Below are 115,343 nucleotides of genomic sequence, written 5' to 3'. Positions count from 1 at the left end.
ACCACGGAGTGACAGATTCACATATACCCTGCCAAACCTTTTATTCAAAATAATGCAGATATTTTTATCAGGGTCTTTGGCATGCTCCCTTAATTTCACCAATACTTCCTCTACTAAAAGCATTGTCTTTATGGTCTGCTTTTTCTCTATGCCAAACTCTTCCAGACCTTCTTTGATAAACTCTATTCCCGCTTTTGTATGCTTCTGCTCTACCAGCAATCTTTTGCTCATAGTTCTATTAATCCCTCCTAACCCTAAAATCTTTTATTTACAGTTTTTGATTCCACTTGACGTCATATAAGTTCCTACCAATACCGATATAACTGCAATAATACCGGAAATCAAATCGGTGCGTGAAGTTCTCCCATTTCTGATAAAATCGTCCGGACCTGTTCAGCATCATGAACAGAGATCATTAAATCAATATCATGAAATTCTGAAATAATCCCTTTAAAGTACAGCAGCATAGATGCGCCTAAAGCCCACTCTATATTTGCCTCATTAAATCGATGTGCAATTTTCTGTAGTAATTCAATTTTCTTCTGTATTTCAGGCATAATATCTCCCACTTGTATATTTATCTGGATAAAACATGTTTGTTACTGATTCCTACGGACCACTCTGCAAGGACTGCCTACAGCAATCACATTGTCGGGAATATTTTTTGTTACAACACTGCCTGCTCCAATCACAACATTATTCCCGATGGTAACGCCCGGTAAAATAATAGCTCCGCCACCAATCCATACATTATTTCCAATGATAACTGGTGCTGTTTGTGTTTTACAAAATTCAAATGATCCGTCTTCTTTAGGTATCCCGAAGCGATCTATGGCATTTGTCGGATGAAATGCCGTATAAATCTGTACATTCGGTGCAATTAAGGCATTATCACCGATACGAATTATATTGTCATCAAGAAAGGTACAATTCATATTTACTTCACAGTTATTTCCGAAGTAGATATTATTACCATAGTCAACGTAAAAAGGAGCCGTTATCCATAAGTTTTTGCCTTTTCCGCCAAGAAGTTCCTTCAGAATTCGTTCTTTTTCATCTGCATCCGCAGAATTCATCTGATTATAATCTCTTACCAGATCTTTTGCCTTATGCCATTGTGTCAGCAGTTCCGCATCTCCACAATCGTACAGTTCTCCTGCCAGCATTTTTTCTCTTTCTGTCATAGGTCCCTCCATCTGATATCCAGTCCACATTGTTTTTTAATAATACCATAAAAACAGGACTTATAATATGTATTCCATTTGTCTTTCTTTTGTTCGCATCCCCATTTTCTCATAAAACTTTTCTGCTGAAGTATTTCCTGTCCATACATTCAATGTCACTTCATAGCAGCCCAGTTGCTTTGCTTCGTTTTTTACATATTCAAACAGGCTTTCACCAATATACTGCCCTCGTGCTTCCTGATCAATACACAGATCATCAATAAAAAGAGATTTAAATGGAACCATATTATTTGAAAAAGGCTGCTCCCGTAATTGACAAAATGCATACCCTACGCAAACATCAGCCTCATTTACTGCAACATATATTGGTGTTTCTTTATTCTTCAAAATCTCTCTCAATTCGTCTATGGTATATTTTGTTGTACCCGGAATAAAAATATCAGGTCTTATATCTGCATGAATTTGCAGCACCTGTTTTAATAACTCTAGAATTCTCGGAATGTCTTTTTCTTTTGCGTCTCTGATCATCATTTTCGCTCTCCTTTTAACAGATTGATTTATCCGCATTTTCCCTCGCCAATCACAATATTTCTATTTCCAAAATAAGGAGATACCATCAACAAAGTTTTATCTGGCATCCTCTTACAAACTCAACTGCATTTTTAATATCTTCATCATCTGGATGCCCTTTTGCAATTCCACCAACCAGTTTAAATGGACCAAATGTGTCATAACCCTTGCATCCGAATTTTCCGATCACCTTAGAATGCTTCTTACTCAAAATCTGCTCTATGGATTTATAGTTCGCATTTCCACCATAAGTACAAATCAGAAATACCTTTTTGTTGTCTGGTAAGTTTTTCTCCGCAAATCCCAATAATGATTGATGAAATTTCGAAAAATAGATTCCCGATGCAAAACCAATCATATCATAGCTGCTCAGATCTGCATTTGGCTGCTTTACAGCATCAATTAAACTGAACTGACACTCGTCTGCTATGCGCTTTACTAATTTTTCTGTATTTCCATGATGCACAGATGCATATACGATTGCTTTTCTCATTTGTTTTCCTTTCTGATAAAGTAAAGCGGACATTCCAGGTCCGCTTTGCTACTTGCTCATGAACGCAGTCGCTTCGTGACCTGTGTTCAAATTATCGAAGCTCCTATGTGTATGATGTCTTTATATTATCATATATAGCTTAACTATTCTATATTCTTCGGATCAAAATAACCTGTTTTTGCAGACATTTGAGTGTGCAAATCAGAAAAAGATCCCCGCAAAGCGAATGGCTAAAACGCCTCCACTTTACTGGGATCTTTTCATGTATACAATATCAATGTACCTTGACGGTTAATCAGATTTCCCTGTCAAGCGGATATTCCAGATTCGCTTCGCTACTTGCACTTGATTCGGTTAAATACCATACGCACCAACTAGGCCATCAATATCCGGCATTGGATCATCCGACAGCTGGCAGCTGTCCTTCTGTACCTGGGATTTATTTACAATTATATATGCACTGGCAAACTTCTGAGTCACAAGCTGCAGCTGTTCATCAGTAGTATCCTCTGGCACCATGATAGTAACTGTGCTGTTCTGTAAGTTCACCCAGTCTGCTTCCATTACATCTGGATCAATCCCTTCCAGACAAATTGTTTCGATTCCTGTCAGCATTGCAAATGCTGTCATATTAAGATTCTCAACTCCGCTGCGAATGTGTATTTCCTTCAAATCTTCACATCCGATAAATGCATAACTGTCAATATTCTTCGCATTCACACAGAACTGCTCCAAACCTGTAGCTCCAAAACACTGTACCCCGATTCTGTTTACCTTTCCCTTCCACCATACGGTCTTCAAATTCTTACAGTAATTAAACAGGTAATTGTCCATCTCTCCAACCCCGTTCACAAAAATCACTGTTTTCAATCCCTTACATTCCTCAAATAAACCTTTATTCGTATTTTCCAGAGGTGCATAACAAATCACAGTTTCCAGATCATGGCAGTGGGTAAAAGCACTGTCCTCTATAGACTTCAATGTCTCCGGCAGAATCAGACAGCGCATTGGCAGCCACTCGCCTTCTTTCTGATTGGTTGCCATATCCGAATGCACATAATCTCTTGCACATTCAAAAGCATTATAAGAAATATTTTCTACCGGCACACCACCAATCGTACGCGGTATAATAACATCCACAGATGTTCCGATATACGCAGTAATCGTTCTGCTTGCTTCATCAAACTCAAACTCTTCTTCCGGTAATGCTTCATAAGGCATCTCTGTCAGGCACTCCACGGCTTCTTCCGGAACAGTTTCTTCTGCCCTTACCGGTGCCGCAATTCCTGCCAGTATTGCGATTGCAATCACCACAGTCAATATCCTTTTCTTCATTCTGCTGCCCCCTTTCCACAATCAATATTATGCAATCTTTACATTATCAGAATATAGTAAAAGAATTTCATTGTCACTATCATTACAGCCAGTAAAATTATGTTTAATCCAATAATTTTCCTTTACGATATGATCTGACCCAAAAGAATAGGTACACTGAAATTTACAGGACGAAGCAAAATTGCGGAAATAAGAAGCGTTTCTCGATTTCATTTCTGATTTCGAAAAACGCTATTTAAATGGCGGGTTCTGAGGGTACCTTGCCATCATTTCTTACCGCAATCGTAATATCTTCCATCAGCGTTCCACTGTTTTGTGCCTAAACTGCATACAATGTAACATCTTTATCCTGAATCGGATATGAACTACCTGGCATATAAATTATTTGTGCGTAAGCATCTTCATTGGTGGCAGGATCCTTTGGCATCTATTTTTTTAAATTTGGTTCTAAAGAAATACGGAGAATTACCGCCAACCTATCAGGTTGTTGGTTTTGACGATTCACCGATTGCGTCAGAATACCTTATACCATTCAGCACGATACATCAGCAAATCGATGTTCTTACTAAAGAAGCCATGGATATCCTCGTCATGCAGATGAAAAACCGTAAAAAGCGTCGCCCAGCTATTATGGAGACCCCCATTCACAAAACAGTACTACCCACTCTAATTAAACGTGAGACAACCATTTTTTAGTTTTTATCCAAAAGTCCCGGAATCCACATTACTGGCATTCCGGGACTTTTAACACGACAGCTGTTGACTGCCGGAAATGGTTAATTTGCTTCGTTTTTTACATATTTAAACTATTATTTGCGAATATCTACAAGTCCATTTTTTAGTATATTTTCAGAAAACTCATACGAGGCTCCATCACCGGTTACATTAAGATACAGATTTTCCAGGTCATTTTCATTTACGATCCAGGCCATGTTCAGCTGCACGCTTTCATCTGGCTTTATAGAGGAAATGTAGTTTCCGCCATTGCCATAATTTTCAGAGACATTATAATAAACCATTTCTCCGGTCTTTGCCATGCCATCCCAGGTGATGCGGTCATAGCCATCGCCGGACTGTTCCGTTGGAACGTAAATCTGTACTCTTCCATTTTCCTTTGTCATGGTTAGCAAAGCACCAAGATAAAGCATATGGTCGATTTCCTCATCTGAATTGTTTGTATAGGTCACTGTGGCATAAACCAGTTTCTGGTTCACAGCTTCTGACTTCACAATCTCATCCAGGGAATTGATTCCATCACCAGATTTTACATAATTCAATGTATTTGCAGACAGTTTTCCATCAGCCCCAATTGCTTCTGTCCATTCCTCCGGTATTTTGTCAGGCTCAAGAAGCTGAAGGTCATCTGCGATCTGGATGGAATCCACCTTTGCAGAAATGGTTTTCGTCAGATACTCACCATTTGTGTCTTCCCCAGTCGCATTCAGATCAAAGGTGTCACCGATCTGGTAAACAGGCAGCTCCTTCTCATTTACAGAAGTGATTATTTCATCATCATCATTTTCTATCTTTTCAGCTATCATGTCTTCACTCCAGGTAGGCATCCCGGCAGTTTTTACCATAGTTGTGTTTCCCGTAATCACCAGATTCTCAGCCACCTTTATGGCATCCTCTTTTGATACGTCATCTCCTATGTAGATCATAATCACACGGTATAAATCCGGGCAGACAAGGTAAATTCTCTGGTTAAAAGCTCCACTTTTGGCGATGCTATTATACTTTAGGTATACTCCCTGATATTCTCCAAATGTACGCTCCTCGCTATCAATAACATTCTGATCCTGCACAACCTGTCCCAGATCATTTTTATCCAACAGAACAGATGCAAAGCTAAACCCGCCGGTCTGTTCATGTTCCGGATACTGAAGATGATACTCGTCATTCCAGCTCATGCCTTTTGGAATATATCTGGCAAACAGATTTACCTCTGGAACCTCATCTGGAAGCATGGTTTCCTTTGCCATGCTATCGGCATCAATTTTAACCGCTACACCATAAGCGCCCTGCTTCTCCAGAAACCAGTGATACAGATTTACACCTGCATATGCTGCTGTGGAAACTGCCAGCGTACAAGCAGCTGCTACAGCTGCGATTTTGGGAATCGTCCATGTTTTTCTTCTTTGAAGATTCATCACCTTTGTATCCTGTATCTGCTTTGCAACCTCATTTTGAATCATTTTATGGATAAAATCCGGTGTTTCGGGAATATCGCTTTTCATATCTTCTAATCTCATACCAGCACCTCCTGCAATTCCTGCCTTAATTTTCCCCTTGCCCTTGCAAGTCTCTTCTGAACAGCACCTTCCGATATTTCAAGGATCTGGGCGATTTCTCTTACGCTGAAATCTTCTATGTAATACAAAATAACGGGCAAACGCAGCTCCTCTTTTAAGGAATTTACAGCGGCATACAATTCGCTGTAATCCTTTGACTTTTCTGATTCCATTTCCAGTCTGTCCTCCAGATCTTCAAACGAAATAAACTTACTGGACTTACGTACGAGGTTGTAACATTCGTTGATCAAAATTCGGATCAACCAGGTACGGGCATATTTATCGTTTTTTAATGTGTCTATTTTGGAAAAAGCTTTTACAATTGTCTCCTGGATAGCATCTGCACAGTCCTGGTCACTGAATAAGATTGTTTTTGCAGTTGAGTATAATTGTCTTTCCGAATCCAGGATCAGATTTCCCAGTTGTTCTTTTGTCATTTAAATACCACCTCTTTTTCATGCCGGCCAGCTTTTTCTTTACATCTATTAGACGCATAGAAAACAAAAATATCCCCCAATAATTCATTTTCGCATAAATAATTATGATAAGCTGACTATGCAAATGCTAAACTAACAGTCCAAAAAAAACTAAACTAATTGTACTCTTGATACCTTCCTTATTTGCAAATTTGCAGTAAAATATAGATATAAAGAAAAAGGGAGGTACCAAAGATGAAATTATCACTTTCTGCAAATATAAGCAAGTTGCGAAAAGAACACGCTATGACACAGGAGCAGTTAGCGGAAGCTTTAGGCGTTACCTTTGCATCTGTCTCAAAATGGGAACGGGGTGTGGCGACGCCGGAATTAAACCTGATTGCGGAGATGGCAGATCTGTTTGAGGTGTCTATCGATGCGCTTATCGGATACCAGTTTAGAAACAATAACAGAGAAACTGTAATTACAAGGCTGAAGCAGTATTCTCACGACAGAGATACTGAGGATGTTTTTTCTGATGTTGAAAAGGCATTACAGTGTTATCCGAATTGTTTTGATGTTGTTTATTACAGTGCCAGAATCTACCGTTTAAGAGGACTGACGCAAAAGAATGCTGCTTATTCAAAGAAGGCGCTTTCCCTTTGTGAACGTGCATGTATACTGATCGGACAAAACAAAGATCCGGAGATAAGTGATGTTTCTGTTCGCAGGGAAATGGCTGAAATCCATTTTGCGCTTGGGGAATATGACAAAGGAATTGCATTATTGAAAGAGAACAATCCATGTCGGCTGAACCACTCTTCGATTGGAATGGTGCTTGCGTCCTCTTGCAATGATCCGGAGGGAGCACTTCCCTTTTTATCGAGGGCATTATTAGATTTAACTGTGACGCACTTTGAAATTGTGGTGGGATATATGAATGTTTTCTGTAAGACAAAAGATTATGCAAATGCTCTAGCTCTTGTGGATTGGGCTCTTGCCTTTTATCCCGGGCTAAAAGATCCCGAAAAACAGGGATATATGGACAAAAGCGAAGCATTTCTTTTGGCACTGCGAGCGGATGTTCTGCTGTCGCTGTGTAAAAAAGAAGAAGCAATCAACAGCCTTCGGCGAGCAAAGGATGTTGCATTGCACTTCGACGAATCACCAAATTACGATGTTTCAAGTATCCGATTTGTTTTCTGTAAGACTCCTGCAAGCGCTTTTGATGATTTTGGTGATACTGCCATGATTGGGGTTGATGAATTTATCAAAAGCCAGGAAAAAAGCGAGCTGAGCAATTTATGGAAGTGTGTCAGGGATGAATAACAATTACAAAGCCAAATGAAAAACTATACTGTGCAGTTTTATAAAAAGGGGGGCATGCTTTACGATTTTGCAATATACAACACACCTAATGTGCCAGGTCCACAATGACTTGATATAACACCACCTGCCCTGGTTTCCAATATCTCATCAAAAACGCCAAGCTCTTCCAGATAAGCCCGCACTTTCTCTACAGTTTCCTGTTTACAGCCAGAATGTGTTATGAATACACGTTCTGGTCTCGCATTTTTTAAATCTTTTTCCATATCTTTAACATAGTCCATGATAACAGAATTAATTTTCCCCCGGTATTTCTTAGAAGCATTCATGGCGCCATTTTCTACTACAATCCTGGGATGCAGTTTTAAAATACCTCCGGCCATAGCCGCTACTGCATTGCAGCGTCCACCGCGGTATAAATAGGTGAGGGTATCAACCACAAAGCTTGCTCGCACATTTGGCTTTAGCCTCTCTATCTCAGAAACAATCTGGGAAGCTGTCCGGTTATTCTTTGCCATAATTGCAGCCTCTATTACAAGAAGACCGATACCTGTAGAAAGATTTGCAGAATCGATTACCTTTATCCTGTCAGAAGCCCCCAGCTCTTCAGCAGCAAGGCGCATCACATTTCCAGAGGTGGACATACCTGCTGAAATAGAAAAGCAGACAATTTCCCTTCCAGCCTCTGCATATGGACGAAAAAGTTCCATGGCATCTGCCAGGGCAGGAGCAGAAGTTTTAGGCGTTGTCTTATTTGCGTCAGACCAGGTATAAATCTGATCCGGGGTAATGTTTTTTCCATCCCCATATTCTTTATCACCCAGAAGAATATGAAGCGGAAGAATGTCAATCTCGTATTTTCTCAATAATTCCTGCGAAAGGTCGCAGGTACTGTCTGAAATAATTTTTACCATATTCGTTTCTCCTCTGCCAACTCATTTTCTATCAGATTCCCGGCCTGCAAGAGCCAGAAATTTTTTATCAGACTGTATCCCCTGTGTCAGAAACCTTCCATCTCTGAATAGCGCATACGTTGTCACCGGTGCCGGAACGTTCTGTGCAGCTTCTCTGCTTGTAACATGAATTACCTTTAAAGAAATATTGTGTTCTTTTGCCACTTCCACTACACGAGGCACCCAGTAACAGGTAAAAGGACATTGATCTGTATAATAGAGAACAAATCCTTCCTCTTCTACTTTCGGATGTCTTGCACATTCTTTGAATTTTGACGGCTCAGTATCTGTGTCAAATGGTAAATACATAAGATTGATTCCGCAGTCCGAAATATCTGCAACAGAAAATCCCTTAAATTTTAAATATTTCGGGTCTGCCAGAAATTCTTTTTTTCGTCCTTCTGAATACAGAATACAGACTCCCTTTTTCTCTTGTTCTTTTGCATCACGAATGCATTCATTCAGCAAATCATTGGAATAGCCGTGTCCTTTCATGGAACCGGAAACCCATAAGCAGTTAATGTATATATATCCGTCTGCATCAATGGGCACCCAGGCATTCTCAGCAGGAATATATTCAATAAAACACTTTCCGCGCTCTGCACTCCGATAAAAAACCAATCCTTCTTCAAAACGCTGTTTTAACCACTCTTTTTTTACGATACTGTTTTTTCCTGACATAGCACAGCAGATATGTTCCTTGTCAATGTTTTCTTTTGTAATTCTAATATAATGCATAATATCACCTTTCCCAGATATCATGATTGCTTAAATAACCTTGATCTAACACGCTTTCATAGCTTCCAGAGCCAGTTCATGACTCTCTGGCGTTACTCCTGCGCAACAGAGCGAATCTACAATGATTGGCACTTCCGGCAAAAATGGCTTCCAAAGGTAGTTTTATCAATGGGACCAGATTCCAGAAGCTCTGCAATCTCCTCCCTGATTTCCCAACCATAGGTACCGCGGATGCAATGCTCTACAGGAAGCCATATGAAATACGGCATGTTTTCTAAAAAGCCTATCTAAGCTAACTATATCACGTTATTGAGATTTCGTATACTGCAATAGGCTGATTTCAGCGTATATATTTTTGAAATTTTATATTTTCTATTGCATAAAAATAAGCCATTCAGTCAGAATTGCATCCAACCAAATGGCTACTTATATCAGTTTTCTCCTGCCATTTTTTTTGACATACCCAAATAAAACACAGCGCAAAATACCAGAGCAAACACAACACCAAATACATTCTGAATCACCCTGAGACTGACTGCACCCTTTAATCCATAACTCTCTGCAGCGATAGCCAAAGCGCCAAATGTATTAAATACAGCCTGCCAGCCATATTTTGCGGAAAATCCTACACCGATTCCGCCAAGGATTCCTATATATGCATAGATGGATGACGGAAGCAGGAAATACAATGCTGTAAAACAAAGAACTCCTGCAATATTTCCCACAATTCTTTTCTTCACTCTGTACTGCATGTCTTCCATAAACGGTAAGATCGCTGACATAGCTGCAATACCTGCCCACATTGCACGTGGCATTTTAAAAAGCTCTGCAATACAAAGTACAGCCGGTACACACAGGATCTGGCATAACTGCCATTTTGTCCTGGAAGAAGAGAGATCAAATTCCTGCAGTACATCCTGTATCTTTCTTTTATAAACCCGGTTTCTGTGATTCCGATAAAATACCAGACAGGTAAGTACAGCTCCTGCTGCCATTCCCACCAGTCTCATCTCATAGCTTTTCCCTGTTACGTCATATCCATACAGCAACAGATATCCAAGAACGAGTGTGGACTGATTAAACATAAATGGATTATGACAGCCGAACAGAATCAGCACTGCCAATGCAGCAATATTTAACAGCATTCCCGGTACCGGGGAAAGCTGATTTGCCAGATGTGGACACACAGTCATAACTGCGAAAAACAAAGCCAGAAGTATGGTAGACTGTCCGGTATGGATTCCGAGATCGGCATTTCGAAATACCATAAGACATAATAAGACAACGACACCTACAATACTGTTCTCATTTCCAAGCAGAATGCTGAAAATAGTAACAAATAAAAAACAAAACGCCATTGTGACCGCTACCTTCGCCATATATACAAACAGATGATAGATTTTTTCTTTTGCGGTCTCACTTTTTTTCAGCAGGTCTTTTGAACCTGCCTGATTCAACTGAAGTTCCTGATAAAATGTCATATAGCACCTCCCGTTTTTATGCAAATAGGCATTTTATCACAAACAGGAAGGTAATTCAAGAATGATTTTTAAGGAAATAATTACCTGGCCAGACTATTGCTTTCAATTCTGATCATACGATATCCGATTCCAATATGCGTCTGGATGTATTGCACACCATTTTTTTCTGGTTCCAGTTTTTTTCGAAGTGTTGCCATAAAAACGCGGAGGGAAGCAATATCATTTTCAGAACACTGTCCCCAGATCTGCTGGGTAATAAATGTATGTGTCAATACTTTTCCCACATTACGGGATAAAAGGCAGAGCAGCTTATACTCAATAGGAGTCAGATGTAATTCTTCACCCTTCAGATATGCACAGCCAGCCGAATAATCGATCTCTAATTCACCATTTTTAAAAACAGAGGTTTCCTGCTGTTCTCCGGTCTGCGTTATTGCCAGTCTCCTTTGCGTAACACGAATACGCGCAAGCAATTCCTCCACGGAAAACGGTTTTGTAATATAATCATCTGCACCAGCGTCCAGTGCTTCAATTTTATCTGTATCCTCACTTCTGGCACTGATCACAATAATCGGCATGTTCGACCAGGTACGGATTTTCTTTATTACCTCTACCCCTTCCATATCTGGAAGCCCGAGATCAAGAAGAACAATATCCGGATGATGAGAGGAAGCTTCCAGAATGGCCGAAGAACCATTCTCTGCTGCCAGATATTTATAGTCATGTGTTTTTAGCGTCGTAATGATCAGATTTCTTATAGGTCTGTCATCCTCAACCACCAGAATTAATGTTTTATTCATTCAATGTCACCTCACTTAAAGGTAAAGTAAAAGTAAAATTACATCCATGGGGATCATGGTCCGTCAGAATCAGGGTTCCGTCATGGGCTTCTATAATAGAGTGACAAAGCGCCAGCCCCAGTCCCAGACTTCGGTGACTATCCGCAACTGTTGTTTTGCCGGTATAAAACATCTGGAAAATATGCGGCTTCATTTCTTCCGGAATCCCAGGTCCATTATCCTCCACGCTTATCTGCGCTTTTCCATCTGTTTTAGTTCCCCGGATGCTGATTACAGTACCTGGCGGCGTATATTTTATGGCATTGTCAATTAAATTTACCAGAACCTGTATAATAAGGCGGACATCCATACGTGCAAGAACAAGTTCTTCACAGTCAGTTACGATTTTATAATCGTCATGCTTCCGGCTGATATGCCGCAGAGCCTCTGCGATCACCTCATCAAGCAGCTGATCTGTAAATTTGAATTTCAGTCTTCCATCATTTAGCCTGGTAATGGAAAGCAGATTCTCCACAACTCCGATCAGCCATTCAGAATCATCATAAATATCCGTATAGATCTGATGCTTTGTAGCTTCATCCAGCCGTTCACTGTTGCTAAGAAGCATGTCTGCATTGCCTGAAATGGAGCAAAGGGGAGTTCGAAGATCATGGGAAATTGCCCGAAGAAGATCTGCCCGCAACTGTTCGTTTTTTGCTATCACTGCATTTTTCTCTTTTTCCATGGCATTTTGTGCGTTTTCCATTGCAAGTGCACATTCATTTATCACGGACAGCAGGATACTGTATTCAAAAGAGTCCAGTGTTTCTTTCTGCAGCGGTATTCCTATTACTCCATAAACATTGTTCCCGCTCCGGATTGCCAGATATAAGCATTTGGCCTGTGGAAAATGATGTGTGGATGCACCGGCACGCTGTCTGTTTTCATAGGCCCATCTGGCTATCTTCAGTTCTTCAGGTGTTAAAAAATCCTCCGCGTCCTCTTTTTCCTCTCCAGAGAAAAGCTTCCCTTCTGATAATGCTCCATTTTCTACTACATATGCTGTAATATTACGATTCAGCAGGCGAAGGAGCTGTGTACAGGTAACATCAAGAATCTCTATCTCTCCTTTTGCTTTCTGCAGCAAACGGTCTGTATCAAACAAAATCTGTGTACGAAAAGCAAGCTGTGCAGAAAGCTTTGCATGTGTTTTCAGCTTTGCCGCAAGTGCCCCTGTAAGTACGGATGAAATTAGCATTATGAGAAAGGTCACCGGATAACCCACTGCATAGGTCTGAAAAGACATCCTTGGTTCTGTCAGAAAAAAGCAAAATAAAAAGACACTTAAGAAAGAACCGGCTACACTGCATAGATAACCATCTGTCACAATGGAAGTAAGCAAAACCCCCAGAATGTATATGGTTACAATATTCGTGTCCGTGAAATCCAGCTTCTGAAACAGCAGACCAATCAAAGTACATACTGCAAATATAAAAACTGTCAGAAAATAATCCTTTGCAGACGGTTTTTCCATATACCATGTAAATGACCGTTTCTGGTAGTTTCCTGTTTTGACCGTATCCGGAATAATATGGATATCAATATCTGGTACAATTTCAATCAGTTTTTCTGTCAGAGTCACTTTACTGAAAAAATGATTTCGTCGGGCATTACTTTGTCCAATCACAATTTTAGTAACATTTGATAGTCTGGCATACTCTGCGATCTGTACCGGTATGTTTTCCCCATGAGTCATTACGATTTCTGCTCCCAGATTTTCTGCATACCGAATATGTTCTTCCAGTTTTTCTTTATCTAAGTCTTCTGATTTTGTGCCAGTGCGAACGTACAAGGCTGTAAAACGTGCCTGCAACGCATTCGCCATTTTTGCCGCTGTATCTATTATTTTCTTATTGGAGGGTGCTGCTGACAGACAAACAAGGATATGTTCATCTGTTTTTTTATTATCCTCTTCAATTCCAAGACTCATCCTGCCAGTCCCCTTTTTCTGCCTTTTTTGCAATTATATCATGCGACTGTATTATGGTCAAAATTCTTTTTTTCATACCCGGACTGTCCATCAAAAATTATAATTTCAGCTTCCTTATATTCAATTTTACACTCATGAATCTCTCTTAACAATTCTTCATCTGAAAGAGTATTCAAAAACAATGTCTTCGATGACTGCTGTTTTTCTTCCATATTTTCCTGAATTTCGCCCCAAAACTGATCTGCTTTATTTGCAATATAAAATCCAAGTCCAAACATACAAAATACAGTAACTGCCAATATTCCTTCTGCCATTGTCTTCACCTCTATAGCAGCCTCTCCATAACAAATGACTATATTCTGAAACATTTCTGAAGGGCTCTGTATTCTCCTAACACCAGTAATTTATGATTCTCTTCAAAATACGTATCCGGTGAAATTGCAATACCAAATTCTCCTTCATTTTTTACTGCCAGAATATTAATATTGTAGCGTTTTCTGATATCCAGTTCTCCTACTGTTTTTCCAACCCATTCTTCCGGCACTTCCACTTCAAAAATCGCATGGGATGCATCCACCTCCATATAGTCGAGGATGTGATCATCTGTGTAACGGATCGAGGCCCACTTTGCAACCTGCTTTTCCGGGTAAACCACTTTATCCGCACCATTGCGCAAAAGGAATTTTTCCTGAACATCACGCTCAGCCCTGGATATCACCAGTTTCGCTCCCAGTTCTTTCAGAAGGGAAGTTGTTTCAAGAGAATTCTGAAAGCTTCCTCCAATGGTTACAAAACAGATATCGTAATTTCCTATTCCAAGGGAACGTAAAAATTCAGCATTGGTACTGTCACCAATCTGCGCATTGGTCACAAATGGTAATGCTTTATCTACTCTCTCCTCATTCCAGTCAACTGCCATAATTTCATGTCCCAGCTGATTCAGCTGCTTAGCAATATGTCTTCCAAATCTTCCAAGTCCAATAAGCAATACATTTTTCATAATTATATTTTCTCCTTCTTATCCAACTGTTATTTTCTCCAGAGGCAGTTTTGCATTTCCCCTGTTTCTTCCTGAAAGCACCGCATAAATCAGAGTCAGACCACCTACACGCCCTAAATACATCAGTATAATCAGCACAATTTGCGAAAACATATGAAGCTTCGGTGTAATTCCCAACGTGAGTCCTACTGTTCCCACAGCTGAAGCAGCTTCATACAGGCAGTCTAAAAGAGGAAGTTCTTCATATATACTGATTGCAAGTCCGCCGCAAAAAAATAACGTAAAATAAAGCATGGCTATTGTCGCCGCATTTTTTATCACATGGTATTCCAGCCTCCTGCCAAAAGCCCCTGCATTTTCCTGGCTTCGGAATGTGGCAATTGCATTTAACAAAAGAACTGTAAACGTTGTGGTTTTCATTCCACCAGCTGTAGAACCAGGTGAACCGCCAATCAGCATTAACAATATCATAACAGCTTTTGAGGCTTCACTCATCTTTGAAATATCAATCGTGTTAAATCCGGCAGTTCTTGTAGTTACCGATTGGAACGCCGCAGCTAATAAGCGATTCCCTGCGGATAGATTTTTTAAATCACAGGTGAAGAAAAAAATAATCGGAATTAAAATCAGGCATGCAGTAGTCACAAGGATAATCTTGCTTTGCATGCGATAACGTTTAAACTTCATTTTGTTGGTATAAATATCGTCCCAGGTGAGAAAACCGATTCCCCCTATGATGATCAGAAGCATAATCACTACATTTATAAGAACATTTGCAGAATACCCTGTCAGGGAAGGAAAAGGATTTGCAGATGTTCCCAGAATATCAAAGCCTGCATTACAAAAAGCGGAAATAGAATGAAAGACTGACAGCCAAATTCCCTTTCCTTTGTAATCCCATAAAAAAACCGGCAGCAGTAACACTGCCCCTGCAGCTTCAATCAAAAATGTCCCCTTTAAAATAAACCTTGTCAATCTGACGATTCCGCCAACCTTAGGCGCGGAAATCGCATCCTGCATGGTACTTCTCTGCATAAGGGATATTTTTTTACCGGAAAGAAGGGAAACAGATGCAGCCACCGTTACCACTCCCAGACCGCCTATTTGTATGAGTATAAGAATAATCGTCTGTCCTGCCAGAGACCAGTAGCTTCCGGTATCCTTTACTACAAGCCCGGTTACACATACCGCCGAAGTGGCTGTAAAAAGAGCCTCATGAAACGGAGTTGGTATTCTATCTACAGATGAAAATGGAAGCATTAAAAGAATGCTTCCCAAAAGGATCACTCCTGCAAATCCCAGAATTATTAGCTGAAAAGATGTCAGATGTTTTTTCTTATATGATTTTTCCGGCATAAATGATCAAAACTCCTTACGAATGATTACTTTTTTGTTGCACCCATTATATATAATTGCCTTTAAAGATGGTATAAGAGTATCTGATTCTGTATTAAGATTGTATAAAGATGTGTTTCCGCCATATTCAGCCTGAATTCGGTTGCCGTAGCAAAAAAATAAGCCATTCAGTCAGAAACATATCCAACCAAATGGCTTTTATTCTTATCTTCTATCCAGTATTTTATCAAATCGCCTGAAGAAAGTTGAAGTTGTAATGATTGCTGCCAGTATATCGCTGATTGGTTCAGCCAGAAAAACGGCAAATACCTTATTCTGAATGAAAAGCGGCAGAATAAAGATCAGCGGAATCAACAGGATCAGTTTTCTTAAGCATGCAAGCAGCAGACTGACTTTCGCCTGTCCCAGTGCCATAAAGCTCTGCTGACAGGAAACCTGGAATCCCAGTGAAAAAATACCAGCCATATAGATTCTCAGTGCCCATGCGGTATACGTGATCAGATCCGTATCATTGGAGAAAATACCTGCAAAGAGCCTGGGAAACAGAAGCATGATCAGCCAGAAGCAGCCGGTAAAAACCGTGCAGACTGTAAACTGCGTAAAAAATGCTTTTTTAACACGCTCTTTATTGCCGGCACCGAAATTATAACTCATGATCGGCTGTCCGCCCTGGCATATTCCCTGCAGCGGTAAGGTTGCAAGCTGGCTGACACTTGTGATAATGGTCATGGCTCCAACCGCAAGATCTCCGCCATATCTTGAAAGGCTGGAGGTGAAACTGATGGACAGAATACTTTCTGTAGACAACATGACAAAAGTGGATATTCCAAGCCCCAGGCATGGTAAGATAATATTTTTTTGTAATTTGAAATTCTCTTTCCTAAGATGGAGAATGGTCTTTTTTCCTGACAGGAAACGAAGAATCCAGATGGCACCAACAGCCTGGCTCAAAACAGTAGCAATTGCAGCACCGCTTACGCCCAGGTCAAATACAAAAATAAAAACAGGATCCAGAATAATGTTGATCACCGCACCGATCACAGTGGTCATCATACTGATCTTTGCAAATCCCTGTGTGGTGATAAAGGGATTCATTCCCATTACGATCAGGACAAAAATGCTTCCCAGTATATAGATTCTTGCGTATGACACTCCATAAGGAAGGGTCTTATCACTGGCACCAAATATTGTCAGAAGCTGTGGAGCAAAAGCGAAAAAAATCACCGTAAGAGCCACAGCCATAAGAATAAGAAGCGAGAAACAGTTTCCAAGAATCTTTTCCGCTGTCGCATTGTCCTTTTTCCCCATGGAAATTGCGGCTCGGGGAGCACCTCCTGAACCTGCGAGCATGGCAAAGGCATTGATCAGCATAAGAATTGGCGTAAATAACCCCACGCCGGTTAATGCTGCCGCACCAACACCGGGAATGTGTCCAATATAAATACGGTCTACAATGTTGTACAAAAGGTTAATGATCTGTGCCACAACAGCAGGAATTGCAAGCTGCGCCAAAAGACGTGGGATTTTTTCCGTTTCCATTGCCTGTGTATTAGATTTACTACTCATATCTGTTTTCTCCTGACAAATTTTTTGACATAAACCAATAAAATATAAACGAATTATGTCTTCTGATTTTAACTCATATATTTGTCAATATCAAGCTTCTTTTCTGATTTTGCAACGATCAAGGATGCGGCTGTTGCTCATTGCACGCATCCTTTCTCCACTGATCAACAGCCTGTTTACAGCTTATGTTTTCTCCTCCAGATACAATCCTTAAGTACATTTACAAGCCTCGCCGGTTCAAGGGGTTTGGTAAGATGCTCATCCATGCCGGATATCCGGCTGTTTATAATGTCTTCTGCAAATGCATTGGCACTCATGGCAATAACCGGTACACGCTCTGCATCTGATCTTTTCATGGAACGAATTCTCCGGGTAGTATCCCAGCCGTTTAAGTTTGGCATCATGATATCCATTAAAATCACGTCATAATAGCCTGGCTCGGACTTTTCAAATTTTCCAATTGCCTCCAGTCCGTCTTTGGCGCAATCCACAATTATTCCATTATCTTCCAGCATAAAGCTGGCGATTTCCATGTTCAGTTCATTATCCTCAACTACCAGTGCACGCAGACCTTCAAGGGAAATCGTATTCGGATCCTTTACAAAATCCTCCAGCTTCCGGGCTTTTTCTGCTTCTCCGATTTTGAACGGAATTGTCATGACCACAGTTGTGCCGGTTCCCTCTTTACTTTCGATCCGGATTGTGCCGCCCATTCTGTCTGTCAGCTTCTTTGCAATGGAAAGTCCCAGTCCGGTGCCTTCATATTTCGACCGGCTGGTTTCCTTCTCCTGGGTAAAAAGGTCAAACGCATGTGCCACAAACTCCTGGCTCATACCAGGACCATTATCTGCACAGCCAAATTCATACACTACCCGTTTTTCATCTGCATACTTCTCTTTACACCATACATGGATTTTTCCGCCTGGTTCTGTAAATTTCACCGCATTATCAGAAATCGCATTCAGAAGCCGTTCCAGATAAACAGGATTTCCGGTTAATAATATATGACTTAGCTCTGACCTTTCCCAATCCACGATGTATTCTATATTTTTCTCAGCTGCCTGAAGCTGCTTTTCTGTGTTGGTCCTGCTCAGAATTTCTGTCAGATCAAAAGTAAGCTCCTGGTCAACAATATCTCCCGACTCCAGTTTATTCATATCCAGTATATCATTTACAAGAGAAACCAGATATCTGGAGGATTCCATGATCTTATCCCTGCACTTCTGCTGCATTTCAGGGTCATTGGGATAACGGTTTGCCAATTCGATCATACCTATGATCCCATTCATGGGAGTTCGGATATCATGGCTCATATTAGACAGAAATCTGGTTTTAACCGCCGCATCCTTCTTCGCTTCAGCAGCCTGGTATATAAGAGTCTGCTCCCTTCTCTTCGCATCACTGATACTTCGGATTGCACAAAGAACATGGGTCAGGCGGCCGTTTTCATCCCTTTTCTTTTCAATAAAGCGCAGACTATGCCAGCTTCCATCCTTCATCCGGTATTCCAAAACGACAGATTCTTCGTCTTTCATTCGTTCCGGTAGTGTAGAGATATCTGTAAATTTTTCAAAAGCATCCTGATACTCTTCTGCCACCTGTTCACGGCAAACTCTTCTGTTGTTTTCAGACAGAGTACCTGAATGAATATATTTCAGATGCTCCACATCCCTGTTGGAAATTTCCTCAAAATAATCTGCCTGGATATCAATTCTGGAAATATACTGGTATGTTCTGGCAATGGAGGAAATGATCTCATTTCCCAATCTGGCCTCATCCAGAGTTTTTCGCAGTTTCTCCTGGATTTCCTTCTCTTTGTAAAGGATACTGTCTATATTGCGATATCCAAGAAAAACATCAAAGGTCTCATCCTCTGTCTTTCCCTTCACTACATAGGCTTCATAATAGCTATCTTTTCCTTCCTTTGAAACACTGTGGTAATGGTAAGTAAGCTTCTCTTCATGTAAAAGCCTTCTTTTCATATTTGCGCAAAGATGCCAGTCTATAAACTCTTCTTTCTCTTCATCCAGAATAAAATTGTCTGCATATCTTCTCGCATATTCATCAAAATTTTCAGCCGGATGGGGATCTGTCTCCGCCAGCTGCCTGGCATTGGTATTCGCATCCAGTCTCAGTATTTCATATTTGCCGGAATTAAGCTCTATCCGGTATAAGGATACATACTCGGGCAATAATCTGCTTAAAACATATTGTTCTTTCACCGGATAATCATTTACATCCTGCCTTTGATCGTCTGTCTTTGTTTTTTCTCGTGAAAGCATAATACCGTTTTAAATTTATCCTTTCTTTTGCTGTTAACATTTGTTTTTGCATGCCAGGCATAAACCACCACGGACGTTTCTGGTGGAGCCGCATAACTTGCAAACCTCTGTTATTTCCGGCTTCCAATCGCTGTCCAGCCTCTTCAGGCCTCCGCTGACCTGATTCAATGCTTCATCATCCAACTCAACAACTGCCTGGCTCACAGGCTTCATGCTCTCTTTTTTGTCATTCGCTTCTTTCATAATAGTTTCCTCCTGTATATGATTTTAATACGATTTCACTTTTTACTATAGTCAATTATACAATTTTTCACCTGTGTCTTCAACTATTTTTTGGCATTTTAGCCAAAACGTTACTAGTCACACGCTTCGAAATAATATCTCTGTTTATTCACGCCTGCTTCGTCTGTACTCCATAGCAGTCATACCGCAAGATTTCCGAAAACTCTGCGCCAGATAGCTCTGGGAAGAAAAGCCTGCAAGATGGGCAATGTCAGAAATATCATGATCTGTATTTTCCAGAAGATTTTTGCAAACCTCAATCCTGCGCCGGTTCAGATAATTAATGGGAGAAATCCCATAATATCGTGTAAACTCGTGGCTTAGATAATATTTGTTCAGATGACTTAATGCCGCCAGCTGATCCAGATTGATATCTTCCCCATAGTTAGAATCCAGATAGCGCTTGACCTGTGCACACTCCTTACTTGGATGAAAAGAAGGCACCAGCTGGAAGCCGGAATCTGTTATCCTGCGAAGCTGGGCAATAAGAATGGAGAGCGTATGTCTGCAAATCTCTTCATAACCCTCTTTTTTCTCATCTAATTCCTGAAAAAGGGAGTGGAAATAAAACAAAAGATCTGTATTAATCTTCCGGCAGTTGAAAATCTGGAATTCCTTCTGATCCCGGAAAGAAAAACTAATTCCATCCACTCCTACAGTATAATAAGAAAGGGGCGCAGCGCTCTGAGAAGTTTCCGTGTGCAGGATATGTGGATTGATAATGACCAGATCGTCCCTGGCAATGGAAAACCGCTGATTTTCTATAAGAAATTCGCCGCTTCCTCTGGAAACATAAAAAAGCTCCGTAAAAGCATGGGTATGAGGAATGCTGGGCCAGTCCTCTTCGTATCTGGAGGATGAGGCATTCACCAGAACTGCTTCTGTAGAAAGTGGATTATCATTGGAAAAAGAAAAGGAACGTGTACTCATAGATTCTCCTTATGTATCATAAGCTATAGTTTGTTGTCCGCGCTGTCGGCTCCCGATATTCCGAATACAGCGTTTTCAAACAACAGGGAATAAACACTCGCACACTTAGAGTACCATAGAACGGAAAATACAGCAATATTTCTAAAAACCTTAGCAACAACTCTGTTGAAAAACAGCTGTCAAAAACGTATTCTTATATTACAGAAAAAACAACTATCAAACAATGTTAACAACCCTTGTAAATAAAAAAAAGAAAAGCGAGGTCGCAAAATGGAACAGAAAAAAGGCAGAGTTACTATTCCTACCAACCTGGATGTGGTAAAGGAAACACTGGATATTATGAATGAGTGGGGCGCAGATGCCATCCGTGACTGTGATGGAACCGAATTCCCACAGGAGCTGAAGGACACTGGTGCGAAAATCTACGCTACCTACTACACCACCCGAAAGGACAATGCCTGGGCAAAGGCTAATCCGGATGAGATCCAGCAAATGTACATTATGAGTTCTTTCCACACCGCAACATCAGACAAACTGGAAATCCACCTTATGGACCACCTGTACCCGGATATGCTGAAGGTGAACACACGCGATGATATCACAAAGTGGTGGGAAGTAATCGACCGTACCACAGGAGCAGTGGTTCCGGCAAGTCAGTGGCATTATGATGAAACGAGCGGAAATGTGGTAATTACACCTGTAAAACTGTTCCATGAGTATACCGTCAGCTTTCTGGCTTATATTATGTGGGATCCGGTACATATGTACAATGCAGTGGTAAACGACTGGAAAGATGTAGAGCCGCAGATCACCTTTGATGTGCGCCAGCCAAAAACAAGAGCTCATTCTCTGGAGCGCCTCCGCAGATTCCTTGATACCCACCAGTATGTGGATGTGGTACGCTTCACCACCTTTTTCCATCAGTTCACCCTGATCTTTGATGAGCTGGCAAGGGAGAAATATGTGGACTGGTTCGGTTATTCCGCATCTGTCAGTCCATATGTGCTGAAGCAGTTCGAAAAAGAGGTTGGCTATCCCTTCCGACCGGAATACATTATCGACCAGGGCTACATGAACAATACCTATCGCATTCCATCCAAGGAATTCAAGGACTTCCAGGCATTCCAGCGCCGCGAGGTCGCGAAGCTTGCAAAGGAAATGGTAGACATTGTCCATGAATATGGCAAAGAAGCCATGATGTTCATGGGTGACCACTGGATCGGCATGGAGCCATTTATGGATGAGTTTGCTTCCATCGGTCTTGATGCTGTGGTTGGAAGTGTAGGAAATGGTGCAACCCTGCGTCTGTTCAGCGATATTAAAAATGTAAAATACACGGAAGGACGATTTCTTCCATACTTTTTCCCGGACACCTTCCACGAAGGTGGAGACCCGGTGAAAGAGGCGAAGGTAAACTGGGTAACTGCAAGGCGTGCCATTCTCAGAAGCCCCATCCAGAGAATTGGTTATGGCGGATATCTGAAGCTGGCTCTTCAGTTCCCGGATTTTGTCCAGTACATTAAAGAGGTCTGCCAGGAATTCCGCACCCTTTATGATAATATCCAGGGTGTGACTCCTTACTGCGTGAAACGTGTTGCTGTGTTAAACTGCTGGGGGCGCATGCGTTCCTGGGGCAATCATATGGTACATCACGCAATCTATTACAAACAGAATTACTCTTACTTTGGCATTATTGAGGCATTAAGCGGTGCACCCTTTGATGTATCCTTTATCAGTTTTGATGATATTCTGGCAGATAAGGATCTGCTGAAAAAATTTGATGTTGTGATCAATGTAGGGGATGCGGATACTGCGCAAAGCGGCGGCGAGTACTGGGTAAATGAAACCATTATTACTGCTGTAAAGGAGTTCGTTTACAATGGCGGCGGTTTCATCGGAGTTGGCGAGCCTGCAGCCCATCAGTGGCAGGGAAAATTCTTCCAGCTGGATGATGTACTGGGTGTGGAAGAAGAAAGAGGCTTCAATTTAAATACCGATAAATACAACTGGGAGGAACACAGAGACCACTTTATTCTGGCTGATGCAGAAGGTGATGTGGACTTCGGTGAGGGCAAAAAGAATATTTTTGCGCTTCCGGAAACCCGGATCCTGATCCAGAATGACCATGAGGTACAGATGGCAGTAAAAACCTTTGGAAAAGGCCGCGGTGTTTACATCAGCGGACTTCCATACAGCTTCAGAAACAGCCGTGTGCTCTACCGTGCGGTTCTCTGGTCTGCATCTGCCGAGGACGAACTGAACCGATGGTATTCCACCAATTATAATGTAGAGGTCCACGCTTATGTAAAGAATGGCAAGTACTGTGTCGTAAACAATACTTACGAGTCACAGGATACAGTCGTCTATAAAGGAGATGGCAGCAGCTTCCCGCTTCATATGGATGCAAACGAAATTAAATGGTACCAGATTTAATAGTCATAGGTTTATTATAATTAAACCACATCCTATTTCAATAATTCTGTCACGAAGTGTTGGAAAATGGCGCGAATGGTATTATAATAAACCTATCACAAAATAAAGGAAACCATTATGAGAATTGCAATTGTTGATGACATTAAAGAAGAGCGTGACAAGCTCGCAGACGTACTGACGAAACAGCTTTCCAGACGTGGGATTCACGTAAATTTATTTGAATTTGAAAATGGAGAAGATTTTCTTATTGCGGCAAAGGAACGTCCTTTCACCGTCGTTTTTCTGGACATCTACATGAGTGGTGCAAATGGGATCGAGACTGCCAGAGAGCTTCGGACATTTGACTCGGATGCACTTTTAATTTTTACTACCACTTCTACGGATCATGCTCTGGATGGGTTCAAGGTCCGTGCCATGCACTACCTTGTGAAGCCATATCCCGAAAATGAAATTTCAGACCTGATCGATGAGGTTCTGTCCCGGATCCCGGATTCCGGAAAATACATAGATATAAAAGTAAATGGAAGCAATGTACAGGTTCCGTTTCGACATATTATATACGCAGAACATTTTTCCCATATGATCCATATTCACACTACCGGCGGCAAAGAGCTGATCACCCGCCAGTCCTTCGAAGCCTTTACTGCATCCCTGAAAATGGATCCAAGATTTTATCTTTGCAGCAGAGGCGTTGTGATCAATCTGGAGCATGCTGTTGATTTTGATGGAGCCCTGTTTATCCTGGACGATGAAACCCGGATTTCCGTCAGCCGGAAGCTGGTTAAAAATGCAAGACAGACTTTTATGGATTTTCTGTTTCAAAGGGGACATTGAATATGAATACTATATTAAGACCTGTTCTGGAGCTTACGGTAATGATTTCTGGTCTGTTCCTTGCCTATCTGCCGGTACAGACATATCTGAAACAACCGCCCGGCAGACTGGCTGCATGGCTTGCACCTCTTCTGGCAGGAATCTGTCTCCTGGAAGGAGGATTTTGTTACTTTCTTAACATCCCTACCAGCTCAGTGCTTTTTCCCACTCTGCTGGTACTGATGCTGATCTATCACAAAAGCCTGACTATCTCTATCTGGAAATCCGGCAGCATTTTTCTGGCAGTATGTGCGGTCTTTGCCTGTGTAAACAGCCTTTCCAGAGCAGTAAATGCCATTGTGGCAGAAAGACTTGGACTTCCAGAAACAGAAATCTGGTTTCACACCAGTGCCGGTATTTTTTACAATGTAATATGTCTTCTGTTCGTTGCTGCCGCCTGGTACCCGGCCTCCCATGCAGCCCACACTATGATTGATGACGAAAATTTAGCCCAGACCTGGTATGTTTTCTGGATACTGCCACTGATTTTTATAGGTCTGAACCTGTTTATGATTCCCAAATATGAGGGAACTCTGTATACCGGACGTATTTTGCAGGGCTACATTGTGATCAGCCTGGTGCTTCTTATAATTCTCATGCTGTTTTACACAATGTTTCTTATGATGGCCAACAGCCTGAATAAAAATGCAAGGCTTCAGCAGGAAAACCATTTTCTCTCCCTTCAGCAGGCACGATATGAGAACCTTTGCTCTGCCATAGAGGAGGCAAGACAGGCACGACATGATATCCGCCATCACTTTTTGCAGCTTTCTTCCCTGGCTGAAAAGGGAGATCTGGAAAAAATAAAAGAATATCTTTCCAATGCAAACAGTAAAATCCCAGACTACAACCTGCATTTTTGTGAAAACCAGGCGGCTGACAGCGTAATCAGCCATTATGCCGCTCTGGCAAAACGAGAGAACATTCCTTTCCAGGCAAAGGCAGATCTGCCAGCCCACATTTCCATAGACCAGATTGATATGTGCCTGGTTCTCTCCAACCTTCTGGAAAATGCTCTGGAAGCCAGCCTGAAAGCAAAGTCTTCCAACAGGAGCATCCATGCAGGGGTTTACCTTCATCATAAGCACCTTCTCCTGATCCAGGTGGAAAATACCTTTGAAGGGAAAATACAGGAGAAAAATCATATTTTCCAGTCATCCAAGCGTACCGGAAACGGAGTGGGAATCCAGTCTGTCCGCCACATTGCAGAAAAGAATGGAGGAGACAGCAGCTTCACTTATGAGAATGGTGTTTTTACTGCTAAAATTATGCTGCGCATACAGAAAACAGCCGTTTCTCATCCATAAGCAAAGCAGAGAGGTTTCATGCAGACACACTCTGGAGCGTATCTGAAAAATCATTCCCGCAATCTGCACGCCCCACTTTGCGGTATATTTTCCCCGAATCCAACAAAAAAAGAAAGCTGCAGAACAATATCAGAAATGATACTGTCTGAAGCTTTCTTTTTCTGCATCAATAAACTACAAATGCCATGACCACATACACCAGTATGGATACCAGGCAATACAGAGAATTGGTGGTGGAAACATAAGCGCTTCCATCCTCACTCTTCAGGAAGGTCTGCATACTGAATGTGGCTGGAGCGGACATGTAGCTGATCACTGCAAGGTTCAAAAGAAGATGATCCCCTACTATGTAATGTATTGCCAGCAGCACTCCCCCGATCATAACTGCCTGAAGAAGAACACGAAGTACGATGGTCCTGATACATGGGGAAAGAAGTTTCTTATCAAATTCAATGCTGAATCCTACCACCAGCAGAATAACTGAGGTTATGGAAGTGGTGAGAATGTTCTCCACACTTGTATAGGTACCTGCAAACGGTCCGGCAAGAAGCTTCTGCACCACACCGGTAAGTCCGGCAATAATTCCCAGCACACTTGCAATAAACGCCGGTGTGCGTATTGCACTGGAAAACAGTTTTCCCGGATCGATCTTTTCCCCGTTTTCCACCTGTCCGAGCATTCCCATATAGACGCTGAAGCCAAACAGAAGACCTGCAATATCCAGCACAGCGATCTGGGAAAGATTCTCCGCTCCGCAAAGGCTGGTATATAAAGGATAGGCCATGGAACCGCCTTCGTATACACTGACCATAAAGGGCAGATATTTCCGGTAACGCTCTGCCGGCATAAGCGGGCGGAGTAAAAAACCGATGCTAAAGGAAACAACCAGCATTACAAACATAATTCCAACCAGAATTCCGGTTTCTTTATTATATTCTGACGTAGCAAGGGCATGGAAAATTGCCACAGGAAGCATGATCTGGGTCACCAGAAGCTTCATATTGTTAATTCCATTCTGATCCAGCAGTTTCAGCCGCTTGCAGGCCATACCCAGAAGGATCATCACCAGTACGGGCAAAATAATTTCCAATACTTTCATTCTATGCACACTTTCTATGTATTTCTTAATATTGTATTTTGGTATTTCTTAATCCAGACTCTTCCTGATTTCTTACCTTACAGGATATTTCGTATGGCAAACTCTTCTGCCAGAGCGTGTCTGAATAGTTCTTTTATTCATCAAAATCGGTCTCAAATACTCCCTCAGGCGTACGCATGGTAAGAACCCCGAGATTAAAATCATCATCCATTACCGTGATATGATACTCAAAGATTACATCATCCTCAAACTTGGACAGCAGAATATAGCTTCCGTTCTCTTTTCCCTCGATCTGGTCGCAGATATCATCATACACATCTGCACCGGAAATCTCACGCGGATAACCGGAAGCTTTGATTTTTTTCTCAATTGCAGCGTATAATTCTTCCATTTTATGTTCTGCAGCAGTGCATGCCATCAGGGCTTACCCTCTCAGTTCTTTTTGACTGCCGCATACTCCTTTCCTGAATTTTTTTCGATTAAATATGATTGTATAATATCCGCCCCTGAAATGTCAAACCACATTTTAACCAAATCCTGGTTATCGTAATTTCTTCGTGAGCAAAGAAATCCTGATTTGTATGATTTCGTACCATACTTCTCGTTTTTTGTATAATTTTTTATAAATTATCTGTTATTTTATTCTACTCTCTACATTTTTTCCATGGCTTTTGTGTTTTTTTGTTTTTTCTTTTGTGTATTTCGTTGTGTTTTTCTTTGTTTTTGATATTTTTCATTGTTTTTTTCACCAATTTCTGTTGACATCTGACTGTTTTTGTTGTATGCTATTTTCTACAGAGAGGCACTCCATTTGGTACAAGGATGTATCTATGGAATGCCTCAACTCGTATCTAAAGGGAGGTAATACTTATGAAAATGAAACAGGTTTTAGCAACAGGCGCAGCTTTATCAATGGCTCTCTCCATGGCTCCGGTCACCGCATCCGCCGCAGACAAAGTAGACATAAACGTCATTGCTGCACAGTATGGCCAGCAGACTGCTGACTGGTGGGCGAACTTCGTGACAGAATTTAATGAAGCAAACCCGGACATTAACCTGAACGTAGAGGTTGTTTCCTGGAACGATATCTACACCGTAGTAAATACCCGTATCGCCAATGGCGAAGCTCCTGATGTCCTGAATATCGACGTATTCGCAGATTATCAGGCAGATGATCTCCTTCTTCCGATCCAGGACGTTGTTTCTGAAGAGACCTACAGCAAGATGTACGATGCATTCCTTGCACAGTCTGAAGTAGACGGAACTGTATGGGCTATCCCGGATCTTGCATCTGCACGTGCTATGTACTATAACAAAGACATCCTTGATGCAGCAGGCGTAGAAGTTCCTACTACATGGGATGAGCTGAAAGCTGCTTGTGAAGCCCTTAAAGCTTATGATGACAGCATTTATCCATGGGGTATCGATATGACTACTGACGAAGGTCAGGCAGCATTCGCATACTACACCTGGAACAACGGCGGCGGATTTGTTGACAATGAAGGTAACTGGACACTGAACAGTGAGCAGAACGTTGAAGCAATCCAGTACGCAATCGATCTTGTAAATTCCGGTTACACAAACACCGATCCTGCTAACGATACCCGTTATGATCTGCAGGATATGTTCGGCGCTGGCAAAGTAGCTATGCTCATCGCACCGAACAGCTTACCTACCTACATTGCTACAGGCGGAAATGAAGTAAACTACGGCGTTGCTTCCATTCCTTCCAATACAGGCGAGTCTGTATCTGCAGGTGTTATGGACCGCTTCATGTGCTTCGATAACGACTACTCAGATGATGAGAAAGCTGCTATCTCCACATTCTTTGATTATTTCTATGATGATGCTCGTTATACAGAGTGGGTTGACATGGAGGGATTCCTTCCGGCAACCAAGTCCGGCGGCGAGGCTCTCGCAGCAGCTAACGAAGATATGGCAAGCTGGATTGATATCTTAGACAGCTGTAAATTCTATCCAACAGCGAAAGCAGAATGGGCAGATGTAAAACAGGGCGTTATCAACGTAGAGCAGAATGCTCTTCTTGGCGGCGACGTTCAGGAATTACTGGATGACCTTCAGGCAGAAATCGCTGGCTGATCTTAATCCACTGTTTTTCCCATTACGAGGAAGATAATGGGCCGGACTTACGGGTCCGGTCCATTTTTAAGTTTGCGAAGCAAACGCTACTTCTTGTGCCAGGCACAAGAAGGTTCCACCTTTTTGCGAAGCAAACACTACTTCTTGTATTTGTCACAAGAAGGTTCTGTTTTTCTGCGTAACAAACGCCGTTTTCTGTGCTTGTCTGCGCAGCGTCAACGCTATTTTTATAAAAAGAGAGGTATCCCTGTGAAGAAAAAATTCAAAAAAGTGGAACCATATGTATGGATCCTGCCAAGTGTCCTTCTCATGGCAATTTTCATCCTGGTTCCTATTATCTTTGTATTCCGTATGGCCTTAAGCGACGTCAGCAAAGCTGGTCTGATCAAAGGCTTCGCCGGATTGGAAAATTTCCGCAAGGTAACAAGCAGCCCTGTTTTTGCCATGGTGCTGAAAAACACCCTTGTGTGGACCGTTGCCGTAGTCGGCATCTCCACACTCCTTGGATTTATCCTTGCGATCCTCCTCAACAATGAATTTAAAGGCCGTAAGCTTGCACGTGCCGTTGTTGTTTTCCCATGGGCCACAACCCTGATCGTTCAGGCAAGTATCTGGAAATTCATCATCGACACAGATTACGGTACCTTAAATACACTGTTGATGAAGCTTGGCATTATTGACCACGCTGTGAACTGGACTCCTACTGCCGGTGCTTATTTCGCCTGGGAAATTGCCTGCGGTATTTTTGTTACCATTCCATTTGTAACCTTTACCGTACTTTCCGGTCTGCAGAGTATTGATGCCAGCTACTATGAGGCAGCAGCCGTAGACGGAGCCAGCTACTGGCAGAAAATGTTCCAGATCACCATCCCGCTGGTACGTCCGAATCTTACCATCAGTACCATCCTGAACATTATCTACGTATTTAACTCTTTTCCGATCATATGGACCATCACCAAGGGTGACCCTGCCAACCGTACCGACACCCTGGTTACCTATCTGTACAAACTGGCCTTCTACAATGGCAAACAGGGACAGGCAGCAGCCGTATCTGTTATCGGCTTCCTGATTCTTCTTTTCTGCGCCAGCCTGTACATGGTTTCCGTACTGAAGAAAGGAGACGAATAATATGGCAAACACCAATGCTTCAGTTAAGAAAAAAAATACCAGAAACACAGTTTTGCGTGTATTACTCTATGTAGTGATCATCGCCATCTGTCTGATAACTTTATACCCATATTTTGTAACTGTATGTACTGCTCTTAAAAGCCGCGCGGAAATCTTTTCCATGAATGGAACTATTTTCCCTGTTGAGGCCATCTGGTCCAACTTCACAGACGTATGGAAGCTGGCTCCCATGAGCAATTACATGATGAACTCCATTGTGATCGCAGGAGGCTCCACTCTTCTGGCTATGGTCTGCGGTATCCCAGCTGCTTATGCCCTGTCCAGAATGAAATTCAAAGGCCAGACTGCTTTTCTGGGATTTGTTATTGTCTCCCAGATGTTCGCACCGGTTGTACTTCTCATCGGTATCTACAAGGTTATGATGGCGTTCCATCTTACCAACAGCATTATCGGCCTGATCTTTATCAACGCAGCATTTAACCAGGCATTTGCTATCTGGCTGCTCCGCGGTACTTTCCTGAGCATCTCCCCTGAGATGGAGCAGGCTGCCACTATTGACGGCTGTAACCGCGTACATGCCCTTTTAAGGATCCTTCTGCCTGTTGCTGCACCTGGTATCGTTACAGCGCTTATTTTCGTATTTATCAACGCCTGGAACGAATATACAGTGGCACTGACACTGATCTCCACTGATACCTTCAAGCCTCTCACCGTTGGTATCAATATTTTCAATGGTTACAATATGATCGAGTGGCAGTATCTGTTTGCTGCTTCCCTCTATGCAATTGTTCCAGTTGTAATTCTGTTCGTCGGAATTGAAAAAAATCTGGTTGGAGGACTCACTTCTGGTGGTGTCAAGGGTTGATTTTTATTTTTTTCCAAGTATAATAGAGGAAGATGCGGACGCGAGAAAGGGTTGCCCAGGGCAGCCCTTTGTTCATGCCCCGTAACTATTCAGAAGGCAGTATTCCGCCAGGTGTTTTTGTGAACATTGTTCACAGCTGCGGCGCGAAATCATACAAAGCATGTTACTGGTCATCCAGTAACTGTTTTATTGTGTACGGTAAAATTTCACATACGGAATAACCCCGATGATTCCGCACATTTCAGGAACTCTATACCGGAGATCACCGAATGATTCTTCTGTCCTGCTGACGAAAATTCAGCACATTTCACAGATTTTTAAAATCAATGGTTTTGACCTTGACTTTTCTGTAGAATACTGTAATATTGATAGTGCACAACATCTAGTATGTAATTAAAGATTTAAACACAATATATGGAGGGATTTGAAAGAATGAGTACTGAGGTCAATGCAAACGTCATTAAACGAAATGGCGTGGAAGTTATTTTTGATAAGGCGAAGATCATCAACGCCGTTGAAAAAGCGAATGAGGAGGTTTCCAAGCTTCACAGGCTGAGTCATTACCAGATCACAGCGCTTGCTGATATGATTGCCACCCGTGCCCTTGAATCCTCCCACGCTGTCAATGTGGAAGATATTCAGGATATGGTAGAGACCGGCATTATGGAGATGCGCGGTTATGAGGTTGCACAGAAGTATGTGCGCTATCGCTACAAGAGAGAGCTTACCCGCAAGTCCAATACCACAGACGACAGCATCCTTGCTCTTCTTGACCAGATTAATGAGAATGCCAAGCAGGAGAACTCCAATAAGAACCCTACTATTAACTCTACCCAGCGTGATTACATGGCAGGCGAGGTCAGCAAGGACCTGACCATGCGTGTTCTTCTTCCTGAGGAGATCGTAAAGGCTCACGACGAGGGAATCATTCATTTCCATGATTCCGATTACTACGCACAGCGTGAGCATAACTGTGACCTGATCAATCTGCAGGATATGCTCCAGAACGGCACGGTTATCAGCCAGACACTGATTGAGAAGCCTCACAGCTTCTTTACCGCATGTAACGTTACCACACAGATCGTCGCACAGGTAGCCAGCAATCAGTACGGCGGACAGTCCTTCTCTCTCGCCCATCTGGCTCCTTTTGTAGACATCAGCCGCCAGAAGATCCGTAACAAGGTAATCGAGGAACGTAAGGCTTGCGGTGAGCCTCTTGATGATGAGATCATCCAGAAGGTATCGGAACGCAGACTGAAGGATGAGATCCAGAGTGGTATCCAGACGATCCAGTACCAGCTGATCACTCTTATGACCTGTAACGGACAGGCACCATTTGTAACGATTTTCATGTATCTTGATGAAGTTCCGGAGGGACGCACCCGTGATGACCTTGCACTGATCATCGAGGAAGTTATGAAGCAGCGTATGCAGGGTGTTAAGAACGAGCGCGGTGCGTGGATCACACCTGCATTCCCGAAGCTGATCTATGTGCTGGATGAGGATAACATCCACGAGGATTCCAAATATTGGTACCTCACAGAGCTTGCAGCGAAATGTACTGCCAAGCGTATGGTTCCGGATTACATCTCAGCCAAGATCATGCGCCAGTTAAAAAACGGCAATGTTTACACCTGCATGGGATGCCGTTCCTTCCTTACCGTTGAGGAGAAACAGAAGAACCCGGACGGTTCCTACAAGTTCTACGGTCGTTTTAACCAGGGTGTTGTTACCATTAACCTTGTAGATGTAGCCTGCTCCTCAGACGGCGATTTTGATAAGTTCTGGGAGATTCTGGAGGAGCGCCTGGAGCTTTGCCACAGAGCACTCCGCTGCAGACATGAGCGTCTTCTTGGCACAGTTTCCGATGTTGCCCCGATCCTGTGGCAGTATGGTGCTCTTGCACGGCTTAAGAAGGGTGAGACCATTGACAAGCTTCTTTATGACGGCTATTCTACGATCTCACTTGGATATGCAGGTCTCCATGAGATGTGCATGAGAATGTACGGAAAGCCTCATACAGACCCTGAGGTTCGTCCGTTTGCGCTGAAGGTTATGCAGCGCCTCAATGACAAATGTGCCCAGTGGAAGGCAGCTGAGAACATCAGCTACTCTGTATATGGCACTCCGATGGAATCCACCACATACAAGTTTTCCAAATGTCTCCAGAAGCGTTTTGGCATCATTCCAGGAGTTACGGATAAGAATTATATTACAAACAGCTATCACGTTCACGTTACTGAGGAGATCGACGCATTCTCCAAGCTGAAATTCGAGTCTGAATTCCAGAAGCTTTCTCCAGGAGGAGCCATCAGCTACGTGGAAGTTCCGAATATGAAGCAGAATATTCCGGCAGTTCTCTCTGTTATGAAGTTTATCTATGATAACATCATGTATGCAGAGCTGAATACCAAGAGTGATTTCTGTGATGTCTGCGGATATGACGGAGAGATCCAGATCAAAGAAGACGAGAACGGCAAGCTGATCTGGGAATGCCCGAACTGCGGTAACCGCAATCAGGACAAGATGAGCGTTGCCAGAAGAACCTGCGGATACATCGGTACCCAGTTCTGGAACCAGGGACGTACCCAGGAGATCAAGGATCGTGTATTACATCTGTAATAAGTAATGGTTCCCGGGTTTTCTGTGAACTACGTTTACAGAACCTTATATAACGTTACCACTGAACATAACACTCCGGACAGTTTTCTGAATTTCATAATTTTGATTTCTGTCCGGATTTTTTTGCATAATGGTATTTTACTATGAAAGTCCTGAATCGTGTTTGAAAAAGGCTTTCTGCAAGATGTGTGCATTTGATTATCAGGCACAGAAGGAAAAGAGGAATCAGTTATGAACTACGGAAACATTAAATCCTACGACATAGCAGACGGCACAGGCGTGCGTGTAAGCCTGTTCGTATCTGGCTGCAGGCACCACTGTAAGGGCTGTTTTAACGCACCTACGTGGGATTTTAACTACGGTAAGCCATTTACCCGGGAGATACAGGATAAGATTCTGGAGCTGCTTGCTCCTTCTTATATAGAGGGCTTCTCCTTACTTGGAGGAGAGCCATTTGAGCCAGAGAACCAGCCTGTGCTGGCAGAGCTTCTGGAAGAAATCAGACGTACCTTTCCGGATAAATCCATCTGGTGTTACAGTGGATATCTTTTTGACAAAGATATGGTTCCCGGAGGTAAGATCTACACTCCTTTTACAGACCGGATGCTCTCCTGCATCGACGTTCTGGTAGACGGAGAGTTTATTCAGGAATTGAAAAACCTCTCCCTTCAGTTCAGAGGGAGCAGTAATCAGCGAATTCTGCATTTAAAGGATGGTAAGCTTATTAAAGAAGGCCTGTGATACGGGTCTTCTTTTCTTATATCTGCATTCGAATAGTTGCATTAGTTTTTACATCCGGGTAACCCAAAATCCCCCTCCTGTCTAACAGGAGGGGGATTTTATTACACTTTATTTATTTTGCTTTCGCATATTTCGGTGTACTGTAAGAAGAATAGATTGGAACACCTGCTTCGTTGTTTCCAACGGCGCGTACTTTGTAATAATACTTGGTTCCAGCCTTCTTGGAGCTCTTGTCAACGTATTTCACTGTGGAGCCTTTTGTAATAGTTCCTACCAGTTTATATCCGGAACCTTTCTTAGTGGAACGGTATACCTGATATCCGGTAGCTCCTGTTACTTTCTTCCAGCTGACAGTAATCTTGCCCTTTGTTGCTTTCGCTTTTGGACTGGTTGGCTTCGCGATCTTTGCTGTGGAAACTATAGCACTTGCAGATTTGCTTGCACCACTTGTGTATGTTGCGTCAGCAGAATCTTTGTACTCATAGGACTTACCATTCTTGTAAGCAATTACATAATAGTAATATTTTACTCCTGCTTTCGGTCCTTTGTACTCTGTGCTTGTTGCACCATTATAGGTGTACTTGATCTCGCGATCTGTAATAGTCGTTTCCTTCAGTTCACTAACGAATTTATATCCGCTGACTGTTGTGGAATCAGCAACATAATTCGGAACAGTTGTACTGGAACCGTAACTATAGCTGTAAGAATTGCTGTCTTTGTTATATCTGTTCCAAGAAGAGGTGGTTCTGTATACACGATAGTAATCAGCACCTGCTACCGGATTCCATGTTACAGTAATACTTCCATCTGCTTTGTTTGCAACCGCTTTTACATTGCCAGGAGTTGCTAAAACAGGATTAACTGTTGCTCTGATTTCATTGCTGTATTCCTGTCCTCTGTATGCACGTACACGATAGGTTGTTTCCGTATCTGCTGCCGGGAATGTAATGGAAGATGTGGAAGCTTTCAGTGTCTTATAGGTTTCCCATGCACCAGTCTCTTCATTTCTCTTCTCAACCAGATAACCCTTTCCTGCATATACCGGCTGCCAGCTTAACTTCATCTTACCGTTTGCATAAGAAATTCTGTTAACGGTAGTCATCTCGAAGCTAAGATTTGCATATACACCTTCATCAATGTAATACTTGCTGTTTCCTACAGTCTTGTAAGCTCTTACAAGATAGTGATAATCCATACCGCTCTGAAGCTTCTTGTCTGTATAACTGGAAGCCTTTGCACTTGTAGTCTTGATCAGTTTATACTTAGCAAAATTGTTGGCCATGCCAGCTGCTACAGTATCTCCAATAGAAGATCCTTCACATCTGTAAATCTCATATCCCTTAGCACCTTTGATCTTGGTCCAGGACAGTTTTACAGAAGTTGTACTCTTAGGTGTTGCTTTCAGTTTCAGCGCACCGCCCCAGGTAGTAACCTTATTATAAGCCCATGCTCCATAAGTGGTCTTGCCTGTTTCGGAATCATAATAATATGGTCTTACTCTGTAAGTATAGGTGGTATCTGCTTTCAGTTTGGTGTTCTTATAAACGCTGTCTGTAGTTTTGGCAATTGTTTTATATTTCTTGCCATTCTTTCTCTGGATCTGATAGCCGGTAAGCCAGCTTTCTGATCCGCTTTCAGCGCTCATCTTTAAGGTAACGGTCTTAGCTGTGATAACATTTGTTACAGATATATTCGGCATACCAGCGTTAAATGATGCTGTATTTGTGTATGCACTGTATTTCTGTGCAAGTGTAGCTGCCTTATCATTTTTTACACGGGCACGCACATAATAGGTCTTGCCTGGTGTAAGTGATTCAAAGTAAAGTGTTGCCTTATTATTCTCACCAGAAATACAATCTGTAACCTTGTAATCATTTACAAATTCAGGTGATTCGGAATACCAGAATTCTACATCTTCTTCTTTTCTTACAGTTCCGTCATAGGAGAATACATAACCATCCGGTGTTTTCTCAACCAGCTTCAGGTTACTGATCGCTGAAGTGGCTTTGGATACATTGACAGCTACTACATTGGAAGGAGTACCGTATTTCTTGTTTCCGCTCTTGTCTTTTACATAAGCGACAACTCTTACATAGGTTGCTCCTTCTTTTAATAAGGATTTTCTCAATGTAAGTGCATCATCATCCTCATAGTACTCATCTTCATCTTCATCATAGTAACCACTGGAAGAAGCTGTTACCCAGTCCTCTTCGGAAGGCTGTGCCTTATCTGTGTACTGGAGTTCATAAGAGTCGCCATCTTCCAGAACAGCATCAAAACGGAATTCGAAGCTGTTTTCAGATTCTTTATACATCTCTAAGCCAGTCACATTCTTAGGTGCCTTTTCTGCATCTGTAGTGAAGGAGACTGCTGCAGGTTTCAGTTTTGCAACCTCTTCCTCTTCCGGTCTGTCTGCACTGCTCACTGCACGAACATAATAGGTTTTTCCTGCTTCCAGATTACCGTTGTTTTTGCTGATCTTCAGTTTCGCAGAACCAGCTGAGCCATCATAATAGACGCGGCTCCAGTCACTTGCCATAGTTGCAGTAGTAAATTCTGTGCCTGTTGCAATCTGATACCATACGCTGTTTAAATCAACCTTTGCACTGTATGTGAAATAATAGTAATTGTCGTCAGCTTTCACATACTGAAGATCTGTGATCGGCTGAAGAGCATCTACAGTAAATGCTGCGGACGGTGCTGACCAGTCGCCCTCTACTGTCTTTGTGACTTTCTTTCCGTCTGTATCAACGGTATAAGTGCGTACTGCACGTACCTGGAAGGTATAGGATTCTCCAGGAGCCATTGCCTTGATCGGATCGCCATTCTCATCTCTTACACGGTCAAATGAAACCTTAGGATCTGTTGTATATGTATACAGATATTCATCTTCATCTTTAAGCTTTGACAGGGAAACACTTGGGAAATTACTGCGACCGACGCTGTAATAGGTCTTATCAACAGTTCCGTCATCCTTCAGAGAAGCTGAGCGCACGTATTCACGTCCGGCAGAATCTTTTACAAGGATTTCATAGCGGTTTACATTGTCAAGTGCATTCCAGCGCAGGGTTGGCTCACTGTCCTCTGTGTTTACGGTTACACCGGAAACAGCTGCAGGCTTCTCACTGGTACCTGCATCTGAAGCGGTTACTTTGTATGCAAATGCATTGGACCAGTCTCCGTATACTTCCTTGCCATCATCTCCGATCTTAACAGCACGAACAGAAAGATTATAAGTCTTTCCATCTTCAAATGCATAAACAGGCTGACCGGTAGCCGGGTAAATAACAGGTTCCAGAACTCCGTCTACACTTGTATAAGTGTTATAATCAGAGTCATCAAATGAATATCTGGTGCCGCTTACTCTGGTATAACGGCCACTCTTCCGATCGGATGCCAGCGACTCAAAGTACTCACGTCCAGCTTCGTCTGTGATCTTAATCTCATAGCTGTCTGCATTCTTATCCGGATTCCAGCTGAGAACATAAGAAGAAGCTGTTACACCGGAGACTTTCTTCAGGCTTGTATCTACAGCTTTATAAGTTACTGTATAAGCGTCAGACCATTCACCTTCCTGCTTCTTGTTTGCACCATTCTCATATCTGTAATTAATTCCGCGGACACGGATGGTATAGGTTTTACCTCTTTCAAATTTGAACTCTCCGTAGGTTCTTCCTAAATAGAAGTTTGGATAGGAATAATTGGAATCTGTTGTAAAGGCAACTTTTCCATCTACTTCAACTTCGTACTGGGATACATATGTATTCTGGATACGGTTCCAGCTTACATATTCATATTCATCGTTGTATTTGAAATTACCGGTCTTCTCTGGTACAAGACTGCCGCTGTCATCTGCTTCTACAACCAGCTCATTGGACCAGTCGCCTACCTTCTTCTCGCCGCCGGAGCCTGTATATGCACGGACTTTAACGGTATATTTCTTGCCTTTCTGGAAAGCACCGATATATTTTCCGTCTGCATCAGAAGCGACTTCATAAAGACCTGTGGTGTCGTTCTTTTTAAGCAGATAACCGTAATTCTCATAGAAATTGAGCCAGTTACCTGAAGCAGTTACATAGGAGGGTTCCTTTGCTCCATATGCATAAGAATAATATTCATTTCCAGCTTCATCCTTAATGGAAACCTCGAGGTTCTGGTTCTCGCCGGATACCTGAATCTGATTCTTTCTTTCAGCTGCATAAATTGTCACACTCTTCGGCTCAGCGACCTTCTTTGCGTAGGTATAATCTACAGCGTCAGACCATTCACCATATGCAACAGTTCCATCTGCGCTGTTACGGTTTACGGCGCGAACGGAAACCTTGTATGTCTTGCCATTCTCAAGACCTGCAATATATCCGTCTTTACCGTCTGGTTTGTATACAAGGTTTCCTTCTGCGTCAACCTTGAACGGCCGCATGGTAAGATTTGTAAGACTATAGCTTAAGTTGACTGTGGACGGATAACCGGTCTCTGGCTCGCTTGCATTATAATTGTAGCGGTAAGTGTACTCTCCGTCTGTTACACGGATCTGGTATTCATCTGCCTTCTGGTCCGCATACCAGATAAGGACATTCTTATCCTCCTCATCAAATGCAACATGTCCAATCTTGCCAGGTGCCTCTGCATCAAAAGCAGCAACCTCATCGGTGCTTCCGCTCTCTTCTGCATCTGCAACTGCCTCACTGTCACCGAAGCCCTCCTCGGTAACAGCTGCCACTGCGGTTTCATCTCCGAAGCCATCTGCCTCTACAGCAGCTTCCTCTGTGATGTCCGCTTCCGCTGCCGGAGACTCAGATACGAAATCTCCTCCATCTGTAAAATCTGACGCCAGAAGTGGTGTCGGTGCGGAAGTTGCGGTCATTGCCGCTGCAATTGCAATGGCAACAGACTTATTGAGTGTTTTCAAATCTTTCTTCATACATTTCCCTCCATGAATTAAATTTATTGAAATTGATCAATAAGTAGTATGGGGAAATTATAGCGTATTACTCCGTTTTAGGCAAGCGTTTTGTGAATAATTTATGTATTTTGTGTAAATAAACACACATTACCAACACCCATTTGTATTTTTCTGATATTTTCTCTTTTTTCTGACAATTAAGTGTTTTCTTTACATTTTGACTATTTTAGTGTTTTTTCATATTCCGTCAAAATACTGTTCATTTCGTAGCGCTTTAACTGTCTGATCAGTTCTTCTGCATTAATATGAAGCCGCATATCTTCCAGGCTTTCTTTTATCTCAATGTCACGTTTCATAGTTGCCAGCTGTTCGCTTAAGTATACCATCTCTTTATTTGTTTTCAGTGCTTTCAGAGGGCTTCTGCCTATTCCAAGGTTTTCTTTCCAGAAAGTATTCAGTTCCTTTTCTTTCTTTGCCACGTCTTCGCAGTCCTCAATTGCTTCATAGATCGCGTCCAGGGTTTTATATTCTGCTACAAGCGGCGCTGCTGCTGAGGAAACGCCCTTACAGCCTGGAATTCCATCGCCTGGATCTCCAGTGATCGCCAGAAGCACAGGAATCTGTTCCGGATATACCCCTTCCTCAGAACAGACAATTTCCGGTGTATATTCAAATACATTAGAAGGGAGTTCCTCGTAAGCCTCTTTTCCAAACAGGCCATATGCATCCTTTAAATTCTCCAGCTTATCCTTCGTAACAACACGCCACATGCGGGTATATTCGCTTACCAGCTGAAAATAATCGTGATCCTTGGTAAGCACATAAGTCTGCAGATCCGGGCCCTGGAATTTCTCCACAAGAGATGCCGCATAATCGTCAGCCTCATAGTCCTGGCTCATAAATACCGGACAACCGATTGCTTTCAGAAGCTCTTCCATCTGGATAAACTGTTCTTTTAATGGCTGGGCAGTCTCCTTGCGATTGGCTTTGTAAAAATCGGCGCCAAGCTGGGTACGGCGGAAAGTATCTCTTGTCATGTCAAAGGTAAATGCCACGTATTCCGGCTTTACCTTCTTATAGACAGCCAGAAGGGTGCGAAGCATGGTGAACATGGCATTTGTGTATTTTCCATCGGAGGTGTGCAGGATTTCCGAATAGTGTCTCTCTTTTTCCTCGTCCGTCTTTGCGAAAAGGATAGATTTGGGAAGATTTCCGTAATAGGATGTAGACAGCATGGAGGAGCCGTCGATGATCAGAAATTTTGGCATGATTGTTCTCCTTCTATGATTATTTGACAGTCTCCTAACAAAGCGTTGATTTTTACACACTGTCAGGAAGTGTCTTTTCAATATCTGATATGATATCAGACCTGTAATTTTTCTCAATCTCTCTGTAAGTATACCATAAATTTATCTTATCTGAAAAATTTCCAAAAATTTTTTCAGATTTCGTGTTATTTCTTTCTCTGGTTTTCGTATATATAGTGAAGGGAGCAGAAAACAAAATTATTTCTGAATTCCCGCTTCTACGTAGAATGAGGAGGTACTCAATGAAAAAAATAATTTTAACCTTATCCGGCGTTCTTTTTGTGATCGTCACCGGATACTCGCTACTGATCTGCATGATGAACGGAATTCCGAATTTGGATCAGCCGGCTGCTGCCTTTTACCTGGCGAAAGCAATTCTGTTATCCTTTAGCCTTCCTCTGGTAACCTTAGGTCTCTTCGTACACTGTTTGCAGCTTAGACGAAAGCTTGATAAGAAGAACCAGTTGTTCCGGAATGCGATGAAGGAGCTGATAAAAAATCGCCAGACCAGCTGCAGGGATTCTGGAGATTCTGATTTCCAGAGCTTTAAAAATTCACTTACCTGTCTGTTCTGTGCCTTTGCAGAAGATTCCGGTCTCAGCGAAGAGGATCAGAAGGACTTGCTGGATTTTATTGACAAATTTTAAGTGAGGGACTTGCATGCTTTTAATCTGTATGAGCATAGCAGGAACAGTACCACTGATCATCTGTCTCCTGCTATTGCTTCTCCAAAGGAAAAAATTTTCATACCGGCTTGGCCGGAACCTGGTGTTTCTGAGTCTGGCGGGGTATTTGATACCGTTTCAGGTGGTTAAATATCTGATGCCGATGGATGTTTTGAGAAGAACAGATGCTCTTGCAAACATCTCTTATTACATCAATTTTGATGACAAAGGATCAATTTCTTATCACGGAATCTCATTATGGATGTCCGACTGGATTCTTATGATTGGATTATGCTGGCTATTTTTAATCTCAGGCTTCAGTATTTACGAAATCATAAAGTATCACCTGCTCACGCGAAAGCTGAAAAAGATTACTGAGAAAAGAACTTGTTTCTTACCTGGAATCGGGGATGTAGAATACCGTATTTCTCCCCTTATTGGTTCTCCTTATACTATAGGTTTCCTGAAGCCTTTCATTGTCGCGCCGGAGAGCCTTGAGGATTCCCGATTGTCAGAAATGATTTTGCGGCACGAATATTCACACCTGTGCTGCCATGACTCAGCTGTAAAGCTGCTCTGCCTGTTAGCCATTTGCCTTCATTTTTATAATCCGTTAACATTGCTTACGCTTCTGCTTTACACCAGCTTTTCCGAAAACATTGCAGATCAAGCCGCCACCGAAGGTTTCGCCACGGAGGAGAAAAAAGCCTACGCAGTCGCTCTCGTGAATCTTTCCGTAAGAAACAGGCAGGTTCCTGTAGTCTGGAAAAACAACTTATTGGGGGCCAAACATACAATGAAAAGGAGAGTGGAATTTATTATGAGGAAGAATAGGAAAACCAGTAAAATTGGTACTGCTGCTGCAATATTGGCATCTGTGTTTTTGAGTGGGACTACGGTGTTTGGGTATGCGCCGATGCAGACGACGGAAGCACCAGTATTTTCTCCAATTACTGAATCCTCTATTTCTTTTGAAGAAGTGAACACTTTAGATTCTCAGTTTTCAAACTCAGATATATATTTTGAAACAGAAGATCATTTTTCAGTTCCAGTTACTTCTTCCGATTTAGAAACACGTGCCCTTATATGCACACATGATTTTAAAGAGGGATACGCGGATAGACATTATCCCAAAAGTAATGGTGGTTGTGAAGTAAAACGCTATACTGCAAAAATTTGTCAAAAATGCAATCATCTTGTCATCATGGACTACGTAAGCACAACAACTTACGCCAAATGCCCACACAAATAATCGCCTGCACTAACTTTAATGGGAGGAAGTTAGCCCAGCCGAATTATTAAATCATTCACACTTACCCAATTATGTCATTTTCCATTATTATCTTTCGTGAAGCTCAGAGGGAACGGAAGCTAAAAACGAGCCAGGGAAGCGTTTCGCTTTCCCTGGCTCTTACCCGTTTCAGAAACATATTATAACATTTCTCTTCTTTCTTTCCATCACGCCGCTTTCCCGGTACCTTTCAGCTGTCCATGCACCGTCTGTCTCACAAACACAAAGCAGACCACCTGCAGCACAATGGTAATGAACCAGGAGGCCGGATAGGAAATAAACAAGGTGTACAGGCTTCTGTGCTGTGGGAATATCCAGAAGATCCACACAATTCTGGTACCAACCGTACCGATAATAGAAAGGATCATAGGCACACCGGAATGTCCCATTCCCCGGAGAGCGCCAGGAAAAAGATCCATGATTCCACATAAGAAATAGGGCACTGTGGTGATGGAAAGAATTTCCACACCGCATCGGATAACCTCCGGATCCTCTGTGTAAACCTTCAGGATCTCACCGCCACACATGTAAGAGCCGCATCCCAGCACAAGGGCGATCACAAAAGACAGGATTCCGCAGTCCAGCAGCACTCTGTCCATACGTTTATATTTCCCAACGCCATAATTCTGGCTGGTAAAGCTCATACAGGCCTGAGTGACCGCATTTACAGACGCATACAAAAATCCCAGAATATTATTCGCCGCCGTATAACCAGCCATGGCAGTGGAACCAAAGGAATTTACAGAAGACTGCAAAAGCGCATTGGAAATGTTAATAACCGTACTCTGCACTCCCGCCGGTATTCCCACCTGGAAAATCTGTACCAGATAAAATTTCTTCATGCACAATCTGGAAAACCGAAGCTGATAACTGCTGTCCGTCATATACAGACATCTAAGAACCAGAATACAGGAAATCAGCTGGGAAATAATGGTCGCAATGGCAACACCTGCAACACCCAGATGAAACACGATCACCAGAATCATATTCAGCACCGCGTTGGTCACACCAGCCACGACCAGGAACATCAGCGGACGCCTGGTATCCCCTACCGCACGCAGAATAGCTGCACCATAGTTATAAAGCATAAAAAACGGCATTCCCAGGAAATAAATCCTCATATACAAAGTGGACTGGTCAATCACATCCGCAGGGGTTCCCATAACCTCCAGTGCCCATCTTGAAAAAACAAGTCCTACAGCAGCCATCGCCACACCACTGACCAAGGCCAGTGTCACAGACGTATGTACCGTTTCCGACATCTCTTTTGCCTTACCTGCCGCATAGAATCTGGCAGCCAAAACATTAGCTCCCAGTGAAACACCAATAAAAAGATTGGTAAACACATTGATCAAAGCGGTAGTAGAACCAACTGCTGCTAGGGCCTGGCTGCCGGAAAACCGTCCCACCACAATAATATCCACAGCATTGAACATCAACTGCAGGATTCCGGAAACCATCAGCGGAATGGCAAAAGAAACCAGCTTGTCCATAATGGTTCCGTTACACATATCAATTTCGTACTTATTCTTACTCAACTCTATCGCTCCCTCATTCATATGCCAGCACCACCGGAAGCCCCTTCCGGTCTGCTGCCAGAGTATATAAAAAGCTCTGGCAGGTACTGGCGCACATCATCCTTTCTGTCCCCGAAGCCATTTTTCAAGGACAGAATAAATCACATTCATGTCAATAGGCTTAGTTACATAATCACTCATTCCACACTCTGCAGCCCGGCTCTCATCCTCCTGGAACACATTTGCGGTCATGGCGATCACCGGAATATTTTTCCAGTAATCGCTCTCTCCTGCACGGATATTTGCCGTAGCCTCATACCCATTCATCACCGGCATCTGAATATCCATGAAGATCAGTTCATAATAATTCTCCGGCCTGATTCCAAGAAGCTTGATCGCCTCCTGTCCATTCTCTGCCACATCCACGATCAGACCGGATTCGGACAAAAGCTCGTAAGCAATCTCCCGGTTCAGCTCATTGTCCTCCACCAGCATGATCCTGCGTCCCTTCAAAAAGCCCGGATCTTTTTTCTTCTCTTCACCAGCCTCTGCTGCCAGTAAGGCCTGATCAGCCTCCTTCTCTTCTTCCACAAGCTTCAGATCCAGCCGCACAAGAAAAGTCGTACCTTTCCCCTGAATGCTCTTTACCTCAATACTTCCACCCATCTGCGCAATGATAGACTTGGCAATAGAAAGTCCCAGTCCTGTTCCCTGGGTAGCATTTGTCATGCTGTTATCTTCGCGGGAAAAAGGCTCAAACAGCTTCTTCTGAAATTCTTCCGACATTCCGATTCCATTATCCTTCACCACAAAAAAATAGCTTGCTTTGCCCTCTGCAAAGCTATTGCCCTGGGTTACTTTTACCTGCACACATCCATGCTCAGGCGTATACTTCACTCCATTTGAAATCAAATTGATCAAAACCTGCCTGAGTCTTACCGGATCTGCCAACACATGATCGTCCCGGATTTCTTCTATATCCATATCAAAAATCTGGTGTTTGTCAACAGCTGCCTGACGGCATACTCCATCCACAATTTTCATGGTTTTGCTCAGGTACAGTGGTTCCTCATGAAGCGTCGTATCCCCACTCTCAATTTTCGACATATCCAGAACCTCATTGATCAGCTCCAGAAGGTGTCTGGAAGAATCATCGATCTTCTGAAGACAATCCAGAATACGCGCAGGATCGTTCAGATGATTCATGGCGATCTGGGTCATACCAAGTATTCCATTCATAGGAGTGCGGATGTCATGGGACATACTGCTGAGGAAAATGCTTTTTGCCTTGTTTGCCTCTTCTGCAGACTGATATGCCTCCTTCAGACTGTTCATCAGCTGTTCATTTCTGCTGTGGCTTTCCTGAACATCTGTCGCGATCACAGTCATCATGCCAGGCATAACATTTTCCTCGTCCAAGCAGATAAACTGGAACCGCACCCAGCGGTAAGCATCTTTTACCCTGATCCGGGCTTCACACTCATAGCTGCCCTCCTGCTCCAGAAATATATGGGAAAGCTCTGACAGTCTGATTTTCAGCCGTACTTTTTCCCAATCACCCGGTTCGCAGTTTGGCGCCAGATATTCTTTCAGGAAGTCTCCGTAATAACCGTCCGGAATCTTTTTATCCAGAAGTCTCTGGTTTCCGCGGTAGTATACCTTGTATTCGCCAGACATCATATCCACATACAAAATGATCAGAGAATTCCTTGCCAGTGCTCCAAGAAGCTGACGGCTCTCGTTTCCGCTTTTGTGAAGGAAATCGAGAATCGTATCTCCCTCTTCATCACTTTGCTTCCGGCTGCTGGCTTCCCAGTTTTCAATATCTGTAAACAACCTGCTTTCTTCTATTTCAGTTTGGTCTACTGCCTTTCCATATACAGAATAACAGGTACGGATGCGTCCCGCTCCCAGCAGATATCTGAGATCTGCCTGCAGTTCTTTGTCCTCTTCCAGAAGCTCCACCAGCTCCGGACAATAAACAGAACCCTTTCCCCAGGAAAACTCCTCTGCTACCTGTTCCAGCTTCTTGGCATTCTTATAGCTTCGTCCCACAAAGTCAGTGGCTGCATCCAGACAATCGCTGATATGCAGTATTTCAATAAGGAAACGCACATTTGACCTGGTATTGTCAAAATCTGCCGGATATCCTATTTTTCCATCCCAGGATTTGTGATGTCCCAGAACAGCATCCCGATATTTGCGAAGAGCCGGAATCTCCTCAACGAATTTAGCCCCTTCACAGGGATGGCTGAGAATATCATTCTTTTCTCTTTGGGTCAGCTGCCGTGACTGCTTGTTCACAATAGAGGCAAGTCCGATCATTCCAATATCCAGAAGCTGTGCGGACTGGGAAACATAGTCCAGAATGGTCTCCTGATTTTCCAGCACTTCCACCACGTTCTCATATCCAAAGGTTCCAATCAGAAGCTCCGGCCGCTTTTTCAGCACTACATTCAGGATTCGCCTGGCAATCTGCTCCACCATTGCACTGTGCATGGCAGTGCCCTCATCCCGGCTTACCATGATCTGCATAAGAACCAGGGTGTTTATTTCATCTCCGGTAATATATTTCAACACATCCCTGAGAGAACGCCATACTACATCATTTACAAAGGTATCGTTTTCTGTTCTGGACAGCCTGCGAATAGCATGCACATAATTGGATACACAAAAATCACGGAGATCTGGTGCTCCATGATATTCATCCGCATATTTCTCCAACAATTCCAGAATCGTCGGCAGATGGTTGATTGCAACCTGAAAATAGCGGCTGTCAGAAAAAGACACTCCCTCCTGGCTGTCCAGATCGTCATGCTCCATACTGTGTTCACAGAATTTCCGATAATCCTCCAGAAGCTCTGTGCAGGTTATCTTACCCTGATAGAACAGACAGGACTTATAATTACAGTATATTTCATCCAGCATTTCGTAGGGCTCCGGATTCTTCTCAAGCTCACGCTGATAATATTCTTCCAGAACCCGGGATGCTCTGGAAAGAAGCTCCGGATCAATCTCCCTCACTGTAAATCTCAGGACTGAATTTCCAAGAAGATCATAATTCAGTTCTTCGATCAGTTCATCAAAATCAAACCGCTCTCCGTCTAATTCCCGGACTTTCTCATCATTATAAAATTCCAGTGCCTCATCAATGTACTGCAAAAGCTCCCTGGACGTGTCAAAATTAAAGTTCATCAACACTACCGGAAAATTATAATAAGAAAAAAGGATTCGCTTCCTTACGTCAAAATCCTCAATCTCAAAATATCTGGAAGAAAGTGCCCGCAGTCTGTCAAAATACATGGCTCCTTTCTTTCCATCTTCATCACTGAAAGGACGGTTGTAAAAATTTCCCAGAAGGTTCAGGGTCCAGATATAAGAATCCAGATCATCACTTTTCTGAAAATATCCATCCAGAAGCTCCAGAATTTCCAGCATGGCAAGGTTATCCTCATAGCCCTCATCATCGGCCATGCGGATCTGATGCAGAAATTCTCTTGCCAGTTCCTCGTTCAGGCTCGCCTCCCCATCAAGGAAGGGGCGGATATACAAATTCAGAAGTACCTCATTCTCAATGTAAAGCCTGCGCATCATTCTAGATTTGTTCTTCAGATTTTCGATCCACGCCTCCTGGTCTTCTGCCTTCAGCAGATTCTCCTGAATCTGATCTTCCTTCTTCAGATTTTCTTTGTATTTGGTGTAAAAATGAATAATATTTTCCCGCGTGATCATTCCGCCGCACCTCTTTTGGAAATACGCTTATGATTCCGGCTCTTGCACTGATACATTCTTTGATCCGCTTCCTTTACCAGATCTTCGATTTTTCCCTTTTTCTCCTCAAATGCCACAACGCCATAGGAAAAGCTGATGTTGCGGCTTTCTCCGTTAATATCAAAATGGATCGGGCTCTTTTCCAGAATTTCGTTTAACCGTCCCTGGATCTGCTCCGGCTCCAGTGCAGACAAAATAAGGAACTCATCTCCTGCATACCGGTACAGAAGATCCTGCCTGTCCATAGCACACTTCATATTCTCTGCAAAACACACCAGATAACGGTCTCCGTTTTCATGGCCATAGCAGTCATTGATCAGCTTCAGATAATCCAGGTCAATAAATACAAGGCTGCCCTTCTTATGATTCTTCATAAAGCGCTTGCTGTTGCGGTCAAAAGCCGCACGGTTCAGACAGCCGGTAAGGGCATCCTTATCCATGGACACCTTCAGGCGTTCAATCCGAAGCTCCTCACGGGTAAGGAGACGTACCATCTGATTGTAATTCTCCTTCTCCTGCTCCAGAGACTCCAGATACATTCTCTCGAATTCCGGTATCTGTCTCCGAAGCTCTTCCCGGTCACTTCTGTATGCAGCAGTGCGCATAAACTTATAAACCGGACAGAAGCTTCCGCTGAAATTCCTGGCATTCTTAATGTAGCTGCCAATACGTATAATATCGTCCCAGCGTTCTTCCTCCGCCATTACCTGAAGGAACTCTCCGAAATAGCAGACGCAGAAGCTTAAGGTATCCCTGGCACCCTCCCCGGCTTCCATTTTCTTCATATAACTGTTGAATTCTTCCGCAATGGCCGCCTTGTCTTTTTGCTGGTAAAGACGAAGGTACAAGTCCGTAAATTCCTTCTGAAGCAGGAAAAAAGCTCTGCCATCTTCAGGAATCTCCCGTTCTGTAAGAATCGCCTGCATATCCACTGCCGCCTGCTCCGCGCCTGCAACATCTCCCATGCCCAGCTTCACGTAAACCTTGCTGTCATAATAGACCAGCTCATTTAAAGTATCCGAATTCCAGAAATCCACACTGCTGTCACAGGGATCCAGTCTGGAAATATCCATCATTTTCTCCAGATAAAAATCCGCCTCAAAAAACAGCCCACAGTCTGAAAAAGCGGCTACGATAGTGTTATAAACGGATTTCAGAGGGGATCTTAAGGTAAATCCGGAATTGGCATATTTCAGGCCATATTCCACAATCTTCGGGGGAAAACCAAGGCAGAAATAAAGTCTTACCAGGGCAAGATAAAGTCTGGATTTCTCCTTGGAACGCTCCATGTGAACTCCGGCCTCCCGGCAGATTTCGATCAGAGGATAAGCATATTCCCGAAAATTATAGGCAAAAATCCCATAACTTATATAATAGATTTCTTCTGTATAAACAGTAAAATCCGATATCTGCTTCAGCTCCTCCACACAGCGTGCCACATCCTCTTTTGTCCAGGTTCCTGTTTTTACTTTATTTTTTATTTCTTCAACTGTATACATACAAGTTTTATTCTCCTGCTTATTACTGTTGTTAATTCGACAAAAGACCCGGTGAGTTTAATAGATCACCCGGTCTCTTCCCTGTTCTTTGCCCATATAAAGTTTCGCATCCACATTTTTCAGCAAGGTGTCTATATTGGACTTGAAATCATTCTCCTCCACGCCAAACGTCATAGTAACCGGAATCCATTCTCCCCTCCAGTCAAACTGATCATTGTCCAGCTTCATGCGAAGAGTGTTGAGCATAAGGCATACTTCGTCTCCGTTCATGTCCGGGAAAAAGAAGATGAATTCTTCGCCTCCCCAGCGGCACAATTTGGCATGCTCACCCAATTCCCGGCTCATATGCTGTGTGATCCATACCAGTACCGCATCTCCGCAGTCATGTCCCCAGTGGTCATTGATCCTCTTAAAGAAATCAATATCGCCCATACCAATGGTAAACGCCATAGCAGGCTCTTTCCTGTGCTTCTCCGTAATATACTGCATCATTTGACGGCGGTTCCACAAACCTGTCAGCGGATCGGTCCCTGCCTGTTTCTTTAGCTGCTCATTATACAACACCAGCTTCTTCTCCGCAGATTCCACATTGGAGCTGAACATACTGCACGCTACAGCCATAAGCACAAACGTCACAATGGTATTTATGATCTGTAATACAACTGTAGCCGTTTCTGTCAGGGCAAAAACAGAAATATTTACCCTGCAGTACAAAAACAGACTGAATCGTACTGCAAACAGAACTACTGTATAGCTGATCTTATACACAAGAGAATTGTAGACAGCAAAATATACCAGTACCAGCATCTCAAACATCAGATGCTGAATACCGCAGTCCCATCCATAGAGAATAACAAACACAATTATCCATGCCAGCTGCAGACCGCTGCAGACAAGCACACTGGTGTGTACCTTCAGCCGGTATGTTGCATAAAAAGCAGCAACCGCCATTGCTGCGAAAATATATCCTGTCCAGACCTCTGTCTTCGGTCCCACAATGCAGAATACTAACGGAATGATCAGAAAATAAAGTCCCAGAATCAACAATATAATTCTGAGAAGGAACAATATACGCTGAGGCTCATTCTCATGAATTGCTTCTTTCCTCAACAATGCATTAAATTTCCTGCACAGCCCTTTAACCATTACAGGTGCCGCCTTTCCCACGAGTGTTCAATATAATAATATTGCACTATTTATCACAAAAATGCAACCTTTTTTGTAATTATTTATATTATTTGCGCTTTTTACTTTACGGTTCAATGGTAACGTTCTGCAAGGTGTTTTTTGTGAACAAAGTTCACAGGAAACCCGGGAATCTCAGCACGAAATCATGCGAATGCATGATTTCTGCGCATCGCAAAGCGTGTTACTGGTCACGGAGTGACAGTAGCCTTTTTGCCAAATATTGCTTTTCATTCACAGTCAGGATTACAGCATCAAAAAATCTGATATATAAATCTTTTGTAACGATTCGGCAGGTGCTTTAATCCTCCACTCTTGTTCCCATGTAATAGAAGCCTTTACAGGTATCCAGACGCACATTCACATACTTGCCAAGAAGATCCGGGGTTCCTGGAAAATGAACCAGCAGATTATACTGGGTTCTTCCTGTGAAAATACCCTTTTCCTTGCTCTCCGTTTCAACAAGAACTTCCTGAACCTCGCCCTGGAATCTGGAAGAGACTTCTCTTCCTTTCTCCTGAACCAGCTTCAGAAGGCGGTCAAAACGATCCTTCACCACATCCTCTGGAACCTGATCCTCCATCTTCGCCGCAGGAGTGCCGCTTCTCTTGGAATAGATAAAGGTAAATGCAGTATCAAAATCAGATTTCTCCACTACATCCAGAGTTTCCTGAAAATCCTCCTCAGTTTCACCCGGGAAACCTACAATAATATCTGTAGTCAGGGAAATATCCGGCACCGCTGTACGGATTTTCTCCACCAGTCCCAGATACTTCTCCTTATCATAATGCCGGTTCATGATCTTCAGGATACGGCTGCTGCCAGACTGCATAGGCAGATGCAGATGATGGCACACCTTCCTGCTCTTACTCATATATTCGATCAGCTCATCAGATAGATCCTTCGGATGAGAAGTCATAAACCGGATTCTCTTCAGCCCCTCGATCTGCTCCACCTTCTCAAGAAGCTGTGCAAAAGTCACCGGATCCTTCAAAGTCTTTCCATAAGAGTTTACATTCTGTCCCAGAAGCATAACCTCTGTAACGCCATCCGCCACCAGAGCCTCTATCTCTTTCACAATCGCCTCCGGCTCACGGCTTCTTTCACGCCCTCTTACATAAGGCACAATGCAATAACTGCAGAAATTATTACATCCAAACATAATATTCACACCGGACTTAAAAGAATAATTACGCTCTGTAGGCAACTCCTCCACGATCTTATCCGTACCCTCCCAGATATCGATCAGCTGGCTGTCACGATTCTCCATCTCATAAAACAGCTCTGCAAACTTAAAAATATTATGGGTTCCAAACACCAGATTGACAAATGGATAATTCTTCTGGATCTTATCCACAACCTGCTTCTCCTGCATCATACACCCAAACAAAGCAATCTTCATATCCGGATTAGACTTCTTCAGACTATGCAGTTTACCAAGGCGGCCATACACCTTAAGATTGGCATTCTCACGAACCGTACAGGTATTATAAATCACAACATCCGCATCCTCTGTTTCCTGTCTCTTAAAACCAATCTCATCCATAATCCCTGCGACAACCTCAGATTGCTTCTCATTCATCTGACACCCAAACGTCTGCAGACAATAAGTAATCCGCCGTCCCAGCTCCCGCTCCCTCAAAGCCACCATCTCAGCCAGCTTCGCCATATAATAATACTGACGCTCTGTATCATCCTGAGGCGGTGTAATACTCGTATCTATCTTACTGAAATCAATTTCATTAAACATACTTTATTCCTTTCATAAAAAGACCCCTTGTCAAATCAAGGGGCTACTCCTGTCTATATCTAAATATTTTATCCTATTTACCCCCTTTTGTCCAGCAATTTATTTCCCCACACTAAGCACTATCCTGCACACAACCTTTTCATTTCCCGATCCATCCTACACCTTCCCACCTATACAATTATCCTCCCCCAGGCGCTGCCTGCAGCCGCCGTCCCTTCCCAGTAACCAGTGAGAGGAAGTGGGTGCCGTCTGGGGGCATTGCCGAAATGGGGCGTCTGGCGAGCATAGCGATCTATAAAATTGCATTGTCTGAGCCCTGCAAGGGCGAGTTTGCAATTTTATAGATCACTAGGCGGCGGAGCCAGACACCCCATTTCGGCACCGCCCCCAGACGGCACCCACTTCCTCTCACGTCCCTCGAAATCAAAAAGGCTTCAGGGAACGCACTCACACACTCCCTGAAGCCATTCATATAGGGGAAATTACAGCTCTACGTAATGTCCCTCTGCTTCACCGTTTACTACATAATATGCCTTATTCTCTTCAGTCTTAACGTAAACTTTAATATCCTGGATATCTTCTTCTTTCTTTCCGGTCATCTCTGTCCAGGCCTTTTTCACATTTGCTACTACATCCTTAGTAGTGAATTCCTTGCCTGCATACTGAATAAAAATCTCCTCAGCTGCAACAGCAGCCTTCTTAGCAGTTCTTCTAACAGCAGGCTTCTTAGCCTCTGCCTTCCCAGCTGTCTTAGCCGGAGCCTTTGCAGTCTCCTTAACAGCCTCTTTCGCAGTCTCTTTAACGCTTTCAGTAGCAGCCTTAACAGTCTCTGTAGCTGCTTTCACAGTCTCAACAACAGCTGTCTTAACAGCCTCTGCCTTACTTGGCTCAGCCTTTACCTCTGCTGCAGCTGTAGCTTTAACCTCAGCCACAGTCTTAGCAGCCTTCTTGGCTGCCATTGTTTCTGCCTTTTTTGTAGTTCTCTTCGTAGCCATTATAATAGCCTCCTTGACGGTGAATATAATCTTCGTTTTCGCTTCTATGATAGAATACTACGAATCAATTTTTTTTGCAAGTTCTGATAAAATCCCCCTTGACAAACCATTTCTCTGAATTCATAGGTAAAAGTATACAAACAAAACCTGTTAATTTCAGGAAATCTTCGGGTACAAATCTTAAAATCCTGATAATTTTTGTTTTCTTGCACAGTTATTGCCAAAAAATGGATGGATTTTCTTGTTTTTTTCGTCATCTATTTCCCTGTATAACCTTACAGACCAAGGTTCTCAAGGTCATATTTCATATAAGCATTCAATCTTTCCTTCAGTTTTTCGTGCTGGGGCAGATCCAGCTCCCTGTCAAGCTCCAGAATTCCTCCTGCGGCGTCACTGGCAGCTTTCAGTACATCTGAATCCTGATAAATATCTCCGATCCGGAACTCCAGCTGTCCGCTCTGACGGATTCCAAACAGATCTCCCGGTCCCCGAAGCTTCAGATCCTCCCCTGCTATAAAAAATCCATCATTCGATTTATTCAAAATCTCCAGTCTCCTGGAGGTCTCTTCCTCTTCATTTCCCTGCATAAAAATACAGTAAGACTGATATGCCCCACGTCCAACACGCCCTCTCAGCTGATGAAGCTGCGCAAGTCCGAACCGCTCCGCATTTTCTACCATCATTACCGTAGCGTTTGGCACATTTACCCCTACTTCCACTACTGTAGTAGACACCAGCACCTGGATTTCTCCCCTTGCAAACTGTTCCATGATCCCATTCTTTTCCTTGGGCTTCATTTTTCCATGGAGCATTCCAATGGTGATGTCTGATGGGAAAATCTCTCTCAGCCGTGCTGTATAGTCCGTCACGTTTTCCCCGTCTGCCCCCTCGCTTTCTTCTACCATAGGGCAAATCACATACGCCTGGCGCCCTTCCCGCACCTGCCTTTCTATAAAGGAGTAGGCTTTCGGGCGATAAGACGTGCCAACTACACAGTTCTTAATCGGGAGACGCATGGCAGGAAGCTCATCTATAATGGAAATATCCAGATCCCCGTATACAATGATCGCAAGAGTTCTGGGGATGGGAGTGGCACTCATAACCAGCACATGCGGCGCATTTCCCCTGGTAGTCAGTGCCTCTCTTTGCTTCACGCCAAAGCGATGCTGCTCATCGGTGATCACAAGGCCAAGATTCTCGTACACCACTTTTTCCTGGATCAGGGCGTGAGTTCCAATGATCACATTTGCCTCCCCGGATGCGATTTCTCCATAGATTCTTCTTTTCTCTTTCTGGGTGGTTGAGCCAGTAAGAAGAACCGGATGGCAGGATGAAATCTCCTGTTCCTCTATCAGCTTTGTAAATGCTTCAAAATGCTGATTTGCAAGTACCTCTGTGGGCACCATCAATGCTGCCTGATAGCCATTTTCCACAGTAAGGATCATTGCCAGAAAAGCCAGAATCGTTTTTCCGCTTCCAACGTCACCCTGAACCAGCCTGGACATAAGGGTATGTCCGCAAAGATCTCTTTCGATCTCATGCCAGGCGTTTAGCTGTGCCTTTGTCAGATGATAAGGAAGACCTTCCATAACCTGTTCTGTGGTCCATACCGGCTTCATGGGAAAAGCATTGGGAGCTTCTTCTGTTTTCCCCTTTAGGATCTGTACTGCCAGAATAAACAAAAGAAATTCGTCAAACACAAGGCGTTTTCGCGCCACCAGAAGTTCCTGCATATTGCCTGGAAAATGGACAGTGGAAATGGCATAATTATCATCTGCCAGGTGATAAAATTCCTTAATCTCATCTGGGAGAAATTCTGTCTGCAGGCTCTGTTCATCCAGGATCTGATGCATCAGCTTGATTATCAGTTTGTTTGTAAGCCCTGCAGTAAGTCCGTATATGGGCTGCATGCTGTGAAGGATTTCTTCATAAGCTGCGGGTGTGAAAATCTCCGGATGCTCCATCTCCAGATGACCTTTTTTTCTGGAGATTTTGCCACGGAAAATAAAGCAGCTACCTTTTTTCAGAGTGTTTTTTAAGTAGGGGGCATTAAACCATACCACAGGAAGTTTTCCGGTGGTATCTGCCACAGTGATGGAGATCACCTGAAGATTACGGATCCTGTTTACATAGACTCCGGCAGTGACAGTTCCACGAACAGACACCACGGAGTTCTCCTTCAAAGAACCAATTTCCTCCGGTGCCTCATATGAGTCGTAATTTCTTGGATAATAATGGAGCAGATCATCTGTTGTGGTGATACCGATCTTCTGAAATAGTTTTTCCGTCTTTTCTCCTACTCCTTTTAGTTCCCGAAGAAGCTTTGCCACTGTTTTTCCTCTCTTTCTGATCATTCATCTCTGTTTCCGGGTCTTTCTTCATTTACCCGAAAAGCGTTCTCATTATTTTACAACAAAGACTGTCAATTTTCCATACTTATTTCACTTTACCCAGAGCAATATCTCCTGCTGCTAACCACTTCCAACTCAATAACAGCTTCACGGTGCGCAAAAAAACTTAATATTACCAATGAGCCTATGTTTATTATTAAAGAAGACAGGGCGGAAATCTTCCACCCTGTCTTCCATCTCTTTATCACTCGCCGCCCTGCAGCTATTCATTAGTTACTGTTCACTCCGTGACCAGTAACGCGCTTCGCGATGCACAGAAAGACGAACCTTCTTGTGACAAGCACAAGAAGTAGCGTTTGCTGCGCAAACTTAATTCTCGGGTTTTCTGTGAACTTTGTTCACAAAAAACACCTCGCGGAACGTTATCAGTGAACAGTAACATTCATTACTCAACAGAAATAATGTAATAATAAATCGGCTGTCCGCCCATATTTACCTCTACTTCGCAGTCCGGATATGCTTCCTCCAGCTCTGCGGCAAGGCTCTCGGCATCCTCTTCTGTGGTCTCAGCACCGTAGTAAATGCTGATCACCTCAGAATCCTCGTCTACCATAGCTGCCACCATCTCTTTGGCAACATTCTCACGTCCCTTGCCTACTGCAAGAATTCCGTGATCACCGATTCCCATAATATCGCCCTCGTGGATTTCTTTCTCATCCAGTCTGGTGTCGCGGACTGCGTATGTTACCTGTCCGGTCTTCACCATGGATACAGCCTCCATCATGGCTTCCAGATTCTCTTCTCCGTTCATTTCCGGCTGGAAGCTAATCAGAGCTGTGATTCCCTGCGGAATCGTCTTGGTAGGAACTACCACGATCTCTTTGTCCTCGGTAAGGTCTCTCGCCTGGTTTGCAGCAAGTACAATATTCTTATTATTCGGGAAAATATAAATAGTATCTGCATTTACTTCAGCGATGGCATTTAGCATGTCCTCTGTACTTGGGTTCATGGTCTGACCGCCCTCGATGATATAATCTACATTCAGCTCTTTAAACAGGGTGGAGAGTCCTTCTCCGACGGAAACACTGATAAATCCGTATTTCTTATGCTCTTTGGCGGCTTTCGCAGCAGCTTCCTTCTTCTCCTGTTCTTCCTGCTCCCGTGCAAGCTTCTCGGCATCCTTGATCAGCTTCTCCTGGTGTTCCTCACGCATGTTATCAATCTTCATGCGGGAAAGTGCACCGTAGGTAAGCGCTTTCTCGAATGCCTGGCCAGGATGATTGGTGTGTACATGTACCTTCACGATTTCATCATCTGCTACCAGTACAATGGAATCACCAATTGATGTAAGGAACTCCTTGAAGCTGTGAAGCTCCTCGTCCGGAAGAGGCTTGTTCAAAAGAATGATGAACTCCGTGCAATATCCAAATTTGATATCTGCTTCTGCCTGCTGGGAAATCCTGGTCACTGCCGGACCGGAAGATACTTTCTCAAATGCAGAATAGTCGATTTCTTTTCCAAGATAACCATCAAATGCACCACGGAAAACTTCCAGAAGTCCCTGTCCGCCTGAGTCTACTACACCTGCTTCTTTCAGGACAGGAAGCATTTCCGGTGTGCGGGCAAGTGTCTTCTCAGCATGCTCGAAAATGGCACGGAAGAAAAGCTCCAGATTCGCAGATTCCTCTGCAATCTCAGCAGCCTTTACTGCAGCCTCACGTGCTACTGTAAGAATGGTACCTTCCTTCGGCTTCATAACCGCTTTGTATGCAGTCTCTACAGCCTTCTCCATAGCAGCTGCGATCACAACTGCATCCATTTCTTTATGTCCCTTGGTTCCCTTGGTAAAGCCTCTGAGAAGCTGGGAAAGAATAACGCCTGAGTTACCTCTGGCTCCACGCAGGGAACCGGACGAAATAGCCTTGGCGAGTGTCTCCATATCAGGATCTGTAAGACTGCTTACCTCTGATGCAGCTGACATAATAGTCATTGTCATATTCGTACCGGTATCTCCATCCGGAACCGGGAATACATTCAGCTCGTTGATCCATTCTTTCTTCGCTTCCAGGTTCTTGGCTCCTGCCAGAAACATTCTGGAAAGTATCTTGGCATCTATGGTCTGTCTATCCACCACAAGTTTCCTCCTCTAATCCTAATCTATTGCACGAACACCTTCTACGTAAATGTTGATCTTCTCAATCTCCATTCCTGTAAAAGCCTCGACTTTATATTTCACATTGTTTACAAGATTATCTGCAATAGTGCTGATATTCACACCGTACGCCACGATTACATGAAAATCAAGGCGAATCTTATTATCTTCTGTGATCTTAACATTTATACCATGCTGTAAGGAATCTCTCCTGAGCAGCTTTACAAGGCCGTCCTTCATGCTGACAGCGGCCATACCGATAATACCAAAACATTCTACTGCAACGCTTCCTGCATAAGTCGCGATTACATCCGTATCAATAATGATCTGGCCAAGGCCGGAATCTATACGTCCCTTCATATGGTTTACCTCCATTAATTTGATTTTCAAAATGTATATACCATATTATACCCTTTTTTCATTCATAACACAATGTCCAATTTTAGCACGCATCCACGCAAATAGCAAATTTATTTTAAATTGTTTTAAAATTTTCCTTTTTTTGCTTGCAAAATGTTTTTCCATCTGTTAGAATATGAACTGTTGAAAAAAAGCGTCAAGGAGGTGCTATCATGGCTAAATGCGCAATTTGTGAAAAAGGTGCTCATTTCGGAAATAATGTGAGTCATTCCCATAGAAGATCCAATAAGATGTGGAAATCAAACGTGAAATCCGTTAAGGTTAAAACTGAAGGCGGAGCTAAGAAAATGTACGTATGTACTTCCTGCTTAAGATCCGGAAACGTTGAAAGAGCCTAAGAAACACCTGCCCTCACAGTTTTGTGGGGGCTATTTTTTTGTTTCCCGAATAAGTATTTTCTAAGTGTGGTTGAAAATCATTCCCGCAAAGTATGGCGCACATTTTGCAGAAGGCCTTTTTCAACAAACTCCAGAGCAGCTTCTCCCAGACAGAAATTATTTTAATAAAAAGGATAGTTACATAAAATGTAAATGGGTATGAAAGGATTCGCTGATAATCTTTTCATACCCATTTTATTTACAAAATAAATGATAGCCACACAGCATACACAAAGCTGCTGCAATCAGAAGTGCGGTGGTCTCGGAGACAAGCAAGCCGATCACCATTCCAAGTCCAATGAAAAACAGCATAAAACCAAGAGCTTTTCCCATAATTCATACAGCCTTGCCTCTTTGGTTTAGTATATTTTATGCTGAAATGCCACATCTGAACACATTAACTTCTAAAATAACCGCCTGCAGCTTTTATAATCAGTTACTCGATCAGACACGATCTAGTTCTCTTCAGAATCTACAGTTTCATCCACGCTGTTATCTCCGCCAGGTGCGAAGCGGTTTACAAAGTCAGGAACCATATCCAGAACTTTAGTAAGACCATCCTGGTTCTTTACGTTTACAAGCTTGGTGGTACCATTCTGGATTACCAGAACTGCGCATGGGGTCATCTTTCCGGCGAGACCTCCGCCGCCATTGTTCTTTTTATCACCTGCAAATGCACCAGCGCCTACACCAAAGGATACATCCACCAGGGGAAGTATAATGGTGTCTCCTACATGGATCGCATCTCCTACCACTGTCTTCGCAGATACAAATCCATCCATTCCCTTAAACAGGGAGCTTACGGTTTCTTTAAAGTTGTTTTCGTTTTCCATTTCTAGTCCTCCTTATGCTTCCATCGGTTGATAACGTATTTTATATTTTTATTGAAGTAAATCTCTATTGCTGCCTTGATAAGCACAATGCCATAAATACGACCTTTCAGAAATACATTTCCAGTCAGCTGGTTCTCTCCATCAAAAAGCGGATTCACCTGAATCCTGTTCTTGTGAAATGGAAAGGTCATACCAAGCACTGCCAGAACTGTCCCGGTAATGGCCGGATCATCGCATCCAAAAGTAACATCACCTTCCAATTTCGTTGGAAGTACATGATGGAGCAGACCTTTTGCATCTTTCCATATAAGAGAAATTGCAGCCTTGGTCCGTTCATTGGTAAGAAATTCTTTCCACCAGCCAAGCTTATCTGTGATTCCTGAAATTGTTTTCTTTATATTTTTAATTTTCTCAATTATACCTTTAATTATTGAAATAACCTTATTCCACAGATTACCCGGGAATCGGATTATTTTGCTTAGTATTTCCCAAATACGCGTAATTAAGCCGGACTTTGAAGCAGATTTGATATTTTCTTCCTGCTTCTCTGCTGATGGCTTCCCTGTCTGCGGTTCTGCTGTATTATTTTCCAACAGCACCGCCTCAGTTTTTGGTGCATGATCTTGAAAATTCTCTGCTGCATGTGCTTCAGGCTGAGATGCTTTCTTCTCAGTTTCTATGCGAGACTCTGCCATCTGCTTAGTTTTCTCTTCAGCAACAGCATTACTCACATTCGACTCTTCACCAGAAGCTTCTTTTACATCTGGCTTTTTTGTTCTGTTCTCCTGAGATATTCCCTTCGTTTGCGCAGATTTCTTTTTCCTCTTCTTTGCCTTACTCCTGGAGGTTTGGCTGACGGAGTTCTTTCTTCTGCCGCCTTTTAGCTTCTTAAGCCAGCCTTTTATAGTTTCTAATGAAACTCCAAAAAACAGAACCACCAGCTTTCCTTCTCCATTATGAAAGCAAAACCTGACGCCTATGACGTGGAACAGCCAGGTAATTCTGGCTTCCAGTTCTGTCTCCTTGAAGCTGCCGGTCTCCTTCACAGCCCTCGCCTGGTAGCGTACCGGGCAGAACAACAGAAGAAGCACTGCCAGAAGCGCAAGTCCCAGCAGGATTCCCAGTATGATCAATATAAACTTTATGAGGATCCACAGTATATGTAACATGCGCTCACCTGTTCTTAAAATATTCTTTTACCTGAAATGCACCTGTCTCCCCGTAAATATTCTTCACAATATCTACTGCCAGATCAATGGCTTCGTCTTTTCCCTTCGCCATACCAACAATCTCAGGACATCTGGCATAATAGCTCTTCTGGATCAGCATGTAGGACGGTACAATTTCAAGAAGATTTCCCGGATTCTCAGACAATGTGACCAGATAAACACCAAAAGCCACCCTGCCTGCGTCAATCCTCCTCCGTGCTTTTGCCGCGTCTTTGATTCCTTCTCCCACATAATAGTCTTCTCGCCATTTCAGCATATTCGGCACAACTCTCCTTTGTTATTACTGCTTGACATACACCTTTTGTTATATTAATGATTCCCTTCTCTGGAAATTTTAAACATTTTGCAACTATTCCGCAAAGCATTTCTTGTGAACCTCGTTCACAGAACGAACCTGTCAGATGCTAGAGCGTGTTTGAAAAATCATTCCCTAAAGCGTGTTTGAAAAAGGCTTTCTGCAAGATGTGCGTCACAATTTGTGGGCGATCTTGTCCGGAGGAGGGCGCCGTAGCGGGCTACGGCAACCGAATTCGGGCAAAATATACCGCAAAGTGGGGCGTGCAGATTGCGGGAATGCTTTTTTAAACAGGCTCTAGCAACATTATCATATAATAAAGGCTGCGTAAATCAGCTACGCAGCCTTTATTCTCCCCATGAATCAGAAATATTTCTGCTGCCTGTCCCATAATCCGGCACTTCGCAGTTCCAGATATTCCTGGTACGCCTTCTCAACGATCTGCTTCTCGTTTGCAAAACGAAGCAGATGGTAAATCTCGTGAAACTTGTAATACCCGGAGTCCACGAAAAATTCCTCTCTTTGAGGCTTGCTATGATAATTATCCGCCGTCATAAGATACCAGTGTACCTCTTTATTGACCATGTCTTCCGGCACTGTGAAATTGTACTGGCTCTTGCCTACATACTTCACAATGGAAGCTCTGACATCAGCTTCCTCCTTCACTTCCCGCAATGCGGTCTGCTCATGAGTCTCTCCTGGCTCTACGGTTCCTTTCGGTAAAACCCAGCCTTCGTAACGGTTTTTGTAAGATTTATATAGTGCAAGAATCTTACCTCGATGAATTACCACACCGCCACAGCTCGTTGCTTCTATCATGCTGCAATCCTCCTGTAATGCGTGTGTTTTCTAAACTGTATATAGTATACCTCTTTTTCAGAAAACTGGCAACAGGGAATATCATATAGATTGCTGTTAGCTGGCGTGATAAGCATCAAAAATCTGTCCCGCAATCGGAACTGCTGCCTCACTGCCGGAACCGCCATTCTCCACGATCACGGCAACCACCAGATCCGGATCATCCACATTGGAATAGCCGATAAACCAGGAATGGCTGTGTCCTTCCTCGTCAAACTCTGCGGAACCAGTCTTACCTGCTACTGTATAGCTTCTGCCGGAAAGTGCGGAAGCTGTACCGGAATCAACCACCTGTTTCATTAATTTGCCAAGAAGATTGGCCTCATTGGAACTCATCAGCCGTTTATAAGCTACCGGTTCTGTCTTTTTTACTGAATCGCCATTGTCATTTACCACCTCGTCAATAAGATAAGGTTTCATCAGAACACCGTCATTTGCAATGGCACAGGTGATCAATGCCATATGCATAGGAGACACAAGAGTATTGCCTTGTCCAATGGCAGTCTGCATGATCAGAGGCGTTACGGAATCTGCATCAAGGGAAAAGCTGCTGGTTCTGTAGGAGTTCAGAGGCAGACTCTTGTTAAACAGAAGATTCTCCGCAGTCTCGCGAAGAGACGCACCCCCAAGACCAACTCCAATATCTGCAAATGCACAGTTACAGGAATTTGCAAATGCAGAATAGAAATTCTCCTGCCCGTGAACTGTATTGTGATAACAGTGGATCGTGTGATCCTGCAAGGTGATACTTCCCTCACAGAGATAATTGTATCCCTCAAAAGTTCCTTTTTTGCGGAAATAGTCAAGTGCAGTCACAACCTTGAAGGTGGAACCTGGCGGATATGCACCATTTGTGGCTCTGTTCAGAAGACTGCTGTCATTCTCGTCGTTTACCAGATAGTCCCAATTATCCCCAATGGTATTGGGATCAAAATCAGGCTTGCTCACTTCTACAAGCCTTTTTCCGGTAGATGGTTCCATTACCACAACAGCCCCTCTTCTGTCACCCAATGCATTGTATGCAATGCTCTGAAGATTGGCATTCAGGGTAGATACAACCGTATCTCCTGTATTCTTCTCATTAAGGAACTGATTCTTCATCTGCGTCAGAAAAAAGGAATGGGAAGTCAGAAGGGTAAAGTTCGCCTCTGATTCCAGACCGCTTTTTCCATTGGTATCATAACCCACAACATGGGAGAACATATTGGAATATGGATAATTACGTGTCTCAGTTCCATCCTCACTTACATTGGTCTGCGCCAAAATCTGTCCGTCAGAAGACAGGATCTTACCTCGTACTACACGGTCGGAAAAGGAATCCTGTCTGGTATTGTAAGGGCTGTTAATAAAATCATCGCTTTTAAAGCCATCGAAATAAATCAGATACCCGATCATACTGATAAAAATAATCCCAAAGAAGATGGAAACAAAGGTATATTCTTTATTTCTGGCTTTGCGCTTTTTAGTAATCTCTTTCTTCCGCTGCCTCAACAGCTCTCTGTCTCGCTCTCTTTGCTGCCTCTCGTCGATGTCTCTCAATTTCTTCGTCCTCGTCCTCTCTATAAATATACAAGCCCTGGATGATAGCGATCATCAAAATCATACACATAATGGAACTTCCTCCATAGCTGACCAGAGGAAGAGTCACACCTGTCATAGGTATGAATTTGGTAGCACCTCCAATGGTAAGGAACACCTGAAACGCATATTCCGCACCAAGACCAATGGCGATCAGTTTATAAAATGGATTCTTGATCTGCAGGGCAATCTCCACGATAGTAAGGAAAAAGCTCATACACACAAAGATCAGGCAGATGGCAAAAATCCCGCCAAGCTCCTCGCAGATCGCACTGAAAATAAAGTCGTTTTTTACAACCGGAATTTTCTCCGGAGAGCCCTGGCAAAGTCCCATTCCAAACCATCCGCCTGTACCAATGGCAAACAGGGACTGTACAATCTGGTATCCTTCATTCTGATAAACTGCCATAGGATCTTTCCACGCACTGACACGCTGCCTTACATGACCAAACAGGTGATATGCCACTACAGCGCCTGCTGTACCGCCTGCAATTCCAATGCAAAGGTATGCCGGCTTCCTGGTTGATACATAGATCAGCACCAGATAAGCTGCAAAAAAGATTACAGCGCTTCCAAGATCTCTTGAAAGCACCAGGATTCCCACATGGAGACCTGCCACAACAGTAGCCAGCACAACTTTCTTAAAAGTTACCTCTCTTGCCAGAAGGGATGCCATAAAGAACACAAAGGTGAGCTTGATCACCTCGGAAGGCTGGATTCCCATCAGAGAAAGCTTGGCGCCGTAGCTTGTCTGTGCCAGAACAAGAACTGCTCCAAGAAGAACAATCCCAAGCCCTGCATACACCCAGGTAAGATCCTTGAGAAATTTCATCTTGCGGATCATAACCGGGATCACCAGCGCCACTGCACTTCCGCACGCAACGATCAAAAGCTGCTTATTGGCAGAGGCAATATCCAGCCTGCACAGCATTATAAATCCAACGCTTAAAAGCATGCACATGTTATTTAAAAGCAGCATAGACGCATTTTTATAAATTCTGCGGTATAAAATAAGGATCGCAGCAAAATATATCATCATTTCTGCATAGAAGATGACAACCTTAAAATCAAAGGTTTTCAGAAAAATCACAACAAATGCGGTAAAATCCAGAAAAAAGGTTAAGGTGATCTGACTTCTTAAAAGTCCTTTCCTGTCTGAAGCGTGTTTCCCGACAACAAGGTAGTAGCACAAAACTGTGTACACGATCATCAGTGTCAGGATCACATATTTGGATAATTCAACAACAATATTAATCATACGCCTTTACTCGGCTCCTCTTTTAAAATGACCTTTTGTAAACTCATATTCGTGAGATACCCGGCTGCCATGATATGCGGCCACAAAGTCTTCCACGATCCGTTCTGTTTCTTCCCTGCTTTCTATGGTAAAAGCCAGTCTTACAGATGAAACACCAAGCTCTTTCACCCTGTCAGCTTCCTTCAAAAGACCGTATGGCAGACTGTTATAGATGATATTATAACACGACTCTGCCGCCTTTGTATTTCCCATTTTCCATGGACGACAATAACAGACTACAGGAAATTCCTTGTCATAACGGTCTTTCAGAACAAGCCTCTCCTCCTGTCCATTGCAGCCGAAAGTATTCTTTCGTACACACTGGGCGCTGTGCATAAGAGGCAGACGGCCGTAGACAATCATCTCGCTGCCTGCATTTTCTCTGTGGCGAAGTTCCTTCTCATTCAGCTCCAGGGGAACTGTATTTCGAAGGATTCCCTGATCTTTCCAGAAACGAATGGCTTCATCATTCCAGGTATACAGGGAGTGATCCAGCACACACTTGTCTGCCAGTCCCATCTGTACCAGTGCACTGTAGGACTCCAGATTCCGCACAAGAAATCCGCTCAGCCCTGCTTCCAGCCACTTTTTCACCTGCTCCATATAGCCTTCCGGTGGATTTTCTCTTGTAATGTGAGGAAGAGAAAGATACATTTCTTTTCCATTGTCAAGACCTGTCTGCAAATGTTTCTCTATTAATGCGTAAGGAAGATAAATACCCTGGATTCCATCTTTTTGGCAGAGGACTTCAGAAGCCTCCTCGCTTTCACAGGACATGTAAACCGGAATGTATTCCTCTTTTTTGCGGGGAACATTATCACAGGCCGCAATCGCACTGATTTTTGCCGGCATCTCCTCCGCAATTCTCTTAACCCGCTCGTCTCCCACGTTTCGCCTGTATTTTTGTAAAAGCTTCTCCTTCAGATCCTCTAATGCCTGATGCCGCGCTTCATTTAAAATCTTCATGGGAACAAAAACGGAATCTTCCATATAAATTTCCAGTTTTTCCCATATAAATGAGGTGTTTCCCAGCTTGTCCATCTGCTGACGCACCCGCTCTTCCGTTACCGGCTGGCTCTTTGCGTATTGTACTTCTCCAACACATTCATATGCATCTTCCCCCTGACAGGAAACATGAAGAAGAACCGGAGAACCGGGGACAAGGTGAAGTTCGCCTGTAATTTTCTCTTTCAGCTGCTTCGTTTCCAGAAAAACTTCCCCCGTTTTTTTCTCATTTGTAAATGCCATCATCTGAGGACCATTTCCCATCTGATAGTAGCCTGTACAGGAACCGCCTCTATTAAACAGATCCAGAAGATATTTTTTATCTTTTTCTGTCACGTGATAATTCGCAGGTCCTTTTTCAAAAAGAAAATCCAGATATTTCCGATACATACCGGTAACGCCAGCAGTGTAAGCCGGCTGCTTCATTCTGCCCTCTATTTTCAGAGAGGTAACTCCCGCTTCTATAATTTCAGGTAAAATTTCAATGGTACAGATATCTTTCAGGCTTAACGGGCAGAATTCTCCTTTTCCATACTCTTTTGCCCTGAAATTCTTCACCTGGTATGGCAGACGGCAAGGCTGGGCACAACGACCTCTGTTTCCGCTTCTGCCTCCCAAAAGACTGCTCATCAGACATTGTCCTGAATAGCTGTAGCAAAGTGCTCCATGGACAAAAGCCTCTATCTCAATTGGGCAGGCTTCATGCATACGGGAAAGTTCCTGAAGGGAAAGTTCTCTTGCAGCTACCACCCGGGTCGCCCCCTGATCTGCCAGGAATTTCATTCCTTCCGGACCAGTTACAGTCATCTGCGTGCTGGCATGAAGGTGAAGTTTCGGAAATTCTTTTTTCAAAAGGGAAAATACTCCCATATCCTGGACGATCACTGCATCCAGGCCTGCATTGTAGTATGGTTCCAGATAGGAAACCAGTTCTTCTTTTAATTCTCTATTTTTTAACAGGGTATTGACCGTAAGATACAGCTTCTTACCATGAATATGCGCCACATCAATGGCGCGAAGAAGCTCTTCTTCGTTAAAATTCTGGGCATATGCTCTGGCTCCGAACATTGCACCGCCTACATACACAGCGTCCGCACCTGCTCCAAGTGCAGCTTCAAAGCCTTCGTAGGAACCGGCAGGAGCCAGCAATTCTATGTTATTAGGATTCAAAGTTTGTCCTCCAATTTTTATGAGAATTTAAGGTTTCTTCAATGAAAACAGCCTCCACAATTCACAGCTTTTTCCTTTATGTATAGCAGGCCTAAATCTGCAAATTGCGAAAACGTTTTTTACACACTTTGATAAAGGAAAAGAGGAATCACCTAAGCAATCCCTCCTGCTATTATTTCAGCATTTCATCCAGTTCTTTTTCCAGTTCTTTTACTTTACCCTCCAGGAGATTCTTCTCGTCAAGGGCTTCCTGTTCATTCTTCTGTGCCTCTTCAATCTGCATACGAAGAGAAATAAGCTCATGCTTCAGATCATACATCTCCTGATCCTTCTGCTGCAGATCAAGTTCATAAGTCTCCACCTGCTTCTTCGCCTTGAAGTAATCGTCGGTAATGTTCAGGCTGAGAAGCATATGCTTGGTCTCCATAGGCTGTCTGCCGTATCCTGGCACAGTCTCCAGCTCTCCTATCTTCTTATTCATATATGATGCAACCTGCTGGAAATATTCCTCTGATTCATATCCTCCAAGGGTAATGATCTTACCCCCGATGATCACCTGTGCTGTATTCTTGACCGCCATTCGTTCAAGCCTCCTGTATCTTTATACTACCAGCTTCTCCTTACACTGTTACCCCCAAATAATCCGCTGCTTTTCTTCTATAGACAGTAACCGTATCGCGGAATATTAGCAGAAAACAGCAACTTCATATTGTTACTGTTCACTCTGTGACCAGCAACACAATATGCTCGGAAAAACCAGTCTGTTTATTATCTTTTCGTATTACAATTTATGTAAGCACTCCTATTATAATCGAAAAATGTTGAAAAGTATAGGATTTTTTACAAAAGTTTATCTTTTATATTTCCGGAACAGGAAAACCAAGGTGTTCGTAAGCAAGTGCGGAGGCCATCCGCCCTCTCGGGGTGCGGTTCAGAAAGCCATTTTTCAGAAGGTACGGCTCATACACATCTTCTAAAGTACCGGAATCTTCACCGATGGCTGCTGCCAAAGTGTCAAGTCCAACAGGGCCGCCTTTGAAATTTACAATAAGAGTAGTCAGGATCTGGCGGTCCAGTTTGTCCAGACCATATTGATCTACCTCCAAAAGGTTCAAAGCAAAACATGCTACATCGTAAGTGATCCTTCCGTCATATTTCACCTGGGCAAAATCACGGACACGCTTTAACAGACGGTTTGCAAGACGGGGCGTTCCCCGGGAGCGCATGGCGATCTCTCCGGCACCTTTCACGTCAATTTCTACTCCAAGTACCTGGGCAGAGCGCATGATAATTGTGGTTAGTTCCTTCTTACTGTAAAATTCCAGATGATGAATCACACCAAAACGGTCACGGAGCGGCGCAGAAAGGAGCCCGGCTCTGGTGGTAGCACCTACAAGGGTAAATTTCGGCAAATCCAGTCGGATCGACCTGGCGGAAGCGCCCTTCCCGATCATAATATCAATGGCGAAATCCTCCATGGCAGGGTAAAGCACCTCTTCCACCTGTCTGTTCAGGCGATGGATCTCGTCCACAAAAAGAATATCCCCTTCCTGAAGATTATTCAGAATCGCCGCCATTTCTCCAGGCTTCTCAATTGCAGGGCCGGAAGTCACTTTCATATGCACACCCATTTCATTGGCAATAATGCCGGAAAGGGTAGTTTTTCCAAGTCCCGGAGGGCCATAGAAAAGGACATGGTCCAGGGAATCGTGACGCTGTTTGGCAGCTTCAATATATACTTTTAAGGTATTTTTGGTTTTTTCCTGGCCAATATACTCGTCCAGGGTCTGTGGGCGAAGATTCCCTTCCAGAGAAAAATCCTCTTCCATAACATCAGTGGTTATGATACGATTGTCCATTTTTTACCTCTTGAAATTAGTGTTTGCATTTATATACCGGGATGCATTTCATTCACGATAGCACCCTTTGCGAAAAAATTTATGGAATCTAAAAATTCTTCAATGCAGCTTTCAGGATTCCTTCTACATCCGTCGGCTCCACATCTGTCACCTTGCGCACTGCGCGGAGGGCATCTGTACTGCTGTAGCCAAGTGCCACCAGTGCTTCTACTGCTTCCTGTCTGGCATCTGTCATTCCTGCTCCAGCTGCATCTGTAGTAGCCTGAGCCTGTTCATTGGCAAGCTTCTGCTCAAAGGCTTCTTCCAGACTGAGCTTATCCTTCAGCTCCAGGATCAGCTTCTGGGCTGTTTTTTTACCGATTCCAGGGGCTTTTGACAAAGTTTTCACATCATCGGAAAGAACAGCAAAGCGAAGCTCATCTGCAGTGATTCCTGCCAGAACTCCCAGAGCAGCTTTCGGTCCAACTCCGTTTACACCAAGAAGAAGTTTAAACACCTGTAAATCATCTTTATTGAAAAATCCATAGAGAACCATTGCATCTTCTCTTACCTGAAAATAAGTATGAAGCTTCACTTCCTGTCCAATGTGCAGCTGTGCCAGAGCGTTTCCGGTCATATTTATTTCAAATCCGATGCAATTTGATTCTATGATTGCAGAATTCTCGGTAAGGTCTGCTACTGTTCCTCGGATGAATGAGATCATGGGGAGGACCTCCTGTTTTATCTATTGTAAAGAGTTATATTCGAAATTCTTTGTCATCATACCATATTCCACCGAAAAAAGCAAACATTCATTCGATTTTTTCAAAAAGGACGCGCCGGCAAGCGATATATTTTCTTTTCATAATAATAAAATACTCCTTTCAGTTGCAGGAAGGAAACTTGCGGGCCCTTATTTCCTTGTCCGAAAGGAGTATAGCACTTTAATTTTCAGAAAATAATAGTAAAAGTGTAGTATTATTTTTTCTTTGTAAGAAGCCAGGCACTTGTCAGGGCTGTAAAAGGGGCAACTGTCACAAGCCCGAAGCTTCCAACTACAGTATCCAGTAATTCAGCTGCAACATACTTGTAATTCATAATATTATCAATTGGTGTTCCCTGCGCCATAAACGTCATCAAAAGAGCAATATAACCGCCAGAATAAGCAAGAAGCAATGTGGTAGTCATAGTTCCCATTGCTGCTCTGCCAACATTCATTCCTGATCTGGCTGCTTCTTTCCATCCAATATTCGGCTTTTTACAAATTACTTCATTTACTGCCGAAGTAATATCAACGGACAGATCCATCATAGCACCTGATGCTCCGATAAAAATACCGCTCATATAAATCTGAGAAAGATTCAGATTCTGATAACCAGCGTACAAAAGACTTTCCGAATATGCCATAACTGCTCCGTGAATTTTAAAAGTATCTGTAAAAATACACCCCATAACACAAGTCACAAACACCCCCAGCAAAGCACCTGAAGATGCAGCCAGTGTTTTCCTGTCAAATCCGTACACCAAAAATATAATAAGAAGAGTAAGAAAGGCAGTCAACGCAATTCCCCACCATATTGGATTCGCACCTTTTAAATAAGCTGGTGTCAAAATTTTCCAGATTGCCAAAATTGTAATGAGAAACGAATATACTGCTCTTAAACCTGTTTTTCCTGCAAACCCGATTAAAAGCAAAACAAATAATCCAGCCAGAATAGCTTCTTTATCCAGACGATAATGGTCACTCATCATAATTGAAAGAATCTTATCTTTGCTATAACTGATTACTACATGGGCAACATCTCCTTTCTGAAATATTTTGTCCGCTTCCAAAGAGCCACTCAGCATATTTACTGCATCTGCAGTCTCATTTTTAAACTTTCCATCAAGTATTTTCACCTTACAATACTGCTCGCCTGACTGAATCAAGCCATTATTAATCACAGAGCTTTCATCTGTGGAAATCACCTTTGCTCTTACTCTGTCTGTTCCCTTATAAATAGCAGCATCCTCATAGCCCGTTGGAAGAACTATGAGGATGAGGATTAACAATATTGCTATTATAGAAACAGAACTTTTTTTAAGTCTGTCTCTTACCATTTATTTTACTCCTGTAATTGCAGCCACTTTATTGAAAATATCGGTATTGTCATAATAGCCTTCAAACTGCTCCTGTCCGGCTCCCATGGCAAATACTTCCACCGGAAGTCCTGTATGTGCATAAGATGCAAAATTAATGCCAGACTTGTTGTTCAGAATATGAGTAATTGTTACAGTAAGTGGTTCATAGCTTCCATACATCAGATATTCTTCCTGACCAAACTCTTCCTCTTCTCCTGTTCTGCTCATTGTTTCCTCATAAGCATTCTGAAGCTTCTGATACTCATAATCTGTCATTACAAGACTTCCCTTATCTTCTTCGCCTTCTGGGTGCACATCCTTGCTGTCAGCCTGATTTGAGGACTCTGTTGTACCAGTAGGTGCCTGCAGACCAAAGAGTTCTGTGATATCAGCCATTACTGTATCAAAATCAGTTTTGTTTTCTTTATATGCCGCTACATAATCAGAATCAAATTTTGCGTAAGAGATTTTCTGATTACTGATATTTGCAAGAAATGTATCATAGTCGGTGCCTGCAAATCCTATGGTAAGACCACCTGTCTCGTGATCACCTGTTACCAAAATCAAAGTTTCGTCTGGATGCTCGTTATAAAAATCAACAGCTTTTCCCACTGCCTCATCCATTGCAACAGTATCTGTAATAGTTGCAGCTGCATCATTTGCATGACAGGCCCAGTCAATTTTTCCTCCCTCAACCATCATGAAAAATCCAGTATCATTATCCAGAACTTCAATACCTTTTTTCACATAGTCAGAAAGACCCCATTCGCCATCTTCCAGATCCATATCATAGCTCATCGCATCGTCATCAGCAAGTGTCTCATCAATTACAATTGCTTTTCCATCTTCTGCAGTAAGATTTTCTGCCTCTGCTTTTGTCTTAATCACTTTATATCCAGCTTCCTGAGCAAGCTCATATAAATCTGTCTGGTCTCCCTCTGAACCAGTTGTTTTCTTAAGACCACCACCTGCAAAATAATCAAAATTACTTGCAATCAGTTCCTGACCAATTTCATAATAGTTATTTCGGGAAGCCTGATGAGCATAAAATGCAGCCGGTGTTGCATGATTTAAGTTTACGGAAGAAAGAATTCCAACCTTATAGCCAAGCTGTTTTTTTAATTTTTCAGCAATTGTCTCATAAGAAGTTTCCATCTTCTCATCCATATTGATTGTTCCACTGTAAGTCTTATGGCCTGTGGAAATGGAAGTAGCTGTAGAAGCGGAATCCGGACAGAATGAAGTGCTGTCATAGGTCTGCGCAGAGCCTGCTACCGGAAATTTCATCATATTCAGTTTGCTTTCACTTGTAAGAATATCATCTCCATCATCTTCAATTGCATTCAGATAATAGTTTGTTGTCTGAACCTGAGGATAACTCATTCCATCACCAATAAACAAGAAAATATATTTCGGAACTTTTGGTTCATCTGCTGCTGCACCCTGTGCCGGAACCGCACAAGCGGTCATTGCTGCTGCTAATAATAATGCGCTGATCTTTTTTGCTTTCATGTACATTTTCTCCTTCTTTTTCATAAAGCGATTAATTCGAACACGTATGATTTTATACATTATTTGTAAAATCCGCTGTTTTCCCCCTGTTAAATTCCGGCAAAAAATAAGCTGTCGGTGTAAAAAATCCTTTCACACTGACAGCATTATTATAACTTCTAGAATTTATATCAAGCAATTATTCGGTTAAAACAAGTCCTTAACCAACCTTCTTTGCCTTGGGATATACCTGCGCCATCCGCTCATCGTCAAAATGTTTGTCCACCCAGCTTTCAAAGCTGTTTTCCGCTTCTATGCCATTGCTTCTGGCATTATAACGCGCAAGTGCAGCACTGGATACGATTCCGTCAGCAAGCATAAATATAATAAGGAGCCAGGTAATGATTTTTCCAATTTTCACCGGAATCTTCTCGATCAGCCTGGAAACAGGCGGATAGAATATTTTAAACCATGCCACTGCTGCAAATCCCCAGAAGAAGCAATACAGAAGATTAATCCTGCCGCCAAGGTTAAATGGGATATCACTGTAATCCCAGAATACAGTTCCAAATACAATTTCTGTGAAAACACTGCAGATATATTCATAGGCACCACCAAGAAATGTACCCATCCAGAAAAGGAACTGCTGGGAGCGGTTTCTGTATTTATAGAGAAGGGCTGTAACCGCTGCAATGGCAAGTCCCCACACAATACTGAAATCTCCCCATACCACACTGCTGCGGCTCATCCAATATCCGGCTGTGATCCTGCAGAAAATAGTCTCTGTAATATCTCCAAGAAATGCGCCGATAAAAAACAGCAGTACGATTTTATAAAAGCTGCAGCCGTAGGCAAAAATCTCCGGATGTGCCTCTTCGCTCTCCGTGTGCTGCTTCTGAGGATAGGCTTTGGTAATTCGACGATTTACAACATCATCAATTTTTGCCCCAAGCTTCTTTGTTACAGAGTCAATATCCCGGTCAGCAGCAATCCATCTTTCAGGATTCTTGCTGTGCCCAAAAAGGATGGTCAGTGTGGCAATAGCATCCACTGCCAGAAACCCCAGCAAAACCAGTATGATAATTCTGCTTATAAGACCTGGGAGCATGCCATACAAGGACATGCAAAGCCCATTTCCGATTTTGATCACAAATACACCAAGAATACCCCAGACACAGGAGGTCGGCACACTGACATAGCCGTCCAGATTCCACTTGATCTTGCGGTAATCCCACCATCTTTCGTGATACCACATCTCAATTAAATGACCAGCGATCCATTCAAGCAGGGAAGCTACAATGGCACAGCCAAGAAACAGCCAGATGCCCGTCAGTTCTCTTGTAAATGCAGTAATGAAGAATCCGCCGAATCCATAGATCAGACAGAATGGTCCATTAATAATACCTCTGTTTGCGAATTTCTTCTGTTTCAGGGAAGCAAGGACTGTCTCAAGCACCCATCCTGCAAAGGAATAGATGAGAAACAGCCATAGTAATTTCCAGATCATATGCATGTCTCCTCTTTTGTTTATTGAAATATAAAAACGTTCCGGGAAAACCCGATTAGAATATCATAGCACAATAGAGCGTGTTTGAAAAAGGTTTTCTGCAAGATGTATGTCACAATAAAGGCGCCGTAACGGGCTACGACAACTGAATTCGGGCAAAATATACCGCGGGGTGGGGCGTGCAGATTGTGGGAATAATTTTTCAAACACGCTCTAACCCCAAGAATAAAGCCTGTATTCCAGCTGCTGGTTCTCATATAATTTACATTCTATGCCAACAGTCTGAAAATACAGGCTTTTCATTTTTATTTTATGCCTCCCGGATAACCCCTCTCGGACAGGCCTCCTTACATGCTCCGCATCCTGTACACTTCTCATAATCAATATGTGCACAGAAATCTTCCACGGTAATTGCACCGTTTGGACATGTTTTTTCGCACTTCTTACAGCCGATACAGCCAATCTCACAGGCATCCATCACCTGTTTGCCCTTATCATGGGAGCTGCAGTCCACAGCCACTTTCTGGTCGTACGGAATCAGCTCGATCAGATGTCTCGGACATTTGGCAACACATTTACCACAGGCTTTACATGCTTCTTTATCTACTACTGCAATGCCATCTACAATATGAATGGCATCAAATGGACAGACCTTTACGCAGCTACCAAAGCCACAGCAGCCATATGTACAGGTCTTTGCTCCGCCGTTTGGCACGAAAGGAAGCATCTCGCAGTCTTCCACTCCAGTGTAAATATACTCTTCTTTCGCTTTTTCACAGGTTCCGGAGCATTTTACATGAGCTACCTGACGGGCAGTCTCAACTGCCGCCTGTCCCATAATACCGGCAATTATTTTCCCAACAGGCTCGCCGCCTACCGGGCAACGGTTTACAGGCGCTTCACCTTTGGCAATTGCTGCTGCCAGACCATCACAGCCCGGATATCCGCAGCCACCACAGTTATTTCCAGGAAGAGCTTCTCTTATGGCAACTTCCTTCTCATCAATTTCAACAGCAAATTTTTTTCCGGCTGCTCCAAGAAAAACACCGATGAAGAGGCCTACTGCTGCAACCAGAATTGTTGCTGCTATAATCGCACTAATATTCATCCCGACGCCTCCTTAAATTAATCCTGAAAATCCGAAGAACGCAATCGCCATCAGTCCAGCTGTCAGAAGAACGGTTGGAAATCCCTGGAAAGCTTCCGGAATATCGTTGTAGGCAATTTTCTCACGGATTCCTGCCATCAGCACAATAGAAATGGAGAAACCAAATGCTGTTGCGAAACCGTTTACAGTGCCTTCCAGAATATTGTAATCCTTCTGCACGTTTGTAAGAGCCACACCAAGAACTGCGCAGTTTGTGGTGATCAGAGGCAGATACACGCCAAGTGCTTTGTAAAGAGAAGGCATACTTTTCTTCAGGAACATTTCTACGAACTGCACCAGTGCTGCAATGATCAGAATGAACACGATAGTCTGAAGGTAAGTCAGATCAAGCGGCTGAAGGATCAGCTTGTAGATCACACTTGTTACAAAGGAGGACAAGGTGATTACAAAAATAACCGCACCGCCCATACCAGCTGCCGTATCTGTAGTCTTGGAGACTCCAAGGAAAGGGCAAAGTCCCATGAACTGGCTCAGGACTACGTTATTTACCAGCGCAGAGCTTACAATGATCAGTAATAATTCTTTCATCTTCTCTTACCCCCTTTTTCCCGAACACATGGAATTTCCGCAGGAAGCACAGCCACCCTTGCAATCCGGATTGCTTGGATCGATGCCCCGTTTTGCAGCACCAATCTTGAATTTGTTCTGAAGCGCAGATAAAAATGCAAGGACAAAAAATGCGCCAGGTGCAAGAATAAAGATGGTTACCGGCTCATAGCCCATTTTTCCTGCTGCAGCGTCTGCAAGAGGAAGGATCTGTTTGCCGAAAATACTGCCGGCACCGATCAGCTCACGTACTGCTCCGATGCAGGTGATGCTTAAAGTAAATCCAAGTCCCATTCCAATACCATCAAAAAGTGAGGGAATTGGTTTGTTCTTGGATGCATAAGCCTCTGCTCTTCCCAGGATGATACAGTTTACAACGATCAGCGGAATGTAAATTCCAAGGGAAGAATACAAAAACGGGATAAAGCCCTGGAGAAGCATCTGCACAATTGTTACAAAGGATGCTACAACAACAATGTAAGCAGGCATACGCACACTGTCCGGAATAAAATTACGGAGCAGGGAGATCATCAGGTTGGATGCTGCCAGAATCACCGTTGTGGTAAGTCCCATTCCGATACCATTGATTGCAGATGTGGTGATGGCCAGTGTTGGACACATACCAAGCATCAGCACAAAAGTAGGATTTTCTTTGATAATACCATTTATCAGTCGTTCAGATGGTGTATTCTTTTTCATTTCTGGCTGCCCCCTTTCTCATAACGGAATGCGGCAAGTCCTGCATTGACGCCATTTGTCATGGCATTTGTGGTAATTGTCGCACCACTTAAAGCATCGATCTCATCATCAGAGGTGGCACCAGTTTTTGTATAGGTAAATTTCTCTACGTTCTTATCCTTGAACTGATTTTTAAAATCATCTGTAGTTGCACGCATACCAAGACCAGCGGTCTCACTGATGGATAAAATGGAAATTCCGTTCAGAGTTCCATCATCCTGAACGCCCATGGCAAACTGAATGTCCCCGCCATAGCCTTCTGAGGTTGTTACGGTAAAGGCATAGCCAAGTTCATTTCCCTGGTCATCCTTTGCCAGCATGACTTCATCAATATTCTGAGCTTTGAAACCGTTTTCATCCAGATAGCTTTCCAGATCCGTATCCTCACCGCTTGTAACTGTCTCGAAGCTGGCTGCATCAGCAAATACTGCCTTATATGCCTCTTCTTTCTCTTTCGCCTGCTGGCTTGCAATCGGACCTGCTGTAATATCGTTTACAAGACCAAGAAGCAGCCCGGAAACCAGTGTGATCACGGTCAGCGCAAGAGTATCTTTTACGATCTTATTTTTCATTTCTTCGCGCCTCCTTTTCCAAAAGCAACCGGACGGGTGAAACGCTCAATCTGAGGTACCAGCAGGTTGCAGAAAATAATCGCATAGGAAACGCCCTCTGCGGAAGCTCCGAAAATACGGAAAATTCCGGTAAGAACACCAAGACAGACGCCATATACATACTGCCCCTTTGGTGTAATGGGGCTTGTAACGTAGTCCGTCGCCATAAACCATGCACCAAGCATAAGACCACCACCACAGAGATGGGTGAGCAGATAATTTACATCAAAGCCTTTGCCGGAAGCGAGCATGTAGATGATCACAAATACTGCAAAGCTGCCGATATAGGTCAGCGGAATTCTGGCGCTGATCACTTTGTAGCAAAGCAGGATTGCTGCACCGATCAGGATGGCAATTACAGAAGTCTCTCCGATGGTTCCCTGGATATTACCAAAAATCAGATTCTTAACCGGAACGGAGGAGCCTGCCACAAAGCCATGGTCACGAAGAGCGGCCAGAGGAGTGGCGCCTGTCACACCGTCAACTGCACCTTTAAAGCTGTCTGATACAGAAAAATCTGTCATCTTGCCGGCAAAGGAAATCATAAGGAAACAGCGGGCTGCCAGGGCCGGATTTATAAAGTTCTGTCCAAGACCGCCAAAAAGCTGTTTTACCACAATAATTGCAAAAATACTGCCGAGCACCGGGATCCAGAGCGGAATTCCTGCCGGCATATTCAGGCCGATAAGAAGTCCGGTTACCACTGCACTGAAATCCTTCACAGTGTTCTTTTTGTGCATAAAATGATCATATAACCACTCTGCAAGCGCTGCTGAACCGGTGGATACCACCAGAACGGCAAGAGCCTTTAATCCATGATTATAAATTCCCATAAGGGCAGCAGGCAAAAGCGCTATGACAACCAACTGCATGATTTTTGCAGTGGTCATCCTTGCCCGGACATGGGGATTAGATGATACATTAAACATTTGTTCCATTTGTTTCTTCCCCCTTATTATTTCTTCTTCCTGCTTGCCAGAACCATTTTACGCATGGACTTAATGCTCTGGGTCAGCGGACGTTTGGCCGGACAGATGTAACTGCAGCAGCCGCATTCACAGCATTCCATTCCATCAAACTTCTGGAAGCTCTCCATATCGCCGCGCTGTGCAAAAGTCGCAAGTCTTGCCGGAATAACATGTCCGGGACAGACACTTACACAGCGTCCGCAGTTAATGCAGGCTGTCTCTTCCTCTTTCGCATCTGATACCGGGTCACTCTGCATACACAGAAGGGAAGAAGAGGTCTTCACACATGGTACATGAAGATCATACATAGCAAATCCCATCATAGGACCGCCGGAAATCACCTTACCGGCATGCTCCTTCAGGCCACCGGCTGCGTCAATCAGTTCGGCCATATCCGTTCCTGTACAGACTTCAAAATGTGCCGGACGGTTGATGCCCTTACCAGTTACTGTGAAAATCCGCTTCATGATCGGTCTTCCAAGTGCCACTGCGTCATAAATACTGCATATTGTTTCAACATTATCTACAATACATCCGGCATCTGCTGGAAGCATGGATGAGTTGATTTCTCTTCCTGTCACTGCATAGATCAGGGTACGCTCACCACCCTGGGGATATTTGGTCATCAGTTCTTTTACTTCGATATTCGGGACTCCGGCAGCCAGTTCTTTCATTCTGGCAATACAATCCGGCTTATTGTCCTCAATGCAGATACAACCCTTTGCATTTGGAAAAAGTCCGACTACGATTTTCAGTCCTTTCACAACCTTCTCCGGCTGATCCATCATGCGCCTGTAATCACTTGTAAGATAGGGCTCACATTCTGCACCGTTCACCAATATGTATTCAATCTTGTCAGGCTCCTTGGGGGAAAGCTTCACATGTGTGGGGAAGCCTGCACCACCAAGACCTACTACACCGCCATCGCGAATCCTTCCGATAATCTCCTCACGGGTAAGCGAAGCCGGATCTGCCGGGTGGAATTCCACCTCTTCATACAGTCCATCATTCTCCACTATAATGGAATCTACCATACTTCCGGTAGCTGTCAGACGTTTCTCGATGCCTTTCACCGTACCGGATACAGAAGCATGAACAGGGGCAGATACAAATCCGCCTGCTTCTGCGATCATCTGGCCTGCAAGCACGTGGTCCCCCTTTGCAACCACAGGCTTCGCCGGAGCACCAATGTGCTGGGACAATGGATACGCCAGATCTGCCTTAGGGAGATATTTCTCCACCGGGCAGTCCTTTGACATTTCTTTCCCCTCGAAGGGGTGTACGCCTCCTTTAAAAGTTAATCGCACTAATATTCACCGCCTTTATATTATTGATCACTGACTCTTTTGTCTGCAGCAACCTGATTTATTGTCTGTTTGATTTATATTATTAATATCACTTTTGTCTGAGTATTTATTCAGCGTCTTTATTTTTCCTGCCAAATCCATATTTCTTATGGAGCTTATATCCACGGTTCAGATTTGGATATGCCTTTACAAAACGCTGCATGTTGTGGCTGACCTTTCCAGCCATAGCCTCTTTACGCTTCTGAAGCTCTTCAGAGATATCTGACATCATAGCAGTTCTCTTCTCTTCCAGTTCCTTGATCAGTGCAACATCATCAAGGCGTCCCAGCTTATTCTCTAACTGTTTCTTGATTCTATCTCTGGAAAGTCCGCTGCTCTCCTCCAGATTCTCCATCTTCTCACGCGCCTGTACAAGCAGTTCTGCACGCATCTGATCCAGTGCCTGCTCCCATGCAGGAATACGCTCGTGCAAATGGAAAGCGGCAGCTGCAGAAAAAGCAAAATCCACAATGTAAACGACTGTAATTACACAGACAGCCACCTCTCCAGTTCTTCTGGTATACAATTCTGTAAATTCCTGAACTACCGGATGAAGCACTCTGAAAAGCCCAACGGTAAACACCCCCCATCCAAGGGAACAGCCCAGACAGATACGTCCCTGGAAATTAAACTTGTTATCACTGTAATCCCACCAGGATGTGTGGAAAATATTCTCCATCAACACTGCTGTCACATATTCCAGTGCAGTGGCGACTACAACTCCACCCACAAATAAAAGAAGCAGATTATCACTGATGGGAAAAAGAATCAAGTATACAGCAAGAGCTCCACAGCCATATATGGTACACAGGGGACCATTTATAAATCCTCTGTTTATCAATTTGCCCTTTCGCACAGACACGTAGCAGGTTTCCCAAAGCCAGCCAAGAAAACTGTATATGTAAAACCAATTGGCAATGTGATAGAAATCCACTCCATTAATTGCTAAATCCCACATAGGTTTCTCCTTTTCTTTATATATTCTGACTATTCTATACATTCTACTATACCGCATTTTGTAAAAAAATTCACTACCTAAAAATAAAAAAATTGTGTATAATTAAATACAATCCATGAAAGGAGTATAAACATGCTGATTGTTAAAAAAATGCCGATTTTACAAGGTTTTCCGGACTTTGAGACTGTTAAAAATTTATCTGGAAATGCTGCTGAGGATGTCAATTTTTCACCATTATTTTATGATATTGAAACCACTGGATTGGGACGAAATTCATCTTTTTTATATTTAATTGGTGCAGTTTGCTATGAATCTGGTTCCTGGCAGCTATATCAGTGGCTTGCACCCGATTTCCGGGAAGAAAAAGCATTATTGGAGGTTTTTTCAGAATTTATAAAAAATTTCAGCTGTACCATCCAATACAATGGAGATTCTTTTGATCAGCCTTACCTTCAGGCTCGTTATAAATTCTATGAGCTACCAGATCCTTTTGAGGGGATTTCTTCTTTTGACCTGTATAAAGTGCTTCGCCCTCTGAAGGGATTTTTAAAGCTCCCAGGGTTAAAGCAGGAACAGATGGAAGCCTTTCTAGGAGAACAGAAGCGCATTTACTGTAATGGCGGGGAATGCATTAAAATCTATAAAAAATATATGGCACACCAGGAGCAGACAGACCTGGATACGGTTATGGGACACAATATGGAAGATCTTCTCGGACTTGGAGATGTGTTTAAGATGACGAGGTATCTTGCGCTCAGGGATGGTGCATTTACTGTTCGCGGAACTGATTTTGACGGGGACAATCTGATTTTGCAGATAACCCCCCATTACAGCCTGCCCGCTTCCTTTTCTAACGGCACAGAAGAATTCTATATTACAGGTCAGGACAACCTGGTAAGCCTCCTTGTAAAGCCTTTAAATGGCCGTATCCGCCAATATTACAGTGATTACAAAAGTTATGATTATCTGCCCGGAGAGGACATGGCAGTCCCTAAATCTATTAGCAAATTTATGGAAAAAGGACTGAAAAAATCTGCTACAAGAGAGACCTGTTATACCTGGTTTCCATGCACAGAGGAATTTCTGGAAAATGAAGAAAAGCAAAAGCAATATTTAATACATACCCTGGAATATTTATTTTGGAAATTAAAATAAACTTTCAACCTATATTTCAAAATTCCCAAAACCTTTTTCAAACATACTCTAACTTCCAAAGCATATAAAATCTCACGTAAAAAAGGCATCATCCCCAGAGCGTATCTGAAAAATCATTCCCACAATCTGAACACCCCACTTGCGGGAGATTCACCCGAATTCGGTTGTCGTAGCTCGCTACGGCGCCTTCATCCGGACAAAATCTCCCGCAAATTGTGACGCACATCTTGCAGAAAGCCTTTTCCAGACACGCTCTAACAGACAATGTCTTTTTATCAACATCATATTCATGATATCAAAACTAACCGCCATTCACAAATCCTGTGAATGGCGGTTAGTTACATGGGATAAGAGAAATGCACAACACTTCCCTCTTGGTTAAATTATTCCTCTACAGACTCTTCCTCAGCCGGAGCCTCAAGAGCTTTCATGCTAAGGCTGATCTTCTTGTCTTCGCCATTGAAATCAACAACTTTAGCCTGGATTTCCTGTCCGATTGTAAGCACATCAGATGGTTTTGCAACGTGCTCTCTGGAAATCTGAGATACATGAAGAAGTGCATCTACGCCAGGTGCAAGCTCAACAAATGCACCGAAGTCTGTCATACGTGCAACTTTACCAGTTACTACGTTTCCAACAGCGAAATCCTCAGCAGCTGTAAGCCATGGATTCTCCTCTGGGAATTTCATTGTAAGAGCAATCTTCTCGCCCTTGATATCTTTGATCATAACCTTTACAGTCTCACCAACTGTGAAGACTTTCTTCGGGTTCTCTACTCTGCCCCAGGACATCTCAGAGATGTGAAGCAGTCCGTCAGCGCCGCCCAGATCGATGAATGCACCAAAATCTGTAACGTTCTTAACAACACCCTCTACTGTATCGCCAACATGGATACGCTCCATAAGCTCCTGCTGTTTCTTAGCTTTCTCAGCAACAAGAAGCTGTTTGCGGTTACCAATGATGCGACGTCTTCTTGGATTGAACTCTGTGATAACGAACTCAATCTCCTGATCAGCATATTTGCTGAGATCTTTCTCATATGTGTCGGAAACAAGGCTTGCAGGAATGAATACACGTGTCTCCTCAACGTTAACACATAATCCACCGTCAAGTACCTGAGTTACAGGAGCTTTTAATACTTCCTGATTCTCGAATGCTTCCTCAAGGCGTTTATTGCCTTTCTCTGCAGCAAGTCTCTTGTAGGTTAAGATAACCTGGCCTTCGCCATCGTTTACCTTAAGCACTTTGGCTTCCATGGAGTCACCTACATGTACAGCGTCTGTGAGTACTACGGAAGGATCATTGCTATATTCACTCTTGGTGATAATACCATCAGCTTTATAGCCAATATTCAGGATAATTTCATCTTCTTTCACATCGATGACCTTTCCCTGTACGATTTCTCCATTTCTGATTGTTTTTACGGAATCTTCCAGCATCTGTTCAAAACTTAATTCTGACATGTTCTTGAACCTCCTCAATAATTTTCTTTGGGGTTGAAGCCCCTGCTGTAATACCTACATAACTACTGCATTGGAACATATCTGAATCCAAGTCTACAGGTGTTTGTATATAGTAAGTATTTTCACATTCCTTTTTACATATTTCAAACAGCTTTTGAGTATTGGAACTATGTCGGCCTCCTACGACTAACATAGTGTCTACCTCTCCGGCTATGCTCTTTGCTTCTCTCTGCCGTTCTTCGGTAGCATTACAAATAGTGTTTAAAATATTAAGAATATTTAAAACAGTATTATCATACCTCTTTTTTGAAAGAATTTCAACTAAATCTTTAAATTTATTATAATTAAATGTTGTCTGAGACACAATACATATGTTTTTGTCAATCGGAAACACAAAATCCAGTGCATCCTGCTCGGTTCGAATTACCGTGTAAGGTCCCATGCACCAGCCGCAGATTCCTACCACTTCCGGATGATCCGGGTCTCCTATGATCACAATATGGGCGCCTGCCCTGCTCTCTTTCTCTACGATCCGGTGAATTTTCAGAACAAAGGGACAGGTTACATCCACATAGGAAAGTCCGTATTCTTCCAGATGGTCATAAACCTCTTTTCCCACACCATGTGAGCGGATCACAACCGTGCTGTCCTCAGGAAGTGTTCTCAGATCATCCTCAGATGCCACTCTGACCCCCTTCTTTTCCAGATCATTCACTACTTCTTCATTATGAATAATTGGACCCAGGGTAAAAAGCCTGTCAGGACAACTGCCGATTAGCTCGTAAACCTTGTCTACAGCACGCTGTACGCCAAAACAAAAGCCTGCTGTTTTCGCAACCTTCACTTCCATGGTTATTCCACCTTATCTTTGTAGATTCCGAGAATTGCAGCTACAACTTCGTCAATATTCATGAAAGAAGAATCTACAAGCACGGCATCTTCAGCCTGCCGGAGCGGGGAAATCTCTCTTGTCATATCCTGATGATCTCGGTTTTCAATGTCTTTCTTGATTTCTTCAAGATCAGCACCCTCGCCCTTGGCAAGATATTCATCATAACGCCTCTTAGCTCTGGTCTCCACGCTGGCAGTAAGATAAATCTTCACCTGTGCGTCCGGAAGAACTACAGTTCCAATATCCCTGCCATCCATTACAACATCGTTCTTTGCTGCCAGATTTCTCTGAAGATTGAGAAGATGTGCCCTTACCGCCGGGTTTGCAGATGTTTTGGATGCCATGTTTCCAACCTCTTCCGTACGGATATACTGATTTACATTCTCACCGTTAAGAATTACAACCTGCTCTCCATTTTCATATCGAATGGAAACCTCAGCGCTCTGACAGTTATCTGCAACTGCTTCCGCATCTGTTCCGTCAATTTCATTTCTCAGCAGATAAAGTGCTACGGCGCGGTACATAGCGCCTGTATCTACATAGATAAAAGACAGCTCCTTTGCCACTCTCTTTGCAATTGTGCTTTTGCCTGCTCCTGCCGGCCCGTCAATGGCAATGTTACATCCCATTTTCTCTGTTACCTCCTCTTAAATCGCAGTTTTTTCACTTCTTACATTTATAACAGATTTTCATCCATTTTTCAATGCCATGGCTGCCAGATACGCAGTTGACCAGGCAATCTGAAGATTATAGCCACCGGTTACCGCATCCAGGTCAAGCACTTCTCCAATAAAATAGAGATTTTTTACCTTTCGGGATTCCATAGTTCCCGGCTGAATGTCCTTCACAGAAACACCGCCTCTTGTAATAACTGCTTCTTTATATTCTCCCATTCCATTGATGGTAAATGGGAAAGCTTTCACCAGTTCTTCAAAGTGAATTCTTTCTTCCCTGGAAATATCGTGTATCTTTTTTTCCGGAGAAATACCACCCAGTTCCAGCATGACAGGTGTAAGGGATGATGGAAAAAGTACGCCGATCACATTCTTAAACTGTTTATTCTGTCCTGCCTCAAATTCCCGCAGAATCCTGGCATCCAGCTGTTCCATGGTAAGGGCAGGCTTCAGATCCAGATAAGCATTCAATTCTCCGGATTTCTGCAGTTGTTTGCCAATATGTGCGCTTGCAGATAAAATCATGGGGCCTGTCACGCCAAAGTGGGTGAACATCATCTCACCAAAATCCCGGAAGAGCACCTTTTTGCCTGACTTAATCGTAAGTTCGGTGTTTTTTAAGGAAAGTCCCTGAAGTCTTGGGATATAATCCTCTTTTGTCTTAAGAGGAACCAGTGACGGAGAAAGCTCCGTTACTTTATGGCCGGTTTCCTCCGCAAAGCGATAGCCGTCACCTGTGGAGCCTGTTGACTGATAGGAAAGTCCTCCAGTGGCAACCAGAACATGCTCGCCCTCCATAAAACTTCCATCTGCCAGTTCTACACCTGTTACCCGGCTGTGATGTGCCTTTTTCTCATCCACGTCCGGTTCCTCATAGGGACTGACCTTCACCGTTTTCACCTCTGTGCGAAGATGGATATGGGCACCAGCTTTCTTAAGTTCCCGTTCCAGACCGCGGATAATATCTGAAGAATGGTCAGACACAGGGAAAACCCGGTTGCCTCTCTCTGTCTTCAGTGGAACTCCCGCTTCTTCAAAGAATTCCATTACATCCTGGGGCGTGAAAGAATAGAAAGCACTGTACAGGAATTTCGGGTTAGACATAACTGCCCGGAACAGTTCTTCCGTGTCACAGTTATTTGTAACATTGCATCTGCCTTTTCCTGTAATATACACTTTCTTTCCAAGTTTCTCGTTTTTCTCCAGGATGTGGACCTCATGTCCTGCCCTTGCCAGATAAACACCGGCCATCATTCCGGCAGCACCGCCGCCTATGATCAGTATTTTACTCATTTACATACCTTTCATAAAACAGATTTGCAACTATTCAGTAACTACCGAAAGTTACACAAATTTTACTTATATTTTTCAAAAAGACACGTGCAAAAGGCTTCTCTGCACGTGTCTTTCATTATTTTTGTCAGCAAAGTGTCTATAGGCCAGACACTGACAAATTATTCCTCACTGATTAAACCGGATATGCTCCGTTTTTGGTATCAGCAACCGTCTCATCCACCTTTTTCTCCTGAGCCTGACGATACTTGAAGAAGTCAGTAGCAACCTGTGGGAACAGTGCATAGGACAGAACGTCCTCATCCTGCTCTTTATACTGTGCCATCTCGCCTTCAAGTTTGCCCAGCTCATTCTCAAGAAGATCTGCCGGACGGCATGTGATCGGCTGTGTGTCACCGATACATTTCTTCTGAACTTCTGGATTGAACGGTTTTGCTGTAGCACCATATTTTCCGCTGAGAACATCTTTTGTCTCTTTGGTAACCATCTTGTATCTCTCGCCCATGAGAACGTTAAATACAGCCTGTGTACCAACGATCTGGGAAGACGGAGTAACAAGCGGCGGCTCACCAAGGTCTTTACGTACACGCGGAACTTCCTCAAGAACATCATAGAACTTGTCTTCTGCATGCTGCTCTTTCAGCTGGGAAGTAAGGTTGGATAACATACCACCTGGTACCTGATACAGAAGAGTCTTGATGTTTACGCCAAGGTTCTTCGGATTCAGAAGGCCGCTCTCAAGAGCCTCGTCACGCATTGGACGGAAGTAGTCTGCGATCTCAGCAAGAAGCTGCTGATCAAATCCAGTATCATATGGAGTGCCTTTGAAGGTCTCAACCATAACCTCAGTTGCAGGCTGGGAAGTACCCAGTGCAAATGGAGACATTGCAGTATCGATGATATCAACACCAGCTTCAACAGCTTTTAAGTAAGTCATGGAAGCTACACCAGAGGTGTAATGTGTATGAAGATCGATCGGGATCTTAACAGTCTCTTTCAGGGCTGTAACAAGCTCAGTTGCCTTATATGGAAGAAGAAGGCCGGCCATATCTTTGATACAGATAGAGTCTGCACCCATTTCCTCAATACGTTTTGCAATGCTTGTCCAGTACTCAAGAGTATACGCATCACCAAGTGTATAGGAAAGAGCAACCTGTGCATGGCCATGCTCTTTGTTTGCAGCATGTACAGCAGTCTGAAGGTTACGAAGGTCATTCATACAGTCGAAAATACGGATGATATCGATACCATTTGCCAGAGATTTCTGAACAAAATACTCTACTACATCATCAGCGTATGGACGATATCCAAGAATGTTCTGGCCACGGAAAAGCATCTGCAGCTTTGTGTTCTTGAATCCTGCACGTAATTTACGAAGTCTTTCCCACGGATCCTCATGAAGGAAACGAAGGCTTGCATCGAAAGTAGCACCGCCCCAGCACTCAACTGCATGGTAGCCTACTTTATCAAGTTTATCAACGATTGGAAGCATCTGCTCTGTTGTCATACGGGTTGCAATCAGGGACTGATGTGCATCACGCAGAATGGTTTCCACAATTTTAACAGGTTTTTTTTCAATTTCTGCCATAATTGTTCTCCTTATTTATTTAGTTCATCCGGACTTCCCGGTTTCACTATAGAAAGCCGGGAAAAATCCGAATTTCTGGTATCATTATTAGATTCCGTAAATAGCCATAAATGCTCCGGCAGCAACGGCTGTACCGATAACACCGGCAACGTTTGGTCCCATTGCATGCATCAGAAGGAAGTTGGTAGGATCTGCCTCAGCACCAACCTTCTGGGAAACACGGGCTGCCATAGGTACCGCAGATACACCGGCGGAACCAATAAGCGGATTGATCTTGCCGCCTGTAAGCTTGCACATAACCTTTCCGAGCATAACACCGCCGAAAGTACCACATGCGAATGCCACAAGACCTAATACAACGATCTTCAAAGTATCCACATTCAGGAATGCCTCTGCACTTGTGGAAGCACCAACAGATGTACCAAGAAGGATAACTACGATGTACATAAGTGCATTGGAAGCTGTCTCTGTAAGCTGTTTTACAACGCCGCACTCTCTGAACAGGTTACCAAGCATAAGCATACCAACCAGAGGAGCTGTTGTCGGAAGGATCATGCAGACAACGATTGTGATTACGATCGGGAAGAGGATCTTCTCAAGCTTGGATACAGGACGAAGCTGCTCCATCTTGATCTTACGCTCTTTCTCAGTGGTAAACAGTTTCATGATCGGAGGCTGGATGATCGGAACCAGTGACATATAAGAATATGCAGCCACGGCGATCGGTCCCATAAGAGCAGTCTGACCAAGCTTACCTGCAAGGAAAATGGAGGTCGGGCCATCTGCACCACCGATAATGGAGATTGCTGCTGCTGCTTTTCCGTTGAATCCAAGGAAGATTGCAAGGAAGTAAGCCATATAGATACCGAGCTGTGCTGCAGCACCCATCAGGAAGCTCTTCGGATTCGCGATCAGCGGACCAAAGTCTGTCATAGCACCTACACCCATAAAGATAAGGGAAGGAAGAATACTCCACTCATCAAGGATGTAGAAGTAATGAAGAAGACCACCAACACCGTTGGACATGTCTTCCGGATTTGCCATAATGTCCGGATAAATATTAACAAGGAGCATACCAAATGCAATGGGAACAAGCAGAAGAGGCTCAAATCCCTTTGCAATGGCAAGATATAAGAATACACAAGCAACCACGATCATCAGGTAGTTTCCCCATGTCAGGTTAAAAAAAGCAGTCTGATGGATCAAGTTGGACAAAGTGTCTGCTACGTAAGACATCCTATTACCTCCCGACTTAGTTCATTGTTGCCAGGGTATCTCCATTTTCTACAGAGGCACCTTCTGCAACATCAATGCTTGCAACGGTTCCGTCCTGAGGAGCTACAACCGGGATCTCCATCTTCATGGATTCCAGGATTACAATGTTGTCTCCGGCTTTTACAGCCTGTCCAACGCTTGCTGCGATTTTCAGAACCTTTCCAGGTACGGAAGCTGCAACCTTAACTGCGCCTGCTCCGGCTGCTGCCTTCGGAGCTGCCTTCGGTGCAGGTGCTGCCTTCGGAGCAGCTGCAGGAGCTGCAGCTACTGGTGCAGAAACGCTTCCTGTCTCTTCAACAGTTACTTCATATGCTGTTCCGTTAACGGTAATTGTATAACTTTTCATTTTAGGATCCTCCTGTATTTATCTCTTTTTACGATTGATTTTGCGGATGGAACGTACAACGAATCCATCTGTAGTGGTTCCCTCAGCTGCTGCAATTGCTGCTGCGATAACCGCGATCAGTTCTGTATCGTCTGCTTCTGCTGCTTCCACTGGTGCTGCCACCGGAGCAGGTGCAGGGGCTGCTGCCTGAGCTTTTTTCTTTGCTTCCGGATTCGGGATGAATCTGAACAGATAGATCAGGAAGCTTAGGAAAATAAGAACGATGAATACGATCGCAATACCCATGATAGTATTCATAACAGCTCTTCTTAAGGTCTCAGCCATGGAGTACTGTACATCAACAGTAAGGGATGTAGGTGCTCCTGTAGAAGCATCGAAAATATAAACGAAATTTGCATCTGCTTTCTCGAAGGAGACCGGTACAGTAACGGTATATCCATCGTCAGAAGCCTTCACCTCTGTCTCTCCGGTTCTCTCCTTTAAAGCCCCAACTTCATCCTTGGAGCCTGCCCATGCAGTCATTGCACCAACAGTAAACTCATCAGATGACTTGGTATAATTCTCAATATCTTCGTCACTGAGAGCAATGATGGTATCGGTAAGTCCCTCAGCGGTAGTGACCAGGGTCTGCTTTACCGTGTCATCTACCTCATCAGCTGCCCATACGGAGGATACTCCGGTAAGAGTGAGAACTGCCATCATGAGAAGTACTGTGCAAAGGGAGGATACTTTCTTAAAAATCTGTTTCATATGCTCCACCTCGCTTAGACCGTGCCGTGTTTCTTGGACGGACGTTCTTCCCTTTTTGTGAACAGCATTTCAAATGCACCGATCACATATTTTCTTGTATCAGCCGGGCTGATAATGGTGTCAACATATCCTCTTGCTGCTGCAGAGGAAACAGAGTTCTGAAGTTCTCTGTACTCAGCTGCTTTCTCAGTAAGAGCTGCTGCGTCATCGCCTGCATACATGATCTTGGTTGCAAGGTCAGCATCCATCATACCGATCTCTGCGTTCTCCCATGCATATACCATGTCTGCACCGATTGCTTTGCTGTTCATAGCTGTGTAAGCGGTTCCAAATGCTTTGCCGATCACAACGTTAACCTTCGGAACAGTAGCATCTGCAAATGCATGAACCAGTGTTCCAACAGATTTCGCCATCATCTTCTCGCCACATACAGTAGCCTTGAAGCCGTTTACATTTGTAAGAGTAAGTACCGGGATCTCGAAAGCGTCACAGAATTTTACGAACTCTGCTGCTTTTCTTGCACCGCGTGCACTAAGGGTTCCATCAGACTCCCATACCTTTTTGCCTTCTGCATCATAGCTCTCGCTTCTGTTTGCAACAGCACCAACGGTAGCGCCGTTCAGTCTGATAAATCCAACAGCAACGCTCTTGCCGTAGTCAGCTTTTACCTCGAAGAACTGACCGTTATCAGCGATTCTGGAAAGTGCAATGGCTGTGTCACCTGTGCAGTTCTCAATATCCTCGCATACACGGTTCAGGTCGTCTGTGCACTCCATGTAAGAATCAGTGTCTTCGCAGTTAGATGGCAGATATGTTACGAGTTCACGGATTTTTCCAAGGATCTCGTCCTCAGTGCCGATTCCGTCTACAAGACCTGTCTCTTCGCTCTGGAATCTGGCTGAGGATGTGTCACATTTGGAAACGTGGTTGCCTTCAAGGGCGTTCGGGGTGTTTACAAACAGTTTGCCTTTCTTCTCTTCAACAAATGTGAAGTCTGTCAGTGCCGGTACAAGTGCCATACCACCACCGCAGGTACCGAAGATACCTGTGATCTGTGGGATCAGTCCGGATGCCAGAGTCTGTTTCATATAAATTTCACCGAATGCTTCCAGTGCGTCAGTTGCCTCCTGAAGACGGAGACCTGCACAATCGATCAGGCCGATCACCGGAGCACCGGTCTTCATAGCCATATCATAAAGTCTGGTAATCTTCTTGGCATGCATTTCACCAACTGTTCCGTTCAGTACGGAAACATCCTGGCTGTACACATACACCAGATTTCCATCGATTACACCATATCCGGTAATAACACCGTCTGAAGGTGCTTTTTTTTCAGTCATGTTGAAATCTGTATTTCTGGCTGTTACACTTTGGCCGATCTCAACAAAACTGTTCGCGTCAAGCAAAGAAGTGATTCTTGTGCCCGCTAAACTTTGTGTTGCGTTACTCATTCTTTCTTGCCCTCCATTTTATAATAATTTAAAAGTATAACCAAAAATTCTGCCGATTCTAATTGTACATTTTTTCACACAATTTTTCAATAGTTTTCCGTGTTTTTATGCAAAAAAATCCCTCGATTTTCGGGGGATTTTTTTATATATCATACATATTTCGTCAGGCTTTTTAGTGAAAAAAGTCATGAAACACCTTGTTTGCACACCATAAATAGGTGATTTTGACGATATTGCGATCTGCTGTCACAAAATAGTTATCCAGGACAAGTTCTCCAAGGCTAAAAGTGACCTGACCAATTTTCTGCCCCTTTTTCACAGGCGCTGTCAAATTTTTCTCAATACGCAGATGGCAGGTAATCTTTTCCCCTTCTTTCAGAAGGATCTGTTTCTTTTTGTCAGAATCAGATGCCTGAATCCGGCCATTTATATATGCATCTGCGAAACCTGTCCCAGTTTCTGTGAGAATTTTTCCGGGATTTTCCTGGTTTTCCTTACCAGATTCTTTCCCGCTGCTTTCGTCAGTCCCATCCTTTACTGGTATAGCTGGAATCTCTGGCTCCTGCCAATAGGTTTCCTTGTGAAAATTTGCTTTGCCATATTCCAGCAGTTTCATGGCATCTTTCCATTTATATGTCTTATTATTCGGCCAGCCGCAGCCAAGAAGGGAAATAATAAATTTTCTTTCCTCATTTTCACAGGCTGCCACATAACAATAACCCGCATTTCCTGTAAAACCTGTTTTTCCTGAAATGGCGTCCGGAGTCATATCAAGAAATGCATTTGCATTATGGACAGAAAACTGACGTTTTCCTGAAATATCAGAAAAAGAATAATCCCTGGTCTGTGTAATATGAAGAAATGCTTTATTTTTCACCGCATAGCTCATGATCAAAGCCAGATCTCTTGCGGTAGTCTGATGAATGCCTCCTGCATCTGCACTGTCAAGACCGTTCGGCGTAACAAAATGAGTGTTCGTGCAGCCAATCTCCTTTGCTTTTGCATTCATCATTTTTACAAACCCCTCCACAGAACCGCCAATGTGTTCAGCAATTGCCACGGCCGTATCATTATGGCTTTTCAACATTAAAGAATAAAGAAGATCTTCCAGGTAATACTGCTCCCCTTCCTTTAAATTCAGCTTTACTTCTGGTTGAGAGGCCGCATTTTCTGACACCATTACATAATCATCACCGGAGCCCTTTTCCAAGGCAAGGATACAGGTCATCACCTTTGTGGTGCTGGCATTCGGACGAGCTGTATAGCCCTCTTTTTCGTACAGTACCCGGCCAGAATCCCCATCCATAAGAACTGCTGATAAGGCATAGAGATTTCCAGGTCCGTCTGTTTCTTTCATATCAACAGCTGCCGGTATCATCTGCACAATGGAGCTGACAGCCTTTTTTTCATCTGTGCCAGTGCTTCCTGACACCTGGCCAGCAGTGCATAAAACAAGTACAAAAGTCAGTGTAAGACAAAAGAATCTGTATCTGCTTTTCATAGTCCACCCCACATTCCGTTTATAGTATTTTACGCGAACCTGTCCCAAACTATGCAAAGCTCACTCTACAAGTTTTATCTAATAAAAAGAACAGGTATCTTACAGAAATACCTGTCCCTGAAATTGGTTCAATTTTCAATTTGTATATCACAGCTAACCATTGTAAGTCAGATCCCATCGCTCAGACAACAGCCTGTCCTCCTGGGAAAGCTGATACAGCTCCAGCAATTCCGCCGGTGCCTCTTTCACCTCTTTTTCAAATAATGTATTCAGCTGTTCCACAGGTTCCCTGCTGCCACCTGCCGGCTGAGCCATCATATAGTGATCAATCAAAGCAGACTGTGCTCTTCTTCCTCCAAGGCTGGAAAGCTTCGACAAGCGCGCCCGTCTCGTCCCACCATCGTCACATACCAGCAGATTCGTCATAAATTTCATCAGTTTAAGGCTCAGAAGAATATCTCCTGTTTTTACAAGAGGAAAAGCCTTGTGGATTTCCGCTGCATTTTTGCGTTTTGCTTTGATACAATCAGAAGGATAAAAGGCATATGGATTTTTCCCATTTTCTTCCATAAGGAAGCGGTCAAATTCAATTTCCAGAAGGCTGTGGGAAATCCTGCCCTTATCATTCATTTCATTTACAAAAGGATGACAGGAAGAGTCCAGAAGATAATGACAGCCAAAGCCAAGAAGATAGGCAAGAAGCGCCTCATCACCAGTCTCTCTGACCTGCGCCATTCCCTGGGTAAAAAATGCCCGGGCTTTTTCTTTGTGCATACGGTATCCTACACTGCTTACGTGATTCTTAAAAATAAAATAATAGAAGAAAATATCCGGTCCGTGAAGACCGATCCGATACAGTTCACCGTTTTTCCGAATAATTTCTTTCACTTGATCGGGCAATTGCCTGTATACTTTCTGACCAAACAAATCATGTGCATATGTTGTGGGCATTTTTTCTCTCCTGTCTTATCGCCTGCAGTTTATCTGCGGCTTACTTGTCCTGTTTCATTGTCTGCAGTTTATCCGCGGCTTACTTGTTCTGTTATATCGTCTGCAGTTTATCTGTGACTTACTTGTCCTGTCTTATATATCCAGCTTCAGCTGTACTTCCTCTTCTGCCTCAGCCTTAAAATCCGCCATTTTTACCGGATCCACAGCCGGCAGCTCTTCCAGACCCTGCACACCAAATGTGCGAAGAAATTCTTCTGTAGTGCCGAAAAGGATCGGCCGTCCAGGTGCATCAAGACGTCCAAGCTCCTTTACCAGATTATACTCAACCAGCTTATTTACTGCATGATCGCTTTTTACTCCCCGGATCTTTTCAATCTCAGCTTTTGTCACAGGCTGCTTATAGGCTATAATAGACAGCGTTTCCAGCATAACATCTGTAAGGGCAGGTTTCTTAGGCTGCATGGCAATCCGGATCAGACAGCCATAGTAATCCCGTTTGGTGCACAGCTGATAAGAGCCCTCCAGCTCAATGATCTGGATTCCCCTTCCCTCATCCTTATATTTATCCATCAGATTATGAAGTAGTTTTTCTGTAGTTGGCTTATCCTGCTGGATTGCTTTCGCAATCTGACCTAATTCCACAGATTCACCCATCGCAAACAGGATTGCCTCAACGGCACCTTCTAATCGTTTAATTTCCATACACTATCCTTCTTCCTCTGCAAATTCTGTCAGATTCCTCCAGGTTTCCGGCTCTGTCACAACATTGATCTGAATGTCATCAAAAATCTCTTCCTGAACCACATGAATGTGTCCCATTTTTATCAGTTCCAGCACGGAAAGGAAGGTAACGATTACCTGTACTTTGGAGCACTGCTTTTTCAACAGGTCCCGAAAGCTGAATTTTCTGTGAGTCTTTGCAAATTCTTTCATCTCCAGCATTTTATCAGAAAGACTGACTTCTTCCTTCTCGATTTTTCCAAACTGACTTCGGATAGGATCCCGTCTGTCGTCCTGCCGCCTGATGATCGACTGGTAAATGGCGTTTAATTTCTCAAGAGTAAGACCAGCCAGAAGTTCTGAGGGATCCACTGGCTCCCGATACTGAAGCACCTCCCTTGGCACATCCGGCTCACGGAAATAAACACCGCTGGCATCGTCCATTTTGTCCTTCAGCTCATAAGACATATATTTATACATCTTATATTCCAGAAGTTTCTGAACCAGCTCCGCTCTGGGGTCCTCCTCTTCTCCTTCTTCATTGATCTCTTTTGGAAGAAGCATCCGGCACTTGATATCCAGAAGTGTGGCTGCCATGACCATAAACTCACTCATAACTCCAAGGTCTTCTTTTTCCATAGCGTGAATGTATTCCATATACTGATCCGTGATCTCCACAATCGGTATATCATAAATATCAATTTTATTTTTATCAATAAGGTGAAGGAGCAGATCAAGCGGTCCTTCAAAAACATTCAGTTTTACGGGAATTGCCATGCGCTTTCCTCTCTCCCTTATGGTTTCATTTCTATAAAAATCAACTCTCTTGGATTATGGATCCGAAGAGGCACTGTGTGTTCCCCAAGGCCTGCACTTACGATCATACAGTTGCCATTTTTGTAAAAATCGCCGCAACAGTATTTTGGAAAAGGTATAAACTGGGAACTGATGGCTCCCACATGTCTGGAAAAACGGAGCACTCCGCCATGGTAATGTCCAGACAGAATCAGGTCTGCACCCCAGTGGAAATAGGTTCTGCCATATTTTGGGTTATGGGCAAGAAGAATATTTATGGCTTCCGGATCTGGCTTTCCCATAAGCTCTTCCATTTTTTCAGAAGTTAGCTTCGGGGAAAAAGGCTTGTGATAGTATTCCAGTGGAAGTTCCAGTCCATTTACCACAAAGGAATTGCCAGCCAGAACAACTTTGCTCTTCTCATTTGCCAGAAAACAGATTCCTTTTTGTTTCAACTCTGCCTGATATTTCAGGTACTCATTCCGATAAAGGTGCCCTTTGGCTTTCATTTTGGTTTCGTGGTTTCCCATGGCGTAAAAGATGGGGAAATTCTTCGCCAGTGTACAAAGCAGTTTTCTGGCAGTTTCCAGGGTGAAAGGATCCATCCGGACCACCATGTCTCCGGCAAGAAGAATGGCATCGGGGGCATTTTCCTGGATTTTTTTCAGCAAAGCACTATTCTCTTCGCCGAAAATGCTTCCGTGAAGGTCTGCAAGAACAGCAAAGCGCACGCTTTTTTTTATTTTCGGGTTATGGACTTCATAGGTTACAGTTCGAAATTTTTCCATAAATCTCCTTAAATACTTTGTAATTTCCAGAGCGTGTTTGAAAAAGGCCTTCTGCAATCTGCACGCCCCAGGCCCTGCTTACTTTCCAAATCCACAATTGGGGAAGGTACAGACTTTGCAGCTCAGGCAGAGACCGCCTTCTCCGTATGCAGCAACTTCTTCCGGGAAAATTTCATCGTCTGCCATGATTCTTGGCAGAACCAGGTCAAATACAGTACGCTTCGCATACATGACACATCCGGGAAGCCCAAGGATTGGGATGCATTTGCCCTCTTTCTCATAGTAAGCGATGAGAAGCATGGCTCCTGGCAGTACCGGTGCACCGTAAGTAACAACTCTGGCTCCTGTATCACGGATTCCTCCAGGTGTACGGTCATCTGGATCCACACTCATACCGCCGCTGCAGACTACCATGTCTGCACCCTGGTTAATAAATTCCATAATGTCGTCTGTGATCTGTGCCTTGTCATCTCCTGGAGTCGTCTGACCGATCACCTCAGTGGGGTACTCAGAAAGCTTTTCTTTTAATACAGGGGTAAAAGTATCCTGAATCAGACCTTTTTTTACCTCGCTTCCAGTTGTAACAATTCCAACCTTTTTAAAATGATAGGGAAGAATGGAAAAAATCGGTTCCGGGCCAGCGGCTTCCACAGCTCTGTCCATTTTTTCTTTTTCGATTACAAGAGGGATGATCCTGGTGCCAGCCAGTTTATCTCCTTTTTTTACCGGGAAGTCCCCATGGCGGGAAGCAATCATCATCTCCCCCAGAGAATTCACTGCCAGAAGGGCATCTCTGCGGATTTTCAGAACTCCGTCCTCGTCTGCTACCAGTTCGATCTTGCCTTCTTTCACATCAGTTCCATGCATGGAATCTCCTGCACAGATTTTATACAAAATATCAGCGCCCTCATTTTCATGAAGAATTCCCTCTTTCTTTTCCCACACAAAAAGATGTTCTTTTCCAACAGAAAGGAGCAGCGGAATGTCCTCTTCTTTCACAATATGTCCTTTGGAAAACAGAACGCCTTTCTTCTCATCCTTTATAATCTGTGTAATATCATGGCAGAGGATCTGGCCTGCTGCGTCTTCGGTTCTTATTTCTTTCATTCTGCAATTCATCCTTTCGCATATAATTGCTGTTTACGATCACAATCCGGCTTTGCAAAGTTTCGCATATACGCCGTCCTTCTCCATCAGTTCCTGATGTGTACCTTCTTCTGCAATTCCATCTTCGGTCAGCACCAGGATCCTTCTGGCATTGCGGATCGTGGAAAGACGATGGGCGATCACAAAGGTGGTTCGGTCTTTTGCAAGACGTTCCAGAGATTGCTGCACCACCTTCTCACTTTCGTTATCCAGGGCAGATGTTGCCTCATCAAAAATCAGGATCGGCGGATTCTTCAGAAACGCTCTCGCAATGGAAAGACGCTGTTTCTGTCCTCCGGAAAGCTTCACGCCACGCTGTCCAATGTCTGTGCCATAGTTATCCGGCATTTCCATAATAAAATCATGAGCATTGGCAAGCTTGGCTGCGCGGATGACTTCCTCGTCGGTAGCGTCCGGACGGCCATATCGGATATTTTCCATAATGTTTCCTGCAAACAGGTATACATCCTGCTGCACAATGCCAATCTGATTACGAAGATCCTTCAGTTTGATCTTTCGGATATCTTTTCCATCCAGATAAATGGCACCAGATGAAACATCATAAAATCTGGGGATCAGACTGCAAAGGGTAGTCTTTCCAGCTCCAGAGGTGCCTACAAGGGCAACATAGTCACCGGGCTTCACTTCCAGATTTACGTTAGAAAGCACTTTCTCATTGTGGTCTTCATAGTGGAAAGAAACATTCTCGAAGCGGATATCTCCTTTTACATGATCCATAGAAACGGCATCCGGCGCATCCTCAATATCCGGCGCAATGGACATCATTTCCAGGAAACGGTCATAACCACTGTAGCCGTTCTGGAACTGCTCGGTAAAGTTTACCAGCTTGGTAACCGGCTCTGTAAAATTGTTAATATACAAAAGAAAGGTCACAAGATCTGTGGCGCTTAAATCTCCTGCTGCCAGGAACATGGCTCCGGAAACCAGTGCAGTAACTGTGATCAGCGTGGTAAACGCATCCATGCCTGCATGATAACCTGCCATATAGCGGTAAGTCACACGCTTGGAATCCACAAAACGCTCATTTCCTTTACGGAATTTCTCAATCTCACGCTTCTCATTTCCAAAAGATTTTACCACACGGATTCCGGAAAGACTGTCCTCGATCTGGCTGTTGATCTCGCCCATGCGCACACGGTTTTCCTTAAATGCACTTTTCATCTTTTTATTATAAATCAGTGCATAGATCAGCATAATAATTACAACTGCAAAACACAGCAGCGCCATCTGCGGCTTTACATTCATAAGAATGATCAGTGCTCCGAACAGCTTGATCACTGAGATCAGAATATCCTCCGGTCCATGGTGGAGAAGCTCTGTAATATCAAAAAGATCACTTGTGATCCTGGAAAGAAGCTGGCCGACCTTCTGATTATCATAAAATGCAAAAGAGAGCTTCTGGTAATGGCTGAATATCTCGTTTCGCATATCATGCTCAATATAAGCACCCATCATATGTCCATAATAGGTGATAAAATAACGGCTTCCAAGCTGCACCAGGATCAATACCAGCATTCCCACCCCGATTTTCAAAATCATGGTCTTCGCTTCATCCGCTGACATTTCACTTATGGAATTCATAATATAACGAACCATCAGTGGAATGACAAGTGTCACTGCTGCCCCAAGGAATGCAAAAAAAAGATCTGCAAAAAACAGTCCCTTATATGGTTTATAATAGCCTGCAAGCATCTTTAATCTGCCAGGCTGTTTTTTCTCTTGTTTCATATGATTCTCCTCCGCTTTTGCTGCTATATTTTTGTAAGACATCAGCAAAAATTTTCATACAGAGTTTATTATAAACCGATGAGGACTGTTTTGTCAAAATGCTTCTGTAATTATTTTCTCCAAACAGTTTTTATAGGTTGCTTTTTCTATGGTTTCAGTGAAAAGAATGTTGATCTCGCCAAGCTTTTGCCCATCTCTGTAGTATTCCAGAGTACCAGCAGTTTCGCCCTTTTTCACCGGAGCCTGCACCTGGGTTTCCAGATTCAGTTTCCGTTCCACTTCGCCTATGGGTTTTCCATCGGTGCTGAGATACTGGAAATTCTTTTCGTATTTTACTTCTGCGGTGGGCTTGGTTCCTTTTCGAACCTCTATCTGGGGAAGCTTTTCGGGATTTTCATCTGTAAAAAGACTGCATTTGGAAAAACCATAGTTCAACATGGCTGCTGCATCTTTAAAACGGACTTTGTAATCAGGAGCCGCCATAACCACGGAAATCAGAGTAATATTATTTCGGGACGCTACAGCAGATACGCAGTACTTTGCCAGACTGGTACTTCCTGTTTTTAATCCTACACAGCCGTCGTAGCTGCGAAGAAGCTTGTTAGTGTTTGTTAATCCGAACTCTTTGGAACCTTGTCTGGTCACATGGGTAATATTTTCCATCCAGATAGAGGAATATTCCAGTATCTTCGGATATTTTGTAATCAGTTCCCGGCTCATGAGGGCAATGTCACGGGCTGTTGTGTAGTGATCCGTGGAATCTGTCAGCCCACAGCAGTCCACAAAATGGGTATTTTGCATTCCAAGACCAGCCGCCCGCTCATTCATCTGCCGCACAAATTCCTGCTCGCTGCCCCCGATATGCTCTGCCATCGCTACACTGGCGTCATTTCCAGAGGCGATCACAATGCACTTGATCATAGTCTCCACATCCTGGGTTTCCCCTTCCTCCAAAAATACCTGGGAGCCACCCATAGACTTAGCGTAAGCGCTGGTTGTTACAAGGTCATCCATTTTCAGTGTACCATTCTCCAACGCATCGAAAATCAGGATCAGTGTCATGATCTTCGTAATACTTGCCGGACTGCGTCTTGTGTCCGGATCTTTTTCGTAAATCACAGTACCGGTACCGGCTTCCATCAGAAGGGCTGAAGGCGCCTGTACAAAAGTGTCATCGGTAGCCACTTTTGACTCTGTGGTTTGCTGCTGTTCCTCCGCATATGTAATCCGACAACCAGCCCCCACCATGAGACTAGCCAGTAAAATGGACAGAACCGCCTTTCTTATTGCCTTTTCAAGCATAGGATGTCTCCTCAAAAATAAGTTCTATTCTATTGTAAAACTCGTGCTTCTATTTTATTCCTCTAATCTCAAACGTAAAAAGCGGCGGCCAAGGAAACTTCCTCTTTGCCACCGCGGATTGCTATTTAGTGGGTTGAAAAGTTCTTCAGGAGGGACGCATTTGGACAATGTGTATTACTCACTCGCCGGCGCAACGCTCCAGCAAACTAATCGCTAACTGCGACTAATGCGTTCGGGAGAGCCCTCACGCATAAGTCTACGTAAGCGCTGGATTTCGCCTCCGCTAAGAGCGCGCCTGAAATGGCTCGCTGGAGTAATACACATTGCCCAAATGCTGTATACTGACTGGGACCTGCTGGTTGGTAAGAACTTTTAACGAAGGGGGAGGGTGAGTGATTGTTTTCCCGATATTTTTTTGACAACGATAGATTAGAAAAAATGAAGTTGCGGGATAACGACCAATTCACAAAATAGCAATTTAATCTGCTAAATACGCCTTCTTCAACTCGTTTTTCGTCATTTCCTGCACCTTAAATGTAGCAGTTCCATCTCCGCTTTCCCATGTAATATGCAGACAATTCTCACCTTCCGGCTTTACATCTCCGTAAATGATCATTCCCGCATCTCCAAACCAGATTGCATAAACTGGTTTTTCTTTCCACATCCAGGCTTTCTGCTCTTCATCATATTCCAGCCCTAATGCCTTATAAATATAACTATTCTCGTCTGCCATATACCCAACCTGATCTGCAGCTGAATCCTGCGCTATCTCTATATTCGTCTTATCATCCGTATTCTGTCCATCCTGCACAACTGTCACGAAAAAATCCTCTGTTGCTGATTCTGTAGCGGATTTTCCAGCATTTTCTGCTTCAGCCGCTGTCACTTCGTCGGTCTCATCTGTCACAGTATCTGTGTCCCCATTTTGAAAAACCTTGGTTACCATCTTTCCATCTGCATCCATATAACTCTCTGCATACGCCCATGCCACTGTCTGCGGTATCCATGCCACACCAACAGTACCCAGAATTGCTGCACAGATTCCCAGTGCCAGCCCTTTTCCTCTTTTTTTCAACCCTTTGTTTTTCTGCATTGTTTTCATAAAAAATGCTCCTTTCTTCTTTTTGATTACATTAAGAAGAATAGAGCATTTTCTTGTATTCCATATGTAAGTAATTTGTGATTTCTATGAAGTTTCAACTTAGAGCGTGTCTGAAACATGCGAATATGGAGAATCATTGGAGGGATACGATCACTGGCAACAATTCCATTTGGAAACACACACCTGCCTCTGTATTTCTCATCTCATACTCTGCCCCATGCTGTTCCAGAATCTCCCGTACAATATAAAGTCCCAGACCGCTGCCGCCGTTTTCGCGGTTACGGGAGAAATCTACGCGGTAAAAGGCGTCAAACAAACGGGGAAGATCCTGTTGGCTTATGTGCACACCTGTGTTTTCCACTTCCAGAAGTATCTTCGCTGTATTTTTCATACTTTTCAATTCTCTTGAATTTTGGCACCCTGAAACTTCTTTTAGTAGAAAAGAGTTAGATGTGGAAGAATCCACATTATAATCCGTGGATAATTTCACACTTATTCTCTCACCAGCAGGTGAATACCGTACTGCATTTACCAGAATATTCCGGACTGCAATCGCCATCAGTCCAGAATCTGCCATGCAGGGACACTTCTCTGGCAAAAAGATTTCCAGTTCCATATTTTTCTGCTCAAAAAGCTCGTTCAGGTCTGCCAGCTGAAGCCTCACCAGCTCTGCCATATCCATCTCTTTTTTCTTTAATGAGAAACCGCAGGATTCCATTCTGGAAATCACCAGGATTTCCTGAACCATATTCTGCAAAGTAACCGTCACTTCTCTTGCCCGGGCAAGATATTTGTCCCGATCCTTGTAGACTCCCACATTCTGTTCCATGCCTTCAATCTGCCCTTTTAGTATGGTCACAGGCGTTTTCAGCTCATGGGACGCTGCTGCAAAAAATTCCATACGTTGCTGTTCCAGTTCCCGCTCCTGTTCCATCTCATCTTTCAGTTTGGCATTGGCTTCCCAAAGGCTGGACAAAGCCTGATCCAGGCTTTCCGCCATTGTGTCAAGGCTTCTGGATAAAACCCCAATTTCATCTATACGCTTCATATCAGTGCGCACCGAGAAATCCAGATTCGCCATTTTGTCAGAAGCCGCGCCCAACTTCTGCACTGGCTTTGACAAATATCTGGAATAAAAAAGAGCGATCAGCAAAGATACCGCAAAAACAGTAAGCAGCATCCACGGAAGGATCTGCCCCAATGCTTCCACTGCCTGATTCACAAGCTGGGTAGAGCCAAACACAAAAAGGGTATACTTATGATCTGTTCCTTTAAAAGCAACCTCATAACGTCCCATAGCCTGCTGTTCCATCTGCTCCACCATGGAAACACCTTCTTCTGTCTGGATATTATCTGCTTCCATAGTTTCTACTGTACTGGCAAATTCTTCTGACACCCCTTCACTGCTTCCTTCTATCTCTGAAGTTATCATCAGCGCATCCCCAAGTCCATTCCACTCCCTGACAATTCCACCATTTTCATCAAGAAGAACCACTCTAGACTGATTCGCACTGCTGAATTCTTCCATAACAGATAATGCATTTTCCAAAGTATATCCGGACAAAGATTCTGCCAGCTGCTTCGCCCTTGCTGCCAGCGTCCGGTTCAGGGAATCGGAATAGCTGCGCGGCATAAAAGCGGTCACGAAGCCATAGGAAACCCCGGATACAGCCATAAGGATCACCATGGTTAAAAGAAATATTTTTACACTAATTCTGCTTTTTATGTATTTTATCAATGCGATATCCTACTCCTCTGATGGTATCAATGTAATCCCCTGCCAGCTTTTTCCGAAGATTCTTAATGTGTGTATCCACAATCCGGTCTTCTCCAAAATAATCAGCACCCCACACAGCATCCAAAAGCTGATTCCTGGTTAGTACACGCCCTTTGTTCAAAAGGAACTCTCGCAAAAGTTCAAACTCTTTCTGGGTAAGCTCCACTTTTCGCTCTTCCTCCCACACCTGGTAACCGGAAGAATCCAGCTTTAAATCTCCATACTGTAATATCTCAGGGTTCTTCTCATCTGATAAATGTTTCCCACTGCGTCGCAGCACTGCCCCTATTTTCCGCAATAGTACCTGCGTTGAAAAAGGTTTTGTCACATACTCATCCACCTGAAGATCGTACCCTTTTATCTGATAGGACTCATCATCCAGGGCGGTGAGCATGATCACCGGCACCAACGAAGATTTCCGAATCAACTCCAACACCCCAAAGCCATTGATTTTAGGCAACATCACGTCCAGAAGAACCAAATCAATTTTCTCTTTTTCCTCCTCGTACAGATTAATAGCTTCCACCCCATCAGAGGCGCAAAACACCTGATATCCTGCCTCTTCCAGATAATTTTTCAACAATTCCTGTATATCAAATTCATCTTCCACCACAAAAATATAACTCATTTTCTCTCCCCATATCTGGCAAATTTCCCCAAGCCTATTTCTTTTATTTTCCTATAAACAGTTGCGCAATAGATTTCATAATACTTGGGGCGTGCAAAAAAATCTGATTTACCATTGCGGACCTTGACACATTATTCGCAGTATACCACGTCTATATGGAGTTTATATGGAGTTTATATGGAGTTTATGAATTTTCTTCCTCATCTTCCAGGATCCGCAGCCCGGCTGTGCTGGTTACGGGGAGGGAAAATACGATGGTTCCTGCTTTGGAGGTGAGACCGGCTTTTTCCATGATAGCACTCATAATGGCATTTTTCTGTTCTGATTTTGCCACAATGAAGATCACCTCTTTTTCGGAAACCAGGGAAACGCCAAGAAACTGTTCGGCGCGCTTCATTCCTACCCCTTTTCCGTGAAGAACGGTACCGCCGGTTGCGCCACCCTCCTCTGCTGCTTTCATCACCTGGGTGTTATATCCGTAATTGGCAATTGCCACGATCAGTTCATGCTTTGTCTCTTTCAATGTACCTTCCTCCTCTCTTACAAACTCCTGACCCTGAATGAGAAATCCCAGTTCCCGTTTGCCGCCAATGCTGCTCATGGGAATGGTAAATGCAATCCCGGTTCCGGGCACGTCGATCCGCAGCTGGTTCTGCAAGCCCTTTTTCACCTTTTTCCAGGTAGCTGCTGTCACAAAGTGAAAACAGATGCTTTTCTCATCATCTTCTAATCCCATATAGTCAAGGATGAAGCTTGAGGCAGTTCCCATACCAAGGGAAACCGTTCCTACTTCTATCTGATTTTCCCGGTAAAGTGCTGCAAATCTTGACATGTATTTTCGGTTGGTGATGGTAACCATCATGTATAATTCGCTCATAGATGATTCCTTTCTTTATAAAGTTCGTTGCTGTTCATAATCTTCCCTGAGTGTACCCAATCATCATTCCTATAATCTGTACTTCCACTTTGTGCCACACAAAAATGGCATCTATTAGGTCTTCCTAACTATAATTGTTCATTTATAATGTGTTTGAGTCAACACTCAATCCCTATTTTCTTAATTTTCTATAACTCTATAATTTCTGTGTCTTCCAGTTCTTCAAACAGTTCCGCCACTGGTATAGCTTCCACTGGTATTTTGTCCGCAGGCAAATTCTTCCCCTTGCCTCCAAGCTCGCCGCCTTTTACCCGATAAACCAAGCCTAGCACCTGCAAAGTAATAAGCGGCGTCATAGCAACCATTGCCACTACGCCAAAAGCATCTGTCACAATATTTCCACCCACAGCTTCACAGGCTCCCTGCGCCAGCGGAAGGAGAAAGGTGGCTGTCATAGGTCCAGAGGCAACACCACCGGAGTCAAATGCAATGGCAGTAAAAATTTTCGGCACAAACAGGCTGAGAATTAAAGCAATGGCATAACCTGGCACCAGAAAATAGAAAATGGAGATTCCAGTCAGCACCCGGAGCATGGAAATCCCAACAGAGACTGCCACACCCACAGACAGACCAATCTGTATGGATTTCCCGGAAATCGCACCGTCAGTCAGTTCCTCTACCTGCTTCATCAGCACATATACCGCAGGCTCGGCTTTTACAATAAAATAACCGATCACCATTCCAAGAGGCACAAGAATCCAGTTATAATGCAGATTTCCCAATACCATCCCCAGATAATTTCCAGCTGGGATAAAGCCTACATTCGCCCCGGTAAGGAACAGAACAAGTCCTATGTATGTATAAAATAAGCCGATACAGATTTTGATCAGCACAGTTTTATTCAATTTCAGCGAAACAATCTGGAAAATTCCAAAGAAAGCAACAATTGGGAAAAGGGATACAGCGATCTCTTTAAAATATTTCGGCAGTGCAACTGCAAATAATTTTCCCAGTTCTATCGAATTTTCCACTTCAGAAACCACTTCCAGCGCAGCGCTGCCTTCCGTGTGGTACAAAAGTCCCAGAATCAGAACTGCCAAAATAGGTCCAATGGAGCATAGAGCCACAAGCCCGAAACTATCATCTCCGGCATGTTTATCATTACGGATGGATGCAATACCAACACCCAATGCCATAATAAAGGGTACCGTCATAGGTCCAGTGGTCACTCCACCGGAATCAAATGCCACTGCCAGAAAATTCTCAGGAACAAACATGGCTAATACAAATACTAAAATATAGAAACTGAATAACAATGGCGGCAGCGCAATTCCAAAAAGGATACGCAATAAGGCCACAACAAGAAACGCACCAACACCAAGTGCCACAGATAAGATCAGCACCAGATTGGGCACAGAAGAAACCTGTTCTGCAAGAACCTGCAGATCTGGTTCAGATATTGTGATAATAAAGCCCAGAATAAAACCGATAATTATAATAAAGCCTAACTTTTTCGTGCGAAGCATACTGCCTCCCACATGTTCTCCCATGGGCGTCATGGATAATTCTGCTCCCATGGAAAAAAAGATCATTCCCAGGATCACAAGCACAGATCCTACCAGGAATTCCACCAGGATGCCTGGAGATAACGCAGCCACGGTAAAACCAAGTATAAAAACGATCAGTACAATGGGAATCACTGCGCTGATGGATTCTCTGGCTTTCTCCCTGGCTTTTTCCTTTAAGACGGACTGATGGGGCTGAAGTTCTCTGATTATTTTTCTTTTTTCCACATATACCTCCATTTCTGAATATTTCACTGTAGTTGCCTGGAGCGTATTTGAAAAATCATTCTATAATCTATACACTCCGCTTTGATGCCTGATATGGATTATTGTAACATTTTCCCATGGGGTTCGTCATCTATAAAACAAAGATATATTCTTAATTTTTTGTAAACTGACTGCATAAACAAAAAAACAACCAGAATTTAATATAGACCTGGCTATATTTATTCCGGTTGTTTTACATCAATATATTTTCAACAGATATCATGCAATTTCGGATTTTATCAGCCCGTGATCACACCGCCGCCAATGACTACGTCTCCATCATAAAGCACAGCTGCCTGCCCTTTGGTGATAGCTCTCTGGGGCTCATCAAAAATGATGTGTACACTATGTTCTCCAGTAACTTTTACAGTTGCCCACTGCTCCTTCTGGCGGTAACGTACCTTGGCTTTGGCGCGAAATTCTGCCGGCGGGATATCAAAGGAGATGAAATTAAAGTCTTCCACATCCAGTTCGCGATGGAACAAATCTTCATTATCTCCCAGAATCACGCGGTTCTCTGCCGGACAGATTTTGGTAACATAAACCGGCTTCCCGGCTGCAATGCCAAGCCCCTTTCGCTGACCTACCGTATAGCCAATAATTCCTTTATGATGCCCAAGCACATTTCCGTCTTTATCTGTAAAATCGCCTGCCGGATAGTCTTTTCCTGTAAACCGGCGGATAAATCCAGCATAATCCCCATCTGGGACAAAACAGATATCCTGGCTGTCCGGCTTATCTGCGTTATAGAAATTCTGCTGGTCTGCGATCATGCGGGTCTGATGTTTATTCATGTCTCCAAGTGGAAACATGGTGTGTGCCAGCTGCTCCTGAGTAAGAGAGTAAAGAACATAACTCTGGTCTTTTGCAGGGTCAGCTGCTTTTTTCAGAAGATATCTGCCATCTTCCCGCTTTTCAATTCTGGCATAGTGTCCGGTTACTACATAGTGACAGCCTAATTCTTCTGCGCGGTGGTAAAGGCTGTTGAATTTCAGGTAGCGGTTGCAGTCAATGCAGGGATTGGGAGTCGCACCGTTTTCATAGGCTGCTACGAAGCGGTCCATAACTTGTTTTTTAAAATCTGCGGTGAAATTAAACACGTAATACGGGATTCCAAGATTATGCGCTACGCTCCTTGCATCCTCCACATCATCCAGAGAACAGCAGCTTTTTTTGCGGCTCACACCGGCATCTTCATTCTGGAAAAGCTTCATGGTGACACCAATGCAGTCATATCCATGCTCCTTCATCAGGTAAGCGGCCACTGAAGAATCTACACCGCCACTCATGGCGATCAATGCTTTTTTCATATTGTCTGATTCCATATCTATACCTCATAAAAATTGAAAACTATTGCTATTTAGTGTGTTGAAGTTCCAGACAGTACACAGCATTTGGGCAATGTGTATTACTCCAGCGAGCCATTTCAGGCGCGCTCTTAGCGTAGGCGAAATCCAACGCTTACGGAGACTTATGCGTGAGGGCTCTCCCGAACGCATTAGTCGCAGTTAGCGATTAGTTCGCTGCAGCGTTGCGCCGGCGAGTGAGTAATACACATTGTCCAAATGCGTCCCTCCTGACGAACTTTTAATCAACTAAATAGCAATCTATTCTAATAATCATATCTTGTATCATACACGATTCTTTTAATCCTCGCAATGCTTTTTCCGCCAATCATCTGACATTCCGCGGAGTTGTTCCACCACCTGGGGAATCACTTCCAGCATATAATCGATTTCTTCCTCAGTATTGGAAATGTCAAGGCTGATTCTGAGTGAACCCTGGGCGATTTCAGGAGCGAGACCAAGAGAAAGAAGTACATGGCTTGGATCCAGGGCACCTGATGCGCAGGCAGAACCGGAAGAAGCACAGATTCCCCTGCTATCCAGAAGAAGCAGCAGGCTTTCACCGGATACACCTTCAAAGCAGAAATTCACATTACCAGGCAAGCGTTTCTCCCTGGAACCATTCAGTATACTATAAGGAATCTGCGAAAGCCCCTGAATCAAACGATCTCGCATGGCGATAACCTTGGCTTCATTTTGTTCCATCAAAGTGCACTCTTCTTTCAGAGCAGCTGCCATTCCCATAATTGCCGGTAAATTCTCTGTGCCTGGCCGTTTTCCACGCTCCTGGCCGCCGCCCTCCATAAGAGAAGTCAGTTCAATCCCCCGTTTCACATACAATGCACCGATTCCTCTTGGGCCATGAAATTTATGTGCGGAAAGAGATAACATATCAATATTCTGTTTCTTCACATTTACCTGGATATGTCCTGCTGCCTGCACTGCATCTGTATGAAAAAGCACCCCGTGAGCACGGCAGGCTTCTCCAATTTCCGCTATAGGAAGAACAGAGCCAATTTCATTATTAGCAAACATAACCGTAACCAGACAGGTATCCGGCCGAATTGCTTCTTCCACCTGAGCAGCTGTAATATTCCCCTCTGCACCCACATCCAGAAGCTGAATCTCAAATCCCTGCTCCTTCAGCCTTCTCAGAGTATGAAGCACCGCATGATGCTCAAACGCAGTAGAAATAATATGCCTCTTATTCTGTTTCGCCCCAAGCATAGCCGCTGACACAATTGCCTGATTATCTGATTCTGTCCCACCTGATGTAAAAAAAATCTCTTTCGGCATACAGCCAAGGCAACGTGCGATCTGCTCTCTCGCCGTCTGTAAGGCATCATTTGCTGCCATCCCAATCTGATGAATACTGGACGGATTTCCATAACTATTCTCCATTGCAGAAATCATAGCCTTCATTGCTGTCTGACTTATTTTTGTGGTTGCTGCATTGTCTGCATAAATTCTAGGCATAACTCAAATTCCTCTTTATATTACATTCCAAGAAGCAGCACATTTCTCAGCTTCCTTGTAAGATCAAATGTCCCTGCATCTTTCTTCTGCATCATCATAAGAATCGTCATATTCTCCTTGGGAATATTGGCGAAATAGCAGCCAAGCCAGCCATCCCAGCCATATTCACCCTCACAGCATGCAAAGGGTGCCTTCCACGGATCCGTCATCACACGCATCAGATTACCATAAGAATATCCATTCATCTCCCACCATTTTTCAAACCACTCCTGCTGACATGCTATAAGCTTGTGGGTGGTCATATATTCCACAGAAGCAGGCTTAAGGATCTGTCTACCCTGGAAGCTGCCTTTGTTTATCAGCATAGCTGCAAATCTGGAATAATCCTCAATGGTGGAAACAAGCCCTGCCCCTCCGGCTTCATAAGCAGGCGGTACGTCCATGGAAAGACGGATTCCCAGACTGTTGTCACGGAATTCTTTCATTTCACCGGCAGTCTGCTCATAAGTCATGGCCAGTCTGTCCAGCTTCTCACCTGGAACATAGAAATCTGTATCTTTCATTCCCAAAGGCACAAAAAGCTCTTTCTTAAGAAATTCACCGTATTTCATGCCGGAAGCCTTCTCCACCACTGCTGCCAGAATATCTGCGGATACCCCATACTTCCAGCGTTCTCCGGGCTGAAACTCCAAAGGACATCTGCCGATCTTATCTGCAAATTCCAGTGTTGTCATGGGATGCTCTGTATTCAGACGTGCATGTATTTCTTCCATCACATTTCCAACAGCAAACTCTGCGGCACTGCTGTTTCCGCCATAAGTCAAACCACTGGTCATAGACAACAAATGATAAACCGTTACATTATGCCATACTGGTGCCAGTCCGCCAGGTACAGACACCATCTGGTCTGCAAATCCCGGAATATATCTGGAAACCGGATCTGCCAGATCAATTACTCCTCTTTCAAATAAAATCATGGCCGCTGCCGCTGTAATCGGTTTCGTCATGGAAAAAAGACGGAATATGGTATCCCGTTCAATCATTCTCCCATTTGCTTTATCCGCATAGCCACACTGAAGATAGGCTTCCTCCTGGCCGTCCTTTATTACCATCATATTCATACCGGCAATCTGATTATCCTTTACTGCCTGATCCATAATCGTCTGAAGCTGTTTCTTTATCTCTTTTCTCATATCTGACCTCCTGATTTATATATGGCAATGCCGCAGGTAAGGGGCATCATCTATATACTCATTCTGCATAAGGTTTAGAGCGTGTTTGAAAAATCATTTCCGCAATCTATACGCCTCAATTTGCAGAAACCCCTTTTTGAACACGCTCTACAGCATCGGTGCAAATAACCTTAGAATACTCTGCATCGCCCGCACTGCAATATTTCTTCCACGACAGAATTCCAAAGATACCGGATTACAATATTCCAGGGTATCTGTGAAATCCTTTTTAATATCATAAATCACCTGATTCCGATAGATCCATACACCATCCTCAAAGTGAAGATACAAGCTCCGATAGTCCAGATTGATGGTTCCCACAACAGCGATCTCGTCATCACATACAAAGGACTTGGCATGTAAAAATCCCGGCTGATATTCATAGATTTTCACTCCTGCTTCCAGAAGCTGCTCATAGTAAGACTGGGTAAGAAGAAATACCAGTTTTTTGTCTGGAATCCCAGGTGTCATCAGACGGACATCCACACCACTTTTTGCTGCGAGACAAAGAGCAGTCATCATCTCATTGTCAATAACAAGATAGGGTGTACAGATATACACATACCTTTTTGCACGATTGATAATATTCAGATAAACATTCTCTCCAACAGTCTCGTTATCCAGCGGAGAATCACAAAACGGCTGAATATATCCATCCCCTTCAAATGCCTCCGGATGCCATACATGAGGCAGATATTTCTCAAGTGAATGATCCTCACGGTTATTGGTAATCACATTCCACATATGGAGGAACATGGCAGTCATGTTCCAGACAGCTTCCCCCTTCAGCATAACCGCAGTGTCCTTCCAATGTCCAAAGCGCTCCTTCTGGTTGATATACTCATCTGCCAGATTTACACCACCGGTAAATCCCACATATCCATCAATAATACAGAATTTCCGATGGTCACGGTTATTCTGGATAATATTCAGGATCGGACGGAAAGGATTGAACACCTGACACTTGATTCCTTTGGATCTCATGGTTTCATAATATTTATGAGGGAGCGTGGTAAGACATCCCATGTCATCATAAATCAGACGGACATCCACACCTTCCTGAACCTTCCTCTCCAGTATATCCAGTATGGTTCTCCACATTACTCCATCATGGATTATAAAATACTCAATAAAAATATAATGCTGTGCCTGCTCCAGTTCCCTTACAAGAACCGGGAACATGTCATCTCCAACCTGGAAATATTCTGCGGTAGTATTTCCGTGAATAGGATAACCTGCATTATGATATATATAATCAGACTGATTGCATGCAGATATATCTTCTGCCTCCAGAAGATCATGTATTTCAGGATCTGTCTGTAAAAGATTACCGGACTTCATCAGCATCTCATTAAATCGATCCTGCATATAAGCAGCAATTCTGGAACGTCCAAATACAAGATACAAAACAAGGCCAAAAATTGGCAGGCACAGGATCAACATCGTCCATGCCAGTTTATACGAGGGATTTATCTTTCGATTCACAATTTTCAGAACAACCAGAATACTGATAACATCCAGAATAAAAGACATATATCTGGAATATCCTGCAAGACGCAGAAATATAGTCAACAGCCAGCCAAGCTGCACCGCCATGGCAAATATTACATAAAATACCCGGTTAAACAGAAGCTTGGCTATTTTTTTCAAAATCATCATAAGTTTATATTTTCTCCTTCATACACCGGTCAGCAACAAAACGGACATGTGGTCAGCCAGCGATATCACCATATATAAAAATCAGTTCTTCCCTGAAGACAATGAGCCAAATTTGAAGATATTGCGGGATTTAAAAATCCCTGACTGAATGCAGCCAGGGATTTTTGCGCACAATTAATTATATTTACGTTTTCTTGCGGCTTCAGATTTTTTCTTACGACGAACGCTTGGTTTCTCGTAATGCTCTCTTTTGCGGATTTCCTGCTGGATACCTGCTTTTGCACAGCTTCTCTTGAATCTGCGAAGAGCGCTATCTAAAGTCTCGTTTTCTTTTACGATAACGTTTGACATAGACTCACACCTAACCTCCCTCCAGTTGTAGATTGTGCTAAAATACAACTGTCTGGGTATTTTTCTTGCACGAACATTATTATATATCATGCACTCGGGATTCGTCAACAACTTTTGGTTTAATTTTACAAAAATTTTTGACAAAATTTTGAGTGTTTTTTAGTGAATCTGTCCTTCCAGGATTCCGGCTGCTGCTTCGATTGCCTCGCCTGCCTTCTCCGGATTCTTTCCACCAGCCTGAGCCATATTCGGACGTCCGCCACCGCCGCCGCCAACGATTGCAGCAACAGCTTTGATCAGGTTTCCTGCATGTGCTCCTGCTTTCTGTGCAGAATCAGTAGCCATTGCAAGAAGGTTCACCTTGCCCTCATTTACTGCAGCAAGGACAACGACGCCCTCGCCAAGCTTCTCTTTCAGCTGGTCACCAAGATCACGAAGTCCGTTCATGTCAACGCCCTCTACCTTGGCAGCAAGGAGTTTCACACCTTTTACTTCTACAACCTGATTCATAACATCTCCCAGAGCACCCTGAGCCAGTTTGCTCTTCAGAGATTCATTCTCACTTGCAAGAGCCTTCACCTCACCCTGAAGATGTGTGATCTTCTCAATCATCTCGGAAGGGGTTGTTTTCAGAGCCTTGGCAGCCTCGTGAAGAAGTGCTTCCTGCTTCTTATAGTATTCCAGAACCCCGTTTCCGGTCAGTGCCTCAATACGGCGGACACCTGCTGCGATACCGGACTCAGAAACAATCTTAAACAGCATGATGGAGCTTGTATTTGCAACATGGGTACCACCACAGAGCTCTCTGGAAAAATCACCCATAGATACCACACGTACCTTCTGGGAATACTTCTCGCCAAACAGTGCCATAGCACCAGACTTCTTTGCTTCCTCAACATCCATGATATCGGTATGAACCTCAAGTCCTGCCTGAATCTGCTCATTTACAATTTTTTCAACTTTACCGATTTCCTCAGCAGTCATAGCTGTGAAGTGGGCAAAGTCGAAACGAAGTCTGTCAGCAGTTACAAGAGAACCCTTCTGCTCTACATGAGAACCAAGAACTTCTTTCAGAGCTTTCTGAAGAAGATGTGTCGCACTGTGGTTCTTCTCAATATCTTTTCTTGCAGCAACATTTACTTTCAGAGAAACGGTCTCTCCCTTGGAAATCATGCCAGATTCCATATATCCTACATGACCGAATTTGCCGCCGCGAAGCTTGATGGTATCTTCTACGATGAATTTGCCATTTGCAGTCTCGATCACACCGGTATCTCCAACCTGACCACCCATAGTTGCATAGAAAGGTGTTTTCTCTACGAAAACAGTACCCTTCTGTCCTTCCATCAGGGAATCTACGATCTCAGCTTCTGTGGTAAGAACAGTAACCGGAGATTCAAAGGAAAGGTGATCGTATCCAACAAACTCTGTGGTAACAGAAGTATCAATCTGGTCATATACAGTAGCGTCAGCTCCCATATAGTTGGTTACCTCACGGGAGGAACGTGCTTTCTCTCTCTGCTCATCCATAGCAGTCTTGAAGCCTTCCTCGTCGATCTCGTAGCCCTTCTCCTCAAGGATCTCCTTGGTCAGATCAAGAGGGAATCCGTAAGTATCATATAATTTAAATGCGTTTTCACCGGAAAGAGTCTTCTCTCCAGCTGCATTCATAGCCTCTTCCATATCAGCCAGGATACGAAGTCCCTGGTCGATGGTCTTACCGAACTGGTTCTCCTCGTTGGTGAGAACGTTGAAGATAAATTCTTTCTTTTCTTCCAGTTCCGGATATCCATCCTTGGAACCGTCAATTACTTCTGCACTTAAAGTAGCAAGGAAGTTGCCCTCAATTCCCAGAAGTCTTCCGTGTCTTGCAGCACGGCGGATCAGACGGCGAAGTACATATCCACGTCCTTCATTGGTAGGCATAATACCATCGGAGATCATGAATGTCGCGGAACGGATATGGTCTGTGATCAGACGGATGGAAACATCGTCCTCATGATGTACCCCATACGGTTTGCCGGAAATCCTACTTACCAGGTTACGAAGGGAACAGATGGTATCTACATCGAAAATGGAATCTACGTCCTGGACAACAACAGCCAGACGCTCAAGACCCATACCGGTATCAATATTCTTCTGTTTCAGAGTTGTATAATTGCCATTTCCGTCATTCTCAAACTGGGTAAATACGTTGTTCCATACTTCCATGTAACGGTCGCAGTCACAGCCTACTGTACATCCCGGCTTGCCGCAGCCATATTTTTCTCCACGGTCATAGTAAATCTCGGAACATGGACCGCATGGACCTGCGCCGTGCTCCCAGAAGTTATCCTCTTTGCCAAATTTAAAAATACGCTCTGCCGGAATTCCGATCTCTTTATTCCAGATATCGAAAGCCTCATCATCCTCCAGATAAACAGACGGATAAAGACGGCTGGCATCCAGACCTACCACCTCAGTCAGGAACTCCCATGACCAGTGAATGGCCTCTCTTTTAAAGTAATCTCCAAAAGAGAAATTACCAAGCATTTCAAAGAATGTACCGTGACGTGCAGTCTTACCTACATTCTCAATATCACCTGTACGGATACATTTCTGACAGGTACTGACTCTTGTACGTGGTGGTTTCTCTGCTCCTGTGAAATATGGTTTCAGTGGTGTCATTCCTGCATTGATCAGCAGGACACTTTTATCGCCCTGTGGAACCAATGAAAAGCTTTTCAGAACAAGATGTCCCTTGCTTTCCATGAAATCCAGAAACATTTTTCGAAGTTCGTTTACTCCGTATTTCTTCATTTCAATTCTCCTCCTACGCAATAAAGAAGTACTTTCGTTACTGTAAACAATAACGTGCATTCCTCTTATTGGAATGCTTGCATGGTTTATATGATAGCATATATCTTTATCACGGTCAAAATATTTTTTGCATAAGTCGGGGACCAGTACAAAAATCTGTTTTCGCATCAACGATCAGATTTAGAGCATATCTGGTCCCCTTTTATGATCTTATTTTACAAATACTTTATTAAATTTCTTCTTTCCTCTCTTAAGGACAATACCGTCACCTGTGAGAGCGTCTTTGGAAAGTACATGTCTGATGTCCGTCACTTTCTCACCGTCAACGGAAACGCCGCCCTGCTCGATGGCTCTTCTTCCCTCGGAACGGGTTGTTACAAGAGCAGATTTTACAAGAAGGCTGATTAGGTCGATATTGCCTTCTTCGTCAAAATCCTCTGCTGCAAGCTCAGTGGTCGGCATATGCTCTGTATCAGCTCCGCCTGCAAAAAGTGCCTTGGCACCAGCCTCTGCCTTCTTCGCTTCCTCTGTTCCATGAACAAGCT

General features: G+C 43.5%; 99 protein-coding genes and 3 pseudogenes (2 of these 102 cut by a window edge). 15 read left to right on the top strand and 87 right to left on the bottom strand.

Annotated elements, in window-relative coordinates:
* The 6 genes from ABHC48_RS04185 to ABHC48_RS04160 form a co-directional block, all read right to left on the bottom strand.
* Nucleotides 1-231, bottom strand: the 5' end (the start) of a protein-coding gene (locus tag ABHC48_RS04185) for a dicarboxylate/amino acid:cation symporter (protein WP_195699184.1). The gene continues 1,434 nt to the left of window position 1, outside the view; 231 of the gene's 1,665 nt are visible here — the first part of the coding sequence; it begins with the start codon at nucleotides 229-231; the stop codon falls past the left edge of the window.
* A gap of 110 nt (nucleotides 232-341) precedes the next feature.
* Nucleotides 342-557 carry a hypothetical protein gene (locus ABHC48_RS04180; RefSeq protein WP_118578092.1) on the bottom strand — a complete coding sequence of 72 codons (216 nt, stop codon included), beginning with the start codon at nucleotides 555-557 and terminating at the stop codon, nucleotides 342-344.
* A 42-nt stretch (nucleotides 558-599) separates the two neighbouring features.
* On the bottom strand, nucleotides 600-1,184 hold the full coding sequence (locus tag ABHC48_RS04175) for a sugar O-acetyltransferase (protein ID WP_195699185.1): 585 nt from the start codon (nucleotides 1,182-1,184) through the stop codon (nucleotides 600-602).
* Between the two features lie 60 nt (nucleotides 1,185-1,244).
* Nucleotides 1,245-1,715, bottom strand: coding sequence for a GNAT family N-acetyltransferase (locus ABHC48_RS04170; RefSeq protein ID WP_195699186.1), 471 nt, complete (start codon nucleotides 1,713-1,715; stop codon nucleotides 1,245-1,247).
* Nucleotides 1,716-1,800: 85 nt separating this feature from the next.
* Nucleotides 1,801-2,247 carry a flavodoxin family protein gene (locus ABHC48_RS04165; protein WP_195699187.1) on the bottom strand — a complete coding sequence of 149 codons (447 nt, stop codon included), beginning with the start codon at nucleotides 2,245-2,247 and terminating at the stop codon, nucleotides 1,801-1,803.
* A 354-nt stretch (nucleotides 2,248-2,601) separates the two neighbouring features.
* The gene (locus tag ABHC48_RS04160; protein ID WP_195699188.1) at nucleotides 2,602-3,582 is read right to left on the bottom strand and encodes a leucine-rich repeat domain-containing protein; all 981 of its coding nucleotides are present in this window, start codon (nucleotides 3,580-3,582) and stop codon (nucleotides 2,602-2,604) included.
* Between the two features lie 420 nt (nucleotides 3,583-4,002).
* Between ABHC48_RS04160 and ABHC48_RS04155 the strand changes: the two genes are divergently transcribed.
* A complete protein-coding gene (locus ABHC48_RS04155; RefSeq protein ID WP_173735591.1) occupies nucleotides 4,003-4,278 on the top strand; it encodes a substrate-binding domain-containing protein in 276 nt (91 codons plus the stop codon).
* Between the two features lie 113 nt (nucleotides 4,279-4,391).
* Here the strand turns inward: ABHC48_RS04155 and ABHC48_RS04150 are convergent, their stop codons facing one another.
* The gene (locus tag ABHC48_RS04150; protein WP_195699189.1) at nucleotides 4,392-5,834 is read right to left on the bottom strand and encodes a DUF4367 domain-containing protein; all 1,443 of its coding nucleotides are present in this window, start codon (nucleotides 5,832-5,834) and stop codon (nucleotides 4,392-4,394) included.
* Nucleotides 5,831-6,310 carry a sigma-70 family RNA polymerase sigma factor gene (locus tag ABHC48_RS04145; protein ID WP_118578087.1) on the bottom strand — a complete coding sequence of 160 codons (480 nt, stop codon included), beginning with the start codon at nucleotides 6,308-6,310 and terminating at the stop codon, nucleotides 5,831-5,833. Before ABHC48_RS04145 ends, ABHC48_RS04150 begins: the two co-directional genes overlap by 4 nt.
* A gap of 234 nt (nucleotides 6,311-6,544) precedes the next feature.
* Between ABHC48_RS04145 and ABHC48_RS04140 the strand changes: the two genes are divergently transcribed.
* Nucleotides 6,545-7,618, top strand: coding sequence for a helix-turn-helix transcriptional regulator (locus tag ABHC48_RS04140; RefSeq protein WP_195699190.1), 1,074 nt, complete (start codon nucleotides 6,545-6,547; stop codon nucleotides 7,616-7,618).
* A 59-nt stretch (nucleotides 7,619-7,677) separates the two neighbouring features.
* On the opposite strand, the gene ABHC48_RS04135 is transcribed toward ABHC48_RS04140, so the two are convergent.
* The 12 genes from ABHC48_RS04135 to ABHC48_RS04080 form a co-directional block, all read right to left on the bottom strand.
* Nucleotides 7,678-8,529: a DegV family protein gene (locus ABHC48_RS04135; protein ID WP_118578085.1), complete on the bottom strand. Its 852-nt coding sequence runs from the start codon at nucleotides 8,527-8,529 to the stop codon at nucleotides 7,678-7,680.
* Nucleotides 8,530-8,550: 21 nt separating this feature from the next.
* Nucleotides 8,551-9,306: a YoaP domain-containing protein gene (locus tag ABHC48_RS04130; RefSeq protein ID WP_195699191.1), complete on the bottom strand. Its 756-nt coding sequence runs from the start codon at nucleotides 9,304-9,306 to the stop codon at nucleotides 8,551-8,553.
* Nucleotides 9,307-9,737: 431 nt separating this feature from the next.
* A complete protein-coding gene (locus ABHC48_RS04125; protein ID WP_173717784.1) occupies nucleotides 9,738-10,787 on the bottom strand; it encodes an FUSC family protein in 1,050 nt (349 codons plus the stop codon).
* Between the two features lie 80 nt (nucleotides 10,788-10,867).
* Nucleotides 10,868-11,587, bottom strand: coding sequence for a response regulator transcription factor (locus ABHC48_RS04120; RefSeq protein WP_118578082.1), 720 nt, complete (start codon nucleotides 11,585-11,587; stop codon nucleotides 10,868-10,870).
* Entirely contained in the window at nucleotides 11,580-13,556 is a 1,977-nt protein-coding gene (locus ABHC48_RS04115; RefSeq protein ID WP_195699192.1) for an ATP-binding protein, read from the bottom strand. Before ABHC48_RS04115 ends, ABHC48_RS04120 begins: the two co-directional genes overlap by 8 nt.
* Before the next feature lie 38 nt (nucleotides 13,557-13,594).
* Entirely contained in the window at nucleotides 13,595-13,870 is a 276-nt protein-coding gene (locus tag ABHC48_RS04110) for a hypothetical protein (RefSeq protein WP_173735588.1), read from the bottom strand.
* Nucleotides 13,871-13,908: 38 nt separating this feature from the next.
* On the bottom strand, nucleotides 13,909-14,556 hold the full coding sequence (locus ABHC48_RS04105; protein ID WP_173735587.1) for a TrkA family potassium uptake protein: 648 nt from the start codon (nucleotides 14,554-14,556) through the stop codon (nucleotides 13,909-13,911).
* Nucleotides 14,557-14,574: 18 nt separating this feature from the next.
* On the bottom strand, nucleotides 14,575-15,912 hold the full coding sequence (locus ABHC48_RS04100; protein ID WP_195589872.1) for a potassium transporter TrkG: 1,338 nt from the start codon (nucleotides 15,910-15,912) through the stop codon (nucleotides 14,575-14,577).
* A 204-nt stretch (nucleotides 15,913-16,116) separates the two neighbouring features.
* Entirely contained in the window at nucleotides 16,117-17,478 is a 1,362-nt protein-coding gene (locus ABHC48_RS04095) for an MATE family efflux transporter (RefSeq protein WP_118578079.1), read from the bottom strand.
* Between the two features lie 176 nt (nucleotides 17,479-17,654).
* Nucleotides 17,655-19,760: an ATP-binding protein gene (locus ABHC48_RS04090; protein WP_195699193.1), complete on the bottom strand. Its 2,106-nt coding sequence runs from the start codon at nucleotides 19,758-19,760 to the stop codon at nucleotides 17,655-17,657.
* 33 nt (nucleotides 19,761-19,793) lie between these two features.
* Nucleotides 19,794-20,003, bottom strand: coding sequence for a hypothetical protein (locus ABHC48_RS04085; RefSeq protein ID WP_195699194.1), 210 nt, complete (start codon nucleotides 20,001-20,003; stop codon nucleotides 19,794-19,796).
* Between the two features lie 144 nt (nucleotides 20,004-20,147).
* Nucleotides 20,148-20,972, bottom strand: coding sequence for a helix-turn-helix domain-containing protein (locus ABHC48_RS04080; protein WP_148462020.1), 825 nt, complete (start codon nucleotides 20,970-20,972; stop codon nucleotides 20,148-20,150).
* Nucleotides 20,973-21,242: 270 nt separating this feature from the next.
* Between ABHC48_RS04080 and gnpA the strand changes: the two genes are divergently transcribed.
* From gnpA to ABHC48_RS04065, 3 genes are all read left to right on the top strand, one after another.
* Nucleotides 21,243-23,405 (top strand): 1,3-beta-galactosyl-N-acetylhexosamine phosphorylase, encoded by a 2,163-nt coding sequence (gene gnpA / locus ABHC48_RS04075; RefSeq protein ID WP_195379716.1) that lies wholly within the window; start codon nucleotides 21,243-21,245, stop codon nucleotides 23,403-23,405.
* A 117-nt stretch (nucleotides 23,406-23,522) separates the two neighbouring features.
* Entirely contained in the window at nucleotides 23,523-24,239 is a 717-nt protein-coding gene (locus tag ABHC48_RS04070; protein ID WP_118578074.1) for a LytTR family DNA-binding domain-containing protein, read from the top strand.
* 2 nt (nucleotides 24,240-24,241) lie between these two features.
* The gene (locus tag ABHC48_RS04065; protein ID WP_195699195.1) at nucleotides 24,242-25,585 is read left to right on the top strand and encodes a sensor histidine kinase; all 1,344 of its coding nucleotides are present in this window, start codon (nucleotides 24,242-24,244) and stop codon (nucleotides 25,583-25,585) included.
* Nucleotides 25,586-25,609: 24 nt separating this feature from the next.
* Here the strand turns inward: ABHC48_RS04065 and ABHC48_RS04060 are convergent.
* From ABHC48_RS04060 to ABHC48_RS04050, 3 genes and pseudogenes are all read right to left on the bottom strand, one after another.
* Nucleotides 25,610-25,684: pseudogene (locus ABHC48_RS04060) on the bottom strand (DUF6783 domain-containing protein); the annotation flags it as partial.
* Between the two features lie 67 nt (nucleotides 25,685-25,751).
* A complete protein-coding gene (locus tag ABHC48_RS04055) occupies nucleotides 25,752-26,684 on the bottom strand; it encodes an AEC family transporter (RefSeq protein ID WP_195699196.1) in 933 nt (310 codons plus the stop codon).
* A gap of 133 nt (nucleotides 26,685-26,817) precedes the next feature.
* Nucleotides 26,818-27,075 carry a hypothetical protein gene (locus tag ABHC48_RS04050; protein ID WP_148462016.1) on the bottom strand — a complete coding sequence of 86 codons (258 nt, stop codon included), beginning with the start codon at nucleotides 27,073-27,075 and terminating at the stop codon, nucleotides 26,818-26,820.
* Nucleotides 27,076-27,554: 479 nt separating this feature from the next.
* Between ABHC48_RS04050 and ABHC48_RS04045 the strand changes: the two genes are divergently transcribed.
* From ABHC48_RS04045 to nrdG, 5 genes are all read left to right on the top strand, one after another.
* Nucleotides 27,555-28,784, top strand: a complete 1,230-nt coding sequence (locus tag ABHC48_RS04045; RefSeq protein WP_243284473.1) for an extracellular solute-binding protein — start codon at nucleotides 27,555-27,557, stop codon at nucleotides 28,782-28,784.
* 249 nt (nucleotides 28,785-29,033) lie between these two features.
* Complete coding sequence (locus tag ABHC48_RS04040) at nucleotides 29,034-29,912, top strand: sugar ABC transporter permease (RefSeq protein WP_227199023.1); 879 nt, start codon at nucleotides 29,034-29,036, stop codon at nucleotides 29,910-29,912.
* Nucleotide 29,913: 1 nt separating this feature from the next.
* Entirely contained in the window at nucleotides 29,914-30,777 is an 864-nt protein-coding gene (locus ABHC48_RS04035; RefSeq protein WP_118578072.1) for a carbohydrate ABC transporter permease, read from the top strand.
* Between the two features lie 432 nt (nucleotides 30,778-31,209).
* Nucleotides 31,210-33,399, top strand: coding sequence for an anaerobic ribonucleoside-triphosphate reductase (gene nrdD, locus ABHC48_RS04030; protein WP_118578071.1), 2,190 nt, complete (start codon nucleotides 31,210-31,212; stop codon nucleotides 33,397-33,399).
* Nucleotides 33,400-33,630: 231 nt separating this feature from the next.
* A complete protein-coding gene (gene nrdG / locus ABHC48_RS04025) occupies nucleotides 33,631-34,140 on the top strand; it encodes an anaerobic ribonucleoside-triphosphate reductase activating protein (RefSeq protein WP_195699197.1) in 510 nt (169 codons plus the stop codon).
* Between the two features lie 112 nt (nucleotides 34,141-34,252).
* Here nrdG and ABHC48_RS04020 read toward each other — a convergent pair whose 3' ends face one another.
* Nucleotides 34,253-39,061 (bottom strand): fibronectin type III domain-containing protein, encoded by a 4,809-nt coding sequence (locus ABHC48_RS04020; protein WP_195699198.1) that lies wholly within the window; start codon nucleotides 39,059-39,061, stop codon nucleotides 34,253-34,255.
* Nucleotides 39,062-39,264: 203 nt separating this feature from the next.
* Nucleotides 39,265-40,311: a 5'-3' exonuclease H3TH domain-containing protein gene (locus ABHC48_RS04015; RefSeq protein ID WP_195699199.1), complete on the bottom strand. Its 1,047-nt coding sequence runs from the start codon at nucleotides 40,309-40,311 to the stop codon at nucleotides 39,265-39,267.
* A gap of 281 nt (nucleotides 40,312-40,592) precedes the next feature.
* Between ABHC48_RS04015 and ABHC48_RS04010 the strand changes: the two genes are divergently transcribed.
* Complete coding sequence (locus ABHC48_RS04010) at nucleotides 40,593-40,997, top strand: hypothetical protein (RefSeq protein ID WP_195699200.1); 405 nt, start codon at nucleotides 40,593-40,595, stop codon at nucleotides 40,995-40,997.
* Between the two features lie 13 nt (nucleotides 40,998-41,010).
* On the top strand, nucleotides 41,011-42,267 hold the full coding sequence (locus ABHC48_RS04005) for a M56 family metallopeptidase (RefSeq protein ID WP_195699201.1): 1,257 nt from the start codon (nucleotides 41,011-41,013) through the stop codon (nucleotides 42,265-42,267).
* A gap of 206 nt (nucleotides 42,268-42,473) precedes the next feature.
* Here ABHC48_RS04005 and ABHC48_RS04000 read toward each other — a convergent pair whose 3' ends face one another.
* The 9 genes from ABHC48_RS04000 to ABHC48_RS03960 form a co-directional block, all read right to left on the bottom strand.
* The gene (locus ABHC48_RS04000) at nucleotides 42,474-43,844 is read right to left on the bottom strand and encodes an MATE family efflux transporter (RefSeq protein WP_330661434.1); all 1,371 of its coding nucleotides are present in this window, start codon (nucleotides 43,842-43,844) and stop codon (nucleotides 42,474-42,476) included.
* Nucleotides 43,845-43,940: 96 nt separating this feature from the next.
* On the bottom strand, nucleotides 43,941-47,555 hold the full coding sequence (locus tag ABHC48_RS03995) for an ATP-binding protein (protein ID WP_195699202.1): 3,615 nt from the start codon (nucleotides 47,553-47,555) through the stop codon (nucleotides 43,941-43,943).
* Complete coding sequence (locus ABHC48_RS03990; RefSeq protein WP_195699203.1) at nucleotides 47,552-49,093, bottom strand: GGDEF domain-containing protein; 1,542 nt, start codon at nucleotides 49,091-49,093, stop codon at nucleotides 47,552-47,554. The genes ABHC48_RS03995 and ABHC48_RS03990 overlap by 4 nt, the downstream gene beginning before the upstream one ends.
* Before the next feature lie 57 nt (nucleotides 49,094-49,150).
* On the bottom strand, nucleotides 49,151-50,239 hold the full coding sequence (locus tag ABHC48_RS03985; protein WP_195699204.1) for a GGDEF domain-containing protein: 1,089 nt from the start codon (nucleotides 50,237-50,239) through the stop codon (nucleotides 49,151-49,153).
* Between the two features lie 340 nt (nucleotides 50,240-50,579).
* Nucleotides 50,580-52,028, bottom strand: coding sequence for a tRNA (N6-isopentenyl adenosine(37)-C2)-methylthiotransferase MiaB (gene miaB, locus ABHC48_RS03980; RefSeq protein WP_195699205.1), 1,449 nt, complete (start codon nucleotides 52,026-52,028; stop codon nucleotides 50,580-50,582).
* A 482-nt stretch (nucleotides 52,029-52,510) separates the two neighbouring features.
* A complete protein-coding gene (locus tag ABHC48_RS03975; RefSeq protein ID WP_118578057.1) occupies nucleotides 52,511-53,023 on the bottom strand; it encodes a DUF6465 family protein in 513 nt (170 codons plus the stop codon).
* A gap of 275 nt (nucleotides 53,024-53,298) precedes the next feature.
* Nucleotides 53,299-55,377, bottom strand: a complete 2,079-nt coding sequence (gene recG, locus ABHC48_RS03970) for an ATP-dependent DNA helicase RecG (RefSeq protein ID WP_195699206.1) — start codon at nucleotides 55,375-55,377, stop codon at nucleotides 53,299-53,301.
* Between the two features lie 442 nt (nucleotides 55,378-55,819).
* Nucleotides 55,820-57,505 (bottom strand): DAK2 domain-containing protein, encoded by a 1,686-nt coding sequence (locus ABHC48_RS03965; protein ID WP_118578114.1) that lies wholly within the window; start codon nucleotides 57,503-57,505, stop codon nucleotides 55,820-55,822.
* A 21-nt stretch (nucleotides 57,506-57,526) separates the two neighbouring features.
* Nucleotides 57,527-57,886, bottom strand: a complete 360-nt coding sequence (locus ABHC48_RS03960; protein ID WP_117851829.1) for an Asp23/Gls24 family envelope stress response protein — start codon at nucleotides 57,884-57,886, stop codon at nucleotides 57,527-57,529.
* Nucleotides 57,887-58,098: 212 nt separating this feature from the next.
* Here ABHC48_RS03960 and rpmB point away from each other — a divergent pair, with 212 nt between their 5' ends.
* Nucleotides 58,099-58,284 (top strand): 50S ribosomal protein L28, encoded by a 186-nt coding sequence (gene rpmB / locus ABHC48_RS03955; protein ID WP_118578056.1) that lies wholly within the window; start codon nucleotides 58,099-58,101, stop codon nucleotides 58,282-58,284.
* A gap of 234 nt (nucleotides 58,285-58,518) precedes the next feature.
* Here rpmB and ABHC48_RS03950 read toward each other — a convergent pair whose 3' ends face one another.
* From ABHC48_RS03950 to ABHC48_RS03930, 5 genes and pseudogenes are all read right to left on the bottom strand, one after another.
* Nucleotides 58,519-58,656: a hypothetical protein gene (locus ABHC48_RS03950; protein ID WP_173715983.1), complete on the bottom strand. Its 138-nt coding sequence runs from the start codon at nucleotides 58,654-58,656 to the stop codon at nucleotides 58,519-58,521.
* A gap of 122 nt (nucleotides 58,657-58,778) precedes the next feature.
* Complete coding sequence (locus ABHC48_RS03945; protein WP_195699207.1) at nucleotides 58,779-59,156, bottom strand: GerW family sporulation protein; 378 nt, start codon at nucleotides 59,154-59,156, stop codon at nucleotides 58,779-58,781.
* Nucleotides 59,157-59,158: 2 nt separating this feature from the next.
* On the bottom strand, nucleotides 59,159-60,325 hold the full coding sequence (locus ABHC48_RS03940) for a DUF2953 domain-containing protein (RefSeq protein ID WP_195699208.1): 1,167 nt from the start codon (nucleotides 60,323-60,325) through the stop codon (nucleotides 59,159-59,161).
* 4 nt (nucleotides 60,326-60,329) lie between these two features.
* Nucleotides 60,330-60,641 carry a hypothetical protein gene (locus tag ABHC48_RS03935; protein WP_148462001.1) on the bottom strand — a complete coding sequence of 104 codons (312 nt, stop codon included), beginning with the start codon at nucleotides 60,639-60,641 and terminating at the stop codon, nucleotides 60,330-60,332.
* 167 nt (nucleotides 60,642-60,808) lie between these two features.
* A pseudogene (locus ABHC48_RS03930) lies at nucleotides 60,809-60,910 on the bottom strand (DUF6783 domain-containing protein); the annotation flags it as partial.
* Here ABHC48_RS03930 and ABHC48_RS03925 point away from each other — a divergent pair.
* A pseudogene (locus ABHC48_RS03925) lies at nucleotides 60,887-60,970 on the top strand (DUF6783 domain-containing protein); the annotation flags it as partial. The pseudogenes ABHC48_RS03930 and ABHC48_RS03925 sit on opposite strands and share 24 nt — an antisense overlap.
* Before the next feature lie 73 nt (nucleotides 60,971-61,043).
* On the opposite strand, the gene ABHC48_RS03920 reads toward ABHC48_RS03925, so the two are convergent.
* From ABHC48_RS03920 to ABHC48_RS03835, 18 genes are all read right to left on the bottom strand, one after another.
* Nucleotides 61,044-61,499 (bottom strand): NUDIX domain-containing protein, encoded by a 456-nt coding sequence (locus ABHC48_RS03920; protein ID WP_021925514.1) that lies wholly within the window; start codon nucleotides 61,497-61,499, stop codon nucleotides 61,044-61,046.
* A gap of 96 nt (nucleotides 61,500-61,595) precedes the next feature.
* Nucleotides 61,596-63,077 (bottom strand): penicillin-binding transpeptidase domain-containing protein, encoded by a 1,482-nt coding sequence (locus tag ABHC48_RS03915; protein ID WP_173715982.1) that lies wholly within the window; start codon nucleotides 63,075-63,077, stop codon nucleotides 61,596-61,598.
* The gene (locus ABHC48_RS03910; RefSeq protein ID WP_118578052.1) at nucleotides 63,001-64,374 is read right to left on the bottom strand and encodes an FtsW/RodA/SpoVE family cell cycle protein; all 1,374 of its coding nucleotides are present in this window, start codon (nucleotides 64,372-64,374) and stop codon (nucleotides 63,001-63,003) included. Before ABHC48_RS03910 ends, ABHC48_RS03915 begins: the two co-directional genes overlap by 77 nt.
* Nucleotides 64,375-64,380: 6 nt before the next feature.
* On the bottom strand, nucleotides 64,381-66,588 hold the full coding sequence (locus ABHC48_RS03905; protein WP_243284475.1) for a U32 family peptidase: 2,208 nt from the start codon (nucleotides 66,586-66,588) through the stop codon (nucleotides 64,381-64,383).
* A 172-nt stretch (nucleotides 66,589-66,760) separates the two neighbouring features.
* Nucleotides 66,761-67,168, bottom strand: a complete 408-nt coding sequence (locus tag ABHC48_RS03900; RefSeq protein WP_021925518.1) for a cell division protein ZapA — start codon at nucleotides 67,166-67,168, stop codon at nucleotides 66,761-66,763.
* A gap of 277 nt (nucleotides 67,169-67,445) precedes the next feature.
* Nucleotides 67,446-68,447: a Holliday junction branch migration DNA helicase RuvB gene (ruvB, locus tag ABHC48_RS03895; protein ID WP_173715981.1), complete on the bottom strand. Its 1,002-nt coding sequence runs from the start codon at nucleotides 68,445-68,447 to the stop codon at nucleotides 67,446-67,448.
* Nucleotides 68,448-68,535: 88 nt separating this feature from the next.
* Entirely contained in the window at nucleotides 68,536-69,150 is a 615-nt protein-coding gene (gene ruvA, locus ABHC48_RS03890) for a Holliday junction branch migration protein RuvA (RefSeq protein ID WP_195699209.1), read from the bottom strand.
* Nucleotides 69,151-69,404: 254 nt separating this feature from the next.
* Complete coding sequence (locus ABHC48_RS03885; RefSeq protein WP_195699210.1) at nucleotides 69,405-70,526, bottom strand: YibE/F family protein; 1,122 nt, start codon at nucleotides 70,524-70,526, stop codon at nucleotides 69,405-69,407.
* Nucleotides 70,527-72,065, bottom strand: a complete 1,539-nt coding sequence (locus tag ABHC48_RS03880; RefSeq protein ID WP_173773322.1) for an alkaline phosphatase — start codon at nucleotides 72,063-72,065, stop codon at nucleotides 70,527-70,529.
* 193 nt (nucleotides 72,066-72,258) lie between these two features.
* Entirely contained in the window at nucleotides 72,259-73,545 is a 1,287-nt protein-coding gene (locus tag ABHC48_RS03875) for a putative ABC transporter permease (protein WP_195699211.1), read from the bottom strand.
* A gap of 20 nt (nucleotides 73,546-73,565) precedes the next feature.
* On the bottom strand, nucleotides 73,566-73,802 hold the full coding sequence (locus tag ABHC48_RS03870; RefSeq protein ID WP_306467702.1) for a DUF6783 domain-containing protein: 237 nt from the start codon (nucleotides 73,800-73,802) through the stop codon (nucleotides 73,566-73,568).
* 53 nt (nucleotides 73,803-73,855) lie between these two features.
* On the bottom strand, nucleotides 73,856-74,653 hold the full coding sequence (locus tag ABHC48_RS03865; RefSeq protein ID WP_173772320.1) for an RnfABCDGE type electron transport complex subunit B: 798 nt from the start codon (nucleotides 74,651-74,653) through the stop codon (nucleotides 73,856-73,858).
* A 12-nt stretch (nucleotides 74,654-74,665) separates the two neighbouring features.
* Nucleotides 74,666-75,241, bottom strand: coding sequence for an electron transport complex subunit RsxA (gene rsxA, locus ABHC48_RS03860; protein ID WP_021925525.1), 576 nt, complete (start codon nucleotides 75,239-75,241; stop codon nucleotides 74,666-74,668).
* 6 nt (nucleotides 75,242-75,247) lie between these two features.
* Complete coding sequence (locus tag ABHC48_RS03855) at nucleotides 75,248-75,958, bottom strand: electron transport complex subunit E (protein WP_118578047.1); 711 nt, start codon at nucleotides 75,956-75,958, stop codon at nucleotides 75,248-75,250.
* Nucleotides 75,955-76,569: an RnfABCDGE type electron transport complex subunit G gene (locus ABHC48_RS03850; protein ID WP_118578046.1), complete on the bottom strand. Its 615-nt coding sequence runs from the start codon at nucleotides 76,567-76,569 to the stop codon at nucleotides 75,955-75,957. The genes ABHC48_RS03855 and ABHC48_RS03850 overlap by 4 nt, the downstream gene beginning before the upstream one ends.
* On the bottom strand, nucleotides 76,566-77,546 hold the full coding sequence (locus ABHC48_RS03845; protein WP_195699212.1) for an RnfABCDGE type electron transport complex subunit D: 981 nt from the start codon (nucleotides 77,544-77,546) through the stop codon (nucleotides 76,566-76,568). Before ABHC48_RS03845 ends, ABHC48_RS03850 begins: the two co-directional genes overlap by 4 nt.
* A 17-nt stretch (nucleotides 77,547-77,563) precedes the next feature.
* Nucleotides 77,564-78,889 (bottom strand): electron transport complex subunit RsxC, encoded by a 1,326-nt coding sequence (gene rsxC / locus ABHC48_RS03840; protein WP_270413763.1) that lies wholly within the window; start codon nucleotides 78,887-78,889, stop codon nucleotides 77,564-77,566.
* A 100-nt stretch (nucleotides 78,890-78,989) separates the two neighbouring features.
* Entirely contained in the window at nucleotides 78,990-79,880 is an 891-nt protein-coding gene (locus ABHC48_RS03835; protein ID WP_195699214.1) for a hypothetical protein, read from the bottom strand.
* A 132-nt stretch (nucleotides 79,881-80,012) separates the two neighbouring features.
* Between ABHC48_RS03835 and ABHC48_RS03830 the strand changes: the two genes are divergently transcribed.
* Complete coding sequence (locus ABHC48_RS03830) at nucleotides 80,013-81,035, top strand: ribonuclease H-like domain-containing protein (RefSeq protein WP_243284476.1); 1,023 nt, start codon at nucleotides 80,013-80,015, stop codon at nucleotides 81,033-81,035.
* Nucleotides 81,036-81,107: 72 nt separating this feature from the next.
* Here ABHC48_RS03830 and ABHC48_RS03825 read toward each other — a convergent pair whose 3' ends face one another.
* The 30 genes from ABHC48_RS03825 to tyrS all read right to left on the bottom strand — a co-directional run.
* Nucleotides 81,108-81,158 (bottom strand): hypothetical protein, encoded by a 51-nt coding sequence (locus ABHC48_RS03825; protein ID WP_334285597.1) that lies wholly within the window; start codon nucleotides 81,156-81,158, stop codon nucleotides 81,108-81,110.
* A gap of 260 nt (nucleotides 81,159-81,418) precedes the next feature.
* Nucleotides 81,419-82,498: a 30S ribosomal protein S1 gene (gene rpsA, locus ABHC48_RS03820; RefSeq protein ID WP_118578042.1), complete on the bottom strand. Its 1,080-nt coding sequence runs from the start codon at nucleotides 82,496-82,498 to the stop codon at nucleotides 81,419-81,421.
* Nucleotides 82,479-83,348 (bottom strand): 4-hydroxy-3-methylbut-2-enyl diphosphate reductase, encoded by an 870-nt coding sequence (ispH, locus tag ABHC48_RS03815; protein ID WP_272066918.1) that lies wholly within the window; start codon nucleotides 83,346-83,348, stop codon nucleotides 82,479-82,481. Before ispH ends, rpsA begins: the two co-directional genes overlap by 20 nt.
* Before the next feature lie 2 nt (nucleotides 83,349-83,350).
* Nucleotides 83,351-84,019, bottom strand: a complete 669-nt coding sequence (cmk, locus tag ABHC48_RS03810; protein WP_173715971.1) for a (d)CMP kinase — start codon at nucleotides 84,017-84,019, stop codon at nucleotides 83,351-83,353.
* A gap of 60 nt (nucleotides 84,020-84,079) precedes the next feature.
* The gene (locus ABHC48_RS03805; protein ID WP_195699216.1) at nucleotides 84,080-85,357 is read right to left on the bottom strand and encodes an NAD(P)/FAD-dependent oxidoreductase; all 1,278 of its coding nucleotides are present in this window, start codon (nucleotides 85,355-85,357) and stop codon (nucleotides 84,080-84,082) included.
* 175 nt (nucleotides 85,358-85,532) lie between these two features.
* The gene (locus tag ABHC48_RS03800) at nucleotides 85,533-86,945 is read right to left on the bottom strand and encodes an oxaloacetate decarboxylase subunit alpha (RefSeq protein WP_173715969.1); all 1,413 of its coding nucleotides are present in this window, start codon (nucleotides 86,943-86,945) and stop codon (nucleotides 85,533-85,535) included.
* Nucleotides 86,946-87,032: 87 nt separating this feature from the next.
* The gene (locus ABHC48_RS03795; RefSeq protein ID WP_118578037.1) at nucleotides 87,033-88,181 is read right to left on the bottom strand and encodes a sodium ion-translocating decarboxylase subunit beta; all 1,149 of its coding nucleotides are present in this window, start codon (nucleotides 88,179-88,181) and stop codon (nucleotides 87,033-87,035) included.
* Between the two features lie 16 nt (nucleotides 88,182-88,197).
* Entirely contained in the window at nucleotides 88,198-88,566 is a 369-nt protein-coding gene (locus tag ABHC48_RS03790) for a biotin/lipoyl-binding carrier protein (RefSeq protein WP_195699217.1), read from the bottom strand.
* Between the two features lie 18 nt (nucleotides 88,567-88,584).
* The gene (locus ABHC48_RS03785) at nucleotides 88,585-89,316 is read right to left on the bottom strand and encodes an OadG family transporter subunit (RefSeq protein ID WP_195699218.1); all 732 of its coding nucleotides are present in this window, start codon (nucleotides 89,314-89,316) and stop codon (nucleotides 88,585-88,587) included.
* 14 nt (nucleotides 89,317-89,330) lie between these two features.
* On the bottom strand, nucleotides 89,331-90,767 hold the full coding sequence (locus tag ABHC48_RS03780; protein ID WP_195699219.1) for a carboxyl transferase domain-containing protein: 1,437 nt from the start codon (nucleotides 90,765-90,767) through the stop codon (nucleotides 89,331-89,333).
* Between the two features lie 172 nt (nucleotides 90,768-90,939).
* Nucleotides 90,940-92,268, bottom strand: coding sequence for a D-alanyl-D-alanine carboxypeptidase family protein (locus tag ABHC48_RS03775; RefSeq protein ID WP_243284477.1), 1,329 nt, complete (start codon nucleotides 92,266-92,268; stop codon nucleotides 90,940-90,942).
* Between the two features lie 153 nt (nucleotides 92,269-92,421).
* Nucleotides 92,422-93,219 carry a zinc dependent phospholipase C family protein gene (locus ABHC48_RS03770; RefSeq protein ID WP_148461983.1) on the bottom strand — a complete coding sequence of 266 codons (798 nt, stop codon included), beginning with the start codon at nucleotides 93,217-93,219 and terminating at the stop codon, nucleotides 92,422-92,424.
* A gap of 132 nt (nucleotides 93,220-93,351) precedes the next feature.
* Nucleotides 93,352-93,921, bottom strand: coding sequence for an SMC-Scp complex subunit ScpB (gene scpB / locus ABHC48_RS03765; RefSeq protein ID WP_118578031.1), 570 nt, complete (start codon nucleotides 93,919-93,921; stop codon nucleotides 93,352-93,354).
* Between the two features lie 3 nt (nucleotides 93,922-93,924).
* Nucleotides 93,925-94,716, bottom strand: coding sequence for a segregation/condensation protein A (locus ABHC48_RS03760; RefSeq protein WP_195699220.1), 792 nt, complete (start codon nucleotides 94,714-94,716; stop codon nucleotides 93,925-93,927).
* A 17-nt stretch (nucleotides 94,717-94,733) separates the two neighbouring features.
* A complete protein-coding gene (locus ABHC48_RS03755) occupies nucleotides 94,734-95,522 on the bottom strand; it encodes a metallophosphoesterase (protein WP_195699221.1) in 789 nt (262 codons plus the stop codon).
* Nucleotides 95,523-95,600: 78 nt separating this feature from the next.
* Nucleotides 95,601-96,629 (bottom strand): molybdopterin-binding protein, encoded by a 1,029-nt coding sequence (locus ABHC48_RS03750; RefSeq protein WP_173717744.1) that lies wholly within the window; start codon nucleotides 96,627-96,629, stop codon nucleotides 95,601-95,603.
* A gap of 39 nt (nucleotides 96,630-96,668) precedes the next feature.
* Nucleotides 96,669-98,417, bottom strand: a complete 1,749-nt coding sequence (locus ABHC48_RS03745; RefSeq protein ID WP_118578027.1) for an ABC transporter ATP-binding protein — start codon at nucleotides 98,415-98,417, stop codon at nucleotides 96,669-96,671.
* A gap of 93 nt (nucleotides 98,418-98,510) precedes the next feature.
* Nucleotides 98,511-99,719, bottom strand: a complete 1,209-nt coding sequence (locus ABHC48_RS03740; protein ID WP_195391620.1) for a D-alanyl-D-alanine carboxypeptidase family protein — start codon at nucleotides 99,717-99,719, stop codon at nucleotides 98,511-98,513.
* Between the two features lie 478 nt (nucleotides 99,720-100,197).
* Nucleotides 100,198-100,821 carry a hypothetical protein gene (locus tag ABHC48_RS03735; protein ID WP_195699222.1) on the bottom strand — a complete coding sequence of 208 codons (624 nt, stop codon included), beginning with the start codon at nucleotides 100,819-100,821 and terminating at the stop codon, nucleotides 100,198-100,200.
* A 133-nt stretch (nucleotides 100,822-100,954) separates the two neighbouring features.
* The gene (locus ABHC48_RS03730; RefSeq protein ID WP_195699223.1) at nucleotides 100,955-102,559 is read right to left on the bottom strand and encodes a HAMP domain-containing sensor histidine kinase; all 1,605 of its coding nucleotides are present in this window, start codon (nucleotides 102,557-102,559) and stop codon (nucleotides 100,955-100,957) included.
* Complete coding sequence (locus ABHC48_RS03725; RefSeq protein ID WP_195391618.1) at nucleotides 102,531-103,226, bottom strand: response regulator transcription factor; 696 nt, start codon at nucleotides 103,224-103,226, stop codon at nucleotides 102,531-102,533. The genes ABHC48_RS03730 and ABHC48_RS03725 overlap by 29 nt, the downstream gene beginning before the upstream one ends.
* Nucleotides 103,227-103,410: 184 nt before the next feature.
* Complete coding sequence (locus ABHC48_RS03720) at nucleotides 103,411-104,103, bottom strand: P-II family nitrogen regulator (RefSeq protein WP_173717743.1); 693 nt, start codon at nucleotides 104,101-104,103, stop codon at nucleotides 103,411-103,413.
* A 188-nt stretch (nucleotides 104,104-104,291) separates the two neighbouring features.
* Nucleotides 104,292-105,896 (bottom strand): DUF1538 domain-containing protein, encoded by a 1,605-nt coding sequence (locus tag ABHC48_RS03715; RefSeq protein WP_334285556.1) that lies wholly within the window; start codon nucleotides 105,894-105,896, stop codon nucleotides 104,292-104,294.
* Between the two features lie 278 nt (nucleotides 105,897-106,174).
* On the bottom strand, nucleotides 106,175-107,260 hold the full coding sequence (mnmA, locus tag ABHC48_RS03710; protein ID WP_243283991.1) for a tRNA 2-thiouridine(34) synthase MnmA: 1,086 nt from the start codon (nucleotides 107,258-107,260) through the stop codon (nucleotides 106,175-106,177).
* 321 nt (nucleotides 107,261-107,581) lie between these two features.
* Nucleotides 107,582-108,757 carry a cysteine desulfurase family protein gene (locus tag ABHC48_RS03705; RefSeq protein ID WP_195699224.1) on the bottom strand — a complete coding sequence of 392 codons (1,176 nt, stop codon included), beginning with the start codon at nucleotides 108,755-108,757 and terminating at the stop codon, nucleotides 107,582-107,584.
* A gap of 20 nt (nucleotides 108,758-108,777) precedes the next feature.
* Nucleotides 108,778-109,950: a serine hydrolase domain-containing protein gene (locus tag ABHC48_RS03700; RefSeq protein ID WP_195699225.1), complete on the bottom strand. Its 1,173-nt coding sequence runs from the start codon at nucleotides 109,948-109,950 to the stop codon at nucleotides 108,778-108,780.
* Nucleotides 109,951-110,097: 147 nt separating this feature from the next.
* Nucleotides 110,098-111,648: a cardiolipin synthase gene (cls, locus tag ABHC48_RS03695; protein ID WP_118578023.1), complete on the bottom strand. Its 1,551-nt coding sequence runs from the start codon at nucleotides 111,646-111,648 to the stop codon at nucleotides 110,098-110,100.
* A 174-nt stretch (nucleotides 111,649-111,822) separates the two neighbouring features.
* The gene (gene rpsU / locus ABHC48_RS03690) at nucleotides 111,823-111,999 is read right to left on the bottom strand and encodes a 30S ribosomal protein S21 (protein WP_004222305.1); all 177 of its coding nucleotides are present in this window, start codon (nucleotides 111,997-111,999) and stop codon (nucleotides 111,823-111,825) included.
* A 159-nt stretch (nucleotides 112,000-112,158) separates the two neighbouring features.
* On the bottom strand, nucleotides 112,159-114,798 hold the full coding sequence (alaS, locus tag ABHC48_RS03685; protein WP_195699226.1) for an alanine--tRNA ligase: 2,640 nt from the start codon (nucleotides 114,796-114,798) through the stop codon (nucleotides 112,159-112,161).
* Nucleotides 114,799-115,008: 210 nt separating this feature from the next.
* Nucleotides 115,009-115,343: the 3' portion of a tyrosine--tRNA ligase gene (tyrS, locus tag ABHC48_RS03680; protein ID WP_148461974.1), read on the bottom strand. The gene runs 895 nt beyond the window's last position; the window shows 335 of its 1,230 coding nt (coding positions 896-1,230); its start codon lies off the right edge, out of view — the gene reads right to left on this strand; it ends in the stop codon at nucleotides 115,009-115,011.

It is taken from the genome of Ruminococcus sp. 1001136sp1 (assembly GCF_039841815.1).
Taxonomy (GTDB): Bacteria; Bacillota; Clostridia; order Lachnospirales; family Lachnospiraceae; genus Blautia_A; species Blautia_A faecis.
This window is presented reverse-complemented; position numbering and strand designations above follow the sequence as displayed.

Excerpts from the sequence above, each read along its gene's own strand:
- ABHC48_RS03990 (WP_195699203.1), bottom strand. The coding sequence starts at position 49,093 with ATGTATACAGTTGAAGAAATAAAAAATAAAGTAAAAACAGGAACCTGG.
- ABHC48_RS03885 (WP_195699210.1), bottom strand. The coding sequence starts at position 70,526 with ATGGTAAGAGACAGACTTAAAAAAAGTTCTGTTTCTATAATAGCAATA.
- ABHC48_RS04035 (WP_118578072.1), top strand. The coding sequence starts at position 29,914 with ATGGCAAACACCAATGCTTCAGTTAAGAAAAAAAATACCAGAAACACA.
- ABHC48_RS03790 (WP_195699217.1), bottom strand. The coding sequence starts at position 88,566 with ATGAAAAGTTATACAATTACCGTTAACGGAACAGCATATGAAGTAACT.
- ABHC48_RS03975 (WP_118578057.1), bottom strand. The coding sequence starts at position 53,023 with ATGGCTACGAAGAGAACTACAAAAAAGGCAGAAACAATGGCAGCCAAG.
- ABHC48_RS04070 (WP_118578074.1), top strand. The coding sequence starts at position 23,523 with ATGAGAATTGCAATTGTTGATGACATTAAAGAAGAGCGTGACAAGCTC.
- ABHC48_RS03770 (WP_148461983.1), bottom strand. The coding sequence starts at position 93,219 with ATGCCCACAACATATGCACATGATTTGTTTGGTCAGAAAGTATACAGG.
- ABHC48_RS04045 (WP_243284473.1), top strand. The coding sequence starts at position 27,555 with ATGAAAATGAAACAGGTTTTAGCAACAGGCGCAGCTTTATCAATGGCT.
- ABHC48_RS03805 (WP_195699216.1), bottom strand. The coding sequence starts at position 85,357 with ATGAGTAAAATACTGATCATAGGCGGCGGTGCTGCCGGAATGATGGCC.
- ABHC48_RS04165 (WP_195699187.1), bottom strand. The coding sequence starts at position 2,247 with ATGAGAAAAGCAATCGTATATGCATCTGTGCATCATGGAAATACAGAA.
- cls (WP_118578023.1), bottom strand. The coding sequence starts at position 111,648 with ATGATGATTTTGAAAAAAATAGCCAAGCTTCTGTTTAACCGGGTATTT.
- ABHC48_RS03875 (WP_195699211.1), bottom strand. The coding sequence starts at position 73,545 with ATGATCTGGAAATTACTATGGCTGTTTCTCATCTATTCCTTTGCAGGA.
- ABHC48_RS03940 (WP_195699208.1), bottom strand. The coding sequence starts at position 60,325 with ATGTTACATATACTGTGGATCCTCATAAAGTTTATATTGATCATACTG.
- ABHC48_RS03760 (WP_195699220.1), bottom strand. The coding sequence starts at position 94,716 with ATGGCAATTCCCGTAAAACTGAATGTTTTTGAAGGACCGCTTGATCTG.
- ABHC48_RS03945 (WP_195699207.1), bottom strand. The coding sequence starts at position 59,156 with ATGGAAAACGAAAACAACTTTAAAGAAACCGTAAGCTCCCTGTTTAAG.
- ABHC48_RS03950 (WP_173715983.1), bottom strand. The coding sequence starts at position 58,656 with ATGGGAAAAGCTCTTGGTTTTATGCTGTTTTTCATTGGACTTGGAATG.
- ABHC48_RS04180 (WP_118578092.1), bottom strand. The coding sequence starts at position 557 with ATGCCTGAAATACAGAAGAAAATTGAATTACTACAGAAAATTGCACAT.
- ABHC48_RS03960 (WP_117851829.1), bottom strand. The coding sequence starts at position 57,886 with ATGAAGGGACGTATAGATTCCGGCCTTGGCCAGATCATTATTGATACG.
- miaB (WP_195699205.1), bottom strand. The coding sequence starts at position 52,028 with ATGTTTAATGAAATTGATTTCAGTAAGATAGATACGAGTATTACACCG.
- rpsU (WP_004222305.1), bottom strand. The coding sequence starts at position 111,999 with ATGTCAAACGTTATCGTAAAAGAAAACGAGACTTTAGATAGCGCTCTT.
- ABHC48_RS03920 (WP_021925514.1), bottom strand. The coding sequence starts at position 61,499 with ATGATAGAAGCAACGAGCTGTGGCGGTGTGGTAATTCATCGAGGTAAG.
- mnmA (WP_243283991.1), bottom strand. The coding sequence starts at position 107,260 with ATGGAATCAGACAATATGAAAAAAGCATTGATCGCCATGAGTGGCGGT.
- ABHC48_RS03795 (WP_118578037.1), bottom strand. The coding sequence starts at position 88,181 with ATGTCTTACGTAGCAGACACTTTGTCCAACTTGATCCATCAGACTGCT.
- ABHC48_RS04105 (WP_173735587.1), bottom strand. The coding sequence starts at position 14,556 with ATGAAAAATGTATTGCTTATTGGACTTGGAAGATTTGGAAGACATATT.
- alaS (WP_195699226.1), bottom strand. The coding sequence starts at position 114,798 with ATGAAGAAATACGGAGTAAACGAACTTCGAAAAATGTTTCTGGATTTC.
- ABHC48_RS04110 (WP_173735588.1), bottom strand. The coding sequence starts at position 13,870 with ATGGCAGAAGGAATATTGGCAGTTACTGTATTTTGTATGTTTGGACTT.
- ABHC48_RS03775 (WP_243284477.1), bottom strand. The coding sequence starts at position 92,268 with ATGAAAAGCAGATACAGATTCTTTTGTCTTACACTGACTTTTGTACTT.
- ispH (WP_272066918.1), bottom strand. The coding sequence starts at position 83,348 with ATGGAAGTGAAGGTTGCGAAAACAGCAGGCTTTTGTTTTGGCGTACAG.
- ABHC48_RS04145 (WP_118578087.1), bottom strand. The coding sequence starts at position 6,310 with ATGACAAAAGAACAACTGGGAAATCTGATCCTGGATTCGGAAAGACAA.
- rpmB (WP_118578056.1), top strand. The coding sequence starts at position 58,099 with ATGGCTAAATGCGCAATTTGTGAAAAAGGTGCTCATTTCGGAAATAAT.
- ABHC48_RS04130 (WP_195699191.1), bottom strand. The coding sequence starts at position 9,306 with ATGCATTATATTAGAATTACAAAAGAAAACATTGACAAGGAACATATC.
- ABHC48_RS03900 (WP_021925518.1), bottom strand. The coding sequence starts at position 67,168 with ATGGCGGTCAAGAATACAGCACAGGTGATCATCGGGGGTAAGATCATT.
- ABHC48_RS03745 (WP_118578027.1), bottom strand. The coding sequence starts at position 98,417 with ATGAAACAAGAGAAAAAACAGCCTGGCAGATTAAAGATGCTTGCAGGC.
- ABHC48_RS03855 (WP_118578047.1), bottom strand. The coding sequence starts at position 75,958 with ATGAAAAAGAATACACCATCTGAACGACTGATAAATGGTATTATCAAA.
- ABHC48_RS03750 (WP_173717744.1), bottom strand. The coding sequence starts at position 96,629 with ATGAAAGAAATAAGAACCGAAGACGCAGCAGGCCAGATCCTCTGCCAT.
- ABHC48_RS04160 (WP_195699188.1), bottom strand. The coding sequence starts at position 3,582 with ATGAAGAAAAGGATATTGACTGTGGTGATTGCAATCGCAATACTGGCA.
- ABHC48_RS04055 (WP_195699196.1), bottom strand. The coding sequence starts at position 26,684 with ATGAAAGTATTGGAAATTATTTTGCCCGTACTGGTGATGATCCTTCTG.
- scpB (WP_118578031.1), bottom strand. The coding sequence starts at position 93,921 with ATGGAAATTAAACGATTAGAAGGTGCCGTTGAGGCAATCCTGTTTGCG.
- nrdG (WP_195699197.1), top strand. The coding sequence starts at position 33,631 with ATGAACTACGGAAACATTAAATCCTACGACATAGCAGACGGCACAGGC.
- gnpA (WP_195379716.1), top strand. The coding sequence starts at position 21,243 with ATGGAACAGAAAAAAGGCAGAGTTACTATTCCTACCAACCTGGATGTG.
- ABHC48_RS03845 (WP_195699212.1), bottom strand. The coding sequence starts at position 77,546 with ATGGAACAAATGTTTAATGTATCATCTAATCCCCATGTCCGGGCAAGG.
- ruvB (WP_173715981.1), bottom strand. The coding sequence starts at position 68,447 with ATGGACAATCGTATCATAACCACTGATGTTATGGAAGAGGATTTTTCT.
- ABHC48_RS03700 (WP_195699225.1), bottom strand. The coding sequence starts at position 109,950 with ATGAGAAAAGAGATAAAGAAACAGCTTCAGACGATTATGGATCAGGCA.
- ABHC48_RS04175 (WP_195699185.1), bottom strand. The coding sequence starts at position 1,184 with ATGACAGAAAGAGAAAAAATGCTGGCAGGAGAACTGTACGATTGTGGA.
- ABHC48_RS03725 (WP_195391618.1), bottom strand. The coding sequence starts at position 103,226 with ATGAGTTATATTTTTGTGGTGGAAGATGAATTTGATATACAGGAATTG.
- ABHC48_RS04080 (WP_148462020.1), bottom strand. The coding sequence starts at position 20,972 with ATGAGTACACGTTCCTTTTCTTTTTCCAATGATAATCCACTTTCTACA.
- ABHC48_RS04050 (WP_148462016.1), bottom strand. The coding sequence starts at position 27,075 with ATGGAAGAATTATACGCTGCAATTGAGAAAAAAATCAAAGCTTCCGGT.
- ruvA (WP_195699209.1), bottom strand. The coding sequence starts at position 69,150 with ATGATCTCATTCATCCGAGGAACAGTAGCAGACCTTACCGAGAATTCT.
- ABHC48_RS04150 (WP_195699189.1), bottom strand. The coding sequence starts at position 5,834 with ATGAGATTAGAAGATATGAAAAGCGATATTCCCGAAACACCGGATTTT.
- ABHC48_RS04120 (WP_118578082.1), bottom strand. The coding sequence starts at position 11,587 with ATGAATAAAACATTAATTCTGGTGGTTGAGGATGACAGACCTATAAGA.
- ABHC48_RS04115 (WP_195699192.1), bottom strand. The coding sequence starts at position 13,556 with ATGAGTCTTGGAATTGAAGAGGATAATAAAAAAACAGATGAACATATC.
- ABHC48_RS03720 (WP_173717743.1), bottom strand. The coding sequence starts at position 104,103 with ATGAGCGAATTATACATGATGGTTACCATCACCAACCGAAAATACATG.
- ABHC48_RS04140 (WP_195699190.1), top strand. The coding sequence starts at position 6,545 with ATGAAATTATCACTTTCTGCAAATATAAGCAAGTTGCGAAAAGAACAC.
- ABHC48_RS04095 (WP_118578079.1), bottom strand. The coding sequence starts at position 17,478 with ATGAGTAGTAAATCTAATACACAGGCAATGGAAACGGAAAAAATCCCA.
- ABHC48_RS03755 (WP_195699221.1), bottom strand. The coding sequence starts at position 95,522 with ATGGAAAAATTTCGAACTGTAACCTATGAAGTCCATAACCCGAAAATA.
- ABHC48_RS04170 (WP_195699186.1), bottom strand. The coding sequence starts at position 1,715 with ATGATGATCAGAGACGCAAAAGAAAAAGACATTCCGAGAATTCTAGAG.
- ABHC48_RS03705 (WP_195699224.1), bottom strand. The coding sequence starts at position 108,757 with ATGCCTAGAATTTATGCAGACAATGCAGCAACCACAAAAATAAGTCAG.
- ABHC48_RS03800 (WP_173715969.1), bottom strand. The coding sequence starts at position 86,945 with ATGGCAGAAATTGAAAAAAAACCTGTTAAAATTGTGGAAACCATTCTG.
- ABHC48_RS04090 (WP_195699193.1), bottom strand. The coding sequence starts at position 19,760 with ATGCTTTCACGAGAAAAAACAAAGACAGACGATCAAAGGCAGGATGTA.
- ABHC48_RS04010 (WP_195699200.1), top strand. The coding sequence starts at position 40,593 with ATGAAAAAAATAATTTTAACCTTATCCGGCGTTCTTTTTGTGATCGTC.
- ABHC48_RS04015 (WP_195699199.1), bottom strand. The coding sequence starts at position 40,311 with ATGCCAAAATTTCTGATCATCGACGGCTCCTCCATGCTGTCTACATCC.
- ABHC48_RS03935 (WP_148462001.1), bottom strand. The coding sequence starts at position 60,641 with ATGCTGAAATGGCGAGAAGACTATTATGTGGGAGAAGGAATCAAAGAC.
- ABHC48_RS04005 (WP_195699201.1), top strand. The coding sequence starts at position 41,011 with ATGCTTTTAATCTGTATGAGCATAGCAGGAACAGTACCACTGATCATC.
- ABHC48_RS04020 (WP_195699198.1), bottom strand. The coding sequence starts at position 39,061 with ATGAAGAAAGATTTGAAAACACTCAATAAGTCTGTTGCCATTGCAATT.
- ABHC48_RS03835 (WP_195699214.1), bottom strand. The coding sequence starts at position 79,880 with ATGTGGGATTTAGCAATTAATGGAGTGGATTTCTATCACATTGCCAAT.
- ABHC48_RS03785 (WP_195699218.1), bottom strand. The coding sequence starts at position 89,316 with ATGAAACAGATTTTTAAGAAAGTATCCTCCCTTTGCACAGTACTTCTC.
- ABHC48_RS03865 (WP_173772320.1), bottom strand. The coding sequence starts at position 74,653 with ATGAATATTAGTGCGATTATAGCAGCAACAATTCTGGTTGCAGCAGTA.
- ABHC48_RS03985 (WP_195699204.1), bottom strand. The coding sequence starts at position 50,239 with ATGGTTAAAGGGCTGTGCAGGAAATTTAATGCATTGTTGAGGAAAGAA.
- ABHC48_RS03850 (WP_118578046.1), bottom strand. The coding sequence starts at position 76,569 with ATGAAAAATAAGATCGTAAAAGATACTCTTGCGCTGACCGTGATCACA.
- ABHC48_RS03870 (WP_306467702.1), bottom strand. The coding sequence starts at position 73,802 with ATGAGAACCAGCAGCTGGAATACAGGCTTTATTCTTGGGGTTAGAGCG.
- ABHC48_RS04135 (WP_118578085.1), bottom strand. The coding sequence starts at position 8,529 with ATGGTAAAAATTATTTCAGACAGTACCTGCGACCTTTCGCAGGAATTA.
- ABHC48_RS03910 (WP_118578052.1), bottom strand. The coding sequence starts at position 64,374 with ATGATTAATATTGTTGTTGAATTATCCAAATATGTGATCCTGACACTG.
- ABHC48_RS03735 (WP_195699222.1), bottom strand. The coding sequence starts at position 100,821 with ATGAAAACAATGCAGAAAAACAAAGGGTTGAAAAAAAGAGGAAAAGGG.
- ABHC48_RS04125 (WP_173717784.1), bottom strand. The coding sequence starts at position 10,787 with ATGACATTTTATCAGGAACTTCAGTTGAATCAGGCAGGTTCAAAAGAC.
- ABHC48_RS03995 (WP_195699202.1), bottom strand. The coding sequence starts at position 47,555 with ATGATCACGCGGGAAAATATTATTCATTTTTACACCAAATACAAAGAA.
- cmk (WP_173715971.1), bottom strand. The coding sequence starts at position 84,019 with ATGGGATGTAACATTGCCATTGACGGGCCGGCAGGAGCAGGCAAAAGC.
- rsxA (WP_021925525.1), bottom strand. The coding sequence starts at position 75,241 with ATGAAAGAATTATTACTGATCATTGTAAGCTCTGCGCTGGTAAATAAC.
- ABHC48_RS03780 (WP_195699219.1), bottom strand. The coding sequence starts at position 90,767 with ATGAGTAACGCAACACAAAGTTTAGCGGGCACAAGAATCACTTCTTTG.
- ABHC48_RS03830 (WP_243284476.1), top strand. The coding sequence starts at position 80,013 with ATGCTGATTGTTAAAAAAATGCCGATTTTACAAGGTTTTCCGGACTTT.
- recG (WP_195699206.1), bottom strand. The coding sequence starts at position 55,377 with ATGATCAGAAAGAGAGGAAAAACAGTGGCAAAGCTTCTTCGGGAACTA.
- ABHC48_RS03880 (WP_173773322.1), bottom strand. The coding sequence starts at position 72,065 with ATGTACATGAAAGCAAAAAAGATCAGCGCATTATTATTAGCAGCAGCA.
- ABHC48_RS04100 (WP_195589872.1), bottom strand. The coding sequence starts at position 15,912 with ATGCCGGAAAAATCATATAAGAAAAAACATCTGACATCTTTTCAGCTA.
- nrdD (WP_118578071.1), top strand. The coding sequence starts at position 31,210 with ATGAGTACTGAGGTCAATGCAAACGTCATTAAACGAAATGGCGTGGAA.
- ABHC48_RS03740 (WP_195391620.1), bottom strand. The coding sequence starts at position 99,719 with ATGCTTGAAAAGGCAATAAGAAAGGCGGTTCTGTCCATTTTACTGGCT.
- ABHC48_RS04065 (WP_195699195.1), top strand. The coding sequence starts at position 24,242 with ATGAATACTATATTAAGACCTGTTCTGGAGCTTACGGTAATGATTTCT.
- ABHC48_RS04085 (WP_195699194.1), bottom strand. The coding sequence starts at position 20,003 with ATGAAAGAAGCGAATGACAAAAAAGAGAGCATGAAGCCTGTGAGCCAG.
- rpsA (WP_118578042.1), bottom strand. The coding sequence starts at position 82,498 with ATGTCAGAATTAAGTTTTGAACAGATGCTGGAAGATTCCGTAAAAACA.